65 protein-coding genes and 3 pseudogenes (1 of these 68 running past the window's edge) are annotated in these 115343 nt (G+C 74.2%); 21 read left to right on the top strand and 47 right to left on the bottom strand.

Translation table 11 applies throughout. The annotated features are described in order from the left end of the window. The 4 genes from K7G61_RS26025 to K7G61_RS26040 all read right to left on the bottom strand — a co-directional run. A partial coding sequence (locus K7G61_RS26025; RefSeq protein WP_225849418.1) for a type I polyketide synthase occupies positions 1–8952 on the bottom strand: 8952 nt, incomplete at its 3' end. Between the two features lie 314 nt (positions 8953–9266). Then, positions 9267–20651, bottom strand: coding sequence for a type I polyketide synthase (locus K7G61_RS26030; protein ID WP_225849419.1), 11385 nt, complete (start codon positions 20649–20651; stop codon positions 9267–9269). 30 nt (positions 20652–20681) lie between these two features. Further along, the gene (locus K7G61_RS26035) at positions 20682–30347 is read right to left on the bottom strand and encodes a type I polyketide synthase (protein ID WP_374204240.1); all 9666 of its coding nucleotides are present in this window, start codon (positions 30345–30347) and stop codon (positions 20682–20684) included. A gap of 161 nt (positions 30348–30508) precedes the next feature. Further along, positions 30509–39112 carry a type I polyketide synthase gene (locus tag K7G61_RS26040; protein ID WP_308190706.1) on the bottom strand — a complete coding sequence of 2868 codons (8604 nt, stop codon included), beginning with the start codon at positions 39110–39112 and terminating at the stop codon, positions 30509–30511. 595 nt (positions 39113–39707) lie between these two features. Here K7G61_RS26040 and K7G61_RS26045 point away from each other — a divergent pair. Further along, on the top strand, positions 39708–41255 hold the full coding sequence (locus K7G61_RS26045; RefSeq protein ID WP_225849422.1) for an FAD-binding oxidoreductase: 1548 nt from the start codon (positions 39708–39710) through the stop codon (positions 41253–41255). A 126-nt stretch (positions 41256–41381) separates the two neighbouring features. Here the strand turns inward: K7G61_RS26045 and K7G61_RS26050 are convergent, their stop codons facing one another. Both K7G61_RS26050 and K7G61_RS26055 read right to left on the bottom strand, forming a co-directional pair. Beyond that, the gene (locus tag K7G61_RS26050; protein WP_225849423.1) at positions 41382–42935 is read right to left on the bottom strand and encodes a hypothetical protein; all 1554 of its coding nucleotides are present in this window, start codon (positions 42933–42935) and stop codon (positions 41382–41384) included. Then, positions 42920–43756 (bottom strand): ABC transporter ATP-binding protein, encoded by an 837-nt coding sequence (locus K7G61_RS26055; RefSeq protein WP_225849424.1) that lies wholly within the window; start codon positions 43754–43756, stop codon positions 42920–42922. The genes K7G61_RS26050 and K7G61_RS26055 overlap by 16 nt, the downstream gene beginning before the upstream one ends. Positions 43757–44180: 424 nt before the next feature. Here K7G61_RS26055 and K7G61_RS26060 point away from each other — a divergent pair, with 424 nt between their 5' ends. From K7G61_RS26060 to ccrA, 3 genes are all read left to right on the top strand, one after another. Beyond that, on the top strand, positions 44181–44975 hold the full coding sequence (locus K7G61_RS26060) for a hypothetical protein (RefSeq protein ID WP_225849425.1): 795 nt from the start codon (positions 44181–44183) through the stop codon (positions 44973–44975). A 64-nt stretch (positions 44976–45039) separates the two neighbouring features. Beyond that, positions 45040–46632, top strand: coding sequence for a class I SAM-dependent methyltransferase (locus tag K7G61_RS26065; RefSeq protein ID WP_225849426.1), 1593 nt, complete (start codon positions 45040–45042; stop codon positions 46630–46632). 73 nt (positions 46633–46705) lie between these two features. Continuing rightward, positions 46706–48049 carry a crotonyl-CoA carboxylase/reductase gene (gene ccrA, locus K7G61_RS26070; protein ID WP_225849427.1) on the top strand — a complete coding sequence of 448 codons (1344 nt, stop codon included), beginning with the start codon at positions 46706–46708 and terminating at the stop codon, positions 48047–48049. A gap of 353 nt (positions 48050–48402) precedes the next feature. Here the strand turns inward: ccrA and K7G61_RS26075 are convergent, their stop codons facing one another. After that, complete coding sequence (locus K7G61_RS26075; RefSeq protein WP_225849428.1) at positions 48403–48630, bottom strand: hypothetical protein; 228 nt, start codon at positions 48628–48630, stop codon at positions 48403–48405. A 329-nt stretch (positions 48631–48959) separates the two neighbouring features. Here K7G61_RS26075 and K7G61_RS26080 point away from each other — a divergent pair, with 329 nt between their 5' ends. Both K7G61_RS26080 and K7G61_RS26085 read left to right on the top strand, forming a co-directional pair. After that, positions 48960–49934 (top strand): hypothetical protein, encoded by a 975-nt coding sequence (locus K7G61_RS26080; RefSeq protein WP_225849429.1) that lies wholly within the window; start codon positions 48960–48962, stop codon positions 49932–49934. A gap of 13 nt (positions 49935–49947) precedes the next feature. Next, on the top strand, positions 49948–52851 hold the full coding sequence (locus tag K7G61_RS26085) for a BTAD domain-containing putative transcriptional regulator (protein WP_225849430.1): 2904 nt from the start codon (positions 49948–49950) through the stop codon (positions 52849–52851). Positions 52852–53120: 269 nt separating this feature from the next. Here K7G61_RS26085 and K7G61_RS36615 read toward each other — a convergent pair whose 3' ends face one another. Next, entirely contained in the window at positions 53121–53243 is a 123-nt protein-coding gene (locus K7G61_RS36615) for a hypothetical protein (RefSeq protein ID WP_263984876.1), read from the bottom strand. A gap of 271 nt (positions 53244–53514) precedes the next feature. Between K7G61_RS36615 and K7G61_RS26090 the strand changes: the two genes are divergently transcribed. After that, positions 53515–54579 (top strand): helix-turn-helix transcriptional regulator, encoded by a 1065-nt coding sequence (locus tag K7G61_RS26090; RefSeq protein WP_225849431.1) that lies wholly within the window; start codon positions 53515–53517, stop codon positions 54577–54579. A 3-nt stretch (positions 54580–54582) separates the two neighbouring features. Here the strand turns inward: K7G61_RS26090 and K7G61_RS26095 are convergent, their stop codons facing one another. The 4 genes from K7G61_RS26095 to K7G61_RS26110 all read right to left on the bottom strand — a co-directional run bounded on the left by K7G61_RS26095 (position 54583) and on the right by K7G61_RS26110 (position 59895). Continuing rightward, positions 54583–55434: a 4'-phosphopantetheinyl transferase superfamily protein gene (locus K7G61_RS26095; RefSeq protein ID WP_225849432.1), complete on the bottom strand. Its 852-nt coding sequence runs from the start codon at positions 55432–55434 to the stop codon at positions 54583–54585. A gap of 154 nt (positions 55435–55588) precedes the next feature. Next, the gene (locus K7G61_RS26100) at positions 55589–57409 is read right to left on the bottom strand and encodes a fatty acyl-AMP ligase (protein ID WP_225849433.1); all 1821 of its coding nucleotides are present in this window, start codon (positions 57407–57409) and stop codon (positions 55589–55591) included. Positions 57410–57779: 370 nt separating this feature from the next. Further along, a complete protein-coding gene (locus K7G61_RS26105) occupies positions 57780–59138 on the bottom strand; it encodes a serine/threonine-protein kinase (RefSeq protein ID WP_225849434.1) in 1359 nt (452 codons plus the stop codon). A gap of 88 nt (positions 59139–59226) precedes the next feature. Continuing rightward, the gene (locus K7G61_RS26110) at positions 59227–59895 is read right to left on the bottom strand and encodes an alpha/beta fold hydrolase (protein ID WP_225849435.1); all 669 of its coding nucleotides are present in this window, start codon (positions 59893–59895) and stop codon (positions 59227–59229) included. A 198-nt stretch (positions 59896–60093) separates the two neighbouring features. Here K7G61_RS26110 and K7G61_RS26115 point away from each other — a divergent pair, with 198 nt between their 5' ends. From K7G61_RS26115 to K7G61_RS26125, 3 genes are all read left to right on the top strand, one after another. Next, the gene (locus tag K7G61_RS26115; RefSeq protein WP_225849477.1) at positions 60094–60891 is read left to right on the top strand and encodes an AraC family transcriptional regulator; all 798 of its coding nucleotides are present in this window, start codon (positions 60094–60096) and stop codon (positions 60889–60891) included. Positions 60892–61200: 309 nt separating this feature from the next. Continuing rightward, positions 61201–63465: a hypothetical protein gene (locus K7G61_RS26120; protein WP_225849436.1), complete on the top strand. Its 2265-nt coding sequence runs from the start codon at positions 61201–61203 to the stop codon at positions 63463–63465. A 114-nt stretch (positions 63466–63579) separates the two neighbouring features. Beyond that, the gene (locus K7G61_RS26125; RefSeq protein ID WP_225849437.1) at positions 63580–64290 is read left to right on the top strand and encodes an N-acetyltransferase; all 711 of its coding nucleotides are present in this window, start codon (positions 63580–63582) and stop codon (positions 64288–64290) included. A 64-nt stretch (positions 64291–64354) separates the two neighbouring features. On the opposite strand, the pseudogene K7G61_RS26130 reads toward K7G61_RS26125, so the two are convergent. Further along, positions 64355–65097, bottom strand: a pseudogene (locus tag K7G61_RS26130) (FadR/GntR family transcriptional regulator). Positions 65098–65202: 105 nt separating this feature from the next. Here K7G61_RS26130 and K7G61_RS26135 point away from each other — a divergent pair. Together K7G61_RS26135 and K7G61_RS26140 are read left to right on the top strand one after the other, a co-directional pair. Continuing rightward, a complete protein-coding gene (locus tag K7G61_RS26135) occupies positions 65203–66939 on the top strand; it encodes an IlvD/Edd family dehydratase (protein WP_225849438.1) in 1737 nt (578 codons plus the stop codon). A 46-nt stretch (positions 66940–66985) separates the two neighbouring features. Beyond that, positions 66986–68173, top strand: coding sequence for a fumarylacetoacetate hydrolase family protein (locus K7G61_RS26140; protein WP_225849439.1), 1188 nt, complete (start codon positions 66986–66988; stop codon positions 68171–68173). A 161-nt stretch (positions 68174–68334) separates the two neighbouring features. On the opposite strand, the gene K7G61_RS26145 is transcribed toward K7G61_RS26140, so the two are convergent. From K7G61_RS26145 to K7G61_RS26160, 4 genes and pseudogenes are all read right to left on the bottom strand, one after another. Further along, complete coding sequence (locus K7G61_RS26145) at positions 68335–70716, bottom strand: glycoside hydrolase family 3 N-terminal domain-containing protein (RefSeq protein WP_225849479.1); 2382 nt, start codon at positions 70714–70716, stop codon at positions 68335–68337. 151 nt (positions 70717–70867) lie between these two features. Further along, a complete protein-coding gene (locus K7G61_RS26150; RefSeq protein WP_225849440.1) occupies positions 70868–71764 on the bottom strand; it encodes a carbohydrate ABC transporter permease in 897 nt (298 codons plus the stop codon). A gap of 1 nt (position 71765) precedes the next feature. After that, entirely contained in the window at positions 71766–72668 is a 903-nt protein-coding gene (locus tag K7G61_RS26155) for a carbohydrate ABC transporter permease (protein ID WP_225849441.1), read from the bottom strand. A gap of 10 nt (positions 72669–72678) precedes the next feature. Further along, positions 72679–73995: pseudogene (locus K7G61_RS26160) on the bottom strand (extracellular solute-binding protein); the annotation flags it as partial. A 490-nt stretch (positions 73996–74485) separates the two neighbouring features. Here K7G61_RS26160 and K7G61_RS26165 point away from each other — a divergent pair. Beyond that, the gene (locus tag K7G61_RS26165; protein ID WP_225849442.1) at positions 74486–75514 is read left to right on the top strand and encodes a LacI family DNA-binding transcriptional regulator; all 1029 of its coding nucleotides are present in this window, start codon (positions 74486–74488) and stop codon (positions 75512–75514) included. Between the two features lie 268 nt (positions 75515–75782). On the opposite strand, the gene K7G61_RS26170 is transcribed toward K7G61_RS26165, so the two are convergent. The 6 genes from K7G61_RS26170 to K7G61_RS26195 form a co-directional block, all read right to left on the bottom strand. After that, complete coding sequence (locus tag K7G61_RS26170) at positions 75783–76625, bottom strand: SMP-30/gluconolactonase/LRE family protein (RefSeq protein ID WP_308190707.1); 843 nt, start codon at positions 76623–76625, stop codon at positions 75783–75785. A 64-nt stretch (positions 76626–76689) separates the two neighbouring features. After that, a complete protein-coding gene (locus K7G61_RS26175; protein ID WP_225849444.1) occupies positions 76690–77007 on the bottom strand; it encodes a hypothetical protein in 318 nt (105 codons plus the stop codon). Between the two features lie 107 nt (positions 77008–77114). Beyond that, positions 77115–78290 carry an MBL fold metallo-hydrolase gene (locus K7G61_RS26180; protein ID WP_225849445.1) on the bottom strand — a complete coding sequence of 392 codons (1176 nt, stop codon included), beginning with the start codon at positions 78288–78290 and terminating at the stop codon, positions 77115–77117. Between the two features lie 49 nt (positions 78291–78339). After that, entirely contained in the window at positions 78340–79224 is an 885-nt protein-coding gene (locus K7G61_RS26185; RefSeq protein WP_225849446.1) for a GNAT family N-acetyltransferase, read from the bottom strand. 174 nt (positions 79225–79398) lie between these two features. After that, positions 79399–81414, bottom strand: a complete 2016-nt coding sequence (locus K7G61_RS26190; protein WP_225849447.1) for a M3 family metallopeptidase — start codon at positions 81412–81414, stop codon at positions 79399–79401. 109 nt (positions 81415–81523) lie between these two features. Then, entirely contained in the window at positions 81524–81841 is a 318-nt protein-coding gene (locus K7G61_RS26195) for a DUF5302 domain-containing protein (protein WP_225849448.1), read from the bottom strand. A 100-nt stretch (positions 81842–81941) separates the two neighbouring features. On the opposite strand from K7G61_RS26195, the gene K7G61_RS26200 reads away from it, so the two are divergent. From K7G61_RS26200 to K7G61_RS26210, 3 genes are all read left to right on the top strand, one after another. Next, positions 81942–82970 (top strand): trans-acting enoyl reductase family protein, encoded by a 1029-nt coding sequence (locus K7G61_RS26200; protein ID WP_225849449.1) that lies wholly within the window; start codon positions 81942–81944, stop codon positions 82968–82970. Further along, positions 82967–83452, top strand: coding sequence for a GNAT family N-acetyltransferase (locus K7G61_RS26205; RefSeq protein WP_374204239.1), 486 nt, complete (start codon positions 82967–82969; stop codon positions 83450–83452). The genes K7G61_RS26200 and K7G61_RS26205 overlap by 4 nt, the downstream gene beginning before the upstream one ends. 91 nt (positions 83453–83543) lie before the next feature. Then, positions 83544–84422 carry an alpha/beta fold hydrolase gene (locus K7G61_RS26210; protein ID WP_225849450.1) on the top strand — a complete coding sequence of 293 codons (879 nt, stop codon included), beginning with the start codon at positions 83544–83546 and terminating at the stop codon, positions 84420–84422. On the opposite strand, the gene K7G61_RS26215 is transcribed toward K7G61_RS26210, so the two are convergent. The 4 genes from K7G61_RS26215 to K7G61_RS26230 form a co-directional block, all read right to left on the bottom strand. Further along, on the bottom strand, positions 84395–85201 hold the full coding sequence (locus tag K7G61_RS26215; protein ID WP_225849451.1) for an SAM-dependent methyltransferase: 807 nt from the start codon (positions 85199–85201) through the stop codon (positions 84395–84397). The two genes, K7G61_RS26210 and K7G61_RS26215, sit on opposite strands and share 28 nt — an antisense overlap. After that, positions 85198–86019 carry an SAM-dependent methyltransferase gene (locus K7G61_RS26220; RefSeq protein WP_225849452.1) on the bottom strand — a complete coding sequence of 274 codons (822 nt, stop codon included), beginning with the start codon at positions 86017–86019 and terminating at the stop codon, positions 85198–85200. Before K7G61_RS26220 ends, K7G61_RS26215 begins: the two co-directional genes overlap by 4 nt. A 67-nt stretch (positions 86020–86086) precedes the next feature. Continuing rightward, the gene (locus K7G61_RS26225; RefSeq protein ID WP_225849481.1) at positions 86087–86302 is read right to left on the bottom strand and encodes a DUF397 domain-containing protein; all 216 of its coding nucleotides are present in this window, start codon (positions 86300–86302) and stop codon (positions 86087–86089) included. 93 nt (positions 86303–86395) lie between these two features. Further along, positions 86396–87220 (bottom strand): helix-turn-helix transcriptional regulator, encoded by an 825-nt coding sequence (locus K7G61_RS26230; RefSeq protein ID WP_225849453.1) that lies wholly within the window; start codon positions 87218–87220, stop codon positions 86396–86398. A gap of 183 nt (positions 87221–87403) precedes the next feature. On the opposite strand from K7G61_RS26230, the gene K7G61_RS26235 reads away from it, so the two are divergent. After that, positions 87404–87862, top strand: a complete 459-nt coding sequence (locus tag K7G61_RS26235) for an ATP-binding protein (RefSeq protein ID WP_225849454.1) — start codon at positions 87404–87406, stop codon at positions 87860–87862. A gap of 33 nt (positions 87863–87895) precedes the next feature. Here K7G61_RS26235 and K7G61_RS26240 read toward each other — a convergent pair whose 3' ends face one another. Further along, the gene (locus K7G61_RS26240; protein WP_225849455.1) at positions 87896–88687 is read right to left on the bottom strand and encodes an SGNH/GDSL hydrolase family protein; all 792 of its coding nucleotides are present in this window, start codon (positions 88685–88687) and stop codon (positions 87896–87898) included. Between the two features lie 356 nt (positions 88688–89043). Between K7G61_RS26240 and K7G61_RS26245 the strand changes: the two genes are divergently transcribed. Continuing rightward, positions 89044–89871: a tyrosine-protein phosphatase gene (locus K7G61_RS26245; protein ID WP_225849456.1), complete on the top strand. Its 828-nt coding sequence runs from the start codon at positions 89044–89046 to the stop codon at positions 89869–89871. 59 nt (positions 89872–89930) lie between these two features. On the opposite strand, the gene K7G61_RS26250 is transcribed toward K7G61_RS26245, so the two are convergent. The 16 genes from K7G61_RS26250 to K7G61_RS26325 all read right to left on the bottom strand — a co-directional run bounded on the left by K7G61_RS26250 (position 89931) and on the right by K7G61_RS26325 (position 109367). After that, positions 89931–91448: an aspartate aminotransferase family protein gene (locus K7G61_RS26250; RefSeq protein WP_225849457.1), complete on the bottom strand. Its 1518-nt coding sequence runs from the start codon at positions 91446–91448 to the stop codon at positions 89931–89933. After that, positions 91435–93441, bottom strand: coding sequence for a 1-deoxy-D-xylulose-5-phosphate synthase (gene dxs / locus K7G61_RS26255; RefSeq protein ID WP_225849458.1), 2007 nt, complete (start codon positions 93439–93441; stop codon positions 91435–91437). The genes K7G61_RS26250 and dxs overlap by 14 nt, the downstream gene beginning before the upstream one ends. A gap of 177 nt (positions 93442–93618) precedes the next feature. Beyond that, positions 93619–94650 carry an adenosyl-hopene transferase HpnH gene (gene hpnH, locus K7G61_RS26260; RefSeq protein ID WP_225849459.1) on the bottom strand — a complete coding sequence of 344 codons (1032 nt, stop codon included), beginning with the start codon at positions 94648–94650 and terminating at the stop codon, positions 93619–93621. Continuing rightward, the gene (locus K7G61_RS26265; RefSeq protein WP_225849460.1) at positions 94651–95271 is read right to left on the bottom strand and encodes a 1-hydroxy-2-methyl-2-butenyl 4-diphosphate reductase; all 621 of its coding nucleotides are present in this window, start codon (positions 95269–95271) and stop codon (positions 94651–94653) included. A 3-nt stretch (positions 95272–95274) separates the two neighbouring features. After that, positions 95275–97362: a squalene--hopene cyclase gene (gene shc, locus K7G61_RS26270; protein WP_225849461.1), complete on the bottom strand. Its 2088-nt coding sequence runs from the start codon at positions 97360–97362 to the stop codon at positions 95275–95277. A 98-nt stretch (positions 97363–97460) separates the two neighbouring features. After that, positions 97461–98531, bottom strand: coding sequence for a polyprenyl synthetase family protein (locus tag K7G61_RS26275; RefSeq protein WP_225849462.1), 1071 nt, complete (start codon positions 98529–98531; stop codon positions 97461–97463). Next, on the bottom strand, positions 98528–99943 hold the full coding sequence (gene hpnE / locus K7G61_RS26280) for a hydroxysqualene dehydroxylase HpnE (protein WP_225849463.1): 1416 nt from the start codon (positions 99941–99943) through the stop codon (positions 98528–98530). The genes K7G61_RS26275 and hpnE overlap by 4 nt, the downstream gene beginning before the upstream one ends. Positions 99944–100070: 127 nt before the next feature. Then, entirely contained in the window at positions 100071–101018 is a 948-nt protein-coding gene (hpnD, locus tag K7G61_RS26285; RefSeq protein ID WP_225849464.1) for a presqualene diphosphate synthase HpnD, read from the bottom strand. Next, positions 101015–101902 carry a squalene synthase HpnC gene (gene hpnC, locus K7G61_RS26290; protein WP_225849465.1) on the bottom strand — a complete coding sequence of 296 codons (888 nt, stop codon included), beginning with the start codon at positions 101900–101902 and terminating at the stop codon, positions 101015–101017. The genes hpnD and hpnC overlap by 4 nt, the downstream gene beginning before the upstream one ends. Positions 101903–102191: 289 nt before the next feature. Next, on the bottom strand, positions 102192–103004 hold the full coding sequence (locus K7G61_RS26295) for an ABC transporter ATP-binding protein (protein ID WP_225849466.1): 813 nt from the start codon (positions 103002–103004) through the stop codon (positions 102192–102194). Continuing rightward, the gene (locus K7G61_RS26300) at positions 102991–103920 is read right to left on the bottom strand and encodes an ABC transporter permease (RefSeq protein ID WP_225849467.1); all 930 of its coding nucleotides are present in this window, start codon (positions 103918–103920) and stop codon (positions 102991–102993) included. Before K7G61_RS26300 ends, K7G61_RS26295 begins: the two co-directional genes overlap by 14 nt. Before the next feature lie 82 nt (positions 103921–104002). Next, the gene (locus tag K7G61_RS26305) at positions 104003–104914 is read right to left on the bottom strand and encodes a glycosyltransferase family 2 protein (RefSeq protein WP_225849468.1); all 912 of its coding nucleotides are present in this window, start codon (positions 104912–104914) and stop codon (positions 104003–104005) included. Continuing rightward, the gene (locus K7G61_RS26310; protein ID WP_225849469.1) at positions 104911–105690 is read right to left on the bottom strand and encodes a CDP-alcohol phosphatidyltransferase family protein; all 780 of its coding nucleotides are present in this window, start codon (positions 105688–105690) and stop codon (positions 104911–104913) included. Before K7G61_RS26310 ends, K7G61_RS26305 begins: the two co-directional genes overlap by 4 nt. Then, positions 105668–106729: an iron-containing alcohol dehydrogenase family protein gene (locus K7G61_RS26315; protein ID WP_225849470.1), complete on the bottom strand. Its 1062-nt coding sequence runs from the start codon at positions 106727–106729 to the stop codon at positions 105668–105670. The genes K7G61_RS26310 and K7G61_RS26315 overlap by 23 nt, the downstream gene beginning before the upstream one ends. Then, positions 106717–107469, bottom strand: a complete 753-nt coding sequence (locus tag K7G61_RS26320; protein WP_225849471.1) for a sugar phosphate nucleotidyltransferase — start codon at positions 107467–107469, stop codon at positions 106717–106719. Before K7G61_RS26320 ends, K7G61_RS26315 begins: the two co-directional genes overlap by 13 nt. Continuing rightward, positions 107466–109367 carry a DUF5941 domain-containing protein gene (locus K7G61_RS26325; protein WP_225849482.1) on the bottom strand — a complete coding sequence of 634 codons (1902 nt, stop codon included), beginning with the start codon at positions 109365–109367 and terminating at the stop codon, positions 107466–107468. The genes K7G61_RS26320 and K7G61_RS26325 overlap by 4 nt, the downstream gene beginning before the upstream one ends. A gap of 758 nt (positions 109368–110125) precedes the next feature. On the opposite strand from K7G61_RS26325, the gene idi reads away from it, so the two are divergent. Then, a complete protein-coding gene (gene idi / locus K7G61_RS26330) occupies positions 110126–110659 on the top strand; it encodes an isopentenyl-diphosphate Delta-isomerase (RefSeq protein WP_225849472.1) in 534 nt (177 codons plus the stop codon). Here the strand turns inward: idi and K7G61_RS26335 are convergent. Further along, positions 110634–111158 carry an ATP-binding protein gene (locus tag K7G61_RS26335; RefSeq protein WP_225849483.1) on the bottom strand — a complete coding sequence of 175 codons (525 nt, stop codon included), beginning with the start codon at positions 111156–111158 and terminating at the stop codon, positions 110634–110636. The two genes, idi and K7G61_RS26335, sit on opposite strands and share 26 nt — an antisense overlap. 417 nt (positions 111159–111575) lie before the next feature. Between K7G61_RS26335 and K7G61_RS26340 the strand changes: the two genes are divergently transcribed. After that, entirely contained in the window at positions 111576–112361 is a 786-nt protein-coding gene (locus tag K7G61_RS26340) for an enoyl-CoA hydratase/isomerase family protein (RefSeq protein WP_225849473.1), read from the top strand. Between the two features lie 90 nt (positions 112362–112451). On the opposite strand, the gene K7G61_RS26345 is transcribed toward K7G61_RS26340, so the two are convergent. Beyond that, positions 112452–113342 (bottom strand): DMT family transporter, encoded by an 891-nt coding sequence (locus K7G61_RS26345; protein ID WP_225849474.1) that lies wholly within the window; start codon positions 113340–113342, stop codon positions 112452–112454. Positions 113343–113494: 152 nt separating this feature from the next. After that, positions 113495–114397 (bottom strand): TrmB family transcriptional regulator, encoded by a 903-nt coding sequence (locus tag K7G61_RS26350; protein ID WP_225849475.1) that lies wholly within the window; start codon positions 114395–114397, stop codon positions 113495–113497. A 382-nt stretch (positions 114398–114779) separates the two neighbouring features. Here K7G61_RS26350 and K7G61_RS26355 point away from each other — a divergent pair. After that, a pseudogene (locus tag K7G61_RS26355) lies at positions 114780–115343 on the top strand (S53 family peptidase); its annotated part runs 748 nt beyond the window's last position; the annotation flags it as partial.

The following is a 115343-nucleotide window of genomic DNA, read 5'->3' on the forward strand; positions in this document are numbered from 1 at the left end:
AGTGACCCGGGCCAGCCGCGGTACCGCCAAAGCACCCCCACGAAGGGCGAGTTGAGGCTCACCGGCCGCCAAGGCCGCCGGCAGCACAGCCCACGACTCCGACGTACCATCCGTGTCCACCAGGACGATCCGCCCCGGCATCTCCGTCTGCGCCGCCCGCAGCAGCCCCCACACAGCGCTGCCGCCCAGGTCGCCGATCTGCTCGCCGGGCAGGGTGGCCATGGCGTGTGCGGTGACCACGGCCAGGCGGGCACTTTCGGGCGGGCCGGCCGCGAGCCAGGCTGTCACGCCCTCCAGTGCGGCGGCGGCCGCGTCGGGACCGGCGACGGTCAGCACGGCGTTGCCCTCCACGACGGAGGGGAGCCCGCCTGCCGTGATCACGGCCGCGTCGCCCAGCGCCGCCCCCGCGCCCAGCGGGTCCGTACCCAGGACCGTCCAGCCCGCCGGGTGGGCGTCGCCGGACGGAGGGGCGAGGGGCGTCCAGGTGACGTGGAAGAGGACGTCGGAGGCCGGCGCGGCGGTGTCGGCGGCGGTGACGGCCCGCATGGTGAGGCCGTCGACACTCATCACGGACTTCCCGGCGGCGTCCGCGACGAGGAGGGCGACGGTGTCGGTTCCGGTACGGGTGAGGCGGACCCGTACGGCCGCGGCGCCCACGGCGTGCAGGGTGACACCCGACCAGGAGAACGGCAGTCCGGCGCCGCCCGTCCCGGCCAGGCCCACGGCGTGCAGGGCGGAGTCGAGCAGGGCGGGGTGGAGGCCGAAGGCGTCGGCGTCCCGGCCCTCGGGCAGCGCGGCCTCGGCGTACAGGTCGTCGCCGTCGCGCCAGGCGGCCCGCAGCCCCTGGAAGAGCGGGCCGTAGCCGAACCCGGCCCTGGTCAGTTCCGGGTAGAGGCCGTCCGTGGCGAGCGGCACGGCGCCGGCCGGCGGCCATGTGGCCAGGGAGTCGTCGGCGGCCTGATCGGCGGAGGCGGCGGGGGCAAGGGTGCCGGTGGCGTGCCGGGTCCAGGGGGTTCCGGGCCGGTCGGAGCGGGCGTGGACGGTGACCGTGCGGCGGCCGGTGGCGTCGGGGGCGTCGGCGCGGATCTGGACGGCGACGCCGCCGGTCGCGGGCAGTACGAGCGGCGCGGTGAGGGTGAGTTCCTCGACGCGCTCGGTACCCGTCTCCTCGGCGGCGCGCAGCACCATGTCGAGGACGGCCGTGCCGGGCACGACGACCGTGCCGTGGACGCGGTGCTCGGTGAGCCAGGGGTGGGTGCGGGCGGCGAGGGAGCCGGTGAGGACCACCGCGTCCTGGCCGGCGAGGGTGACGGCGGCGCCGAGCAGGGGGTGCCCGGTGCCGGCGAGGCCGAGGGAGCGGGCGTCGCCGGTACCGGGGGCGGGCTGCGGCCAGAAGCGGCGGCGCTGGAAGGCGTACGTGGGCAGGTCGGTGGTGCGGGCGCCGGTGCCGGCGAACACCGCGGGCCAGTCGGCGGCCGTCCCGGCTACGTGGCAGCGCGCGAGGGCGGCGGTCAGGGCGGCCGGCTCGGGGTGGCCGGTCCGGGCGGAGGCGATGGCGGTGACGGCGGGTTCGCCGTCCAGGGTCTGCTGGACGAGGGCGGTGAGGACGCCGCCCGGGCCGATCTCCAGGAAGGTGCGGGCGCCGTGGGCGTGCAGGCTGCGCAGCCCGTCGGCGAACCGTACGGTCTCGCGGACGTGGCCGACCCAGTAGGCGGGTTCGGTCAGGTCGGTGGCGATCCGGCCGGTCACGTTGGAGACGACGGGGATGCGCGGGCTGTGGTAGGTCAGCGACTCGGCGACGGCCCTGAACTGCGCCAGCATCGGCTCCATCAGCGGTGAGTGGAAGGCGTGGCTGACGGTGAGCCGCTTGGTCCCGCGGCCCTGTGCCTCCCATGCCTCGGCCAGTTCCTGGACGGCGGGGGCGGGTCCGGAGACGACGACGGCCCCGGGCCCGTTGACGGCGGCGACCGCCACCTCCCCGCGGTCGGCGAGTGCCTCCCGTACGAACGCCTCGTCGGCCTGGACGGCCAGCATCGCGCCCCCGGCGGGCAGCGCCTGCATCAGCCGGCCCCGGGCCGCGACGAGCGTGCACACGTCGTCCAGGGACAGGACGCCCGCCGCGTGGGCGGCGGCGATCTCGCCGATGGAGTGGCCGGCGAGCAGGTCGGGGCGCACCCCCCAGCTCTCCAGCAGCCGGAACGCGGCGATCTCCCAGGCCAGCAGGGCGGCCTGGGTGTGGACGGTCGCGTTCAGGTCGGCCGGGTCGGGGTCGGACATCACCTCCCGCAGGGGCCGGTGGAGCATCGCGTCGAAGCGGGCGCACACGGCGTCGAAGGCGTCGGCGAACACGGGGAAGGCGGCGTGGAGTTCGCGGCCCATGCCGGGCCGCTGGCTGCCCTGGCCGGAGAAGAGGAACGCGGTGCGTCCCTCGCCCGCCGTGCCGGTGACGGTCCCGGCGGCCGGCTCCCCGGCGGCGAGGGCTTCCAGGGCGGCGCGCAGGTCGGCGTTGTCGGAGGCGACGAGGGCCGCGCGGTGGTCGAGGGCGGCGCGGGTGGTGGCGAGGGAGAGCGCGAGGTCGGGCAGGGCGGGCGCGTCGTCGCGGTCGAGCAGGGCGCTCAGGGCGGCGGCCTGCCCGCGCAGTGCCTCGGGGCTGCGCGCGGAGAGCAGCACCGGCAGCGGCGCGACCACGGGGGCGGCCCCGGGCGCGGGCTCTCCCCCGGGCACGGTCGCGGCCTCGGGCTCCCGCCCGGCCTCCGGCTCGGTCGCCGGCTCCGGGGCCGGGGCCGGGGCCGGCTCCGGGGCCGTCGTGGCGGGGATCTCCTGGTCGGCCGGAGCGGCGGACCGGGGCGCGTCCGCGACCTGTTCGAGGATGACGTGGGCGTTGGTGCCGCTCACGCCGAAGGAGGAGACGGCGGCGCGGCGGGGGCCGTCGTGCACGGGCCAGGCCGTGGCCTCGGTGAGGAGTTCGACGTCGCCGGCGGTCCAGTCGACGTGGCTGCTGGGCGCGTCGACGTGGAGGGTGCGGGGGGCGAGGCCGTACCGCATGGCCTGCACCATCTTGATGACGCCCGCCACACCCGAGGCGGACTGGGTGTGGCCGATGTTGGACTTGATCGAGCCGAGCAGCAGCGGGCGGCCGGTGGGCCGGTCCTGGCCGTACGTGGCCAGCAGCGCCTGCGCCTCGATGGGATCGCCGAGCGCGGTGCCCGTACCGTGCGCCTCGACGACGTCGACCTGCTGCGGGGTGAGGCGGGCGGCGGACAGCGCCTGGCGGATGACGCGCTGCTGCGAAGGGCCGTTGGGCGCGGTCAGGCCGTTGCTCGCGCCGTCCTGGTTGACGGCCGAACCGCGGACGACGGCGAGGACGGGGTGGCCGTTGCGGTGGGCGTCGGAGAGCCGCTCGACCAGCAGCAGGCCCGCGCCCTCGCCCCATCCCGTACCGTCGGCGGCGTCGGCGAACGGCTTGCAGCGCCCGTCGGCGGCCAGGCCGCGCTGCCTGCTGAACTCGACGAACGAGCCGGGGGTCGCCATCACCGTGACACCGCCGGCCAGCGCCATCGTGCAGTCGCCCTCGCGCAGCGCCTGCACGGCCAGGTGCAGGGCGACAAGGGAGGACGAGCAGGCGGTGTCGACGGTGACGGCCGGACCCTCAAGGCCGAAGGTGTACGAGATGCGGCCGGACACGACGCTCGCGGAGTTGCCGGTGACGAGGTGGCCCTCGTGCGCGGGGCCGGCCTCGCGCAGCAGCATGCCGTAGTCGAGGCTGTTGGTGCCGATGAAGACGCCGGTGCGGGAGCCGTGGAGGGTGTCGGGGCTGATCCGGGCGCGTTCGAAGGTCTCCCAGGCGGTCTCCAGCAGCAGCCGCTGCTGCGGGTCGGTGGCCAGGGCCTCACGCGGCGAGATGCCGAAGAACGCGGCGTCGAAGTCGGCGGCGGCGTCGAGGAAGGCGCCGGACCCGACGTAGGAGGTACCGGGGTGGTCGGGGTCGGCGTCCAGGAGGGTGTCCAGGTCCCAGCCCCGGTCGTCGGGGAACGCGGTGACGGCGTCGCGGCCTTCGGCGACAAGCGACCACAGGTCGTCCGGGGACATGACGCCGCCGGGGTAACGGCAGCCCATCGCGACGATGGCGACGGGTTCGAGGTCGGCGGGGTCTGCGGGGCCCGCGGAATCGGCGGATGGGCCCGGACCGTCATCGGTGGCAGAGTCCGCCGCGGACCCGGCCGCGGACCCGGCATCGTCATCCGTGCCGCTGCCGGCGCCGAACAGGAGGCCGCCGAGGTGTGCGGCCAGGGCGGCGGCGGTGGGGTGGTCGTAGGCGAGGGTGGCGGTCAGGGCGAGGCCGGTGCGGCGGGCGAGGCGGTCGCGCAGCTCGACGGCGGTCATGGAGTCGAAGCCGAGGTCCTTGAAGGCGCGGCCCGGTTCGACGGCGTCGGCGGATGTGTGGCCGAGCAGGCCGGCGATCTCCTCGCGGACGAGGCCGGTGAGGGCGTGGCGCCGCTCGGCGGGGGGCAACTCGCCAAGGGAGTCGAGCCAGGCGGGCCGTGCTCCCTGGGCGGGGGCGGTCCCGGCGCTGTGCAGGGCGGCGGCGGCCTCGGGCACTGCGAGCAGGAGCGGGCGCGGCCGGGCCGCGGTGTACGTGGCGGCGAACGGCCCCCAGTCGACGTCCGCGACAATGGTGGCGGCGGTGTCCAGGGCCGGGGACAGCGCGAGGTCGGCGAGGGCGTCGGCGGGGGCGAGCGCGGGCAGGCCGCGGCGGCGCAGGTGGTCCTCGGCTCCGTCGTCGGCGGCCATGCCGCCGCCCGCCCACGGGCCCCAGGCGATGGAGGAGGCGGCCAGGCCGCGGTCGCGACGGTACTGCGCGAGGGCGTCCAGGTAGGCGTTGGCGTGGGCGTAGCCGCTCTGGTTGCCGCTGCCCCAGGCGGCGGCGATCGAGGAGAACAGCACGAACGCGTCCAGTTCGACGCCGTCGAGGAGTTCGTGCAGGTGGCGGGCGCCCAGCACCTTGGCGTCGGAGACGTGGGCGGCGTCGGCGAGGGTGACGTCGGTCAGCGGGGTGTACTGCGGCAGGCCGGCGGCGTGCAGGACGGCGGTGAGCGGTTCGGGGTCCCGGCGCAGCCGTTCCAGCAGGGAGGCGAGGGCGTCGCGGTCGGCGGCGTCGCAGGAGGCGAGGGTGACGCGGGCGCCCGACTCCTCGACGGCGGCGGCGAGTTCGGCGGCGCCCGGGGCGTCGGCGCCGCGCCGCCCGGCCAGGACGACGTGGGCGGCGCCGTTGTCGGCGAGCCAGCGGGCGAGGTGGCCGCCTATGCCGCCGGTGCCGCCGGTGACCAGGACGGTGCCGCGCGGCTGCCAGGGCGCGACCGGGGCGGCGGACGGGTGGTGTTCGATACGGCGGGCGAAGACGCCGGAGGGGCCGATCGCGATCTGGTCCTCGTCGCCGTAGGCGCCGTCGAGGACGGCGGCCAGCCGGCCGACCGCGCGGGCGTCGAGGAGTTCGGGCAGGTCCGCGAGGCCGCCCCAGCGGTCGGGGTGCTCCAGGGCGGCGGCCTGGCCCAGTCCCCAGGTGCGGGCCTGGTCGGGCGAGGTGAGCCGGGCGGCGCCGCCGAGGTGCACGGCGCCGCGGGTGGCGCACCACAGGCGTGCGGTGCCGCCGTCGGCGACGAGGGCCTGCAGCAGCAGCGTGTTGGCGGCGAGGCCGGCCGGCAGGGAGGGGTGCTCGGGGTGCGGGCGCTCGTCGAGGGCCAGCAGGGACAGGACGGCGGTGGGGGGCGCGGCTCCGTCGGGGGCGGCGAGCAGCGGGGCCACGTCGGCGGGGGTTGCCGCCCCGGTGGCGGCGGTCGCGGTGCGGACCTCGTGGCCGCGGGCGCGCAGGGCGTCGGCCGTGGCGGCCGCGTCGGCGTCGGCGGCACCGCCCTCGGGAACGACGAGGAGCCACACGCCGGGTGCGGCCGGGGCGGCGGCTCCGGGGGCCGGGGCCGGCAGCGGGGTCCAGGTGGCGCGGTAGCGGCGGGCGTCGGCGGCGTCCTGCGCCCGCCGGCGGCGGCGCCAGGCGGACAGCACGGGCAGCGCCGGGAGCACGCTCGCCAACTCGTCGTCGCCGTCGAGGAGGTGGAGGGCGGCGGCCACGGCCGCGGGGTCCTCGCTCTCGACGGCGGACCAGAAGCCGCTGTCGGGCGCGGAGGCCGGCCCGCCCGTACCGGCGTCCGGGCCGGCGGCGGGCCAGAAGGCGGTGTGCTGGAAGGGGTACGTCGGCAGGTCGACGCGGTGGCCCCCGGCGCCGGCGTGGACGGCCGCCCAGTCGACGCGTGCGCCGCGGGTGTGGGCGGCGGCGACGGCCGCGGTGAGGGTCGCCGCCTCGGGGCGTCCGGCGCGCAGGGCCGGCAGCAGGGCGGTGCCGTCCTCGCCGGGCAGTACGGCCCGGGCCATCGCGGACAGGACGGCGTCGGGGCCGAGTTCGAGGAAGGTGCGTACGTCGGCGTCGTACAGGGTGCGCACCCCGTCGGCGAACCGTACGGCCTCGCGCACGTGCCGTACCCAGTACGCGGGGTCCGTCACATCGCCGGTGAGGTCACCGGTGACATTGGAAACCACCGGGATACGGGGGGCGTGGTACGTCAGCGACTCAGCGACGGAACGGAATTCCGCCAGCATCGGGTCCATCAGCGGCGAGTGGAAAGCGTGCGAGACGGTCAGCCGCTTGACCTTGCGCCCCTGTGAACGCCACCCGGCCTCCAGCTCACCGATCGCCTCGTCCGCGCCGGAGACGACGATCGCCTCGGGCCCGTTGACGGCCGCGATCGCCACGTCGTCGCGGCCCGCCAGCGCCTCCCGTACGACCGGCTCCCGCGCCTGCACCGCGAGCATCGCGCCACTGGCGGGCAGCGCCTGCATCAACCGGCCACGGGCCGCGACCAGCCGGACCGCGTCCTGCAGCGACAGCACACCCGCCACATGGGCGGCGGTCAGCTCACCGATGGAGTGGCCCGCCAGGAAGTCGGGCGTCACGCCCCACGACTCCACCAGCCGGTACAGGGCCACCTCCAGCGCGAACAGCGCGGCCTGTGTGTAGGCGGTACGGTGCAGATCCGCCGGCTCGGCCTCGAACATCACCTCGCGCAGCGGCCGTTCCAGGCCCGTGGCGTCGAAGAGCGCGCACACCTCCTCCAGTGCGGCCGCGAACACCGCGTGCTCCTCGGCGAGTTCGCGGGCGGCTCCTGGGCGCTGGCCGCCCTGGCCGGAGAAGAGGACCGCGAGCCCGCCGCTGTCGGCGGTGCCCTCGGCCAGGTGCGGGCCGGCCTCGCCGTCGGCCAGCGCCGCGAGGCCGGCGAGGACTCCGGGGCGGTCGGTGGCGGTGACGGCGGCCCGGTGCTCCAGGGGCGCGCGGGTGGTGGCCAGCGAGACGGAGACGTCGTCGAGCGCGGGGGCGTCGGGCCCGGTGAGCAGGGCGTGCACGGCCCGCGCCTGGGCGGCGAGGGCGGCGGGGTCGCCGGCCGACAGCACGAGCGGCAGCGGGGCGGTCCTGCGGGCGGTCCAGCCCGGCGCCGGGGCGCCGTCCGCGGCCTCGCCGGAGACGGCGGGCGGGGCCTGCTCGACAATGGTGTGGGCGTTGGTGCCGGCCACGCCGAACGCGGAGACGCCCGCGCGGCGGGGTTTGCCCGTCTCGGGCCAGGGGGTGGCGGCGTCCAGGACGCGGACGGTGCCGGCGGACCAGTCGACGTGCGGGGTGGGCTCGTCGAGGTGGAGGGTGCCGGGCAGGACGCCGTTGCGGATGGCCATGACCGTCTTGATGACGCCGGCGACGCCCGCGGCGGCCTGGGTGTGGCCGATGTTGGACTTCAGCGCGCCGAGCAGCAGCGGCCGGCCGGCGGGGCGGCTGCGGCCGTAGGTGTTGATGAGGGCCTGCGCCTCGATGGGGTCGCCGAGGGTGGTGCCGGTCCCGTGGGTCTCGACGGTGTCGATCTGCGCGGCGGTGAGGCGGGCGGCCTTCAGGGCCTCGCGGATGACGCGCTGCTGGGCCGGGCCGTTGGGCGCGGTGACGCCGTTGCTGGCGCCGTCCTGGTTGACCGCGGAGCCGCGCACGACGGCGAGGACCTCGTGGCCCAGCCGCTCGGCGTCGCTGAGGCGTTCGACCAGGAGCATGCCGGCGCCCTCGCCCCAGCCGGTGCCGTCGGCCGCGGCGGCGAACGGCTTGCAGCGGCCGTCGGCGGCCAGGCCCCGCTGCCGGGTGAACTCCACGAAGACCTCGGGGGTGGCCATGACGGTGACGCCGCCGGCCAGGGCCATCGTGCACTCGCCGGCCCGCAGCGCCTGCACGGCCAGGTGCAGGGCGACCAGCGAGGACGAGCAGGCGGTGTCGACGGTGACGGCGGGACCCTCAAGGCCGAGGGTGTAGGCGACGCGGCCGGACAGCAGGCTGCCCGCGTCGCCGGTCAGGGCGTAGCCCTCGCCGCCCCTGGCGCCGTTGCGGACGCTCGTCCCGTACCCCTGCGGAGAAGCGCCGACGAACATGCCGACGAACCCGCCCCGCACGTCGGTCGGGGCGATCCGGGCCCGTTCCAGGGCCTCCCAGGAGATCTCCAGCAGCAGCCGCTGCTGCGGGTCCATGGCCAGCGCCTCGCGGGGGCTGATGCCGAAGAATCCCGCGTCGAAGCCGGCGGCGTCGTCCAGGAAGGCGCCCTCGCGGGCGAGGCTGGCGGCCTGGCCGCCGGGGGCGGCGAGGGCGTCCAGGTCCCAGCCGCGGTCGCCGGGGAAGGGGGTGACGGCGTCCCCGCCGGAGGCGACCAGTCGCCACAGGTCCTCCGGGGAGCGCACGCCGCCGGGGAAGCGGCAGGCCATGCCGACGATGGCGATGGGCTCGTTCGCGGCGGACTCCAGTTCCCCGATACGGCGCCGCGCCTGCCGGAGCTCAGCCGTCATCCACTTGAGGTGGGTGAGCAGCTTCTCTTCGTTCGACATGGTCGCTTCACCTCTCGCGGAACTGTGAGACCGGGACCTGTGGCGTTAGGGGGGACGCAGACAGTGGACCCCGAAAACCGCGCGCGGGCGCACGCCGCGGGCGGTTTTCAGGGGGCGCCGCGCCCCCGGACTGGGGGGTGTCCGGGGCGGTCCGGGGCCGTTGACCCGGCAAGGCCCGGCGGGCGTGGAGGCGGGACGAGGGGCCGGGCGCGGGCGAGGCCCGGACACCGTCACCGGGTCCGGGCCTCGCGGGCCGCGCCGGGTACGACGGGTGGGGTTCGGGGGTGCCCGCCCGCGCTCCGCCCGGCGGGCGGTCAGGACGTGCGGAACTCGCTCTCGATCAGGGCGAGGAGGTCCTCGGCGTCGGCGGCGGCGACATCGTCGTCGACGGGGACGGGGACGGGGACGGTGAGCGTGCCGGGCGTGACGCGGGCGAGGGCGCCGCCGTCGTCCTCCAGGGCGGCGAGCAGGACCCGCAGCCGGTCGGCGAGGGGCGCGCGTTCGTCGCCGGTGGTGAGGGCGGCGACCGAGGCTTCCAGCCGGTCGAGGTCGGCGAGCACCGCCCGGGCCGGGTCGGGGTCGTCCACGGCCAGCAACTCGCCCAGGTGGGCGGCGAGTTCCGCGGGGCTCGGGTAGTCGTAGACGAGGGTGGGACTCAGTTCGAGGCCGGTCCGCGCGGTCAGCCGGTTGCGCAGGTCGATGGCGGTGACGGAGTCGACGCCCAGGTCCTTGAACGGTTTCGCGGCCCGCACCGCGCCGGCGCCGACGTGGCCGAGGGCGGCCGCGGCCTCGTCGCGGACGAGGTCCACGAGGATGCCGGGGCGTTCGGCGGGGGCCGCGCCGGCCAGGGCGGCGCGCAGCCGTTCGCCGGCGGTGTCGGTCCCGGTGGCCGGCGGGGCGGTGGCGGCCGCTGCCGCGAGGGCCTCGGCCTCGGGGAGCGCGGCGAAGAGCGGGCGGGCGCGCAGGGCGGTGATGACGGGCAGGAACGCCTCCCAGTCGACGTCGGCGACCGTGACCGCAGTCTCGTCGTCGGCCAGTGCCTGGAAGAGCGCGGCGACCGCCCGGTCGGGGTCCATGGGCCGCAGTCCGTGCCTGACCAGGTCGCCGGAGACGCCGTCGCCCATGCCGGGGCCGTCCCACAGGCCCCAGGAGACGGACGTGGCGGGCAGGCCGCGGCGCCTGCGGTCCTCGGCGAAGGCGTCGAGGAAGGCGTTGGCGGCGGCGTAGGCGCCCAGGCCGCCGCTGCCCCAGACCGCGGAGATCGAGGAGAACAGGGCGAAGCTGTCGAGCCGGTCGCCGAGCAGGGCGTCGAGGTGGAGGGCTGCGGCGGCCTTGACGGCGGTGACCCGGGCCAGGTCGGCGGCGCCCGTCTCCTCCAGGGTGCCGCCGAAGCCGACGCCTGCCGCGTGCACGACGTCGGTGATCCGGTCGCCGTCGGTCTCGACGCGGGCGATCAGCGCGGCGAGCGCGTCCCGGTCCGCCACGTCGCAGGCGGCGACGGTGACCCGGGCGCCGGCCTCCTCCAGTTCGGCCCGCAGGGCGGTGGCGCCGGGGGCGTCGGGGCCGGAGCGGCTGACGAGGACGAGGTGTTCGGCGCCCCGGGCCGCGAGGTGGCGGGCGAGCCCGGCGCCCAGGCCGCCGGTGCCGCCGGTGACCAGGACGGTGCCGGCCGGCAGCGGGCGGCGGGCGGCCGCCGGGCGGCGCGGGGCGCGCAGCAGGCGGCGTACGAGGAGGCCGCCGGGGCGCAGCGCGATCTGGTCCTCGCCTTCGGGCAGTCCGGTGAGGGCGGCCGTCAACTGCCGCGGCCAGGCGGTGTCGCCGAGGGCGTCCGGCAGGTCGATCAGGCCGCCCCAACGGCGCGGCTGTTCGAGGGCGGCGGTGCGGCCCAGGGCCCATGTCTGGGCGCTCCAGGGGTCGTCCGGCCGGTCCTGCGCGACGGCGTGCCGGGTGCCGCGGGTCAGCATCCACAGGCGCCCGGCGGGGTCGAGATCGCCGAACGCCTGGATGGTGGCGAGGGCCGCGGTGACCTGAGGCGGGGGCTCCGTACCGGCGTGGTCGCGGCCCGCGGACAGCAGCGAGACGACGCCTTCGGCGCCGGCCGCGCCTGCGGCGGCGAGCCGCTGCCGCAGCGCCTCACGGGAGGTCTCCCCGGGGCCGCACGGCACCGCCGCCGCGTCGGCCCCTGCGGCGCCGAGGGCCGTGGTGACCGCGTCGGACAGGTCGTCGTCGCCGGCGGTGAGGACGAGCCAGCGGCCGGTGAGGGTGCCGGGCACGGCCGTGACGGGGTGCCAGGCGGTGCGGTAGCGCCAGCCGTCGAGGGCGGCGGCCAGGCGCTGTTCGCGGCGGCGGCCGGCGAGTTCGGGCAGGGCGTCGCGCAGCGGCCGGTCGCCGTCGAGGCCGAGGGAGCCCAGGTCGCCGTTCTCGACGGCGTCCCAGAACGCCGCGTCGGTGGCGCCGTCGGCGGCGGGGCGGCGCGGCAGGAGCCAGTAGCGGTCGCGCTGGAAGGCGTAGGTGGGCAGCGGGACGCGGACCGCTCCGGTGCCGGCGTACAGGGCGGCCCAGTCGGGGGTCGTGCCGCGGACGTACAGGTCGGCCAGGGCGTTGAGCACGCAACCCGGTTCGGGTCGGTCCGCCCGCAGTGTGGCGACGGCGGCGCCCGCGGTCGCGTCCTGGCGGCGGGCCAGGGCGGTGAGCACGCCGTCGGGGCCCAGTTCCAGCAGGGTGCGGGCGCCTTGCGCGTGCAAGGTGGCGACCGCGTCGCCGAAGCGGACGGTCTCGCGGGCGTGGCGCACCCAGTAGCCGGGGTCGGTGAGGTCGTCGGGGTCGGCGAGCGCACCCGTGACGTCGGAGACGACGGGCAGCCGCGGCACATTGTAGGCCAGGGTCTCGGCGACCTCGCGGAACTCGGCGAGCGCGGGCTCGATCAGCGGCGAGTGGAAGGCGTGGCCGACGCTCAGCAGGTTGACGCGCCGGCCCTGGCGGCGCCAGTGGTCGGCGAGCCGGTCGACGACGTCCCGGGTGCCGGACAGGACGGTGGCGCGGGGGCCGTTGAGGGCGGCGACACCGGCCTGGCCGTCCAGGTCGGCGAGGCAGGCCAGGACCTCGTCCTCGTCGGCCTCGACGGCGAGCATGGCGCCGCCGGACGGGAGCCGGTCCATGGCCCGGCCGCGGGCGGCGACCAGGGCGCAGGCGTCCGGCAGCGTCCACACGCCGGCGGCATAGGCGGCGGTGATCCCGCCGATCGAATGGCCGGCGACGATGTCGGGGGTGACGCCCCAGGAGGCGAACAGCCGCAGCAGCGCCGCCTCCAGGGCGAACAGGGCGGGCTGGGTCCACGCGGTGCGGTCCAGCAGCGCCGCGTCGGGCGTGCCGGGGTCGGCGAACAGCACGTCGCGCAGCGGGCGTTCGAGCGCGGTGTCGAAGTGGCCGCAGATCTCGTCGAGAGCCCGTGCGAACACCGGGAACGCGGCGGCGAGTTCGCGTCCGGCGCCGGGGCGCTGGCTGCCCTGGCCGGAGAAGAGGAAGGCGAGCCGGCCCGGGCCGGCCTCGCCGACGCGGCCGGCCGCCGGGGTGCCGCCGCCGGCGAGGGCGGCGAGGTCGCGCAGCCGGGAGGCGCGGTCCGTACCGGTGAGGGCGGCCCGGTACGGGAGGGCGGCGCGGCTGGTGGCCAGCGCCAGCCCGAGGTCGTGGTCACCGGGCCCGCCGCCGCTCGCGGGACCGCCGGCCTCCAGGTGGGCGAGCAGCCGCCCGGCCTGGGCGCGCAGCGCGTCGTACGAGGCCGCGGACAGCACCCACGGGAGCAGCGCCCCGGCCCGCGGTCCACCGGCCGCGGGCCCGGGCGCGGATCCGGCGGCGGGTTCGGGCGCGGATCCGGCGGCGGGTCCGGGCTCGGATCCCCCCTCGGGCCCTGTCCCGGGTCCCGCCCCGGCGGCGGCGCCTTGTGCCGGATCCTGCGCCGGGGCCCGTACGGGGACCTCCGCGGCGGGCGGTACGGGGTCGTGGGCCGGTGCCTGTTCGAGGACGACGTGGGCGTTGGTGCCGCTGATGCCGAACGAGGAGACCGCGGCACGGCGCGGCCGTCCGGTTGCGGGGAACTCCCGCTGCTCGGTGAGGAGTTCGAGCGCTCCCGCGGTCCAGTCGACGTGCGGGCTGGGGTCGTCGGCGTGCAGGGTGCGGGGCAGTCGCCCGTGCTTGAGGGCGAGGACGGTCTTGATGACGCCGGCGACGCCCGCGGCGGCCTGGGTGTGGCCGAGGTTGGACTTCACCGAGCCGACGAGAACGGGCCGGTCGGCGTCGCGGTCCTGCCCGTACGTGGCGAGCAGGGCCTGCGCCTCGATGGGGTCGCCGAGCGGGGTTCCGGTGCCGTGGGCCTCGACGGCGTCGACGTCGGCCGCGGTGAGCCGGGCGTCGGCGAGGGCGTCGCGGATGACGCGCTGCTGTGAGGGCCCGTTGGGGGCGGTCAGGCCGTTGCTCGCGCCGTCCTGGTTGACGGCGGAGCCGCGCACGACGGCGAGTACGGGGTGGCCGTTGCGGCGGGCGTCGGAGAGGCGTTCGAGCAGGAGCATGCCGACGCCCTCGGCCATGGCCATCCCGTCCGCGGCGGCGCCGAACGCCTTGCAGCGCCCGTCGGCGGCCAGGCCGTGCTGCCGGCTGAAGGCGATGAGCCCGCCCGGGTTGGGCATGACCGCGGCGCCGCCGGCCAGCGCCATGGCGCACTCGTCGCGGCGCAGCGCCTGCACGGCGAGGTGGAGCGCCACCAGCGAGGAGGAGCAGGCGGTGTCGAGGGTGAGTGCCTGGCCCTCCAGGCCGAAGGTGTAGGCGAGCCGGCCGGAGGCGACGCTGGCGGCGCTGCCGGTCAGCAAGTGGCCCTCCATGCCCTCGGGGGCCTCGTGGAGCATGCCGCCGCCGTAGCCCGACTGGGCGGCGCCGACGAAGACGGCGGTACGCGAGCCGCGCAGGGTGTGCGGGTCGATCCCGGCGCGTTCGAACGCCTCCCAGCCGGTCTCCAGCAGCAGCCTCTGCTGCGGGTCCATGGCCAGCGCCTCGCGGGGGGAGATCCCGAAGAATCCCGCGTCGAACTCGGCGGCGTCGTGCAGGAACCCGCCCTCGGTGACGTACGTGCGGCCGGGCCGGTCCGGGTCGGGGTCGTAGAGGCCGTCCAGGTCCCAGCCGCGGTCGGTGGGCAGCCCGGAGACGGCGTCGCCGCCCGCGGCCAGCAGGTCCCACAGCTGCTCGGGGGTGTGGACGCCGCCGGGCAGCCGGCAGCTCATGGCGACGATCGCGACGGGGTCGTCGCCGCCCTCCCCCGCCGCCGGCGGTGGCGGCGCGGTCGGCGCGGTGGCCGGGCCGAGGTCGCCGAGCAGGGACACCGCGAGGTGCTCGGTGAGCCGTCGGGGGGTGGGGTGGTCGAAGACGAGGGTGGGGGGCAGCCGCAGCCCGGTGGCGGCCGACAGCCGGTTGCGCAGCTCGACGGCGGTGAGCGAGTCGAAGCCCATCTCGCGGAAGGCGCGACCGGTGTCGAGGGCGGCCCCGGCGCTGTGGCCGAGTACGGCGGCGGCCTGCGCGGTGACGAGGTCGGTGAGGATGCGCGGCCGGTCCGCCTCGGCGGCGGCCGCGAGCCGGCGGGCCAGGTCGGAGCCGCCGGGAGCGGCGTCGGCGGGGGCGGCGCGCCGCACGGCGGTGACGAGGCCGGACAGCAGCGCCGGCAGGGCGCCGTCGGCGGCCTGGGCGCGCAGGGCCCGGCGGTCGAGGCGGACCGGCACCAGGACGGCTTCGTCCAGGGTGAAGGCGGTGTCGAAGAGGCGGCCTCCGTCGGCGGTGGCGAGGGGACGGATCCCGGCCCGGGCCATGCGGTCGATGTCGGCGTCGGCGAGGCGGCCCGTGATGGTGGTGCGTTCCTCCCACAGGCCCCACGCCAGGGAGGTCGCGGGCAGGCCCTGGGCGCGGCGGTGCTGGGCCAGGCCGTCGGTGAAGGTGTTGGCGGCGGCGTAGTTGCCCTGCCCGGCGCTGCCGAGGGTGCCGGCCAGCGAGGAGAACAGCACGAACGCGGCCAGGTCCTGGTGCTTCGTCAGTTCGTGCAGGTGCCAGGCGGTGTCGGCCTTGGAGCGCAGCACGCCCTCGAAGCGCTCGGGCGTGAGGGCGGTCAGCACGCCGTCGTCCACGACGGCGGCGGTGTGCACGACGGCGGTGAGCGGGTGTTCCGCGGGGATGCCGGCCAGCAGGGCGGCGAGCGCGGCGCGGTCGCCGGTGTCGCAGGCGGCCAGCGTCGCGGTGGCGCCGAGCGCGGCGAGCTCGTCCAGCAGTTCCCGGGCGCCGGGCGCCCGGTGGCCGCTGCGGCCGGCCAGCAGCAGCCTGGTGACGCCGTGCTCGGTGACCAGGCGGCGGGCCATGCGGGCGCCCAGGGTGCCGGTGCCTCCGGTGACCAGGACGGTGCCGTCGGGATGCGGCGGCCGCGGCACGGTGAGGACGACCTTGCCGACGTGCCGGGCCTGGCTGATGTGGCGGAAGGCGTCGCCGGCCCGCCGCAGGTCCCAGGCGTGCAGCGGAAGGGGGCGCAGGGCGCGGGACGCGAACAGCGGCAGCAGCTCGCCGAGCATGGCGCGGGTGCGGTCGTCGCCCGCGTCGCTGGTTTGGAACGCCTGGTAGCGCACACCGGGGTGGTCGGCGGCGACGGTGGCGGGGTCGCGCACGTCGGTCCTGCCGAGCTCGACGAAGCGCCCGCCGCGCGGCAGCAGCCGCAAGGAGGCGTCGGTGAACTCGCGGGCGAGGGAGTTCAGGACGACGTCCATGCCGGCGCCGCCGGTGTGCGCGAGGAAGCGGTCCGCGAACGCCGTCTGGCGGGAGGAGGCGAGGTGGTCGTCGTCCAGACCGAGGGCGCGCAGGGCGGGCCACTTGGACGGGTGGGCGGTGGCGTAGACCTCGGCGCCCAGGTGGCGGGCGAGCTGGACGGCGGCCATGCCGACGCCGCCGGCGGCGGAGTGCACCAGGACGCGCTCTCCCGCCCGCAGGCCGGCCAGGTCGTGCAGGCCGTAGTAGGCGGTGAGGAACGCGACGGGCGTGGCGGCGCCCTGGGCGAACGTCCAGTCGTCCGGGACGCGCGCGAGCCAGCGCTCGTCGGTCACGGCGACGGGCCCGAAGCAGCCGAGGAACATGCCCATGACGCGGTCGCCGGGGGCGATCCCGGTGACGTCGGGTCCGGTCTCCAGGACGACGCCGGCGCCCTCGCTGCCCAGCAGGGCCTGGTCGGGGTACATCCCCAGGGTGATCAGCACATCACGGAAGTTGACACCGCAGGCGCGCATGGCGACGCGGACCTGGTGCCGGTCGAGGGGGGCCTCGGCGGGCGGCCAGGGGACGGCGGTGAGGGCGTCCACCGTGCCCGAGCCGTCGGTGGAGATCCGCCAGGGGCCCTCGGCGGGGGTGGTCAGGGTGCCGGCGGTCGTGGCGCGGGCGAGGCGGGGTACGAGGACGGCGCCCTCGCGCAGCGCGGCCTGCGGCTCATCGCGGGCGACGGCGGCGCGGATCGCGGCGAGGGAGGCGGGCGCCGTGTCGGTGTCGATGAGGACGAGCCGGTCGGGATATTCGAGTTGGGCGCTGCGCAGGAGGCCCCAGCAGGCGGCGGTGACGGGGTCGGCGTCCTCGTGGGGCCCGGTGGCCAGGGCGCCGGAGGTGACGGCGACCAGGCGGGTGGCCGCCCGGGTGCCGTCGGCGAGCGGACCGCGGACGGTCTCCAAGGTGTCCGCGAGAAGGGCGCGGACGGCGTCGGGGGCGGCGCCGCCGGGGTGCCCGCAGGTGATGAGCAGGACGTCCGGTTCCGCGGGGGCCGCCGGGAGGCCGAGGGCGGTGGCCAGGCCGAGGGGGTCGGGGCCGTGCACCGCCCACGCCTCCGTACGGGCCGGGTCGGTACGGGCCGATTCCGTACGGGCCGATTCCGTACGGGCCGGGGCCGCGGGCAGCGGCTGCCAGGTGACGCGGTACAGGGCGTCGGGCAGCGGCGCGGCGCCCTTGGCGGCGAGGGCGGCCGGGTCGACGGGGCGCAGGACGAGGGAGCCGATGGCGGCGACCGGCCGGCCGGTGGGGTCGGCGACATCGACGGCGAGGGTGTCGGGTCCGGCGGCGGTGAGCCGCACGCGCAGCGCGGTCGGTCCGGCCGCGGCCAGGAAGATCCCCGACCAGCTGAAGGGCAGCCGGGTGGTGGTGCGCCCGTCGTCCAGCAGCCCGGCGAAGCCGGCGGCGTGCAGGGCCGAGTCGAGCAGCGCCGGGTGGACGCCGAAGGCGCGGGCTTGCTCGTGCCGGTCCTCGGGCAGCGCGACCTCGGCGTAGACCTCGCCGCCGCGGCGCCAGGCGGCGCGCAGCCCGCGGAAGGCGGGCCCGTAGGTGTAGCCGCGTTCGGCGAGGCGGTCGTACAGGTCGTCGGTCGGGACCGGCTCGGCGCCGGGCGGCGGCCAGGCGGTCAGGTCGGCGTCGGGGGCATCGGGCCCGGCGGCGGCGCTCAGGATGCCGGTGGCGTGCAGGGTCCACGGGGTGTCGCCGGGCTCGTCGTCGTCCGCCCGGGTGCGGGAGTGGACGGTGAGGGCGCGGCGGCCGGAGGCGTCGGGTGCGGCGACGCGGACCTGCAGGTCGGTGGTGGTGTCCTCGCGCAGCGCCAGCGGCGCCGGCAGGGTGAGTTCGTCGACGGTGGGGGCGCCGGCCTGCAGTCCCGCCTGGAGGGCGAGGTCCACGAACGCGGTGCCGGGCAGCAGCGGCGTGCCGTCGGCGACGTGGTCGGCGAGCCACGGATGGGCCTTGAGCGACAGGCGGCCGGACAGGACGAGCCCGTCGCCGTCGGCCAGGGTGACGGCGGCGCCGAGCAGCGGGTGGTCCACGCCGCCCAGGCCCAGGGCCGGCGCGTCCCGGCGGTCGTCGGCCGGCGCCTCCAGCCAGTAGCGCTCCCGCTGGAAGGGGTACGTGGGCAGGTCGGCGCGGGGCACGGCGGCCGGCAGCGTCCGCGTCCAGTCGACGCCGGCGCCGTGGGCGTGGGCGTGGGCGGCGGCGGTCAGGACGCGGTCCGGCCCGTCCTGTCCGCGGCGCAGGGTGCCCAGCGCGGTGCCGCCGCCGGCCTCGTCGAGGGTGCCCTGCACGGCGCCGGTCAGCAGCGGGTGCGGGCTGCACTCCAGGAAGACGCGGTGCCCCGCGGCGGCCAGCGCCTCCACGGCCTCGCGCAGCCGTACCGGGTGGCGGATGTTGCCGTACCAGTAGGCGGCGTCGAGTTGCCCGGCGGTGACCCAGCCGCCGGTGTACGTCGAGTACATGGGGACGGCGGGCGCGAGGGGGCGCAGCGGCGCGAGGACGTCGAGCACCTCCTCGCGCAGGTCCTCCATGTGCGCGCAGTGGGAGGCGTAGGCGACGTTGACCCGGCGGGCCTCCACGCCGGCGTCGGCGCACGCGGCGATGAACGGGTCGAGGACGTCGGCGTCGCCCGAGACGACGGTGGCGTACGGGCCGTTGTGCGCGGCGACGCCGAGCCGGTCCCCGAAGCCGGCCAGCAGCGCGCTCACGCGGTCGGTGGGCGCGAGGACGGAGACCATGCCGCCGGGCCGGGCCCGGCGGGTGATGGCCTTGGCCCGCAGCGCGACGACGCGGGCCGCGTCCTGGAGCGACAGCGCGCCGGCCACCGCGGCCGCGGCGATCTCGCCCTGGGAGTGGCCGACCACGGCCGCGGGCTCCACACCCAGCGACCGCCACAGCGCGGCCAGCGACACCATCACCGCGAACAGGAGGGGCTGCACGACGTCCTGGCGCTCCTGCAGCGCCGCGTCACCGAGGGCGTCGGTCAGGGACCAGTCCGTCCAGGGGGCGAGGGCGTCCGCGCAGGCGGCCATGGAGGCGGCGAACACCGGCGAGGCGGTGAGGAGTTCGGTGGCCATGCCGACCCACTGGGAGCCGGCGCCGGGGAAGACGAGGACGACGCCGCCCGCGGCGTGCCGGGCGCTGCCGGTGACGAGGTGGGGGTGCTCCTCCCCCGCGGCGAGAGCGGCGAGGGCGGCGAGCCGGTCGGCGCGGGTGTCGCCGAGGACGAGGGCGCGGTCCTCGAACGAGGCCCGGCGCAGCAGGAGTTCGGCGGCGATCGCGGCGGGCTCGGCATCTCCCCGTACGGCGGGGGCGGCGGCGAGGCGGGCGGCCTGCTCGCGCAGGGCGGCGGTGCCCCGAGCGGACAGCACCCACGGCGGAGGGGCGGAGCCCAGCGGCGCGGGCTCGGCGGTCTCGGCTCCGGCGGCGGATGCGGGTGCGGTGCCGGGTGCGGCCTCGTCTCCGGCGGCGGGCTCGGTCCCGGGGGCCTGTTCCAGGACGAGGTGAACGTTGGTGCCGCTGACGCCGAACGAGGAGACGCCGATCCGGCGGGGCCGCCCGGTCTCGGGGAACGGCCGCTTCTCGGTGAGGAGCCGGACGTCGCCCGCGGTCCAGTCCACGTGGCGGGAGGGCTCGTCGACGTGCAGGGTGGCCGGCAGCACGCCGTGCCGCAGCGCCATCACGGACTTGATGACGCTGCCGACGCCCGACGCGGTCTGGCTGTGGCCGATGTTGGACTTGAGCGAGCCGAGCCACAGCGGCCGTCCCTCGGGCCGGTCCTGCCCGTAGGTCGCCAGCAGCGCCTGCGCCTCGATGGGGTCGCCGAGGGTGGTGCCGGTGCCGTGCCCCTCGACGGCGTCGACGTCGGCGGCCGACAGCCGCGCGTCGGCCAGTGCCTGCAGGATGACGCGCTGCTGGGCGGGGCCGCTGGGCGCGGACAGGCCGTTGCTGGCGCCGTCCTGGTTGGTGGCGGCGCCGCGGATCACGGCGAGCACGTCGTGGCCGTTGCGGCGGGCGTCGCCGAGCCGTTCCAGGACGAGGACGCCGACGCCGTCGGCCCAGCCGATGCCGTCGGCGGCGTCCGCGAACGGCTTGCAGCGGCCGTCGGGCGCCAGGCCGCCCTGCCGGGAGAACTCGATGAACGCCCACGGCGTGGCGGAGATCGCGGCGCCGCCGGCCAGGGCCAGCCCGCAGTCGCCGTTCCTGAGGTTCTGCACGGCCAGGTGGATGGCGACGGTCGAGGAGGAGCAGGCGGTGTCGACGGTGACGGCCGGGCCCTCCAGGCCGAGGGTGTAGGCGACGCGGCCGGAGGCGACGCTGGTGACGGTGCCGGTCAGCAGGTGGCCCTCGACGCCCGCGGGCAGCCGCTGGTGGCCGGCCCCGCCGTAGCCTTGGAAGCCGGCGCCGATGAACACGCCGGAGCGGCTGCCGCGCAGGCTGCCCGGTTCGATGCCGGCCCGTTCCAGGGCCTCCCACGAGGTCTCCAGCAGCAGCCTTTGCTGCGGGTCCATCGCCAGCGCCTCACGCGGCGAGATCCCGAAGAAGCCCGCGTCGAAGTGGCCGGCGTCCTCGATGAACCCGCCGTTGGCGCAGTAGAACGTGCCCTCGTGGTCGGGGTCGGGGTGGTACAGGCGGTCGATGTCCCAGCCCCGGTCCGCCGGCAGCCCGCCGACCGCGTCGGTGCCCGCCTCCACCAGCTGCCACAGGTCCTCCGGGCTGCGCACGCCCCCCGGGTAGCGGCAGGCCATGCCGACGATCGCGATGGGCTCGCGCGCCGCCTCGGCCAGCCCGCGGTTGGCCTGCCGGAGCCGCTCGGTCTCCTTGAGGGAGGCCCGGAGCGCTTCGAGCAGTTGCTCGGTGGACGTGGTCATCGAAGGACTCCTCGAATGCGTGGGCGTCGGTCAGGAAGCGGAAGAGTCGAGAGCCATGCGGATGAGGCTCTCGGCATCGAGGTCGTCGATACCGGTGCCGGAGGCGGGGTCCGCCCCGGTGGCGGGTGCCGCGGCGCCGGCCAGTTCCAGGAGTGCGGCCTCCAGGCCGGACTCGCGCAGGCGGTTGAGCGGGATGGTGGCCAGCAGGTCCCGTATCCGCCGCTCGGCGAGGTCGTCGGCCTCGGCGGCGGCCTCGTCGGGGAAGAGCAGGCCGGCGAGGTGGCGGGCCAGGCGGGTGGGGGTGGGGTGGTCGAAGATGAGGGTGGCGGGCAGCCGCAGGCCGGTGGCGCGGGCGAGCCGGGTGCGCATCTCGACGGCGGTGATCGAGTCGAACCCCAGTTCCCGGAAGGCCCGTTCGGTGTGGACGGCGTCCGCCTCTCCGAAGCGGAGTACGGCGGCGGCCTGCGCGCGGACGAGTTCGGTCAGGGCGCGGTCCCGTTCCGCGGGCGGCAGTGCGGCCAGCGCGGCGGTCCTGGCGGCGGCGTCGCCGTCAGCCGCGGTGGTGTCGGCGGAGGTGTCCGCGAGCGCGCGCACCTCGTCGAGGTCGGCGACGAGCGGCCGGCGGCGGGCGGAGGCGAACACGGCGTGGAAGCGCGGCCAGTCCAGGTCGGCGACGGCCAGGAGCGGTTCGCCGTGCTCCAGTGCCTGCCGCAGCACGCCGACCGCGCGGGTGGGCTCCATGGGCCGCACGCCCCGGCGCACCATGGCGTCGGTGGCCTCGCCCTCCGCCATGCCCGGGCCCGCCCACAGGCCCCAGGCCACGGAGGTGACGGGCAGCCCGCGCCGGGCCCGATTCTCGGCGAAGGCGTCGAGGTGCGCATTGGCGGCGGCGTACGCGCCCAGGGCGGTGCTTCCCCAGACGGCGGCGTTGGAGGAGAAGAGGACCAAGGCGTCGAGCCGGTCCCCGAAGACGGTGTCGATGGCACGCGTGCCGGCGACCTTGGCGGCGGCACTGGCGGCCAGCAGATGGCGGTCGGTCTCGGCGAGCGTGGTCTCCCAGCCCTCCCCGGCGGCGTGGAAGACGGCGCGGACGGGTTCGCCGTCGGCCTCGGCACGGGCGGCGAGGCGGCGCAGCGCGTCGGGGTCGGTGATGTCGCAGGCGGCGACGGTGACGCGGGCGCCCGACTTCTCCAGTTCGGCGGCGAGTTCGGCGGCGCCGGGGGCGTCAGGGCCGCGGCGGCCGGCCAGGACGAGGTGGGCGGCGCCGCTCGCGGCCAGCCAGCGGGCCACGTGGCCGCCGATGGCGCCGGTCCCGCCGGTGACCAGGACGGTGCCGCCGGGACGCCACCCCGCGCCCCCGCCCGCGCTCCTGACCGGTGGGGCGGCGCGCAGCAGGCGGCGGACGCACAGGCCGGAGCCGCGTACGGCCACCTGGTCCTCCTCGCCGGGCAGACCCGCGAGGACGGCGGCGAGCCGGCCCGCCGCCCGCTCGTCGAACGTCTGCGGGAGGTCCACGAGGCCGCCCCAGCGCTCGGGGTGCTCCAGGGCGGCGACCCGGCCGAGCCCCCACGTCAGCGCCTGCGCCTCGTCCACCCCGGCGCCGTCCGCGACGTCGGTGGCGACGCCGCCGCGGGTGGCGATCCACAGCGGCGCGGTACTGCCCGCCGTGCCGAGGGCCTGGACGAGCCCGAGGGTGGCGTACAGGCCGCGCGGTACGGTGCCGCCCGTGCCGTCGAGGGGTTCGGTGTCCAGGGCGAGCAGCGACAGCACGCCGTCGAACGCACCCGCGGCGGCGACGAGTCGCAGCAACTCCACCGCGTCGGGCTCGGCGCCGGCGGGCGCGGCAACGGTGACCGTGGCACCGGCCTCGCGCAGCGCGGCGGCGCAGCCGGCGGCGAGATCGTCGCCGGGTTCGGCGGAGGGGCCGTCGGCCGGGCCCGTGCCGGTCCCGGCGGGGGCGACGACGAGCCAGGTGCCGGCGAGGGTGGCGGCGGGCGGTTCGGACAGCGGCGTCCAGCTCACGCGGTAGCGCCAGTCCGCGGTGCCCGCGGACATCTCGCGCTCACGGCGCCACGCGGCCAGCGCGGGCAGCGCCTCGCTGAGCGGCCGTTCGGCGTCGACACCGAGGCCGGTGAGGTCCCCGTCGGCGACGGCCCGCCAGAACGCGGCGTCCGCCTCGTCGACGCTCCTTCCCGGTGCGGGGGTCACGGCGTCCAGCAGCCAGTACCGCTCGTGCTGGAAGGCATACGTGGGCAGGTCGGTGTGACCGGCGGCGGCCGGCAGGAGACGGCCCCAGTCGACGGACGCGCCGTGCGTGTACGCCTCGGCCGCCGAGGTCAGCAGCCGCCGCACGCCCCCCTGCTCCCGGCGCAACGTACCCAGCGCGACACCGCCACCATGCTCCTCAAGAGTGTCCTGCACACCCACGGTCAGCACCGGGTGCGGGCTGGCCTCGACGATAACGCGGTGACCGGACTCGGCGAGCGCGGCAACGGCGCTCTCCAACTGCACCGGATGGCGCAGGTTCTCGTACCAGTACGAAGCACCCAGCGTGCCCGCCTCGACCCAGCTGCCGGTGTACGTGGAGAACATCGGGACGCTCGGCGCCTTGGGCACGATCGGCGCGAGCACATCCAGGATCTCGTCCTTCAACGGCTCCATGCCGGCGGAGTGGGAGGCGTAGTCGACGTTCACCCTGCGGGCGTCCACCCCCGCCTCCGCGCATGTGGCCATGAAGGCGTCCAGGGCGTCCGCCAGACCCGACACGACCGTGGAGCCCGGCCCGTTCACCGCCGCGATACCGACGCGGCCCTCGTACCCGGCCAGCAACTCGGTCGCCTTCCCGGCCGAGCAGAACAGCGACACCATGCCACCCGTGCCCGCAACCCGCAGCAGGGCCTTCGCCCGCAACGCCACCACCCGCGCCGCATCCCCCAACGACAACGCCCCCGCCACCGCCGCAGCCGCAATCTCCCCCTGCGAATGCCCCACCACAGCGGCCGGCTCCACACCCAGCGAACGCCACACCGCCGCCAACGACACCATCACCGCGAACAACACCGGCTGCACCACATCCACCCGCTCCAACAACCCCGCATCATCCAACGCCTCACCCAGCGACCACTCCACATACGGCCCCAACGCCCGCTCACACGCGGCGATCGACTCCGCGAACACCGGCGAAGCAGCGATCAACTCACGCGCCATCCCCACCCACTGCGACCCCTGACCCGGGAAAACGAACACCACACGACCATCACCCTCGGCCCGCCCCGTCACCCCACCACCCGACGCCACCTCAGCCAACCCCGCCACCAACTCGTCCGCATCCGCGCCCAGCACCACCGCACGGTCCTCGAACACCGCACGACCCCGCACCAAACCGGCCGCCACCGCACCCGGATCAACACCCGCAACAGCGCCCGCCAACCGCTCCGCCTGCGCCCGCAACGCCGCCTCGCCCTTGCCCGACAGCACCCACGGCACCAGCCCGCCCATGTCCAGCGGCACCGCGCCGTCCGCGGGCTCCACCACCACCGGCTCCGGCGCCTGCTCCAGGATCACGTGCGCGTTCGTCCCACTGATCCCGAAGGAGGAGACACCCGCACGACGCGGACGGCCCGTCTCCGGCCACTCCCGCGACTGCGCCAGCAGGGCCACGGCGCCGGACGACCAGTCGACGTGCGGGGTGGGCTCGTCCGCGTGCAGGGTCTGCGGCAGCACGCCGTGGCGTATCGCCATGACCGTCTTGATGATGCTCGCGACGCCCGAGGCGGCCTGCGTGTGGCCGATGTTGGACTTCAGGGACCCGAGCCACAGCGGCCGGCCCGCGGGCCGGTCCTGGCCGTAGGTGGCCAGCAGGGCGTCTGCCTCGATCGGGTCACCGAGGGTGGTGCCGGTGCCGTGGGCCTCGACGGCGTCCACGTCGGCGGTGGTCAGCCCGGCGTCGGTCAGGGCCTGGCGGATGACGCGTTCTTGCGCCGGGCCGCTCGGCGCGGACAGGCCGTTGCTGGCGCCGTCCTGGTTGACGGCCGAGCCGCGGACGACGGCGAGCACCCGGTGGCCGTTGCGCCGGGCGTCGGAGAGCCGCTCGACGAGGAGCATGCCGACGCCCTCGGCCAGGCCCATGCCGTCGGCGTCCGCCGCGAAGGCCTTGCAGCGGCCGTCCTTGGCCAGGCCGCGCTGCCGGCTGAAGGCAACAAGGGTGCGCGGCCGGTACATGACGGCGACGCCGCCGACCAGCGCGAGCGAGCACTCGTCGCGGCGCAGCGACTGCCCGGCCATGTGGAGGGCGACCAGCGAGGAGGAGCAGGCGGTGTCGAGGGTGATCGCCGGGCCCTCCAGGCCCAGGGTGTAGGCGACGCGGCCGGAGGCGACGCTCGCCACCGACCCGGTGAGCAGGTGGCCCTCGGAGCCTTCCGGCAGCGCGGTCAGGCCGGTGCCGTAGTCCTGGTAGTTGATGCCCACGAAGACGCCCGCGCGGGTGCCGCGCAGCGACGCGGGGTCGATCCCGGCGTGTTCGACGGCCTCCCATGACGTCTCCAGCACCAGCCGCTGCTGCGGGTCCATCGCCAGCGCCTCACGGGGTGAGATGCCGAAGAAGCGGGTGTCGAAGTCGCCCGCGTCGTAGAGGAATCCGCCGTGCCGTACGTAGCTGGTGCCGTCGTGGTCGGGGTCGGGGTCGTAGAGGCCGTCGAGGTCCCAGCCGCGGTCGGCGGGCAGGCCGGAGACGGCGTCGCCGCCGGTGGCGACCAGGTTCCACAGGTCGTCGGGGGTGCGTACGCCGCCGGGGAGCCGGCAGGCCATGCCGATGACGGCGAGCGGTTCGTCGTCGGCCGGGCGCACGGCCGGCGCGGCCGGGGAAGGGGTCGCGGCAGCCGCGCCGCCGGTGATGCGCTCGCGCAGGTGGCGGGCCAGAGCGCGGGGGGTGGGGTGGTGGAAGGCGAGGGCCGCGGGCAGTCGCAGGCCGGTGGCGGCGACGAGGCGGTTGCGCAGTTCGACGGACGTGAGGGAGTCGACGCCGCTGTCGCGGAAGGTCCGGTCGGCGCCGATGGCGTCGGCTCCGCGGTGGCCGAGGACGGCGGCAGCCTCGGCGAGGACGGTCTCCAGGACGTCCTTGTCCTGGTCGGTCTCGGCGAGCCCGCTCAGCCGCCGGGCCCACGCGGACGCGGCTTCCTGCGACGTGGCCTCGCGCGATCCGGCTTCCCGCGCCACGGGGGCGGCGGTCTGGGCGGGGGCCCCCGTGCGGGCGGGGGCCGCGCGGTGGGCCTCGGGGATGTCCGCGAGCAGCGGGCGGGGGCGGGCGGAAGTGAAGATCGGGCCGAAGCGCGGCCAGTCGACCTCGCAGAGCGCGATGTGGGTCTCGTCGTGGTCGAGGGCCTGCTGCATGCCGAGCAGGGCCAGGCGCGGCGCGATGGTGGGCAGTCCGTGCCGGGCGGGCCGGTCGGCGTCGACTCCTGCCGGGGTGCAGCCGTCCCACACGCCCCAGGCGATGGAGACGGCCGGCAGGCCGCGGGCGCGGCGGCGGGCGGCGACGGCGTCGAGGTAGGCGTTGCCGGCGGCGTAGGTGCCGTGGTCGCCGCTGCCCCACAGTCCCGCGACGGAGGAGAACAGGACGAAGGCGTCCACGGACTCCCGGTCCAGGAGCTGGTCGAGGTGGTCCGCGGTGGCGGCCTTGGCCTCCATGGTCGCGGCGAACTCGGCGGTGCCGACGCCTTCCAGCGGGCCGAGCTTGATGAGGGCCGCGGCGTGCACGACGGCGCGGATCGGCGGGCCGTCGGCCTCGGCACGGGCGATGAGCGCGGCCAGTTCGTCGCGGTCGCCGACGTCGCAGGTGGCGAGGGTGAGGCGGACGCCGAGCCGGTCGATGTCGGCGCGCAGCGCGTCGAACTCGGGGCTGCCGGGGTCGCGGCGGCTGGTCAGGACGAGGTGCTCGGCGCCGCCCTCGGCGAGCCAGCGGGCGAGGTGCGGGCCGATGGCGCCGGTGGCGCCGGTGACCAGGACGGTGCCGCGCGGCCGCCACGTGCGCACGGGGGCGGCCCCGGCGAGGGGGGCGCGCGCGAGGCGGCGCAGCAGCAGTCCGGCCGGGCGTACGGCGACCTGGTCCTCGTCTCCCGGCAGGCCCGCCAGGACCGCGGTGAGGCGGGCGGCGGCGCGCCGGTCGAAGGACTCGGGCAGGTCGACGAGGCCGCCCCAGCGGTCCGGGTACTCCAGGGCGGCTGTGCGGCCCAGGCCCCAGACCTGCTGCTGGGCCGGGTGGTCGACGGTGTCGCCGTCGGCCGCGGCGACCGCGCCGCGCGTGACGCACCACAGGGGCGCGTCGATGCCCGCGTCGCCCAGGGCCTGGAGCAGGACGAGGGTGGCCGCGACGCCGGTCAGCAGGTGCGGTGCCCCCTCGGTGGGCGTCGCGTCGAGGGCGAGGAGGGAGACGACACCGGCGGGCGCGGCGGTCCCGGTGGCTTCACGCAGCAGGCCGGTGAGTCCGCCCCGGTCCAGGGCGGTGTCCCCGGCGGGGACGGTGCGGACGGCGGCGCCCGCGGCGGTCAGGGCGCCGGCGACGGCGGCCGGCAGCTCGCCGGCGGTGCCGTCGGCCGGGGTGATCAGGAGCCATTCGCCGGTGAGCCGGGCGGTGGGCGGCTCAGGGGCGGGCCGCCAGGTGACGCGGTAGCGCCAGGAGTCGAGGACGGCGTTGTCGCGGCGGGCGGCCCGCCAGTCGGACAGGGCCGGCAGCAGGGTGCTGAGGGTGGCCTCGCCCTCGACGCCGAGGGTGGTGGACACGGCGGTGAGGTCGCCGCTCTCGACGGCCTGCCAGAACGCGCTGTCGTCGCCGTCTCCCGCGGGCGTGGCGGGGACGGGGGCGGCGGGCGCCGCGGTGAGCCAGTAGTGCTCGCGCTGGAAGGCGTACGTGGGCAGGTCGGGGCGGTGCGCGGTGGCGGGGGTGACGCGGGCCCAGTCGAGGGCGGCGCCGCGGGTCCATGCCTCGGCGGCGGCGGTGAGGAAGCGGCGGGCGCCGCCCTGGTCGCGGCGCAGCGTACCGAGGACGAGGCCGCCGCCGTGTTCGTCGAGGGTGTCCTGGACGCCGGGGATGAGCACGGGGTGCGGGCTGGACTCCACGAACAGCCGGTGGCCGGAGCGGGCCAGTTCCTCGACGGCGGCGCGCAACCGGACGGGGTGGCGGAGGTTCTCGTACCAGTAACGGGCGTCGAGGTCGCCCTCGGCGACCCACCGGGTGGTGCAGGTCGAGAGCATGGGGACGGCCGGGGCGAGCGGCGTGATCGGGGCCAGCGCGGCGACGATCTCGTCCTCCAGCTCCTCCATCTGCGCGGAGTGGGAGGCGTAGTCGACGTTGACGCGGCGGGCGTCGACGCCGGCCCCGGCGCAGGTGGCCATGAAGGCGTCGAGGGCGTCGGCGGGGCCGGAGACGACGGTGGAGCCGGGCCCGTTGACGGCGGCGATGCCGACGCGTCCCTCGTAGCCGGCCAGCAGCTCCTCGGTCCGCTCGGCGGAGGCCGTCAGCGACACCATGCCGCCGGTGCGGGCGATACGGGCGATGGCGCGCGAGCGCAGGGCGACGACGCGGGCGGCGTCCTCCAGGGACAGCGCCCCGGCGACGGCGGCCGCGGCGATCTCGCCCTGCGAGTGGCCGACGACGGCCTTGATGTCGGCGCCGAGGGACCGCCACAGGGCGGCGAGGGACACCATCACGGCGAACAGCGCGGGCTGGACGACGTCGACGCGCTCCAGCAGGGCGGCGTCGCCCAGGGCCTCGGTGAGGGTCCAGTCGGTGTGCGGCGCGAGGGCGCGTTCGCAGGCGGCGACGGATTCGGCGAACACCGGGCTGACGGCGATGAGTTCGGCGGCCATGCCGACCCACTGCGAGCCCTGGCCGGGGAAGACCAGGACGATGCCGCCGTCGCCGGTGGCCTGTCCGGTGGCGGCGGTGCCGTCGGCGACGGCCGCCAGCGCCGTCAGCAGTTCCTCGCGCCCGCCGCCCAGCACCACGGCGCGGTCGTCCAACGCGGCCCGGCCCCGGGCGAGTTCGGCGGCTACGGCGGCGGGATCGGCGGCGGCGTCCGCGGTGAGGGCGGCGGCGAGCGCGGCGGCCTGGGCGCGCAGCGCCCCCTGTCCGCGGGCGGACAGGGGCCAGGGAAGCACGCCGGATCCCGCGAACGGCACGGGTGCCGCGCCGGGGGGGACGTCCGGCGCGGCGGTCGTGGGGGCCTGGGCGGCTTGCGGAGCCACCGGGGCCTGGCGAATGCGGGCGTCTTGGGGGACCTGGGGGGTGCGAAGGGTCCGTGGCGGCTCAGGAACCTCCGGGTCCTGGGCGGCCACGGCGGCCTCGGGGGCCTGTTCCAGGATGACGTGCGCGTTGGTGCCGCTGATGCCGAACGACGACACGCCGGCGCGGCGCGGCCGCCCGGTCCGCGGCCACCGCCGCTGCTGTGTGAGGAGGGCGACGCCGCCGGACCAGTCGACGTGCGGGGTGGGCTCGTCCGCGTGCAGGGTCTGCGGCAGCACGCCGTGGCGCAGCGCCATGACGGTCTTGATGACGCCGGCGACCCCGGCGGCGGCCGCGGTGTGGCCGATGTTGGACTTCACCGAGCCCAGCCACAGCGGCCGTTCGGGATCGCGGTCCGCGCCATAGGTGGCGAGCAGGGCCTGCGCCTCGATGGGGTCGCCCAGCGGGGTGCCGGTGCCGTGCGCCTCGACGGCGTCGACCTCGCCCGCCGACAGGCCCGCGTTGAGGAGGGCGTCGCGGATCAGGCGCTGCTGGGAGGGGCCGTTGGGGGCGGTCAGGCCGTTGCTGGCGCCGTCCTGGTTGACGGCGGAGCCGCGGACGACCGCCAGGATCCGGTGGCCGTTGCGGCGGGCGTCCGAGAGGCGTTCGACCAGCAGCATGCCGACGCCCTCGGCGGGCCCGAAGCCGTCCGCGCCGGCCGCGAAGGCCTTGCAGCGGCCGTCGGCGGACAGGCCGCGCTGTTTGCCGAGGTCGACGAAGATGCCCGGCTGCGACATGACGGTGACACCGCCGGCCAGCGCCATCGCGCACTCGCCGCGCCGCAGCGAGGCGACGGCCAGGTGCAGGGCGACCAGCGAGGAGGAGCAGGCGGTGTCGACGGTGATCGCCGGGCCCTCCAGGCCCAGGGTGTAGGCGATGCGGCCGGAGGCGACCGAGAGCTGGTTGCCGGTCAGGAGGTAGCCCTCCTGCTCGCCGCCGTCGTGCATCGCGGGCCCGTACTCGGGGGCGAGGGCGCCGACGAAGACGCCCACGCGTTCGCCGCGCAGCCGGTCGGGGGCGATCCCGGCGCGTTCGAGGGTCTCCCAGGAGGTCTCCAGCAGCAGCCGCTGCTGCGGGTCCATGGCCAGCGCCTCACGCGGCGCGATGCCGAACAGGGCGGCGTCGAACCGGCCCGCGTCGTACAGGAACCCGCCGGCGCGGACGTAGGTGGTGCCGGGTCTGCCACCGTCGTCCTGGAGGGCGGCCAGGTCCCAGCCGCGGTCGGCGGGGAAGCCGGAGACGGCGTCGCGCCCGTCGCGCACCAATTCCCAGAACTCCTCCGGGCTGGCCGCGCCCCCGGGGAACCGGCAGGCCATGCCGACCACGGCCACGGGGTCCCCGGCGCTCTCCTCCAGCTCCTTCACGCGGCGCCGGGCCTGCGCGAGGTCGGCGGTGGCGCGCTTGAGGTAGTCGCGCAGCTTCTGCTCGGTGGTCATCTACCTCAGCTCCTCGGGGTGTGGCGGGGCGGCGGCGCGCTGTCGGTACGGCGGGGTGGCGGGATGGCGGCGGGGTACGCAGGTGAGCGCGTGGGGGGCGGCCGGTGCGTCGCGGGTGGCCGCCCGCGACGGTCCGGTGCCGGTCAGGACAGGCCGAGGTCGTCGTCGAGGAAGCGGAACAGCTCCTCGTCGCTGGCCCGGTCCAGGTCGTCGGCGGCCGGCACGCCGGGTGCGCCGGGCGTGCCCGGTTCGGCGGAGGCGGTCGTCCAGGCGGTCAGGAAGGTGTAGAGGCGGGCGGCGATCGGTCCGCGGCGCGCGGGGTCGTCGGGGACCAGGCGCAGCGCGGCCTCCAGCCGTTCGACCTCGCCGAGCGGGTCGGCCGCGGATTCGGCGGCCGGGTGAGCGGCGCCGGGGGCGGCCGGGGCGGCGGGGGTCTCGGGGGGCGCGGTCGCGCCGACGAGGTGGTCGATGAGCGCGGCGACCGTGGGATGGTCGAAGATGACGGTCACCGGCAGCCGCACGCCGGTGGCGGCGCCCAGGCGGTTGCGCAGGTCGACGGCGGTCAGCGAGTCGAAGCCGAGTTCGTTGAACGCCTTCTCGACGGCGACGCCGTCCGCGGAGGCGTGGCCGAGGACGGCCGCGGTGTGCTCGCGGACCAGGGCCGACAGCACCCGGCGGCGCTCGGGCGCGGGGAGGGCGGCCAGTTGGCCTGCGGGGGTGGTCCCGGTGCGGGCGCCCAGGTCCGCGGCGGCGCGCCGGGCCGGGGTACGGACCAGGCCGCGCAGCAGCGGATGGCCGCCGTCGGCCGGATCGGCGGTGCGCAGCGCGGCGAGGTCGAGGCGGACGGGGGCGAGGACCGCCTCGTCGCGCCCGAGCGCCTGGCCGAGCAGCGCCATGCCCTCCTCCTCACCGAGCAGCGGCAGGCCGGAGCGGGCGAGGCGGGCGATGTCGCCCTCCCCCAAGTGGCCCATCATGCCGCCGTCCTGGCGCCAGGGACCCCAGGCGAGGGACGTGGCGGGCAGGCCCGCGCGGCGCCGGCGGTCGGCGAGGGCGTCGAGGAAGGCGTTGGCGGCGGCGTAGTTGCCCTGCCCCGGGCCGCCGAGCAGGCCCATGACGGAGGAGAACATCACGAAGTGGCTGAGCGGGATGTCGCGGGTGAGCCGGTGCAGGTGCCAGGCGGCGTCGGCCTTGGGCCGCAGCACGGCGTCGAGGCGTTCGGGGGTGAGGGAGGCGATCAGCGCGTCGTCGAGCACGCCGGCGGTGTGGAACACGGCGGTGAGCGGGTGCTCGGCCGGGATCGCGGCGAGTACGGCGGCGAGTTGGTCGCGCTCGGCGGCGTCGCAGGCGGCGAAGGTGACGCGGGCGCCCGCCTCCTCCAGGGCGGCGGCCAGCCGGCCGGCGCCGGGTGCGGCCGCACCGCGGCGGCTGACCAGCAGCAGGTGGCGCGCGCCGTGGTGGGTGACGAGACGGCGGGCGGTGAGCGCGCCGAGCGAGCCGGTGCCGCCGGTGACCAGGACGGTGCCCTCGGGGTCGAGTCGCACGCCGTCGGCCGGGCCTCCGGAACCGGCCGGGCCCCCAGGGACGGCCGGGGCCCGGACCAGGCGGGGCGTCAGCACGCGGTCGCCACGCAGCGCGAGCTGTCCCTCGCCGCTGGCGAGGACGGCGGCGAGCAGCTCCGGGGCGGGATCCCCGGCGTCGAGGTCGACCAGGACGATCCGGCCGGGGTTCTCGGACCGGGCGGAGCGCAGCAGGCCCTGGACGGCGGCTGCGGCGAGGTCGGCGCGCGCGTCGCCGTGCCCGGTGGCCGCGGCGCCGCGGGTGACGACGACGAGGCGGGAGCCGCCGAGGCGCTCGTCGGCGAGCCAGCCGCGTACGAGCTCGAGCGCCCGGTAGGCGGCCGACCGCGCGGCGTGCGGCGGGAGTTCGCCGCCGGGTCGGTCGGGCGCGGCGGGCAGGGCGTAGGCGATGACGGTGCCGCCGGACGGCAGGGCGGGTCCGCCGTCCTCGGGGAGGGACTGCGCGAAGGTGTCGAAGTCGGCGTAGCGCTCCAGGCGCAGTCCGGCGCTCTCCAGGGTGGGCCCGACGCCGAACCGGTCGGCGCCCAGCAGCACCCAGCGGCCTTCTCCGGCGGGCGGGGTGCGGGTGAGGGTGACGGGCTGCCATTCGACGCGCAGCAGCGGCGGGGTGCGGTCGGGCGCGGCCAGCGCCCCTGGCGCGACCGGCCGCAGGACGAGCGCGTCGACGCGGGCCACCGGTTCGCCCAGCCCGTCGGTCAGCAGCAGCGAGACGGTGTCCTCGCCGCGCGGGGTGACCCGCACCCGCAGCGAGGACGCGCCGGGGGCGTCGACGGCGACGCCGGTGAAGGCGAACGGCAGCAGCAGCGGCCCGGGGCCGTCGCCGGCGGCGCCGTCGGGTCCGGAGAGGACCAGCGCGGCGTGCAGGGCGGCGTCGAAGAGGGCAGGGTGAAGGGCGTAGCCGCCGGCCGCGGTGCGCTCGGGCTGCGGGAGTTCCACCTCCGCGTACACCTCCTCGCCCAGCCGCCAGGCGGCGCGCAGCCCGCGGAAGACCGGGCCGTAGTCGTAGCCGCGGGCGGCCAGGCCCGCGTAGAGCCCGGCCGGGTCGAGGACACCGGCGCCGGGCGGCGGCCAGGCGGCGGGTGCCGCGGTGGCGGGCCGGGGCTCGTCGGGGCCGGGCAGCAGGACGCCGGTGGCGTGGCGGGTCCAGGTCCCCGTGAGGGGTTCGCCGCCGGGTGTCTCGGGGCAGGAGTGGATCTCCACCGCGCGCTCCCCGTCGGGGCCGGGCGCGGCGGCCCTGACCTGGACGCGGACGGCGGTGTCCTCGGGCAGCACCAGCGGCGCCGCGACGGTGAGTTCGCCGAGGGTAGGCGCGCCGAGCAGGCTCGCGGCGTGCAGGGCGAGCTCCACGAACGCCGTGCCGGGCAGCAGGGCGGTGCCGGAGGCGGCGTGGTCGGCGAGCCAGGGGTGGGTGCGGGTGGAGAGCACCCCGGTGAGGACGACTCCCCCGTCGCCCGCGAGCGGCACGGCGGCGTGCAGCAGCGGGTGGCCGGCCGGGACCAGGCCGAGGCCGGAGGCGTCCCCGGCGGCGGCCGGGGTGTGCCAGTGGTCCTGGTGCTGGAAGGGGTACGTGGGCAGGCCGGCCGCCTCCCGGGGCCCGGCGGCGGTGCCGGCGGGCAGGAACGCGGTCCAGTCGACGCGCGCGCCGTGGGTGAAGGCCCTGGCGGCGGCCTCGGCGAACCGTGCGGGGCCGCCCTGGCCGCGGCGGAGTGTGGCGACGGCGGAGCCGGGCAGCCTTTGCGCGGCCAGGCAGTCCTCGATGGCGCCACCGAGCACGGGGTGCGGGCTGACCTCGACGAACAGTTCGTGGCCCGCGCCTGCGAGAGTGCCGACGGCGTCCTGGAAGAGCACGGGGTACCGCAGGTTGTCGTACCAGTAGTCGGCCGTCATCTCGGGGCCGTCCAGCCAGGTGCCGCGTGCGGTGGACAGCAGCGCGACGCCGCCCCGGGCCGGGGTGACGGAGGCGAGGGCGGTCTTGAGCCTGTGTTCCAGCGGCGCGACCTCCGCGCAGTGCGAGGGGAAGGCGGCGGCGATCCTGCGGGCCCGCACACCCTCGGCCGCGCAGGCCTCCAGCAGCCGGTCGAGGTCCTCGAAGGTGCCGGAAACGGCGACGGTCTCGGGTCCGTTGACGGCGGCGACGTAGAGCCGGCCGCCGAGCGCGTCGAGCAGCTCCTCGACGCGGGCGCGGCCGGCGAGCATCGACACCATGCCGCCGACGGGTGCGATGGCCTCCATGACCTGGGCGCGCAGCACGCTGACGAGGGCGGCGTCCTGGAGGGTGAGGATGCCGGCGACGTGCGCGGCGGCGATCTCGCCCTGCGAGTGGCCGACGACGGCGGCCGGTTCGACCCCGGCGGAGCGCCACAGCGCGGCCAGCGACACCATCATGGCGAACAGCACGGGCTGCAGCACGTCCACGGTGGCGAACTCGGCCCCGTCGCCGCGCAGCACCTCGGTGAGCGACCAGTCCACGTACGGTGCGAGGGCCGCCTCGCAGGCGGCGATGGACTCGGCGAACACCGGTGAGCCGTCGAGGAGTTCGACGGCCATGCCGACCCACTGCGAGCCCTGCCCGGGGAAGACGAACACGGGCCGCTCACCGCCGCGGGCGCGTCCACGCAGCACGCCCGGCCCCTCGGCGTCCGCCGCCAGCACCTCGAGTCCGGCGGCCAGGTGGGCCGGGCTGTCACCGAAGACCACCGCGCGTTCCTCGAAGAGGGTGCGGCTGCCGAGCAGCGCCGCCGCGGTGACGGGCAGTTCGGCGGCGGGCAGCTCCTCCGCGTGCCGCACGAGGCGCGCGGCCTGGTCGCGCAGCGCGTCCTCGTCGCGGGCGGACAGCACCCACGGCACCGCCCCGGCGGGCGGGAGTTCGGGGACGCGGGCGCTCCGGGGGACCGGCGGCGCCTCTTCGACGATCGCGTGGGCGTTGGTGCCGCTGATGCCGAACGAGGAGACGGCGGCGCGGCGCGGCCGCCCGTCCCGCGGCCAGGGCCGGGCCTCGGTCAACAGCCGCACGCCGCCGGAGGACCAGTCGACGCGGCTGGTGGGCGTCTGGACGCCCAGGGTGCGCGGCAGCGTGCGGTGCCGCAGGGCCATGACGGTCTTGATGACGCCGGCGACGCCGGCGGCGGCCTGCGTGTGCCCGATGTTGGACTTCAGCGAGCCCAGCCACAGCGGCCGTTCGGGGTCCCGGTCCGCGCCATAGGTGGCCAGCAGCGCGCCCGCCTCGATCGGGTCGCCGAGCCGGGTGCCGGTGCCGTGCGCCTCGACGGCGTCGACCTGGCCGGCCGCGAGCCCGGCGTCGGCCAGGGCCCGGGTGATGACCTTGCGCTGCGCGGGTCCGCTGGGCGCGGTGAGGCCGTTGCTGGCGCCGTCCTGGTTGACGGCCGAGCCGCGTACGACGGCGAGGACGGGGTGGCCCAGCCTTTCGGCGTCGCCGAGGCGTTCGACCAGCAGCATGCCGACCCCCTCGCCCCAGCCGGTGCCGTCCGCGCTCTCGTCGAAGGGGCGGCAGCGCCCCTGTGGCGAGAGCGCCCGCTGGCGGCTGAGCTCGACGAACATCCCCGGCGTCGGCATCACGCAGGCGCCGCCGGCCAGCGCCAGGTCGCACTCGCCGCGCCGCAGGGCGCCCACGGCCAGGTGCAGGGCGACCAGCGAGGACGAGCAGGCGGTGTCCACGGTGAGGGCCTGGCCCTCCAGGCCGAGCTGGTAGGCGATGCGGCCGGAGGCGACGCTGACCGTGGTGCCGGTCAGCCGGTGCCCGTCGGTGCCGTCGCCCGGGTCGTGCAGCCGGGGACCGTACGCCGAGTCGGTGGCGCCGACGAACACCCCGGTCCGGCTGCCGCGCAGCGCCGCCGGGACGATCCCGGCCCGCTCGACGGCCTCCCACGAGGTCTCCAGCAGCAGCCGCTGCTGCGGGTCCATCGCCAGCGCCTCACGCGGCGAGATCCCGAAGAAGCCCGCGTCGAACCCGGCGACGTCCTCCAGGAACGACCCGTGCCGGGTGTACGAGGTGCCGGCCGCGGCCTGGTCGGTGGCGAACAGCCGGTCGAGGTCCCAGCCCCGGTCGGTGGGGAAGCCGCCGACGGTGCTCCGCTCGCCGGCGACGACCTCCCACAGCTCCTCGGGGGTGCGGATCCCGCCGGGGAAGCGGCAGCCGATGCCGACGATGGCGATCGGCTCCCCGCCGTCCGCCCGCGACGGCGGCACCGCTTCGGCCCGCTCGCCGTCGGCCCACTCGCCACCGGCCTGTTCGCCGCCCCGGGCGAGGAGGGCCGCGAGGGCGCGCGGGGTGGGGTGGTCGTAGACCGCCGTCACCGGTATCCCGAGACCGGCGGCCTCGCCGACGCGGGTGCGCAGCTGGACGGAGGTGAGCGAGTCGCAGCCGAGGTCCTTGAACGTGAGGTCCGGGTCGACGTCGGCCGGGGAGGCGTGCCCGAGCAGGGCGGCGGCGTGCGCGCGCACCAACGCCAGGGCGGAGTCGGCGTCGAGGACCGGCGGCGTGGCGTGAGGGGCGGGCGCGGGGGCCTCGATCGCGGGCGCCTCGGCCGGTGCGGCGGGGGCCTCGGCAGGGGGGAGCGCGTCGAACCAGTGGCGGCGGCGCTGGAACGCGTACGTGGGCAGGTCTCCGGCGTCGGCGCCGGTGCGGGGGCCGAGCGCGTCCTGGTCCACCGGGACGCCGTGCACGGCGGCGCCGGCGACGGCCGACAGCAGGGCCCGGACCTCGGGTTCGCCCTCGCGCAGAGCGGGCAGGGCGACCGCGTCACCCGGCACGAGCGCGCTGAGAACGGCGTCGGGGCCGAGCTCCAGGAACGTGGCGACGCCCTGGGCACGCAGCGTTGCGAGACCGTCGGCGAACCGCACGGCCTCGCGGACGTGCCGCACCCAGTACGCGGGGTCGGTCAGGTCACCGGTGAGGTCACCGGTGACGTTCGACACCACCGGGATACGAGGGCTGTGGTAGGTCAGCGACTCCGCGACGGAACGGAAGTCCGCCAGCATCGGCTCCATCAACGGCGAATGGAACGCGTGCGAAACGGTCAGCCGCTTGACCTTACGACCCTCAGAACGCCAGGCCGCCTCCAACTCGGCGACGGTGTCACCCGCACCCGAAACCACCACGGCCTCAGGCCCGTTGACGGCCGCGACAGCCACATCGCCGCGGCCCGCCAACGCCTCCCGTACGAACGCCTCCTCCGCCTGGACGGCCAGCATGGCACCACCGGCGGGCAGCGCCTGCATCAACCGCCCGCGGGCCGCGACCAGCCGGACCGCGTCCCTCAGCGACAGCACACCCGCCACATGGGCGGCGGTCAGCTCACCGATCGAGTGGCCGGTGACGAAGTCGGGCCGCACACCCCACGACTCCACCAGCCGGTACAGCGCCACCTCAAGGGCGAACAGCGCGGCCTGCGTGTAAACGGTACGGTCCAGATCCCCCGACCCCGCCTCGAACATCACCTCCCGCAACGGCCGTTCCAGCTCCGCGTCGAACAGCCCGCACACCTCGTCCAGCGCATCCGCGAACACCGGAGACGCCCCGTACAACTCACGCCCCATACCGGACCGCTGACCGCCCTGGCCGGTGAACAGCACGGCGAGCGGCGTGCCGGCGGCGGGGGCGCTGCCCTGCTGGAGGCCGGCGGCGGGCAGCCCGGCGGCCAGCGCGTCGAGGGCGCGCAGCAGGTCGCCGGTGTCCTCGCCGACGATCGCGGCCCGGTGCTCGAACTCGGTACGGGTGGTGGCCAGGGCGCGGGCGAGGGCCGCCGGGTCGGTGCCGGGGCGGGCCCGCAGGTGCTCGGCGAGGCGTGCGGCCTGGGCGCGCAGGGCGGCTCGGCCGCGTCCGGAAAGCCGCCACACCATCGGGCCCACGGCCTCGGTGGCGGCCTCGGTGGCGGCGTGAGCGGGTGACGGCTGGGGCGCCGAGCCGCGCAGCACCACATGGCAGTTGGTGCCGCCGATGCCGAACGAGCTGACCCCGGCGATGTGTTCGCCGGTCCCGTCCCCGCCTTCCGGCCACGGCTCCAGCGCGGTCTGGACGCGCAACCCGAGGGCCCCGAGGTCGACGCGCGGGTTGGGGGTGCGGTGGTGCGGGGTCGGCGGCAGGGCGCCGTGGGTGAGGCTGAGGACGGCCTTGAGCAGGCCGACGATGCCGGCGGCCCCCTCCAGGTGGCCGACCGCGGCCTTCGCGGAGCCGACCCGCAGCGCGCCGGCGGCTGTGCGGCCGGCGCCGAGCGCGGCGCCCAGGGCGCCTGCCTCGACGGGGTCGCCGACCGGGGTGCCGGTGCCGTGCAGTTCGACGTAGCGCACGTCGGACGGGGCGACGCCGGCGCGTCGGCAGGCGGCCTCGACGACCTGCCGCTGGGCGTCGGCGTCGGGCACGGTGAGGGCCTCGCCGCCGCCGTCGTTGTTGACGGCGGTGCCCAGGACGACGGCGTGGACGCGGTCGCCGTCCGCGAGGGCGGCCGTCAGCGGTTTGAGGACGACGACGGCGCCGCCTTCGCCGCGGACGAACCCGTCGGCGTCGGCGTCGAGCACACGGCAGCGGCCAGTCGGCGACAGCACCCCGGCGCGGGCGGCGCGGGCGGCGCTGTCCGGGGCGAGATTGAGGTGGACGCCGCCGACGAGCGCGACGGAGGACTCGCCCCTGGCCAGGCTCTGGCAGGCGAGGTGGACGGCCACCAGCGAGGAGGACTGCCCGGTGTCCACGGTCAGGCTCGGCCCGCGCAGGCCGAGGGTGTAGGAGACCCGGTTGGCCAGCAGGGTGCGGGCGGTGCCGGTGAACGCGTGGGGGCCGGCCGCCGCGGGGCCGCCGCGGGCCTGGAGGGTGGCGTAGTCGTCGAGCATGGCGCCGACGAAGACGCCGACGTCCCGGTGGCGCAGTGCCGCCGGCACCACGCGCGCGTGCTCAAGCGCCTCCCAGGCGAGTTCGAGCAGCAGCCGCTGCTGGGGGTCCGCGGCGGCGGCCTCGCGCGGGGAGAGCCGGAAGAAGGCCTCGTCGAAGGTGTCGACGGAGTCCAGGAAGCCGCCGAAGGGCGGGCAGTCGGCGGGCAGGCCGGGCCGGCGTCCGGGCGGTGGCGCGGTGATGGCGTCGGCGCCGGAGGCAAGGAGGTCCCAGAACTGCTCGGGCCCCGGCGCGCCGGGAAGGCGGCAGGCCATTCCGACGATCGCCACCGGTTCGTCCAGGGTGTCGGACGCGCGGCGGGCACCGGATGCAGACCGAATACTCATCATTCTTTTTCCGACCCCTTGTGTCCGTCGCCTGTCGCGCGCATTCTCCGGACGGTCCCGGCGTTCCACGGGACGGCCCGTGGAGACCGGAGAACGAAATTCCCGCAATCCGTGGGAACACTGGCCGTGCCCGGCCGCCATCCGCCGGTGGCCCGCGGACGGCTTCACGCTACGCAGCGCCCTCAAGGGCTCCAACCCCTACGCTCCCCTAGCCGGACCACGGTCCGGCGGGCCCGGTCGAGGCCGTTCACCGGGCCTGCTCCCCTCCCGCGGCCGCCGTGACGGGGCTCCCCTTTCTTTTCCCGGCGCACCCCTGAATTCCGCCCCGGCCGGTTGCCGCCCATTCCCGGCGGGCGATATTCCTCGGTGCGCGGGACCCCGGCCGGGGCGGCGCCGGACCTTGTCGTGCGCCGTCCCGGCGTCCGGTCGTTCCACGGCGCCGGGCGGACCCTTTCCCGTCTTCCCTCGCCGCCTTTTCCCGCACACCCGTCGATCCCGCCGGCCCCGCTCCCGCAGCCGGCCGAGTGAGAGAAGCGTGATGTACACCATCCAGGACACGAGTGCGCCGCAGGCGCGAGCGGCGGCCGTCCGGGTCACGCCGGACGACCAGCGGTACGAGGACCTGACCCGTGGCTGCAACCAGCGGTTCGTCAGCCGGCCGGACTACGTCTGTCTGATCCGGTCGACGCAGGAAGCGGTCGACGCGGTGCAGGAGGCCGTCGACAGCGGGCGGCCGATCTCGGTGCGCAGCGGCGGGCACTGCCAGGAGCCGCTGGTGGACAGTGCCGAGGTGCGGGTGCTGCTGGACATGTCCGAACTGCGGGACGTCCGGTTCGACACCGAGCGGCGGGCGTTCATGATCGAGCCGGGCATCACGCTGGGCGACATGTACCGCACGCTCTACAAGAACTGGGGTGTGACCCTGCCGGGCGGGTCGTGCCCGTCGGTGGGCATCGGCGGCCACATCGCCGGCGGCGCGTACGGGCCGCTGTCCCGCCGCCTGGGCTACCTGGTGGACTACCTGTGCGCGGTGGAGGTGGTGGTCGTCGACGCCGACGGCACCGCCCGGGCCGTCGTCGCGACCGACGCGGCCGACGATCCGAACCGCGAGCTGTGGTGGGCCCACACCGGGGGCGGCGGCGGCAACTTCGGTGTCGTGACGCGCTACTGGCTGCGCTCGCCGGGCGCCTACGGGGACGACCCCGGCACCCTGCTGCCGCGGCCGCCCAAGTCGGTGCTGCTGGGCAAGGTGATCTGGCCGTGGGAGGGCATGGACGAGGAGAACTTCGTCCGCCTGGTGAAGAACTTCGTCGCCTGGTACGAGCGCAACTCCGGTGCGGATTCGGAGTATCTGGACCTGTACAGCGGTCTGCTGCTGCCCCACAAGTCCTCCGGCGGCATCATGCTCAACGTCCAGATGGACGCGGAGGCGCCGAACGCGACCGAGCTGTTCACGAAGTTCGGGATGGCCGTCCTGGAGGGCCTCACCGTCGCCCCGGTGATCGTGGACAACCTGCACCTGCCCTGGTACCGGGCGACCCTGTGGGACGGGCTGTACACCAGCGGCGGCCTGGAGACGCGGCGGTCGAAGGTGAAGGCGGCCGACATGCGGGCGCACTATTCCGACGAGCAGGTCGCGACGATCTACCGCCACCTGTCGACCGACGAGTACGCGAACCCGTCGGCGGCGCTGATGTTCGTCGGCTTCGGCGGCATGGCCAACGAGCGGCCGGAGGACGCGACGGCGATCCCGCAGCGCGACTCGATCCTGAAGCTGGTCTACTCGGTGTCCTGGCTGGACCCGGCCGAGGACGACAAGCACCTGTCGTGGCTGCGCGAGTGGTACCGGGACGTCCACAAGGACACCGGCGGGGTGCCGATCTCCAACGGGATCACCGACGGCACGTACATCAACAACCCCGACACCGACCTGATGGACCCGCGGTGGAACACCTCCGGCGTCCCCTGGCACAGCTTCTACTACAAGCACAACTACCCGCGTCTGCAGCGGGTGAAGGCGGCGTACGACCCGCGCGACGTCTTCCGGCACGCCCTGTCGGTACGCCCGCCCGGCGAGGAGGGCTGACCCGGTCCGCCCGGCAGTACGGCGATGGCGCCGGACCCCTCGCGGGTCCGGCGCCATCGCCGTGTACGGACCGGGCGGACCGGGCCGGCCGGGTTGAGCCGATCGGGGGTGCGGGCGGGTGGCCGGTCAGCTCGCGGGCCGGCGCACCAGGGAGAACAGCTCCGGTCCGCGGCCGCGCAGCCGCCGCGTGGCGGCGCGGCCCAGCTGCCGGCACAGCAGCACACCCCAGAGCACACCGACGGGCAGCGCGGCCCACTTCAGCGCCGTGGCGCCGGCCACCGTCCCGGCCACGAGCAGCGCGACCGGCGGCAGGCAGCACACCAGCGGGACCCCGAGGATCATCAGGTTGGCCTTGGCCTGGCGCTGCGGGGTGGGGCTGCCGTCCTGGGAGAGCGGGAACATGGTGAGGACCGAGACCAGGACCGTCATGCCGGTGCCGCCGGCGACGAGCGCGGTCTCCCCCGACAGCACCCACGGCCACGCCCAGTGCTGGCCGCTGATCGCGGTGAGGAACACCGTGAGCAGCAGCCCCATCGGGCCGGCGACGAGGAACCACGCCCACTGGCGGCCGCGCACGTCGTCCCCCTCCACGTTCGGCGTCGTCAGCGTCATCCACAGGGCGGAGCCGTCGTCGCCGTAGAGGTTGGTGAAGCACGCCGCCGCGATGACGGTGAACAGCGGCCCGGCGAACGGGAGCATGATGGTGGTGCCGTTGAACGACGGGATGACGCAGGCCAGGACGCCGACGAGGAAGGCGATCATCAACTGGACGCTGCGCAGCATGGACCGCGAGTACATGCGCAGTTCCTTGCCGACGACGGCGCCCGTCGGCGTGCTGGGCAGGATCGCCCGGGCGGGCCGCCGCTCGTGCGCGGGGGCCTTCGGCTTCGACCTGCCCGTGGTCGACATCGTCAGCCGGCGGGTCAGGACCGGCGGCCAGACGAGTACGAGGGCCGCGATCAGCGCGAGCAGGCCGGCGAGCGGCAGCGCCATCATGCCCCAGCGCCCGTCGGCGGCGTCCTGCACGGCGTCGGCGCCCCAGCCGGAGGGCAGGCCGCGCACGATGCCGGCCAGCACCGGCGAGTGGCCGCCCGTCAGCTTCTTGGCGATGAACGGCACCACGGCCGAGGCCAGCGACATCAGGGTGATGACGAGGGCGATGAGCATGGAGCCGAAGTCGCGGCCGCGCCGGGAGGAGATCGTCGGCCCGAGGACACCCACGCCGACCGTGGACGCCACGACCGCGAGCACCAGGTTCAGCACGACCGCGAGCACCCCGACCAGGGCCGCCGCGGCGCTGAACTGGGCGCCGTAGGCGATCATCCCGGCGAAGGCGATGAGGCTGAAGACCAGGGAGACGTTGGCGAAGTTCGCGCCCAGGATCGCGCCCGCGAGTTTGCGGGGCGGGACCGGCAGCAGCTTGAAGTAGTCCAGCCGCAGCGTCGCGTCGTCACCGGTGAGGACCGGGCCGGTGATCCAGCCGAGCAGCCAGCCGAACGACAGCGCCGCCAGCACGTCCGCGCCCGCGCCACGGTGGTCGTAGTGCGCCAGCCCGGTCACGAAGGTGCTGCCGGCCAGGGCGAGGACCACGACCACCAGCGCCAGCAGCCCCCACAGCTTCTTGCCCTGGGCGTTCTTGCGCTGGATCGCGGCCCGCATCGTGATCAGGACGCCAACCATGACAGCCCTTCCTCGCCGCCGGTGCGGGCGCCGACGATGTGGACGAAGGCGTCCTCCAGGGACTGGTCGCCGCGCACCTCGTCCAGGGCGCCGAAGGCTTCGACGCGGCCCTTGGCGATGACGGCGACGTGGTCGCAGAGCTGCTCGACCAGTGCCATCACGTGGCTGGAGAAGACGACCGAGCCGCCGCCGCGGACGAACCGCTGCAGGATGGTGCGGATGGTCGAGGCCGACACCGGGTCGACGGCCTCGAAGGGCTCGTCGAGCAGCAGCAGCTTCGGGCCGTGCAGCAGCGCCGTCGCCAGGGTGATCTTCTTGCGCATGCCGGTGGAGTAGTCGACGACGACCGTTGTCTCGGCCGCGTCCAGTTCCAGCACCTTGATCAGCTCGTCGGCGCGCTGGTCGACCACGTCGCGCGGCATGCCGCGCAGCAGGCCGAGGTAGGTGAGGACCTCCCGGCCGGTGAGCCGGTCGGGCAGCGCCAGTCCGTCGGGCAGCACGCCGATGAGTTCCTTGGCCCTGATCGGGTCCTGCCACACGTCGTGGCCGAAGATCCGCGCGCTGCCGCCGTCGGGGCGCAGCAGCCCGGTGGCCATCGACAGCGAGGTGGTCTTGCCGGCGCCGTTGGGGCCGACGAGCCCGAAGAACGAGCCGGGCGGCACCACGAGGTCGATGTGGTCGACGGCCGTGTTGTCACCGAACTTCTTGTACAGCTTGCTGAATTCCAGCGCGGGAGCCCGCCCGTCGGACGGGGGCGGTGTCACCCCCGGCTCGGTTTTCTGGTGCGGGGCGGCCTCGGTCGGCCCGGGGGCTCCATTCATGGGCGGATCTCCAGATCGCTGTGGGGGGGGCGGATCGCCGGTGCCGCCGGGGCGGCGGCCGCCGGACGGGCCGGTCGCCCGCGTCCGGCGCAGTGACGGCCGGGTCCGCGGGCGGGTGTGTGGTCCTGCCGGGTCGCTGCGCTTCCCCTTCCCGGGGATCCAACGCCCCCCGCACACATAGGCACTCATCTCTTCTCATGTATAGCCCGTCGGCGCGTCGGCACTCGCCCCGGAACCGCCGTCGCGGGCACCCCTATCCGGGATTCAGGGGGTGCATGGGGCGCGCGGTGCGGACCGCGGCGGCCGCCGGGCCCGGTCAAGGGGGCGTTCTGGGGTGTGGCGGGCCGTTGGTCCGGAGCTACGGTGACCGCCTCCCCAGCAGCTCCGCCACCCTCCCGTACACCCCCGCAGGAAGCAGAGGACCATGGCCGACCTCCCGTCCTGGCGCACCACCGCGAGCGGTCCCGGCGCCGACGGCGCGATCGTCGCGGTGGACTTCGCCAACACCGGCCGCCCCGACTCGGGGTTCGGCGCGCTCGTGCCCCGGCTGGACACCGATCACAGCCTGTGGGAGACGGTCGTCCCCGAGCCGGGCACCGAGGCCGGGATGGGCGGCGGCGACTACCTGGACCGGTGGACCGGCGAACTGGCCCCCGGCGCGCCCGCAGTGGCCGCCGTCTTCGGCTACTGCGCGTCCAGCACGTTCGCGCTGGCGCTGGCCGACCGGATCGCCGGGTGGCAGCGCCGGCCGAACGTCGTGCTGTTCGACCCCACGCGGATCACCGGCCCGACGGTGCTGCGCTACGGGTTCACGCCGGTGATCGACTCGCTGCTGCCGGTGCTGGGCGAGGAGGACGTCGAGCGGGCCCGCGAGTCGGCCGCCGAGGCGGTGCGCACGCACACCGGACTGGCCCCGCTCTGCGCCGAGTTGCTGCGGATCTACGCCGAGGCCGGCACGGCCGCGTTCCAACGTATCGGCCTGCCGGCGGACCGGGCCGAGGAGTTGGTCGCCTGGTTCCGCGCGTACCTGCGTTACGTGGCCGCGGCGAGCGCCCTGCCGGTCGGGGCCGACCCGGCCGGGGTCACCGTCATCCGCGCCAACGACCTGCCCGACGGGCCGTTCGCCGCGGAACGCGAGCTGCGCTTCGACGTCCCGCACACCGGACTGCTCGGCCACCCCGGGGTCGCCGACGCCGTCACCGCGCTGCTGCGCGCCTGACCCCGGACCGCCCCGGACCGCCCGGCGCCCGCGCCGCCCCGGCCCCGCAGAGCAGGAGACCCTCATGCCGTACCCCGACTCCGCCCGCACCGCCGTCGTCGACGGCACGACCGTCGCGTTCGACGAGGTCGAGCGCGCCATCCGGGCGCTGCCCCGGGTGGCGGCCGTCCGCGTCTCGTCGCAGGCCGGCCCGGACGGCGCGCCGCGGCTCGTCGCCCATGTGACGCCGGCGGCCGGCGGCGAGCGGGCCGCCGAGGTGGAGAGCCGGCGCGTGGACGAGTGGCAGAGCATCTACGAGTGGGTGTACGGGGAGCTGCCGCAGTCCGGCGGCTTCGGCGACAACTTCGTCGGCTGGCACAGCAGTTACACCAACCTGCCGATCCCGCTCACCGAGATGCGGGAGTGGCGCGACGCGACGGTGGCCCGGATCCTCGCGCACCGGCCGCGGCGGGTGCTGGAGATCGGGGTGGGCACCGGGCTGCTGATGGCCGCGGTCGCCCCGACGTGCGAGCGCTACCTGGCCACCGACTTCTCGCCCACCGCGATCGCCCGGCTGACCGAGCAGATCGCGGCGCTGCCGGAACTGGCCGGACGGGTCCGCCTGCAGGTGCGGGAGGCCGACGACTTCAGCGGGCTGGACGGCGAGCCGTTCGACCTCGTCGTGCTCAACTCCGTCGCCCAGTACTTCCCGAACGCCGACTACCTGGCCGACGTCATCCGCGGCGCGCTGCGCCTGGTGCGCCCGGGCGGCGCCGTGTTCGCGGGCGACATCCGCAACCTCCGGCTGCTGCCGAGCTTCCGCACCGCCGTGCTGGGCCGTTCGCTGCTGGACCACGAGGGCCCCTGGGCCGCGGCGGAGGCGGTACGGCAGAGCTGCGCCGACGAGCGGGAGCTCCTGATCGACCCGGACTTCTTCGCCGCCGTGCGGGAACGCACCCCCGAGGCGGGCGTGCTGACCGTTCGGGTCAAGCGGGCCGTCCACCACAACGAACTGAGCCGGCACCGGTACGACGCCGTGCTCTACCGCTCCTGCGAGGAGTCCGCCGAGGCCGGCGAGGCCGCCAGGCTCGGCACGTCCGGCGAGTCCGGCGAGGTTGTCGGGGCCGCCGTGACGCTGGAGTGGGGGCGGGACGTCGGCGGCGCCGACGAGATCGGCAAGCGGCTGGCCGAGCAGGCCCCTTGGGCGCTGCGGGTGGAGTCGGTGCCGAACGCGCGCGTGCGGCACGAGACCGCGGCGGCGCGGCTGGTGGCAGGGGGCGCGCCGGCCGCCGAGGCGGTCGCGGCGCTGGACGCCGCGGGCGCCGACGGGACCGACCCGGAGGAGTTCGCCCGCGTCGCCGCCGCGCACGGCTACCGCGCGGCCGTCGCCTGGGGCCGGTCGGGCGAACCCGACCACATCGACGTGGTGTTCACCCGCGCGGCCGGCGACGAGAGCGACAAGGGCCGCGCGGACCACGAGGACCACGAGGGCGGCGCCGTCCCGGCCGCGGTGGCGTACACGCCGGCCGGCCCGCTGGACCTGCCGTTCGCCGCGTACGGGAACGACCCGGCGCGCGCGGCGGCGAACGGCTTCGTGGCCGCGCTGCGGTCGGAGCTGACGCCGTCGCTGCCGGGGGCGCTCATGCCGTCGGCGTTCGTGCTGGAGGAGCGGCCCTGAGACACACGGGCGCCGCGCCAGCGGGACGGCCCGGCCGGGGCCGCTCCCTCCCACCGACCCGAACGAGGGTGCCATGAAAGAGATCGTCCAGGCCGCGCTGCGTCCTGAGGCCGGGCCGCAGGACTTCGCCGCCCTTGCCGTGCCGGAGTCCTACCGTGCCGCCGTCCTGCTCAAGGAGGAGCAGGACATGTTCCGGGGCATGGCAAGCGCCGACAAGGATCCGTCGAAGTCGCTGCACGTGCGGGAGGTGCCGACACCGGCGGTGGAGGCGGGAGAGGTGCTGGTCGCGGTGATGGCCAGCTCCGTCAACTACAACACCGTGTGGAGCTCGATCTTCGAGCCGCTGCCCACGTTCGGCTTCCTTGAACGGTACGGCCGCTCCGGCCCGTCGGGGGCCCGGCACGACCTCCCGTACCACGTACTGGGCTCGGACCTGTCGGGCATCGTGCTGCGCACCGGCCCCGGGGTGCGCAAGTGGCGGCCCGGTGACCGGGTCGTGGCGCACTGCCTGAGCGTGGAGCTGGAGTCCGCCGACGGCCACGACGACACGATGCTCGACCCCGAGCAGCGCATCTGGGGCTTCGAGACCAACTTCGGCGGACTGGCGGAGCTGGCGCTGGTCAAGGCCAACCAGCTCATGCCCAAGCCCGCCCACCTGACGTGGGAGGAGGCGGCCTGCTCCGGTCTGGTCAACTCCACCGCCTACCGGCAGCTGGTCTCCCGCAACGGCGCCGCCATGAAGCAGGGCGACAACGTCCTCATCTGGGGCGCCGGCGGTGGTCTGGGCAGCTACGCGACGCAGTACGCCCTGGCCGGCGGGGCGTTCCCGATCTGCGTGGTCTCCAGCCCGCAGAAGGCGCGGCTGTGCCGGGCGATGGGCGCCGAGGCGATCATCGACCGCAGCGAGCGCGGCTACCGGTTCTGGAAGGACGAGCGGCACCAGGACCCCAGGGAGTGGAAGCGGCTGGGCTCCGACATCCGGGAGCTGACCGGCGGCGAGGACGCGGACATCGTCTTCGAGCACCCGGGCCGGGAGACCTTCGGCGCGTCCGTGTTCGTCGCCCGCCGCGGCGGCTCGGTGGTGACCTGCGCCTCGACCTCGGGTTTCGAGCACCAATTCGACAACAGGTATCTGTGGATGTCGCTGAAGCGGATCATCGGCTCCCACTTCGCCAACTACCGCGAGGCGTGGGAGGCCAACCGTCTCATCGCCAAGGGCCGGATCCACCCGACCCTCTCCACCGTCTTCCCGCTGGAACGCACCGGTGAGGCGGTGCGCGAGGTGCAGCTCAACCGGCACATCGGCAAGGTCGGCATCCTGGGCCTGGCACCGCACGAGGGCCTGGGAGTCGAGGACGGCGTGCTGCGCGAGCGCCACCTTCCGGCGATCAACAGGTTCCGCACCCAGGCCCTGTGACCGCGCGCCGCGCGGAGCCTCCCCGAACCACTGACGCCGTCAACGCCCCCCGTCGAAGGGGGCGTTGACGGCGTCGGCGCGTCGAGGCCGGACGCGGTCCCGTCGCGGTCCCGTCGCCGTCGCGCGAACGCGGCACCGGCCGGCTCCCGGCGGGACCGGAAGCACGCAGGTGCCGCGTTCGCACGCGACCGGCGTCAGTCGATACCGCGGACGATGTGCGACTCCGCCGGGTCCTCCTCCTCCGTGCCCGCCAGGTGCAGCGCCGGGGCTTCGGCTTCGTCGTCTTGGTCGGGGTTCATGTCTCACTCCTCGAATGGTTGCGGTCGGCCGGGGCGACGGTTCCCTCCCCTCGGTCAGCCCGCCGCCCAGGCGCCGGGCAGGCGATGGGCGCCCGCGACCCAGCCGACGGCCGGCGGGACCGGCGCCGTGGCGGGCTCGGCACCGCGCAGGACGGCGAGCAGTCCGACGGTGGCGGTGACGGGCCGGTCGGCGCGCGCCGCCTCCGCGGCATCAGCGGCGCTCCCCGTCTCCCTGGTCTCCGCCGCCTCCCTCGTCTCCCCCATCTCCTCGGTCACGCTCATGGGTTCCCCCTCCATGGAGCCTGTGCGGTGTGCGGACCGTCCATTCAAAACGCGCGTCCGGGCAAAGAGCCACAGCGCACACCCCCTTGTGGTCGGGGCCGGCTCCCCTGTACGGGACGGCCGGTCCCCCTGTCCGGAAACGGCCGGTCCAACTAGCTGCGCCGCAGCTTGCTGCCACCGGTCCCGGCTGGCACCGCTCCTGCTGCGGACCGCACCCTGGTGGGCGCGGGTGGTCCACGGGACGGCCCGCGGGTGGCAGCGCGCCGTACCGGCGGACCCTCCCGGGCTCTGCGAACCGGGAAGCGCCCCCGTCGCGCCGAGGAGAGGCCATGACCGTCGACACGCTGAGCACCACCGCACCGCGGACGGCGGACACCACCCGTCATCTGATCCACCGTCCGACGTCGTGGGAGCACTTCGTCCTGGACGCCCCGGGCAGCGGCGAGCAGAGCTTCGTCGTGGCCGGCCCGCTGCCCACCGGCGACCCGCTGTCCGGCGACGGCCCGGGCCACTTCCACGACCCGCGGCACCTCACCGCGGAGCTGCGCGAGGTCGGCGAGTTCGTGGCGCACCAGTACTTCGGCGTACCCGCGCAGCGGCCGGGCCGGTACTCCCGGCTGGCGCTGTCCCTCACCGACGTGCCGGCCTGGCGCGTCGGCGGGGCGGAGCCGCCACGGCTGACGACGTACCTGACCGCCCGCCCGCGGCCGGCGGCGGGCCGGGAGCCGCACGGGCTGGAGCTGGGCGTCGCGGTGCGGATCGGGGACGTGCCGTGCTGCACCGGCGACGCGGACCTGGTCTTCCCCGCCCCCGTGCCACGTGCCGGCGGCACCGGGCAGGGCCACCGCGCGCCGGACGCCGCCGGCCCTCGCGCGGCCGGGCCCGACGGTGCCGGACGCCTCGTCCACCCGGCGGAGGTCGGCCGCCGCACCACCGCCGACGTACTCGTGAGCGAGCCCGCACGGTCGGCGCGCGGACGGCTGGCCATGTGGGTCCTGCCCCCGGCCGGGCGGCCGGCACCCGCCGGAAGCGCCGAGGGTCCGCTGCTGGAGGCACTGCGGCAGGCGTCCGTCCTGACGGCTGCCCGCACCTGGGGCTACGACGCCGGTCTGGCCCTGGTCGCCGACTGGGACGTGAGCTTTCGCGGCCGGGCCCGGCCGGGACCGCCGCTGCGCTGCGTGGCGGTGCCCGGGCCGCTGGACAAGGACGACGACGGCCGCCCCGCGGTCGGCGTCACCGTCACGCTGACGCAGTCGCGCACGGCGGTGGCGCACGCCCGCACGCGCGTCGTGCAGGATCTGTGACCCGGGCGCCCGCATGAGGTTCCGCATCCTCGGCCCCATGGAGATCGAGGGCAGCGCCGGGCCGGGTGTCTCGTACGCGCCGCGGGCGGCGAAGCTGCGCGTCGTCCTCGGTTCGCTGCTGGTGCACAACCGCGAAGTCGTGTCCGTGGCGGCGCTCACCGACGAGCTGTGGCAGGGCGGCCCACCGCGTACGGCGACGACGACGCTGCAGGTGTACGTCTCGCAGGTGCGCAAGCAGCTCGACGCCGCCGAGGACGGCTTCGGCCGGAAGGCGCTGGTCACCCGGCAGCCCGGTTACCTCCTGCGGCTGGACCCGGACCAGCTCGACCTGACCCGGTTCGAGGCGCTGCACGCGGGCGGCCGGCGGGCGATGGCGGCCGGTGACTTCGCGCGGGCGTCGGCCCTGCAGCGCCGCGCGCTGGAACTGTGGCGCGGCCCGCTGCTCTCGGACACCCCGCGCGGGCCGGTCCTGGAAGCGGCGGCGGTGCGGCTGGACGAGGCGGCCGTGGCCGCCCTGGAGCAGCGCATCCGCGCCGACCTGGCGCTGGGCCGGCACGGCGAACTGATCCCGGAGCTGGGGTCGGTGGCCCGGCGGTATCCGCTGCGCGAGGAGTTCCACGGCCTTCTGATGCTGGCGCTGTTCCGGGCCGGCCGGCAGGCGGAGGCCCTGAACGTGTTCACCCGGCTGCGCGGGAACCTGATCGGCGAGCTCGCCATCGAACCGTGCCGGCGGCTGCAGCGCCTGCACGTACGCATCCTCGCCGGCGACGAACGCCTGCTGTCCGGCGAGTCCGGGCGGCACGGCCCGGCCGCGGTGACCGCGCCGGCCGCCCGGCCCGTGCTGCTTCCCGCCGCCGGCCCGGCCCTGACCGGCCGCGAGCGGGAACTGGCCCAGGTGGTGGACCTGGTGACGTCCGCGCCCGCCGGTGTGTGCGTCGCGGTGGCCGGCATGCCGGGCGTCGGCAAGACGGCCCTGGCCGTGGCGGCCGCCCACCGGTGCGCCGACGCCTTCCCCGACGGCCGCGTCTTCCTGGACCTGGAGCCCGAGCCCGGCCGGCCCCTCACCGACGAGCAGGCCCTCACCCGCCTGCTGCGCCGCGTCGGCGCCACGGGACCGCTGCCAGAGGACGCCGACGACCTGCGGGACGTCCTGCACGCCGTCCTCGCCGGACGCCGCCTGCTCCTCGTCCTCGACCACGCCCACCGCGAGGCGCAGTTGCGGCCGCTGCTCGCGACCACGGGGGACTGCCGGGTCCTGGCCACCATGCGCCGCACCCCCGCCTATCTCCCCGCGGTCCGCACCGTGTCCCTGTCCCCGCTGCCGCCCGAGGCCGCCCGCGCGCTCCTGGTGAGGGCCACCGGCCTCGTCACCGAGCGGCCCCGTGTACCGGGAGAGCGTGCCTGGCCGCCCGCGCCCGGCCTCCCGGAGACGGAACCGAACGGCACGGACAGCGGGGGTACGGGCAGCGACCGCATGAACCCCGACCACCCGGGCCCGGAAGCCGCCGACCCCGACCACTCGACCCTCGACACCCCCGACCCCGACCACACGACCCTCGACACCCCCGACCCCGACCACACGACCCTCGACACCACCGACCCCGACCACACGGCCCTCGACCGCGCCGACCCAGACCCCACGGCCCTCGACCGCGCCGACGGGCCGGCCCGCGCCCCCGGCGCCCGTACCTCCCCCGGCGGTGCCCGCCCGGCCCGGGGCGGCGAGCCGCTGTACGGTCCCGGCCCCGCCGCGGCTCTCACCGAGATCGCCATGCTGTGCGGAGGGCTCCCCCTCGCGCTGCGCGCCGTCGCCGCCCAACTCGCCGCCCGTCCGCACTGGACGCCGCGGATCCTGCTCGCGCGGCTGCGCGCCGCGTCCGGTCGCCTGGACGCCCTGCGCATGGGCGAACTCGACGTACGTGCCTCGCTGATGAGCGCGTACACCGCCGCTCCGGCCGACCGGCGCGAGGCGTTCCGGCTGCTCGCCCTGCTGCCGGACGCCCCCTTCGGGCCCGGGTGGGCGGCGGCCGCGCTGGGCCTGCCGACGGGCGCCGCGGGCCACCTCGTCGAGGCTCTCGTCGACGCCCGTCTGCTGGAGGCGGAGGCCGGGGGCCGTTACCGTTTCCACCCGCTGATGCGGCTGCTCGCCGGCGAACTGCTGGCCGAGGACGAGCCGGCGGACTCGGTCGCGGCGGCGGCGGGCCGTGTCGCGGACGCGTACGCCGAGGCGCTGGCCGCCGCGGGCCCGGCGGCCGCCTTCCCCGACCCGGGCCCGGCGGCCCACGTCGGCGTCCTGCGTACCGCGCACGCGCACGGGGCCTGGCGTCCGGCCCTACGGCTCGCGGACGCCCTGTCCGGATGCCTGGCCCCGCGGGCCGCGTGGCCGCAGTGGCACACCGCGCACACCCTCGGCCTGGACGCGGCACGCCGGACCGGGGACCGGGCGGGCGAGGCGCGGATGCTGTGCTCGCTCGGGGAACTCGCATGGCAGCAGCGGCGGCTGGAGCACTGCGAGGAACTCTACGAGGCGGCGGCGCGGACGGCCCGCGCGGCACCCGGCCCGGCCGCCGACGAGTTGGGCCGCGCCCTGGTGGGCCTGGCCGACGTGCGACTCGACGCCGGTGCCCACGACGAGGCCGGCGTCCTCCTGGACAGGGCACTCGCCACCGTGCCTGAGCTGTCCCCCGCGCGCGCGGACGCCCTGCGCACCGGCGCCCTGCTCGCCCTGGCCCGAGGCGAACACGCCCTGGCGGCGGCCCGCTTCGCGGCCTGCCGCGACCTCGCCGGGGTACTGCGGGACCGGCGCCTTGAGGCGTACGCCCGCCGGTGTCTGCGCCGCCTGGACGATCCTCCGCGCCGCTCGGGGCCGGCGGTGGAGGTGCGCCCCGGGGTCTGGCGGCTGCGCCGGCCGGTCTGACGACGGTGCGCCCGCATGGGGCCCGGCATCCGCGTGGGGCATGTCGTGGCGTGACATACCGCCACGCCGTCGGAAGGCAACCGCGGGGATACCTCGAATGCGGTCCGCGGGCGAAGAAACGACAACGACATGAACCCGGCATGTCACTCTGCATTTTCTTGTTCAACAAAACAGCGGGGGCGCCTTCCCGCGGGGTGGGCGGGAAGACGCCTGCGACAGTCACGACAATGCGGGAGGTCAGCCCGCAGCCGCCGGGGACGTATTGCGGATCAGACCCACTGGTCGTCGCCGTTGGGCTGCAGGATGATCGGGCCGGCGACAACCGCGTCCGGCCGGCCCGCGACGTGGTCCGCCCGGACCTGGTGCCCGAGCAGGAGGACGAGAGTAAACAAGAAACCAAGTACCGCGCCGGAAGCCGCGCCGCGAGCCACGCTATTGATCATGCTGGATGTGACATGCATTTTTCCCCCTGCAGGTCGGATTTGTCTGAACAGAACCGGAAGGATCGCGATTAACCCGGTCACCCGGGTCCCCGTCGTCGGTCCCTCCCGCCGTCGGGAACAGCCTCTCGACTCAGCGGAGCCCAACCCAAGGGCAGCGCGGTGTCTCCAAGTTGCACGGCAACTACTCCGCCCGCGGCCCAGACTCTTCCGGTAGCCGGGAATGAAGCACTCAACCTCGGAATTCGAGGAGCTCGACGACGTCAGCGCCGCGGCTTATGGGCAGGCCGTGGAACTGGGGCGCTTCCTGAAAAAGGAGATAGCCCTGAGCCTCGACCTCGCCCCGGCCGAGATCGACCGCGCCGAAAGGGTGTTGCTCCTGTTGCGCTTGTTGCAGCCGATGCCGGGTGATCCCGACATGCTCGTCCCGGTCGCGCCCGATGTCGCCACCACGGATCTGGTCAGCTCCGCCGAAACCCAGATCCGCGACCTGCAACACGCGGTCACCGATGTGCGCGGGCGGCTGATGTCGCTGACACCTGTCTATTTCGAGGGCCGCCGGCTGCGCAACCGACTGGAGGCGTTCGACGTCATCACCGACCGCGACACGGTGCAGTCCATGCTCGACCACTTCAGCTCCCGCTGCCGGCACGCGATGGACTCCGTCGCCCCGGGCGGCTCCCGCCCGCGCGACGCCCTGGCGGCCGCCCGCCGGTCGGCCCTGCGGATGCGCGAACGCGGTGTCGAGGTCCGCACCGTCTACCAGCACACGGCCCGCAGCGACCTCGCCACGCGCGCGTACGTGCGGGACGTCACGGCGGCCGGCGCCCAGGTGCGCACCGCCGACCAGGTCATCGACCGGATACTCATCTACGACCGGGAGACGGTGTTCCTGCCCTCGCACCACGCGGCGGACCCGGAGGACCGGGACGGTCCGGCGATCGGAGGCGCGATCGTGGTGCGCGAGCCCACCCTGGTGGCGTTCGTGTGCAACGTCTTCGAGCATCTGTGGGACGGCGCCACGCCGTTCGTGCCGGACACCTCCAAGGCACCGACCATCGGCGACGACGTCAAACAGTCGATCCTGCGGCTGATGGCGAAGGGCTACAAGGACGAGATGGTCGCCCGGCGCCTGGGCATGTCGGTACGCACCTGCCGCCGGCACATATCGGAGATCACCGAGGAACTGGAGGCCACCAGCCGCTTCCAGGCCGGCTGGAACGCGGCGATGTCGCAGCGGCGCCATCAGGGCCTCGATCCGGACGCCGATCCCGACCGGGGGCCCTGACGATCACGGCCCGTGCGGTGTGTCATCCGGCCCCTCCGCTCCTTCCCCGCGGTCCGCCCCGAGCGGGGCCGCGGGACCCGTGCCGCCCGGCGGGACGTCCCCGGCGTCGTAGACGGCCACGCTCACGCAGTGGCCGCCGGTCAGCGGGAACGTGCGGAAGGTCCACTCGTCGCCGGACCCGGGGCTGCCGTCGGGCCGCCGCGCCCGCATGGGCCTGCCGTCGGGGCCGAAGCCGAACTCGGTGAACGGCAGCCGCGTGCCCTGCCCGATCGCCTTGCTGTAGGCCGCCTTCAGCGTGAGCAGGCGCACCAGCCGCGGATTGCGCTGCTCCTCCGGCAGCGCGGCCAGGGTGATCGTCTCGTACGCGGTGCACACCCGCCGGCCGAGCTCGCTGCCGTACAGCTCCCGGCCGGTGTGCTCGGCGTCCACGCCGATCAGGCCCTGCGTGGTCAGCCCCACCACGAGCAGTTCACCGGCGCGGCTGAGGCTGATGTCGATGTGTCCGTAACCGCGCAGGTACGGGCGCCCGGTGGGCCCGTAGGCGATCTCCAGGGCGTCCGGGTCGCCGCGCAGCACCCGCGCGACGGATCCGGCCAGCAGCCGGGAGACGGCGTACCGGTCGCGCACCTCGGCGCCCGCGAGATCCAGGTAGCGCGGCCAGTCCCGGCCCAGCAGCCCGCGCAGGTCCTCGCCGGTGCCGGGCGGCGGCCGCAGGTCCCTGCGGTCGGCGTACAGCAGGGCGGTGCCGCGTTCGCTGAGGTCGGCCCGCGCCCGGTCGCACGCGGTGGCGTCCGCCCCGACCTCGACGGGCGGACCGAGTCGCAGCCCTGGGACGGGGGCGGCGGGGACGGTCATGTCGGCTTCCTTCTGTCGAGGCCGCCGCGCCGCGGCCCGTGGCTCCGCGGCCGGTGTCTCCCCGGCCCGTCGCCACGCGGCCCGTTGCGCCCCGGCCCGTTGCCCCGCGGCGCGCTGCTCCGCGTCCGTGCCCGGCCGCGCTTCGGGAGCCGGCTCACGACACGCCGCCGGGCGCGGCGGAGTCGAGCAGGTCGCGGCCCAGCAGGGCGTCGCCGGGCCGTTGCAGGGCCCGCACGTCCGGGTCCAGCGCCTCGTACTCCCCGTACACCCGCCCGGCGAGGAACTCGGCGCGCATGAAGGTGCGCCGCACCTTTCCGCTGGTGGTGCGGCGCACGGTTCCGGACCGCACCAGCAGCACGTTGGCGGCGGGCACGCCGAATTCCTCGCGGATCGCCCGCCGGATCAGCTCGGCCAGTTCGCCGAGACCGTCAGGGCCGGACTGCCCGGCCCTGACTTCCTGGACGAGGACGAGCCGCTCGCGGCCGGCCGGGACGGAGAACGCGGCGCCGGGCCGCCCGGCGAGCGCGGGGTGCGCCGCCCGGGCGGCGTGCTCCACGTCCTGCGGGTAGATGTTCCGCCCGGCGACGATGACGAGTTCCTTCAGCCGGCCGGTGACGTAGAGCTGCCCGTCCTCCAGTGCGCCGAGGTCGCCGGTGCGCAGGAACCCGCCCTCCCCGCCCTCCAGTACGGCCCGGAACGCGGCCTTGGTCTCCGCCGGCTTCCCGTGGTACCCGGCGGCCACGCTCTCGCCGCGCAGCCAGATCTCGCCCACGGTCCCCTCGGGCACCTCACGGCCGGTCGCCGGGTCGACCACCCGCAGGTCCACGCCGACGGGCCGGCCGCTGCTGACGAGGACCGTGCTCTCCCGGCCGGGCTCGGCGGGCGCGAGCACGTCCCGGGCGAGCGCGTCGGCGTCGACCGCGCGCCGCCGGTACGGGTGCCCGGCGGCGCCGCCGGACACGACGAGGGTGGCCTCGGCGAGCCCGTAGCACGGGTACAGGGCCTCCGGGCGCAGGCCGGCGGCGGCGAAGCGCCGGGCGAACGCGTCGAGGGTCTCGGCGCGCACCGGTTCCGCGCCGTTGAGCGCCAGCCGCCACCGGGACAGGTCCAGGCCGCGGACCTCCCGGTCGGTGACGCGCCGCAGCGCCAGGTCGTAGCAGAAGTCGGGGCCGCCGCCGACGGTCACGCGGTACCGCTCGACGGCCTCCAGCCAGCGCAGCGGCCGGTGGAGGAACGCGGCCGGGGCGAGCAGCACCGAGGCGCTGCCCAGCCAGAGCGGGTGCAGCAGGTGCGCCAGGCCCATGTCGTGGTGGAGCGGCAGCCAGCCGCCGAACCGGTCGGCGGCGGTGGTGCCGAGCACCCGCTGCAGCGCGGCGTGGTTGGCCGTCAGGTTGCGGTGGCTGACCATGACTCCGCGCGGCTCGGTCACCGAGCCGGAGGTGTACTGCAGGAGGGCCGGATCCTCGGGACGGGTCGCGGGCGGGCGGAAGGGCTCGCCGCCGCCGGCGTCGTCGGAGCTGTCGTTCTCGCGCAGGGCGTCGGTGGCGACGCACAGCACGTCGTCGAACCCCTCGGTCGCCAGCCACCGGGCGACGTCCGGCGCGCCCGCCCGGTCGGTGAGCACGACGCGTGCCCCGCTGTCGCGCAGGATGCCGGTGGCGCGTCCGAGCCGCCCGCGCGCGTTCCCCTCGGGCAGCGGGGCCGGCACGGCGACCGCCCCGGCGTACAGACACCCGGCGAACGCCTTCAGGAACTCCAGGCTGCCGGGGAACGCGAGCAGGACGGGCCGCCCCTCGACCCCGTGCGCCCGCAGCGCCCGCGCGACGCGGCGCGCCGCCCGGTCCAGTTCGCCGTACGTGAGCCGGTCGGCCGCGGTGCCCTCCGGGGTCTCGCGCAGCTGGAGGTGGACCTCGTCGTCCGCGAACTCGGCGCAGCGCGCCCGGACGAGGTCGGTGAACGTGCCGGAGTACGACAACCGCGATCCCCCCTCACATCCCGCGCGTGGTTCACGTACCCATGTCGGGAGGAGCATCCGCCCCGGCGCTAAAGCGGCGCTTGGGCGCATCCGGAGGGCTGCGCTCCGCTTGTCGGACGGATGACGCCGGTGGGCCGCCGGGCCGATGGCGCCGGTGGGCCGCCTGGCCGGTCCGACGGCCGAACGCCATCCACAGCGATCCCAGGCGATTCCCGGCGATTCCCGGCGCACCCCGGCGTTCACCGGCCGTCCGCGCGGCCCCGCCACCGCCCTGCCCCGCGGCGTGGGCGGCGCCCCGCTGCGGGGGACGCCCCGTGCGCCTCACGGCACAGGCCACGGCCTCACGGCGGTCCCACTTCTCACGGCACGGTCATTTCCCGGCGTCGGCGCACGCCTTGAACCGCGCCGCCAGAGCCGGGGGAAAACCCGCGGGGTAGTGCCTCGCGTCCATGACACGGACGTTCCTCACGGTGGGTTGTGCCCCCGAGGCGCCCTTGCGCAGGTCGTCGGCCACCTGCTCGGCCACGTCACCTCGGGCGCAGAACAGCGTGAGGCCGCCACCGACGTCGTCCCGGGCGAGTACGCCCTCGTGGTGCTGGGCCGTGGTGAAGATCTCGCTCGATGTCGTCGTGCCGTCCGCCGCGAAAGCCGCGACGATCTTGTTGGGCCCCGCTGAGTGGTGGTTCGGCAGCAGTACGGCGGCGACCGCGCCCCCGGCCAGGAGGACGCCGGCGACCGCCGCGATGACGGCGCGGCGTCCCCGTACGAACCCGCGTCCGGAATCGCGTCCGGCCCCGCGTCCGGACCCGCGTCCGGGCGGCGGGGCGGAACCGGGCCTCGCGCCCAGAGGCACGGTCGGCGGCTCCCCGGCCGCGGCCGGGGACGCAACCACCGGAGGCGCACCCGGCATCGGCGGGGGCAGCATCCCGGCCGCGGCCGCCGCGGTCGGACGCGCGGCCGGGTCCTTGCCGAGCAGTGCCGAGAGCAGCGGCGTCAAAGGACCGGCGTGCGCCGGAGGCGGCATCGGAGCGTCGAGGATGGCCCGCATGAGGGCTTCCGGGTTCCCGGCCCGGAACGGCCGCTGCCCTTCGACCAGTTCGTACAGCGTGACGCCGAGCGCCCACAGGTCGACCGCCGGGGTGACGGGCCTGCCCGCGAACACCTCGGGCGCCATGTACGGCTGGGTGCCGACCACGGCGCCGGAGTGCGTCAGCGCGGTCACTCGGGCGTCCGTCAGCGCGGCGATGCCGAAGTCGACCACGACCGCCCGCCCGCCGTCCCAGAGGACGTTGCCCGGTTTGACGTCGCGGTGCACCACCCCGGCGGCGTGGGCCGCGGCCAGCGCCGCCAGCACCTGGCGGGCGATGTCCGAGACCAGAGGCGGGCTCAGCCGCCCGTCGCGCCGTGCGAGCCGGTCCAGGGGGGTGCCTTCGACCAGTTCCATGACGACGGCGGGCACGCCGCTGCCGTCGGTGGTGATGTCGTGCACCCCCACCAGGCCCGGGTGGCGCAGCGCGGCGGCGGCCCGCGCCTCGCGCCGGATCCGCCGCACCAGCACCTGCCGCAGTTCCTCGTCGGCGCCCGGCGGCAGCAGCAACTCCTTGACGGCGACGGCGCGGTGGAGCTCCTTGTCGTAGGCCTGCCACACCCGGCCCATGCCGCCCTGGCTGATCCGCCGCTCCAGCCGGTACCGCCCGGCGAGCCACTCGCCCTCGCCCCACCCCGCCACGCGTCCCCTCCCGCCGCTCCGGCGAGTCAAGCTACCAACTCACGTGACGGGCGGCAGCGTTGCCTTCATCGCGGGGCTCGGCGGGAGCCTATTCGCCCAGCAGGAGCGCGGCGACCGACTCCGGGGCCTCGTGCATCGCGTCGTGGCCGGTGGGAAGGTCGTGGACCCGCCATCCGGGATCGGCCATGAGCCGGGTGCGCAGCTCGGCGAACGGCGTCCGGTCCTCCCACCCCGAGCAGTAGACGAACTCCCGGCGGGGGACCCGGGCGGCCGCACCGGTGAGGCGGACCGCCTGGAGGAACGAGGCGAGGGGGTGGGGACGGCGGCGGGGATCACCGCCGTCCGGCGGTCCGACCGCGTAGCCGTCGGCCGCGGCGCCGGCGGCGAAGACCTGCCGGTAGCGCTCGGTCGTCGACGACCAGCACGACTCGCCGTCGCGCGGTACGTAGGCGTCGAGATGCACCAGCCGCGAGATACGGCCGCCGGCGCGATCGGCGGCGGCGGCGATCACCATCCCGCCGTAACTGTGGCCGACCAGCGTCACCGAGGTGAGGCGGGCGCGGTCGAGAAGCCGCAGCACGTCCTCGGCGTGCGTGTCGAGGTTGGCGGTCGCGACCGTCGCGGCGTCGTCGTCCGGCCGCAGGCCCGTCAGGGTCAGCGCGTGAACGGCGTGGCCGGCACGCTCCAGCAGCGGAACCACCGCCTCGAAGGACCAGGAGCCGTGCCAACCGCCGGGTACGAGGACGAACGTCGCCATGAGCTTCTCCTTCTCGGGGCCGCGGCACCGGGGCACGCCGCCCCGGCTCATGCGGTCCCGCCGGGCGCTTCGCGCGAGGCGGGGACCACGCCGCATGGAGGCAGTGTCATCGGGTCGGGGCATGGCTCGCCACCGGTAAAATGCCACGTGATGCCCGTTCGCCGCCAACCTCGCGCAACCGCCGGACCGACGTCGCACATGTGGCCGTCCGGCGGGCGCCACCTGTGGCCGTCCGGCGGGACGAGCGAGGCGCAGTCGCACACGCGGGGTCACCTGGTCTACGCGGCCGGCGGCGTCCTGGTGGTCCACACCGAACGCGGCACGTCGATCGTTCCCGCCAACAGGGTCGCCTGGACGCCCGCCGGGTTCACGCACGTCCACCGCGCCCACGGCGACACCGACATGCGGATCGTCTTCCTCACCCCGTCCCTCGCCCGGCTCGTACCGGACCGTCCCGCCGTGTTCCTGGCCACCGGCCTCGCCCGCGAGGTGCTGCTCGCCCTGACCGGCCCGCGCGCCCACGACGGCGGCACGCCCGGTTACAGCCGCTCGGCGCGCGCTCGCCTCCTGCGAGTCCTCGTCGACGAACTGCGCGAAGCACCGGAACAGCCGCTGCACCTGCCGGAGCCGCGCGACGACCGCCTGCGGGCCGTCGCCCGGATGCTGTACGAGACGCCCGCGGACAACGCCACGCTGGCCGAGCTCGGCAAGAGAGCCGGAGCCGGCGCCCGCACCCTCAGCCGGCTGTTGCGCGACGAACTCGGCATGACCTTCTACGAGTGGCGTACGCAGCTTCGCGTCCACCACGCCCTCGTGCTGCTCGCCGAGGGCCACGACACGGTCAGAACCGCCCACGCCTGCGGCTGGGCCAACCCCAGCGGCTTCATCACGGCGTTCACCCACGTCGTGGGAACGACCCCGGGCCGCTACCGCGCCGGCCACCGCGGCACCCCCCTCGCGCCCGCATCCCCGACGGCGGACGGGCCCCCGCGGTGACGCGCGGCCCCACCCTCGCAGCGCCGCCCCGCACCGGGCCCGCGCCGCGTACGAGGAAGCCGTGCGCGCCGGGCGAGGCGGCGCCGCCGCCCTGACCCGCGGCGGGTCCCGCACCGAGTTCATCACCTGTCGGCGTCCTGGCCGACCGGCTACCGCAGACTCGACCACCGGCATGAACGCGCCCCGCGACTACGTGGCCTTCCCCGGCCTCGCCGCCGTCGTCCGCTGCCGCAAACGCCTTCTGCGCCTCACCACATCGGTGAGGAAACGGTCTGGACACCGTGTGCGAGTGGATACGCTGGCCCGGTGATGGGGGACTTACTCGAACCGTTGAGTACGGGGGAGGCCCAGCCGCTGCGCGAATGGTTGACAGCGCGCGGTGTGGAGCCGGAACGGCTGTGGCGTCTGCCGCGGTGGAACGCGGAGGACGAGAGGGCTGGAGCGCCCTCGATGCGGCGGCGAGCCGGCAGGAGGGAGCAGGCGGCCGAAGAGCTGGCCGTCCAGGTGCCGAAGGTCCTGGGCACCCCCGGTGGTGTCGTTTGCCTGCTGCTCTACCTGCGCTACGAGGTCGCGGAGACGTGGGAGGTCTCCTACCACTTCGGCTTGCTGTGGGACACGTTGGGCGCGGCGGTCGACTACTTCGCCGCCCATCCGATGCCGGCGGACGACGACGAGGCGACCGCGGTGGCGTCGGCCCTTGCGTTGATCGAGTGCCTGGACGCGGAGATACGGGCGGAGAACGCGATGGTGTGCGCGGTGCCCGGCGCGCTGGCACGCGCCGCCGACGCCGCCGCGGACAAGGCCGCACTGGCGGCGGAGCTGGCCGCGCGCGTCGAGGCGTCGATGCCCTGGTTGACCGCGTACGTCATCGAGCTGGCCAGGGCCCGAGAGGCCTACAACAGGGCCGTCGCCACGGCCGCCGGCGCTCTGGTGGGCTTCCTCCGGTCGGGCACGCCGTTGGCCCCGGCCATCGCCGCCCTGTCCGCGGCCGAGGCGGGACTCGGGCGCGACGAGCGTGCACGGAGTTGCCTGCAGGCCCACAGGTTCAGCCTGACCGCCCTGGCCGACGCCGCTGACAGGGGCTGGCTGAGGGTGGACCGCGGAAAGATCGCCTATCTCTACCCGTTCGCGATCCGGGGGATGACGGCCTCCGACGTGGTGCGGACCGCGGTGCGGGAGGCGGGGGGCTGGCGGCTGGGCGGCGTGCTTCCCGTGGAGGTGCACCAGTCCCTCGACCTCGACGACGTCTGGGACGGCTCCGACTCGCTGGGCCGTCGTTATGACGGCGCTCATGTCGGGCTGCCGGACGTAGCGATACGGCTCGACGGCGAGAGGATCCAGTCGGTTCGCGCGCAATTGCGCCTGTCTCTGCTCGGCAATCATTACGTGCGGTTCGAAGCGGATCTCTCGGGAGCCTCACCCGCCGACATCTACGCCATGACCCTGCGCGCCGCACCGGAATCCGGCACCGCCGAAGTCGCGTTCGAGGGCGTGGGTGCCACGGTCGCCGAGGGGGCGGACAGGACGAACCGCGGCCCGATCCGCCTGTCGGATCTGGCGGTCCGGCTCACGGAGGACCTGCGCGAGCGGCTGGGGGGAGCCGAGGCGGGTGTGCAGGTCATCACCCGCCCGGGAATGTTCCGCCTGGTCATCTCAGTGAATGCCGCGTCGCGGGTACGGCGTTGCGAGGGGCGTGTCGAAGCACACGAGATCCAGGCCGCCCACGACCTCGCGGATCTCGTGGGCGGACAGGTACTGACCAATCCGGTCACGTTCATGGTGGGCTCGATGGCGGAGTGGATCCGGTACGCGCCCGATCACGCCCTCGCCAGGGACGTGCGCGTACTCGCCGATGAATGGGTGGTGTGCACGAGCAACACCACGTTGCTGGCGGGGCTCGGCGTACCCATGTGGGGCGCCGGCACCCGGGAGTCGGTCGCCGAGTTCGTCGCTTCACTCGAAGGTCTCCTGGCGGGCTGGTCGAGCGAGCTCGCCGGGTACTACCAAACCGTTCAGCGGCTGCAGGAACGTCTGCCCGGTCCTGAAGAGGCCCGCCGGATGACCGTCCAGGCCCTGCGCGAGCTCGCCGACAACCTGGAACGGGAGAAGATGCGTCTCCACGACTTCGCGATCGAGACCCGGTCCGCGGTCGGCCTCATCCGCTCGCCGTCGCTGGTCGCCTCCCCGGTTGCGGCGTCGATGCTGGCCCTTCTGCTGGACTGGTCCGACTTCGGGCGGCGGATCAGGGAGCTCGAGGTGACCGTCGACGAGGTTCTCGACGAGCGGTTGGCGCTGAGTATCGACAAGCTCACCCGCCAGCGTCTGAAGCAGGAAAGCGCGGAGGAGGCACGCGTCCAGCAGCGCCAGCGGGCCAAGTTGGACACTCTGCTCGCGGTGATCGCCGCCATCGGGGTCTCCGGGATCGGTCAGATCCTCCAGGGTGGCTACGACCTCGGAGAACGGGGCTCGCTGGCCATCATCGCGGCCATCGTGGTGCTCTCGGTGATCGTCGGGGGCTTCTTCTGGTGGTCGGCCGGTGCTCACCAACGGCGCGGCCCGGGTGGCCCGGAATGACACGTGCCGTCGGTGGCTGCTCCCGCCCGGGCCTGCGGGGTCCCTCCCCGGGACGACCCCGCCTCAGGCATACCATCGGGGCACCGTCGGCCAGGCGACGAGGTGGAGATGACAATGCGCGTCGTCCATGTGCAGGACAACGGTCCGCTGCTGGAATCGCTCTACACGGATGTCCTCGCCCCGTCCTTCCCGCCGGACGAGCTGGAGACCGCCGAGTGGCTGAGGTCCGGCGTGGCGGACGGCACCGTGCTCGCCACGGCCGCGGTGGACTCGGATGGGGCGGCGATCGGGGCGGCGATCGGCCATTGGCTGCCCGGGGCCCGCACCCTCCTGCTGACGTACCTCGCGGTGCCGCCGGGCAGCCGGGGCGGTGGAATCGGCGGGCTTCTGTTCAGCGAGGTCACCGGCACCTGGCAGAAGCGCCTCCGGCCCCGTGCGACATTCGCCGAGATCGAGCACCCCCTGGCCCATTCGGCGAGCGCGGACTACGGCGACCCCTCCGCGCGGCTGCGCTTCTACGCCCGCCACGGCGCCAGGGCCCTGGACATCCCCTACTTCCAGCCATCGCTGCGACCCGGCTCCGGGCGCGTGTACGGATTGCTGCTGGCCGTCTTCTCCCTGGCTCCGGAATGCGCGGGCGCCCGCGCGGGGACGGTCACGCCGGATCTGGTGCGCTCGTTTCTCGAGGGGGGGTACTACCAGGAGACCGCCCTCGGCCTCGATCCCGCTTCCCTGGCGCTGCGGCGCGCGCTGGACCGGCCGGAGGGCATCCCCCTGCTGCCGCTTACCGAGCCGGAAAGGCTACCGGTCTCCCGACCGGCGTGAGCGGCAGGTGGCCCTGGCCCGAGCCATCTCCGGCTTGCCGCTGACGCTCCTGGGAAGCTTCGGGTCATACGGCATCACGCGGCAGTCCGGGTGACTGGGCGATCTCCTTCTCGGCCGCTTGGATGATGGCCAGTACGGCGGCCGCCGCTGCCGTGGGATCGCCGGCGGCCACGGCTTCCACAATGGCGCGGTGGCCGGGCAGCGAGGCTTCCACCGCGCCCGGGGTCTGGGTGCTGACAAGGAAACTGTGCTCCAGGGCGATGCCGATGGCACGGCCCAGTGAGCCGAGCAGACGATTGCCGCCGGCGTCGAGCAAGGCCCGGTGGAAGGCGATGTCGGCCTCGACGTAGCCGCTGCGGCCGGGTTCCGCCGCAGCGGCCTCCATGGCGGCCACGGCGTCGTACAGGGCTCGTAGGTCGTCGGGGCCGGCCCGGCCGGCGGCGAGCCGGGCTGCCTCGGGCTCGACGATCCGGCGCAGTTCACTCGTCTCGCGCAGCAGTGCCGTGGCGTCTTCGGCCTGCTTCCAGCGCAGGACGTCACGGTCCAGGTGGTTCCAGTACTCGGGGGGCAGGACGCGCGTGCCGGTGCGCGGGCGTACCCGCAGCATCCCCTTGGCCACCAGGGCCTTGACCGCTTCCCGCAACACGCCCCGGCTGACGCCGATCTCGGCCGCGAGCAGGTCCTCCACCGGCAGTGGACGCCCCGGTTCCCACACCCCGCGCACGATGCGGCGACCGAGCTCGTCGACCACGCGCTCATGCATGGTCGGCAAATGCCCCACGATCCGTGCTCACCCCTGGACGCCATTCATCGAATCATTTAATGATTGCTCCCAAGGCTACAGCCTGCGGGTCACCACCCGACACCGCCCCACCGCGAACCAGCCGACACGAGAGCCACAGGAGTACCTACATGACCGACGGGAACCACACGAGCCGTCGCAGCCAGGCATGGTTCGGTGCGAGTGGCCGCGGCGGGATGGTGTACCGCTCCTGGATGCGCAACCAGGGATTCGGGCACGACGTGTTCGACGGCCGCCCCGTCATCGGCATCGCGACCAGCGCCTCCGAACTCGCCCCGTGCAACGCCCACCTGACCCGCGTCGCCGAAGCTGTCAAGCGCGGTGTGTGGCAGGCCGGGGGCTTCCCGCTCCAGTTCCCCACCATGGCCACCGGCGAGACCCTGATGCGCCCCACCGCCATGCTGTACCGCAACCTGATGGCCATGGAGGTCGAGGAGCTGATCCGCGCCAACCCGCTCGACGGCGTCGTACTCCTGTCCGGCTGCGACAAGACCACTCCCGCCATGCTCATGGGCGCCGCCAGCGTCGACCTGCCCGCCGTCATGGTCACCGGCGGGCCGATGCTCAACGGCAAGTACCGGGGCCAGGACGTGGGATCCGGTACCCATGTGTGGAAGTTCGAGGAGGACCTGAAGACCGGCCGGATGACCGAGGAGGAGTGCTTCTTCGCCGAGGGCTGCATGGCGCGCTCCAACGGCCACTGCATGACCATGGGCACCGCCTCCACGATGGCCTGCATGGCCGAGGCACTCGGCATGCAGCTGCCCGGCTCGGCGGCCTGGCCCGCGGTCGACTCCCGGCGGATGGAGATCGCGCAGTCGGCGGGGCAGCGCATCGTGGGGATGGTGGAGGAGGAGCTGCGCCCCTCGCGGATCCTGACCCGGGAGGCGTTCGAGAACGCCATCCGGGTCAACGCGGCCATTGGCGGCTCCACCAACGCCATCATCCATCTCACCGCCATCGCCGGACGCGTCGGCGTCGACCTGGACCTCGGGGACTTCGACGAGCTGGCCCGCGCGGTGCCGACCCTGGTCAACCTGATGCCCAGCGGCAAGTACCTCATGGAGGACTTCTGTTACGCGGGCGGGCTGCCCGCGGTCATGGCCGAGCTGCTCCGCGGCGAGCTGCTGCACGGCGAGCAGATCACCGTCACAGGACGCGGCGTTGCCGAGAACGTCGGCAGCGCCGAGAACTACGACACCGACGTCATCACCGGCCTCGACGCCCCCTTCCAGCCGGCCGGCACCGGTACCGCCGTCCTGCGCGGCAACCTGTGTCCCGACGGCGCCGTGATCAAGCAGTCCGCCGCGTCACCGCACCTGCTCACCCACCGCGGCCCCGCACGGGTCTTCGACTCCCCCGAGGCCTACCACGCGGTCGCCGACGACCCGGATCTCGACGTCGACGAGAACACCGTCATCGTCATCCGCAACGCCGGCCCCAAGGGCTACCCCGGCATGCCCGAGGTCTCCAACGTCCCGCTGCCCGCCAAGCTGCTGAAGGCCGGGATCAAGGACATGGTGCGCATCTGCGACGGCCGGATGAGCGGCACGGGATACGGGACCGTCGTACTGCACGTGGCGCCCGAGGCCGCCGTCGGCGGACCCCTCGCTGTGGTGCGCGACGGCGACCACGTCGTCCTCGACGTCCCGAACCGCACCCTGGACCTGGACGTGGACGACGCCGAGCTCGCCCGGCGCCGGAAGGCGTGGAAGGCACCCGCCGAGAGCCACACCAGCGGCTACGCCTGGCTCTACGTCCAGCACGTGGAACAGGCCGACAAGGGCGCCGACTTCGGCTTCCTCCGCGGAAGCCGTGGACACGAGGTTCCCCGCGACTCCCACTGAGCCCGCTCCGGGGACCGGGCCCCTCGAATCCAGGAGAGACTCGATCATGGAATCAGCAGCAGCGCGTCCTCGCCCTGTCCTCACCGCCGCGTCCGTCCTGCCGCAGGACGCCGACCGAGCCGCCCTTGTCGCACGCGTCCACGACCCCCAGTGGGACGGGCCGTGTGTGGCCGCGGTTCGCGGCGAGCGGGTCGTCGACCTGACGTCCCTCGCACCCACTGTCTCCGACCTGCTGGAACGCGACGACGCGGCGACGGTTGTCCGCGAGGCCGAGGGCGGATCCACGTGGAGCCTCGACGAGCTGCTGCAAGCCCCCACCAACCGCCGTGACGTTCCGCGTCTGCTGGCCCCCATCGATCTGCAGGTGATCAAGGCCGCGGGTGTCACCTTCGCCCGGAGTCTGCTGGAGCGCGTCATCGAGGAGCGCACGGGCGGCGATCCGGCGCAGGCCGCCCGGGTGCGGGAGCGCGTCGGGCAGGTGGTGGGCGGCGCGCTCGACGGCATCCGTCCCGGATCGCCGGAGGCCGGCAAGGCCAAGGAACTGCTGGTCGCCGAAGGACTTTGGTCGCAGTACCTGGAGGTCGGCATCGGGCCGGACCCGGAGGTGTTCACCAAGGCCCCGGTGCTGTCCGCCGTCGGCACCGGAGCCGACATCGGAGTGCTCGGCGCCTCGGTGTGGAACAACCCCGAGCCCGAGGCCGTCCTCGTCGTGGACTCGCGCGGCCGGGTACGCGGCGCGACGCTCGGCAACGACGTCAATCTCCGCGACATCGAGGGACGCAGCGCGCTGCTGCTGTCCCGTGCCAAGGACAACAACGCCTCATGCGCGATCGGCCCGTTCGTCCGCCTGCTCGACGACGGCTTCGACCTCGACAGCGTACGCGGGCTGGACATCGACCTGCGGATCGACGGCATGGACGGCTACGTTCTGCACGGCAGCAGCTCCATGCGCGAGATCAGCCGCGACGTCCTGGACCTGGTGGCCGCCACGCACGGTTCGCACCATCAGTACCCGGACGGCTTCGTGCTGTTCACCGGCACCCTGTTCGCCCCCACCGAGGACCGACACGCACCCGGCGCGGGCTTCACCCACGAGTACGGCGACATCGTGCGGATCTCCAGCCCGCGTCTCGGTGCTCTCGTCAACACCGTCATCCCCAGCGAGCAAGCCGCACCGTGGATGTTCGGGGTACGAGCGTTGTTGCGCAACCTCGCCCGGCGCGGTGTGCTGTGAGCCGCATGACTCCGGGCGGGCATCTGGAAACGAGTGTCATTCAGGGGGACGGCCCTCAGTAGGGGCGACACCCTGCGGCGATCACGCTGGGGGTGTCACCCCTACTGCCGGGGCCGGGGGCAGCGGGGCCGCTGTTGCGACGTGCGCTGCGCACACCCGGCTCATGCTGGAGCAACCGGCTCCTGCCTGAACGTGGCGTGGAGGCGCCGCGTGTGGTCCAGGTGGCGCTCGGCTCCGGTCAGCGTGACCCTGGCCGTCAGGCGCGCATCCGCGCTGGAGGCTGCCAACCGCATTTCCAGTTGGCCCGGTTCGACGACGCGCCGGCCGTCGTGGCCGGTGAAGGATGCGAGGTCGGCCGGGACCGTGACACGGACGCGGCGGGCCTCGCCCGGCTCCAACTCGAGGCGGGTGTAGCCGACGAGGCGCTGCACCGGCTGGACGACGGAGGCAACCGGGTCGTGCAGATAGAGCTGAACGACCTCGGTGCCGGACCGTTCGCCGTTGTTGCGCACGGTGAATGCGAGGGTGAAGTCTCCGTCCGTCGGGGCCTCCTGGGTGTCCACGGTCAGGTCGCTCCAGCCGAACTCCGTATAGGACAGACCGTGGCCGAAGGCGAACGCCGGGGTCGGGTCGACGCTGGACACCTCGCTGGCGTGCGCGAGCCGCGCACCGAGGTACGTGGTCGGCTGGGAGCCGGGGCCGCGCGGCACACTGACCGGGAGGCGCCCGGAGGGATTGACACGGCCGCTGAGAACCCCGGCGATCGCATGAGTTCCCTCCTCCCCCGGGAAGAAGGACTGCACGATCGCGGCGGACTCCTCCACGGCGCGGCCGAGGGCATACGGCCGTCCCGCGAGCAGCACCGTGACCACGGGTGTGTCCAGATCGAGCAGGGTGTCGAGGAGGTGCGGCTGCCCACCGGGCAGCACCAGTGCTTCGGCATCGCAGCCCTCCCCGCTCGTGCCCCGCCCGAACATCCCGGAGCGGTCGCCGAGCACCACCACAGCGACGTCGGCCCCGCGTGCCGCCTGGGCGGCCTCGGGGATGCCGGAGAGGTCTCCGTCGTCGATTCCAGTGCCGCGGGCGACCGTGATCTCGGCGTCGGGGAACTCGACGGCGAGAGTGTCGAGAAGCGTGGGCAACTCTATGCCGACCGGGGTGCCGGGGTGGCGAACGCCGATGTGCTGAGGGAAGGAGTAGCAGCCCAGCACCGCCGTGGGCTCGGTCGCGTTGGGACCGATCAGGGCGATACGGCGGGGCCCGGCGAGCGGCAAGGTGCCGTCGTTGGTGAGCAGGACGATCGCCTTCTCGGCGATCTCGCGAGCCAGTTGACGGTTCTCGGGCCGGTCCAGGTCGACCGTGCCGCGCAGCGCCTGCGGGTCGTCGAGGTCCGCGCCGTCGAGCGCGGCCGGCATCGGGCTCCAGTCGGGGTCGAGCAGGCCCAGCGCCGCCTTCTGGACGAGGACGTGGCGCAAGGCACGGTTGATGAGCCCTTCTGGTATGCGGCCCTCGGTGACGGCCTGCACGAGGGGGGTGCCGAAGGTCTTGACGTTGGGCAGTTCAACGTCGATTCCCGCCGCGAGTGCGGTGCCGGCGGCTTCGGCCCAGTCCGCTGCGATGCCGTGCAGGGTCTTCAGGAAGGCGATGGCGAAGTAGTCGGCGACCACGGTGCCGTCGAAGCCCCAGGTGTCGCGCAGCAGCCCGGTGAGCAGGTCCTTGTCAGCGGCGGAGGGCATGCCGTCGGTGTCGGTGTAGGCGTTCATCACCGAGCGGGCGCCGCCCTCGCGGATGGCCATCTCGAAGGGAGGCAGCATGACGTCGGCACGTTCACGCGGGCCCATGGAGGAGGGAGCGAGGTTGCGACCGGCACGCGAGGCCGAGTAGCCGGCGAAGTGCTTGACGGTGGCGACGATGCCGGCGGACTCGAGGCCCTGCACGTACGACGTCCCGATGGTGCCGACGAGGTATGGGTCCTCGCCGATGGTCTCCTCCACGCGGCCCCAGCGGGCGTCGCGTACGACGTCGAGGACGGGCGCGAGACCCTGGTGGACGCCGACGGACCGCATGTCGCGGCCTATGGCGGCGGCCATGCGCCGCACCGCGTCCGGGTCGAAGGCGGCACCCCAGGACAACGGAACGGGATAGGCCGTCGCCCCCCAGGCGGCGAACCCGGCCAGGCACTCTTCATGCGCGAGAGCGGCAATGCCAAAACGGTTGGCCGAGGCGATGCGAGCTTGGGTGCGGGCCAGGGAGAGGGCACCGAGCGCGGGGTCGACGGGGACGGTACCGAAGGGGCGGGTCAACTGGCCGAGTCCGGTGGGCAGCAGCGCCTCGAGGTCGACGGCCTCCTCCATCTCGTGCTGGTGAGGGGCCACTTCGCCGCCCTGGTCGGAGGCGCCGACCCACACGCCGTACAGCTGGGCGATCTTCTCCTGAACGGTCATCGCGCCGATCAGGGCGTCGACCCTGGTGGTGACGGGAAGGGTGAGGTCCTTCCATGGGGGGATTTCGGGGGTGGTCTCAACGGCCACGTTGGTGTTCACTTCTCCTCCGACACCCGTCAGGCCCTGGGCCTGGGCACGACGGGCGAACAGGTAGACGAGCAGGACGGGCGGCGCGGACAGCACCAGGGGGCCGTGAAGGGGGATGCCCTCCGTGGTGCCGGCCCGCCACTGGCGATGGCGTCGGTGCCGATCACCGGCTGAATCCGGCGGTCAGACCGCTGAGCAGCTGACGGCGACCGAATGCGTACAGGACCAGGACGGGCAGCGTGGTCAGGACGACGGCCGCGAGAACGGCAGGGACGTTGACGCCGTACTGGCCCTGGAAGGTCCACAGCGCGAGCGGCAGGGTCCGGCGGCCAGGGCTCTGGGTGAGGACCAGCGGCAGCAGGAACCCGTTCCAGATGGTCAGTCCGTTGAAGATGGTCACGGTGAGGATGGCCGGGCGGGTGAGCGGTGCCGCCAGTCGCCACAACGTCGTCCACTCGGTGGCGCCGTCGACCCGCATCGAGTCGAACAGTTCCTTGGGTATGTCGCGGACGAAGTTGGCGAGCACCAGCACGGACAACGGGATGGCGAAAGCGATCGACGGAAGGATCAGCGCCAGCAGGCTGTCGTACAACTTCAGTTTGATGATGATCAGATAGACCGGGATCACCGTCGCCTGCAGCGGGATGGCCAACCCCATGAGGAACAGCCCGTTGATCACACGCAGGCCCCGCATGCGCCAGCCGCGTACGATCGCGTAAGCGGCCATGATGGAGAAGACGACCGCCGGCACCACAGCGCCGACGGTGACCACGACGCTGTTCACGAAATAGCGGATGAAGTCGGAGTCGATGACCAGCCGGTAGTTGTCCAGCGTGGGATCGCTGGAGGGCACCAGCGGGTTGCTCGTGTAGTAGCGGCTCTGGGCCTTGAGGCTGGTGATGAGGATCCAGTACAGGGGTACGGCGACGACGACGAGCCAGATCCATCCGGCCAGGCCCGCAATCCAGTTGCGCCGGCCGGCCGCCGGACGGGAGGGACTTCGGCGGTTACGGCGGGCGGCCGTCTCCGATCGTTGCGTCTTGGTGAGCGTGGTGGTCACCTCAGGCCCCCTCGAGTTGGCTGTCACCGGCGTCCCGGCCTCCGAGCCGGCGCAGCAGCAGGGCGAGACAGAGGCCGACCAGGACCAGGATGACCGCGATGGCACTGGCCGGTCCCATCTCGCTGGCCCGCCATCCCCGCTTGTACATGTCCAGCGCGAGGACCCGCGTGGCGTCCCCGGGGCCGCCCTCGGTCAGGACCCAGATGAGGTCGAAGAAGGTCAGCGACCCGACCACCATCAACGTGGACGAGGTGATGATGGTGTACTTCAGTTGGGGCAGGGTGATGCTGAAGAACTGCCGGATCCGCCCGGCGCCGTCCAACTGCGACGCCTCGTAGAGGGACTTCGGAATCTGCTGGACCCCAGCCTGGTAGATCAGTGAGTGGAACGGGACGAACTGCCAGGAGACGACGAAGACGACGACGCCGAACGCGAGCCCGGGCCTGCCCAGCCAGTCCTGGCTGAGCGCCTTGATCTTCAGTCCGGCGCCCAGGCCGAAATTGGGATCCAGCAGGGCCTTGTACGCGACCGCGATCGCCGCGGAGCTGAGCAGCAGCGGGATGAAGTACACCACGCCCAGCACCGCGCGGTAGCGCTGACGGCCGGCCATGAACGTGCCGAGCAGAATACTCAGGGGGGTCTGAACGGCCCAGGACACGATCATCACGAGGAACGTCACCCAGAGGGCATGCGGCAGCCCGGGATCGGTGAGGACCGTACGCCAACTGGTCAGTCCGGACGCGTGGATGGCGCCGATCCCGTCCCATGTGGTGAAGCTCAGCACGAAGACGCCGACGAGCGGGATCACGGCGAAGCAGATGAAGACCACCAGCGCCGGCGCAGCCAGCCACGGCAGGATGCTGCGCGGTGCGCGACGCGGCGGATGGCTGGTGAGCGTGCTCATTTGCCGATGACCGCGTGAGGCTGTGGGCGAACTGCTGGGGCGAGATGGACAGTTGGAACAGCTTGGAGATGTTGTCCAGCAGCGTCTCGGCGGCCATCGGGCTGAGCGCCTGGTCCCAGGACTGGCCGAACGTCCTGGCCTTGCTGGCGATGTTGTAGGTGAGCTGGAGGAAATCGGCGCTCTTGGAGGCGGCCAGCAGCTTCTCCGTGCCCAGCCGGATCGGCACCGACCCGTTGTCGATCCACTGCTTGACCTCGGCGTCCTGCAGGACGCCGTTGGCGAAGAACTCCTTGGCGACGTTCTTCTCCCCGGCGCCGGCCTTCGAGGAGATGGACAGATACTGGGCGGGGTTGCCGACGGTGTTGCTCGGATCGCCCTTGCCGCCCGCAACGGGCGGGAAGTTCATGTAGCCCAGCCCGCCGCTGGAGACGAAGTCCCCCCCGTCGGATTGCTGAATGCCGTACGACCAGGCGCCGTGCAGCATCATCGCCGCCCTGCCGGTGTACAGCAGCGCCTGGTCGGCGTTGGAGTCCGCGGTGATCGAGGAGAAGCCCTTGATGAACCCGTTGGCCTTGACCAGTTCCTGCAGCTTGGTCAGCGCGGTGATGGCGGCCGGGTTGGACCAGGCGTTCTTCTCGCCGTCGATGACCGCCTGGAACACCTCGGGACCGCCGATGCGGTCGAACAGGAACTCCAGCCACATCATGTTCGTCCACTGGGACTGACCGCCCAGGGAGAACGGTGCGATGCCCTTCGCATTGAACCTGGGCACCAGCGCCATGATGTCGTCCCAGGACTCCGGTGGGTTCACGCCGACCCGCTCGAAGAGCTTCTTGTTGTAGAAGAGGATGATCGGCTGCACGGTCTCGCACGGCATCGCGTAGATCTTGCCGTTGACGGTCGCCGCGCCGAACGAGGACGGGAACAGCCGCTTCTTGACTTCGGAGTGCTCGTCGAACCACGAGGTGAGGTCCTCGACCTGGCCTGCCTCCACGTAGGTGCGCAGCGTCCCGCCGCCCCAGCCCCAGATGATGGTGGGCGCCTGCCCGGCGCCGATGGCGGTCTTGATCTTCGTCTTGTACGCGTCGTTCTGGAAAGTGGTGGTTTTGATCTGCGTGTCGGGGTGGGCCTTGTTGAACGCCTCCACCGCGCCGGCCCTGACGCCTTCCTGTGGCTGGCCGTTCAGGTACCAGTACGTGGCGCCGGCGTTGCTCTTGCCGGGACCGGACGAGCCGCAGGCCGTCAGCGCCGCGGAGACCGGTATCCCGGCGGCCAGGCCGAGCACGGTACGCCGAGACAGGGTACGTCGAGAGAGAGGAATGTCCATATTTGTTCTCCACGCTCGAGAGTCACCGGCTTCTCATGAGCCGCGCTGAAAACGTTTCGAAAACGCAGGCTCATCTTTCGAGAATGCAAGCTAGGTTTCGAAGCGATGGCGCGTCAATACTCGTGCCACATGTTGCTGAAGTTCTGTCAGATCTGTGCACTTTTGGGCAACCGCACTGCTCGCGAAGCCCTGACAGGAGATCGAAAGGTTTTCGAAAGATCCAAAGTTGAGCGCGAGGCGAAGGGGGCATGCGATGGCCGCGACCGGCTGTCGGTGACGGACCGAGTCGATGCCCTCCCGGCCGAGACGGCGGTGGCGCGGCGACGATCGCCTGTGCCGGCCTGGCCCGGCCCACGGCAGAGCCGGAGGTGCAACTCCCCCCGTGTGGGTGCTCCCTGCCGGTGTGCCGTACGGTTGACCGGTTCCACCCGAGTGGTCGGCCACGACCGGGGCTCACCGCACTGGGCGGACGGACAGTTGAGAGGAACCGATGCCACCGAACGGCAGGCGCACCACTTTGGCGGACATCGCCCAAGCGGCTGGGGTCTCCGTCGCGACCGTGTCCAAAGTGGTCAACGGTCGCGGTGACGTGGCACCGCAGACCCGCGCCCGGGTGCAGGAGCTGCTGTACCAGCACGACTACCTCGCACCCGTGTTCCGTCACACCGAGGCCGCGGAAAGCCCGACCATAGAGGTGCAGTTCCAGGGCGGCGTCACGTCGTACGTGGCCAAGGCCCTGGAAGGCATCATCGACTCCGCCGCCGAGGCAGGAGCCATGGTGGTGATCAGTAAGGCCTCCCGCGCCCCGCACTGGGCCCGGGATCTGGTCTCCGCCGGCCGCCGCGCCCTCATCGCGGTCACCAGCGTCTACACCACCGCGCACCTGAACGAGCTGGCCCGGGCCGGGCTGCCGATGGTCGTACTGGACCCGCTGCACCTGCCGGACAGCCGGGTCAACAGCGTCGGTGCGACCAACTTCTCCGGTGGCCTGGCCGCGACCCAGCACCTGCTCCGCCTCGGCCACCGCCGCGTCGCCTATCTCGGCGGACCGGCCATGGCCGTGTGCAACCAGGCACGCATGCACGGCTATCGCGCCGCCATGGAGGCGGAAGGAGCACAGGTACCCGACGCCTACGTCCGGCCCGGAGAATTCACGTACGAGACCGGCTTGCTCGGCGCCGCGGCACTGCTGGACCTGGAAGAGCCACCGACGGCGATCTTCACGGGCAATGACGAGATCGCCCTCGGTGTCATCGAGACCGCCCGCTCCCGAGGCCTGCGCGTCCCCGAAGACCTGAGCGTGGTCGGCTTCGACGACACAGACATCGCTCGGATGGCCTCACCGCCTCTGACCACCGTGCGCCAGCCACTGAGGGAGATGGGCGGTGCCGCCCTGCGCACCGCCCTGCGACTGGCCAATGCCGACAAGGTCGAGTCCCACCACATCGAACTCGCCACCGAACTGGTGGTACGCGCCTCAACGGCACCGCCGGGGGACGAGACCTCAACACGCGGGTAATCGCAAGTGGAGCCCCTTCGGACGGGAATGGCGATCCAGTCAGGGGCGTCTTCCGCGCGGGCCGCCGTGAGCCGGAGGCTACTGTCCGGAGGCCTCGGTGGACCCGAGCGGTTTCAACGTCGGATTGACCTCGTAGGTGGCCGGTTCGGCGCCGCCCCGTCGCGGGTGGCGGCGGGACGCACATCCCGCCACGATCCCCGCCATGGCTCCGCAGCCGAGTAGCGCGACCGGTGGCCGCTGCGGTTGGTTGCCACATGGCGGGCTTTGTTCACCTCGCAGGGCCAGGCGTGTAGAAGTCGGCGGGTCGTCCCGGGACGTCCACGTCGGCTGCGAACAGCCGTCCCGCGTCAGGTTCCTCCGCGATTCGGCGGGGGCTGTAGTCCTCCTGCGATGTGGTGATGAACAGAGTCTGCAGGTCCGGGCCGCCGAAGCAGCAACTGCTCACCTGCTGTGCGGGCAGGTCGATCCGTGCGACGGCTTCGCCGCTCTGTGTGAAGCGCAGGACGGCACCTGCTCCCCACATGGCGATCCAGACACAGCCCTCCTGGTCGATGGTCATGCCGTCCGGCGCGCCCGCGCCGGGTGCGATGGCGAACGCGGTCTCGTGCCCGGCGATGCGTCCGTCCGCGGCGACGCGGAGCCGGTCGACCCGCTGGGTGGGCGTGTCGATGTACAAGAATTCGTCCGGACCTGTCCAGGCCATGCCGTTGGAGATGGTGACCTGTTCGAGCACGGTGGTGCTGACGTCGCCCGCCAAGCAGTGCAGGGCGCCGGCACCGCGGGTGCGGTCGTGAGCCATGCTGCCGGCCCAAAACCGCCCCCGCGGATCGCACTTGCCGTCATTCATCCGGGTAACGGGCTGCCGCCCGCGTTCAGGTTCGGTGATTGTCCGGAACGTGCCGTCGGAGCGCAGCCGGGAGAAACCGAATTCGGTGGCTACGATCCATCCTTGGCCGGCCCCCGTGCACGGGACGACGGCGCCGACCGCCTGGCCCGCGTCGTAGGTGCGTTCCAGGTGCAACTCCCGGGCGCCGGGGTCCCACCGCGCGCGGTGGATCAGGCCACGGTAGGTGTCGACCCAGATCAGCTCGGATCGGGTGTGGTCCCACACCGGCCCCTCCGCGTGGTGGGCCCGGTGAGCCGTGCACGGGCCGGCCGGGTAGGCGCGCACGCCGCTACCCCCGGCCCGTCGTGGCCACGCCATTGAGGTGCGGCGACGTGTACGAGTAGGCCGGGAAGAGGGAGGTGAGGGTGTGTCCTCCAGCGTCTGGCGTCAGCGAGGAGTCGATGGGCACGGCGTTGAGCGTGTTGGCCGAGGTATTCGTGGCGTCGGGGCGGGCACTGGGCGTGGTTACCGCGATCTCACCGGCCGAGGCGAAGGCGTGTGTGGTGGGGGCTGTGGTGTGGTCCGAGGAGCGGGCGGTGGCCGGGGCCGCGGCCGCGCCGGCGATCGGCGCCCGCAAGGCGGGGAATCGGGATGGCGTGCGTGTCATCGTTGTGTCCTTTCGTCGGGGCGTGCGCGTTGCCGGCCCGTGACGACGGCGAGTGCCAGGACTGCCCATCTGACGGTCTCGGTACCGCCGGCCGGCTTCACGGCCGCTCAGGTCTCTGCGACCACGTCCTCCTCCTTGGCCGGGGCCACCGGGGGCCAGGGCGCCCAGCCCTGGGGCGGGGTCACCGCCACCTCGCGCCACCACGGGTAGGCCGGGGCGGGGCTGGCCGGTTCGAAGGGCTCGCCCACCCGCGGGGTCGCGCACACCTGGCCCGCGGCGTGCGAGGCCAGCATCGTCCGCTCCCCCGGCTCCGCCCACGGATGCATCGCCAGGTTGAAGGTGCCCCAGTGGATCGGCAGCAGCACCCCACCGGGCTCACCGCCCTGCAGGTCCAGGTGGGCCCGCACGCCCTCGTCGGGCGTCATGTGGATGTCCGGCCAGAACTCGGAGTACGCCCCGATCTGGATCATCGTGGCGTCGAACGGGCCGTGCTCGGCGCCGATGCCGGCGAAGCCGGGGAAGTAGCCGGTGTCGCCACTGTGGAAGACACGGTGGGTGCCGTCGGTGACCACCCAGGACGCCCACAGGGTCTGCTGGCGGCCGCGCAGGCCGCGCCCGCAGAAGTGGCGGGCCGGGGTCGCGGTGAGGGTGAGCCCGGCGACCTCGGTGGACTCGTGCCAGTCGAGTTCGCGCAGCCGCTCCGGCGGCACGCCCCAGTGCTCCAGGTGCGCGCCGACGCCCAGCGGCACCGCGAAGAGCGCGTCGCTCTTGAGCAGTTGCACGATGCTCGGCATGTCGAGGTGGTCGTAGTGGTCGTGCGAGATGACCACCACGTCCAGCCCGGTCAGCGAGGTCAGCGGCACGGGCGCGGGGTGCACCCGGCGCGGTCCGGCGAAGGGGAACGGCGAGCAGCGCTCGCCCCAGACCGGGTCGAACAGCACCCGGCGGCCGCCTATCTCGGCGAGCACCGAGGAGTGGCCCAGCCATGTCAGGCGCAGCCCCGACGCGGGCGGCCGGGCGAGGTCGGCCAGCGTGGTGGGGTGCAGGGGCACCGGCCGGGCGGGCTTGCGGGGCAGGCGGGCCTCCTTGCGGAGGTTGGCCGGCAGGGCCTTGAACAGGTCCCCGCCGGGCGCGGTGCGGGCGCCCACCGGGTTGACGAAGGCGCCGTCCCGGTAGTTCGGCGAGGCCAGGATGCGCTCCAGCCGCGCCCCCTGGGGGTCGGCGCCGAACGGCGCCGGGCGCAGCTTCACGAGGCGGGACGGTTGGCGGCCTTCGCCGGTCACGGATCCTCCTGGCGGGGTCGTTCGATCGGCGGTTTTCCGCCGTCGTCCATTATGCGGGGAGCGGTTCCGTTCCCGGCCGGCCGCTGCGGACGCCGGCGGTGAACTCCAGCTCGGCGAAGTCTCGCACCGGAACGTAACCGAGCTTGCGGTACAGGGCGTTGCTGACGGGGTTGGCCAGATCGGTGAAGAGGACCACTTCGGTGGCGCCTGCCGCCAGGGCGGCTCGGGTGGCGGCGACCGTGACGGCGCCCCCGTAGCCGCGACCGCGGTGGTGCTCAGGGGTGTAGACGGCGAGGATCCGGGAGGTGCCGTCGGCCGGCGGGGTGAATCCGGCCTGTGCCACCGGTTCGCCGTCGGGCAGTTCCCACAGCAGGCGCCCGCCGTACGCGAGGGCGTCGTCAAGGACGCGTTCGCCGCCGGGCATGGCGGTGCCGACGTCCCTGGCGAACTCCTCCTGCCAGCGCAGCAGCAGCGTCCTGTCCGCCGTGCCCGCCGTCCGCGCCCGTCCCGGGGGTACCGGCGTCCCCGGCGTGAGCTCCCCCAGCCGGTACAGGCGCGTGTCGGGCCCCGCCGTCACCTGCCCTCCGGTCCGCTCCCGCCACGCGTCCCCGTACGCGAGGACGGCCTGCTTCTCCCCGCGCACGCCCGCCACCGCGTCCCCGAGTTCGCGCGCCAGCTCCGCGGACGCCTGGGCGGTCCCCCGGGTGAGCAGGGGCGGATACGGCGGGGTCCGCAGGTACGCGGCCTCCACCGCGCCGCCCGGGCCCTCCCACCACCCGAAGCGCGGCGGCTCCTGCCCGTAGGTGTCCATCCCCTGGCGCCGCAGGGCCGCGCAGATGCTCAGGGGCACGGAGTTCTCGGTGGGGTCCGCCGCCAGGAAGCCGCCGGCGGCGTCCAGGAAACGGTCGAGCGAGTGCGTCAGCGTCCATCCCATGCGGCCATCCTCCGCCCATGCGCTGCCGCGCGCACGGGAGTTACGCAGGGCCCTGACGAGGGGCTCGCACGGCCCGGCGGCGCTCCCCGTGAAGCCCCGCAGGTCCCGCAAGCCGCCGCGAGACCCCGCGTGGCCCCGTGCGTCCAGCCCCTTCCCCGCCCCGCCCGGCCCGCTTCAGCCCGTCAGCCCGCGCCGTTCCAGCAGCGGCTCGATCCTCGGGGGCCGGCCGCGGACCGCGGCGAACGCCCGCATCGGGTCGACGCTGCCGCCCTTGGAGAGCAGTTCGCGGCGGAAGGTGTCGCCGCTGTCGCGCCGCAGGCCGCCCCGGGTGGTGAACCAGTCGACGGTGTCCGCGTCGAGGACCTCGCTCCAGATGTAGGAGTAGTAGCCGGCGCTGTACTGGCTGCTGAAGATGTGGTTGAAGTACGTGGTCCGGTACCGGGGCGGGATCGCGGGCAGGGCCAGGCCCGCCTCCTGGAGGGCCTTGGCCTCGAAGGCGAGGGGGTCGCCGGGGTCGGCGCCGGCGGGCAGGGTGTGCCAGGCCCAGTCCAGCAGGGTCGCGGCCAGGTACTCGACGGTGGCGAAGCCCTGGCCGAAGCGGGCGGCCTCCTTCATGCGGGCCACGGTCTCCTCGGGCATGGGCTCGCCCGTCTCCACGTGGGTGGCGTAGCGCCCCAGGATCTGCGGCCACAGCGACCACATCTCGTTGACCTGCGAGGGGTATTCGACGAAGTCGGACGGCACGGAGGTGCCCTGGAAGAAGGGGTAGCGCACGTCGGAGAAGAGGCCGTGCAGGGCGTGCCCGAACTCGTGGAAGAGGGTGTCGACCTGGCTGAAGGTGAGCAGGGCGGGCTCGCCGGGTGGAGGTTTGGTGATGTTGTGGTTGTTGACGACCACCGGCCGCTTGCCCAGCAGCCCCGACTGGCCGACCAGGCTGTTCATCCAGGCGCCGCCCTTCTTCTCGGGGCGGGCGAAGAAGTCGGCGAGGAACAGGCCGAGGCCGCTGCCGTCGGCGTCGAAGACCTCGAAGACCCGCACGTCGGGGTGGTAGCCGGGCAGGTCGGGCCGTTCGGTGAAGCCGATGCCGTACAGCTCGTGGGCGGCGTGGAAGACGCCGTCGACGAGCACCTTGTCCAGCGAGAAGTACGGGCGCAGGGCGGCCTCGTCGATGTCGTGGCGCCGCTTGCGCAGCCTGTCGGACCAGTACGCCCAGTCCCAGGCCGCCACCGGGCCGCCGGCGAGTTCCGCCAGGGCCTCCTCCTCACGGCGGGCGTTGGCGACGGCGGGCGGCACCAGACGCGCCAGCAGGTCGGTGACGGCCGCCGTGGTGCCCGCGGTGCGGTCGGCCACCACGTAGGCGGCGTGGCTGTCGTAGCCGAGCAGGGCGGCGCGTTCGGCCCTGAGGGTGGCCAGGGTGACCGCCAGCGGCCCGTTGGTGTCCCGCGCGCGCTCCAGGGACGCGGTCAGCAGCCGCTCGCGCACCGACCGGTCCTCCAGCCAGGCCAGCTCCGGCTGGTTGGAGAAGTTGCGCAGGGGCAGGACCCAGCGGCCCTCCAGGCCGCGGGCCCGGGCGTTCTCGGCGGCGGCCGCGACGGCGTCGGCCGACAGGCCGGCGAGCTGCGCCGGGTCGTCGAGGACGAGGGCGCCCTCCTCGGCCGCGGCCAGCGCGTTCTGGCCGAAAGCCGTCGAGGCGGCGGCGATCCGGGCGTTCAGTTCGCGCAGCCGGGCCCGCCCGTCCTCGTCGAGGGCGGCGCCGGCCCGCAGGAACCTGGTGTGGTAGCGCTCCACCAGCCGCAGTCCCTCGGCGTCCGGCCCGAGGTCGTGGCGTGCCCGGTGGACCGCCGCGATGCGTTCGAACAGGGCGGAGTTGAGGTGGATGGCGTCGCTGTGGGCGGCCAGCATCGGGCTGACCTTCGCCTCGATCTCCCGGACCCCTGCCGTCGCGTGCGCCGCCGCCGCGTTCCCGAAGACGGCCTGCACCCGCTCCAGCAGCCGCCCGGAGCGTTCGAGGGCGACGATCGTGTTCTCGAAGTCCGGCTCCGCCGGGTCCTCGGCTATGGCCTCGACCTCGGCGAGCTGCTCCGCGATCCCCCGTTCGAACGCGGGCAGGTAGTGCGCCTCCTCGATCTCCTCGAAGGGGGGCAGCTCGTACGGCAGGGGGCTCTCGGCGAAGAACGGGTTCGTCGTCACCCGCCCGACCTTACGGCTCCGGGGCCGCCGGGAGAACCGGAAGGGGCGCGGGGACGGCCCCCGCGCCCCTTCCGGGCGCCCTGGTGGACGCGGTCGGTGGAGTGCGGCCTCAGCCGCTCTTGCGGCGGAATTCGCGGGGTCCGCCCGCGCGGCCGTGGGACCCGTGGATCTTGGAGGAGTCCGGGCCCGCCCCGGAGGCGCCCGCGCCGCGCCGCGCGCCCTTCTTGCGGGCGAGTGCCTCCCGGAACTTCCGCTTGACCTCGTCCTCGCCGTCCTCGCCGTCCGCGCCGGTCGCGCCGTCCGCGTTGTCCGCCGCCCCGCCGGGATCCGCCGGCCGCTCGGTCCCGTCCGCCGCCTGCGCGGTCGGCTCCTGCTCGGTGGGGTCGGCCGCCGCTGCGGGCGCGGCCTCGTGCTGTGCGTCGCTCATGGCTACAGGTTCGCACGCCCGGCGCCGACCGCCCACCCGATATCGCCGCGCCGGACGGCGCGTGTACGGTTCCGGTCAACCGCCGAGGAGGATCGCATCGATGACCTGGCTGCTGTACGGGGCCACCGGTTACACCGGCCGCCTGATCGCCCGCCGTGCCACCGCCCGCGGCGAGCGGCCGGTCCTGGCCGGGCGCAGTGCCGCGAAACTGGTTCCGCTCGCGGCCGAACTCGGCCTGGAACACCGGGTGTTCGGCCTGACCGACCCGGCCGCGGTCCGGCGCGGCCTGGCGGGGGTGGACGCGGTGGTGCACTGCGCGGGCCCGTTCGCCCGGACCGCGGTGCCGATGGCGACGGCCTGCCTGGACACCGGGACGCGGTACGTGGACATCACCGGTGAGATCGACGTGTTCGAGGCGCTGTACGCGCTGGGCGGCCGGGCGCGCCGGGCCGGTGTCACGCTGCTGCCGGGCGCGGGCTTCGACGTGGTGCCGACCGACTGCGTGGCGGCGCTGCTGGCCGCGCGCCTGCCCGACGCCACCCAGTTGGACCTGGCCTTCCTCGTCGGGGGCGGGCCGAGCCCCGGCACGGCGCGCACCGCGCTGGAGGGCGCGGCCGAGGGCGGCAGGATCCGGGCGGGCGGCGAGATCCGTACGGTGCCGGTGGGGGCGCGGCGGGTACGGGCGGCGTTCCCGTCGGGCGCGCGGACGGTGGTCTCGGTGCCGTGGGGCGACGTGAGCACCGCCTACCATTCGACGGGCATCCCGGACATCACCACCTACACGGTCGTGCCGGCCCCGGTGCTGGCGGCGAGCCGGATGCTGCGGGTCGGGCCGCTGCGGGGCGCGCTGTCGGGCGCGGTCGGCAAGCTGGTCCGCGGCCCGGGCGAGCGGGCCCTGAGCGGCGCGCGCAGCGAGGTGTGGGGCCGCGCCCGGGACGCGGCGGGCAACACCGTCACGGCGACGCTGGTGGGCCCCAACCCGTACAGCATGACGGCGGATTCGGTGCTGCGGATCGTGGAGCGCCTCGCGGAGCTGCCGACGGGGTTCCAGACCCCCTCGCGTGCCCTTGGCGCGGACTTCGCGGGCGGCCTCGACGGGGTGACGGTGACCATGGAGGCCCTGTGGTGAGCGCGATTGCGGTGATACGGCCCGCCCGGCCCGAGGAGGCGGCCGCGCTGACCGCCCTGGCCCTGCGGTCGAAGGCGTACTGGGGGTACGACGAGGCGTTCATGGCCGCGTGCCGGGACGAACTCACCGTCGCCGAGGACGAGGTGGCCGACCGCCGCACGGTCGTGGCACAGGCACAGGCTCCGGACGGCGAACGGCTGCTCGGCTTCGCCACCTTGGAGGGTTACCCGCCGCACGGCGAGCTCGGGATGCTCTTCGTGGACCCCGGCTCGATCGGCCGCGGTGTGGGCCGGCTGCTGTTCGGCCACGTGGCCGCGACGGCCGCGCGGCTCGGCTTCACCCGCCTGTCGATCGACGCGGACCCCAACGCGGAGCCGTTCTACCGCGCGATGGGCGCGGTCACGGTCGGCCGTGTGCCGTCGGGGTCGATCGCGGGCCGCACGCTGCCGCTGATGACCGTGGACCTGCGCGCCCTGGCCTGAAGCACCCTGGCCCGAACGCCACGAGCCCCCGCCCGCCCGCCGGCACCCGCCCCGCTTGCCCGCGCCGCCCGCGCTCTGTGAAGATCGGCGGATGCCCGACCTCACCGCGCCCGACGGCACCCGGCTGCGCTACCACCTGCGCGGGCGGGGCGAACCGCTGGTGGTCCTGCCGGGCGGCCCCATGCGCGCCTCGGAGTATCTCGGCGACCTGGGCGGCCTGACCGGGCACCGGCGGCTGGTGCTGCTCGACCTGCGCGGGACCGGGGGCTCGCAGGTCCCGGCGCGCGACGATTCGTACCGCTGCGACCGGCAGGTGGGCGATGTCGGGGCGCTGCTGGCGCGGCTGGGGCCGGGCCCGGCGGACCTGCTCGCGCACTCGGCGGGCGCCAACCTGGCGGTCCTGTACGCCGCCGCGCACCCCGAACGCGTCCGCCGCCTGGTCCTGGTGACGCCGAACCTGAGCGCGCTGGGCCTGGCCACCACCGGCGAGCAGCGCCGGCGGGCCGCGGCGGCGCGAGCCGGGGAGCCGTGGCATCCGGCCGCCGCGCGGGCGCTGGAGCGGATCCTGGCCCGCGGGGGCGAGGGGACGGACGAGGACTGGGACGCGGTGACGCCCTTGTACTACGGCCGCTGGGACGCGCGGGCCGAGCGGCACGCGGCCGCCGAGGTCGCGCAGACCAACGAGCCGGCCGCGCGCGCGTACCAGCCGGCGGCCGCCTTCGACCCGGCGCGGACGAAGGCGGCGCTGGCCCGGCTGGCCGCGCCCGTACTGGTCCTTGCCGGGGAGCTGGATCCCGGGCCGCGCCCGGAGACCGCCGCCGAGGGGGCCCGGTTGTTCCCCGGCGGCCGGCTCGTGGTGCAGCCGGGCGCCGGGCACTACCCGTGGCTCGACGACCCGCGGTCCTTCACCTCGGCCGTCGCGGGCTTCCTCGACGGCCGTCGTCAGAGCTTGCGGGCCACCGCCCCGTAGAAGCCGACCCTGCTGATCTCCTCGGGCGTCGGTCCGTCCCCGTCCGGCCGCCAGGCGGGCACCTGCACGAGCCCGGGGTCGAGGATCTCGAACCCGTCGAAGAGGGCCAGCACCTGGTCGTACGAGCGGGTGTTGAGGGTGGCCGTCGCGCCCTCGTAGACCTTGTAGACCCCCGGGAGGTCGCTGGCGTGGAAGTCGGCGGTGGCGTGCGAGAGCACGAGGTGGCTGCCGGCCGGAAGGGCGTCGCGCAGGGTGGCGACGATGCCGGCCGGGTCCTCCTCGTCCTTGACGAAGTGCAGCAGCGCCACGAGCATCAGGCCGACCGGCCGGCCGAAGTCGATCAGCTCGCCGATGGTGGGGTGTTCGAGGATGCTGCGCGGGTCGCGGGCGTCGCCGAGGAAGAAGCCCGTGTTGCCGGAGCCGGTGAGCTTGGCGCCCGCGTGGGTGGCGACGATCGGGTCGTTGTCGACATAGGCCACCCGGATCTCCGGTGAGATCGAGTGCGCGACCTCGTGCGTGTTCGGCGAGGTCGGGATGCCGGTGCCGATGTCGATGAACTGCCGGATCCCGTTCGCGGCCAGGAAGCGGACGGCACGCCCCAGGAAGTCGCGGTTGGCGCGCGCCGCCGGGATGATGTCGGGCAGCAGGTCGACGACGCGCTGCGCGGCCTCCCGGTCGACCTCGTAGTTGTCCCAGCCGCCGAGGTAGTAGTCGTACATCCGGGCCGGGTGCGGCCTGCTGGTGTCTATCTGAGCGGCGGGGAAGCCCTGCTCGGTCATGCGTTCCTCTCCATCAGCCGGCCGATGCCGCCGTACAGGCCGACCCTGCGCAGTTCCTCGGGCGCGGGGGCGGGGCCGTCCGGGTGCCACAGCGGCACCTGGACGAGGCCGGGCTCGACGAGCTCGAAGCCGTCGAACAGGGCCGTCACCTCGGCGTGGCTGCGCAGGGTCACGCTCGCGGTGGACTTCTTGTAGATCTGCAGCGGCTCGTCCACGACCTCCCCGGTGTGGAAGTCCGAGGTGCCGTGCGAGAGCACCAGGTGGCTGCCCGCCGGAAGCGCGTCCCGGAAGGCGGCGATCAGGCCCGCCGGGTCGTCCTCGTCCGGGACGAAGTGCAGTACCGACACCAGCATCAGGGCGACCGGCCGGCGCACGTCGATCAGCTCGCCGATGGTGGGGTGGCCGAGGATGCTGTCCGGGTCGCGCATGTCGCCGAGGAAGAAGCCGGTGTTGCCGGTGCCGAGCAGCCGCGCGTCGGCGTGCCGGGCCACGATCGGGTCGTTGTCGATGTAGGCGACCCGCACGTCCGGTGACACCGCGTGGGCTATCTCGTGGGTGTTGGGCGAGGTGGGTATGCCGGTGCCGATGTCGATGATCTGGCGGACGCCGTTGTCGGCGAGCCAGCGCACGGCCCGCCGGAGGAATTCGCGGTTGGCGCGGGCACTGGGGACCACGTCGGGCGCGATCTCGATGATTCTGTCGGCCGCCTCGCGATCCACCTCGTAGTTGTCCCGGCCACCGAGGTAGTAGTCGTACATGCGGGCCGGATGGGGCCTGCTCGTGTCTATCTCCTCGGCGGAGAAACCCCGGTCGGTCACACCGTCCTCCGCTCAGCCGCAATATGGTGCATCAGTAGTTCGACAAGTGATACGCAGTGTTTCGAGATCATCCGAGCAGGAAGTCCGCCTGGCCCGATTTGGCGCCCTCAATGAAGGTGGTGATCTCGTGGTTGGTGTAGATGAGCGCCGGTCCGTCCGGATCGGTGGACTGCCGCAGCGCCACCCGCCCGTCGTTGAGCTTCTTGGCCTCGACACAGGAGCCGCCGTTGCCGCCGCTCCACGGTTTCCGCCAGCCGTCCGGACCGAGTTGGTTCGCCGGCATGCCATTGTAGATACCGTCATGGGCGGGGTCGAACCGGGTCTGGCACCCGTAAATGTCCCCGCATATGTCGTCGTTGCTGATGCGATCCATGGTTCAGATCTCCTTGCGCATGCCATCGAGGATGGCCTTGGTGCTTTGTGCGGGCGATGCCTGCGCACTCATCCGGTCGAGCGCCTCCAGGAACGCGGACACGTCGTCGCGCTCATCGAAGTAGACGCCGCCGACCAGGCTTTCGGTGTAGGCGACGTCGGGAAGTTCCTGGATCTGGAACCGGAAGATGTGGAACGGCCCGTACATCGCGGGATGCGGACCGGCCGCGAACGGCATCACCTGCAGCCGCACGTTGGGCCGCTCGGTGGCGTCCATCAGGGCGCCGATCTGTTCGTGCATCACTTCCCGGCCGCCGATGGGCCGGCGCAGCACCGTCTCGTCCATGACCACCCACAGCAGCGGCGCCGCGTCCCGGTCGAGCAGCGCCTGGCGCTCGGCCCGCAGGTCCACCAGCCGCTCGATCTCCTCCTGCGGCGCGCTGGGCAGTCCGGCGCGCAGCACGGCACGCGCGTAGGCGGGGGTCTGCAGCAGGCCGGGGACGTAGTGCGGTTCGTAGGCGCGGATGATGGAGGCCTCGCCCTCAAGGCTGACGAAGGCGCTGAACCAGTCGGGCAGGACGTCGCGGAAGCTGTGCCACCAGCCGGGGCGGTTGGCCTCGCGGGCGAGCGCGAGGAACCCGCCGATCTCCTCGGGTGCGGTGATTCCGTACGTCATGAGCAGCTTCTCGACGTACGGGAGCTTGAGCCCGACCTCGGCCCGCTCCATGCGACGGATGGTCGCATGGGTGACGTCGAGGGCGCGGCCGGCCTGCTCGTAGCTCAGTCCGGCTCGTTCACGGAGGTCCTGGAGGCGTCTTCCCAGCACCATGCGCAGGACGGTCGGGGCACCGCCACCCGGCCGGGGGTCCATCACGTCGCTTCATCCTCCAACCACCTTGGCACACAAGAAGTGTGTCATGCCGTCAGCGAGTTCAACAGCATGTGCCGGGTGAATCTGTAATTTACAGATCGGACCTTGCCAGGTGTCAGGGACGGGCCTCATAGTGACGGGGTGGCTCCTTACCCTGACGCCCTCAGGCAAAAGCGCTGTGCCGGCGTCGGCGACCCCGGTCGCCGGGACGTCTTCCGGCTGCCCGCGCTGAGCGCGTCCGTCGCGGACGCCCGCGGGCGGATACGCGCGCGTCTGAGGGAGTGGGGAGCCGACACGGAGGTGCGCGACGACGCGAGCCTCGTGGTGACCGAACTGTTCACCAACGCGGTGCGGCACACGGACAGCGAGAAGATCATCTGCGTGGTGCAGGACATCGGTACGGTCGTACGGCTGGAGGTCACCGACCAGGGCCGTGGAACGGGGGTTCCCGTACCGTGTACCGCTGAGGCCGACGAGGAGGGCGGGCGAGGGCTGCTGCTGGTGAGCATGCTGTCGCTGGCCTGGGGTTCCGATCCGGCCGAAGACGGTACGGGGCGCGTGGTGTGGGCCGAACTGGCCACGCACCGCGCGCCCCATTGACGTAAGCCCCGGCCGTCCCCGCCGGCCGCCGGGCTACAGCGGCAGCAGGTCCGGGCGCTTGGGTTCGACGTGGTCGCCCGAGGACTCGCCGCGCAGCCGCCGCCCGATCCACGGCACCAGGTACTCCCTGGCCCACTGGATGTTGTCCCGGCGCACCTCGGCGGGCGGCTTGGGGACCTGCGGCGGCCAGGCCCGGTCGGGGTCGGCGGGCACGTCGAGGCCCAGCACCTGGGCGGCCCGCAGCGAAACCCGGGTGTGCCCCTCCGACGACAGGTGCAGCCGGTCCTGGCTCCACGCGCGGCGGTCCTGGACCGAGCGCAGCGACCACAGGTCCAGCACCGGGCAGCCGTGGCGGTCGGCGATGGCCCGGACGTGGGCGGTGTACGTGGCGATCTTCCCGCGCAGGTGGCGCAGCACGGGTACGCCGCGCGTGTCGAAGCCGGTGCACACCAGGACGGTGCCGACCGCCGCGGCCAGGTCGGCGACGGCGGCCTCGAAGCGCTCCGCGATCGCGTCCGGGTCGCTGCCGGGCCGCAGGATGTCGTTGCCGCCGGCGCAGAACGTCACCAGGTCGGGGGCGAGGGCGATGGCCCGCGGCACCTGCTCGGCGACGATCTGGTCGAGCAGCCTGCCGCGCACGGCGAGGTTGGCGTAGCGGAACCGCGGCGCGGCCCCGCCGGAACGCGCGTCCGCGGCGTGGCGCTCGGCCAGGAGCGCCGCGAGCCGGTCGGCCCAGCCGACGAGGCCGCCGTCCGGCCCCGGGTCGCCCACGCCCTCGGTGAAGCTGTCCCCCACCGCGGTGTACGAGCCGATGATTCCTCCCACCCCGACCCCCTCCCGAGTCCCGTCCGGCCGGGCGCCGACCGTCTCGGTGCCGCCCCGCCGGGTTCCGCTCCCCCGGACCTGCCGTTCGGAGCGTCGTCAGCCACGTCCGTCCATCTTTCTCCCCGGGCTGTGACCTACGCGACCGTAAGGAGGGGTTGACGCCACGTGATTCATCCCACCGGGCGAAGCCGCCGCGCGGGGAATACGGCCGGGCCGCCGCGCGGGCCCGGCCGGCCGCGGCCCGCGGCCCGTGGTGGTCCGACGGGAACATACCGATCGGTACGTCAACGGCGGCGCGCTGTCGTATTGTCGGGATTGCCGCGGCACTCGCAGCGGGCGGGACGAGAGGAGCGCAGGTGACGCAGGAAGTGCGGCAGACCGGCCAGGCCGGATCGGAACCCGAACTGACAGGCGTGCGCAACTTCCGGGACGTCGGAGGACTGCCCACGACGGACGGCCGCCGGGTACGCCGCGGGGTGCTGTTCCGCAGCGGCCACCTCGCGCACGCGACGCCGCGGGACGCCGCCTTCCTGGCCGGTCTCAACCTGCACACGGTCTTCGACTTCCGCAACCGCGACGACATCGCGCTGGAGGGCCCGGACACCGAACTGCCGGGCACCCGCAACCTCAACCTCCCGCTGAGCGACCCCGCCCAGGGCGACGGCTTCTGGCGGATCGTCCGCGACGGCGACGTGGCGGCGCTGCGCGAACTCCTGGGCGACGGCAAGGCGGAGGCCCGGATGTCCGAGGCGTACCGGCGGCTGATCCTGGAGCGCAACCAGGAGCACTCCCGGCTGCTCGCCGAACTGGCCGATCCGGCCGAGCCCGCCGTTCCCGCGCTGCTGCACTGCGCGGCCGGCAAGGACCGGGCGGGTACCTCCATCGCCATCGTGCTGCTCGCCCTGGGCGTGGAGCGGTCCGCGATCGAGGCGGACTACCTGAAGAGCAACGCCCGCCACCGCCGCTACCGGATCGTCCGCGGCGACGGGTCCACCGGTTCGGCCATCGACCCCGAGATCCACGCGCTGCTCAGCCCGCTGTTCGAGGCACGGCTGGAGTACCTGGACGCCGCCTTCGAAACGATCGAGGGGAAATGGGGCTCGGTGGACCGCTACCTGGAGGACGCGCTGGGACTCACCCCGCGGCGCCGGGAGCGGCTGCGCGAGCGGCTGCTCACCGACTGAGCGGGTGCGTACGGGGGCGCGCGGGGCGGAGCCCCAGCGGTCCGCGCGCCCCCGCGCCGCTACCTGGCGGCGATCGCCTGCTTGACCAGGGTCTTGCCGAAGTCCCACATCAGACCGCCGCCGTTGTGCGCCTCGTCCATCACGTCGGTGAAGGCGGCGACGAACCGGTCCACGTCCGCCTCGTCCACCACCAGCGGCGGGATGAGCTTGATGACCTCCAAGTGGTCGCCGGAGACCTGGGTGAGGATGCGGTGCTTCTGCAGCAGCGGCACCACCACCATCTGGGCGAACAATCCCTTGCGGGCGGCCTGGAGCATCGTCCAGCGGCCGCGCAGCCCCAGCGACTTGGGGCGGCCGAACTCGATGCCGACCATCAGGCCGCGCCCGCGCACGTCCTTGAGCAGCTCGTACCGGTCGACGAGCGCGGCGAGCCGGGTACGCAGCAGGTCGCCGACCCGGCGCGAGTTCGCCACGATCCCCTCGTCCTCCATCACCGACAGCGTGGCCAGGCCCGCGGCCATGGCCTGGGCGTTGGAGCCGAAGCTGGCGGAGTGGACCAGCACCCGGTCCATCGAGGAGTAGACCTTCTTGAAGATCCAGTCCTTGCCGAGGGTGGCGCTGACCGGCACGTAGCCGCCGGACAGCGCCTTGGAGACGGTGACCAGGTCGGGCTCGACGCCCTCCTCGTGCTGATAGGCGTAGAAGTCACCGGTGCGGCCGAGGCCGGTCTGCACCTCGTCGCAGATCAGCAGCGCCTTGTGCCGGTGCAGCAGTTCCTGCGCGGCGGCCAGCCAGCCGGGCGGGCAGATGTGCACGCCGTGGCCCTGGATGGGCTCCACGATCAGGGCGGCCACGTCGCCCTTGCGCAGCTCCGCGGCCAGCGCGTCGAGGTCGCCCAGCGGGATCGCGGTGTCGGGCAGCAGCGGCGCGAAGCCGTCCTGGAAGCCGGCCTCGCCGTTGACCGACAGCGAGCCGGTGGTCAGTCCGTGGAAGGAGTGCGTGCAGTACAGCACGCGCGGCCTGCCGGTGGCGTAGCGGGCGAACTTCAGCGCGGTCTCGACCGCCTCGGTGCCGCTGTTGCCGAAGAACACCCGGTCCAGGTGCGGGGAGTGTGCGAGCAGCTTCTCGGCGAGCAGGCCGGGCAGCGGCTGGCAGTCGAAGCGGGTGAGGTCGGGCAGCCCGGCGTCCAGCACGTCGTGCAGCGCCTTGCGGACCACCGGGTGGTGGCGGCCCAGGCCCATCACTCCGAAGCCGGCCAGCATGTCGAGGTAGTCGTTCCCGTCGGCGTCCCAGAAGTGGGCGCCCTCGGCCCGCTCGTAGAACTTGTCGAAGCCGATGGTGTGGAGCATTCGCGGCAGTTGGTGGTTGAGGTGCTTGGTGTAGAGCTCGTAGCGCTCACCGCCGCGCTCGGCCAGCAGCGTGGCCAGGTCGAACTCCTTGTGCCCGTGCTCCCCGGCGGGCTGCGGCACGGCGGGCGCCTGCGGATCCGCCGTCCCGGCCCCGGCCTCCGACACGGTCGCGGGTTCGCCCGTCTCCCCCGCGGCCGTCCCCTGCGCCCGCCCGTCAGACGATGTCATCGTTCACCTGCTCCTTGCGTGGATGGATCCGTACGGGCGCCGGGTGCGCGCCCGCGCCGGACGCGCCGGTGTCCGGCGCGGTGGGCGCGGGTACGGCCGCGGCGCCGGCCGCGCGTGCCTCGATGCGGGTCAGGGCGGCGCCGATCCGCCCGGCGATCTCGGCGGGGGTCAGACCGAGGTCGGCGAGCACCTCACCGCGTTTGGCGTGCGCCAGGAACTCCTGCGGGATGCCGAAGTCGCGCAGCGGCACGTCCACGCCGGCGTCGCGCAGCGCCTGGGCGACGGCGGCGCCGACGCCTCCGGCGCGGCCGTTGTCCTCGACCACCGCCACGAGCCTGTGGCGGGCGGCCAGCGCGGGCAGCTCGGCGTCGACGGGCTTGACCCAGCGCGGGTCGACGACGGTGACGCCGAGGCCCCGCTCGGCCAGCAGCCCGGCGGCGTCCAGGCTGGTGCCCGCGAGCGCGCCCGCGGACACCAGCAGCACGTCGGGGTGCTGCCCGCGCTCCGGGCGGTGCAGCACGTCCATGCCGCCGATCCGCTCCAGGGCGGGGATGTCGGCGCCGGCGGTCTCCTTCGGGAAGCGCACGACCGTGGGGGCGTCGCTCACGTCGAGCGCCTCGCGCAGTTGGGCGCGCAGCTGGGCGGCGTCGCGCGGTGCGGCGATCCGCAGGCCCGGGACGACCTGGAGGATCGACATGTCCCACATGCCGTTGTGGGAGGCGCCGTCCGGGCCGGTCACCCCGGCCCGGTCCAGGACGAAGGTGACCCCGCATCTGTGCAGCGCCACGTCCATCAGCACCTGGTCGAAGGCGCGGTTGAGGAAGGTCGCGTAGACCGCGACCACCGGGTGCAGCCCGCCGGTGGCCAGGCCCGCGGCCGAGGTCGCCGCGTGCTGCTCGGCGATGCCCACGTCGAAGACGCGGTGCGGGTACGCCTTGGCGAACGCCTCCAGGCCGACCGGCTGGAGCATCGCCGCCGTGATGGCCACGACGTCGGGCCGCTCGTCGCCGATGCGCAGCATCTCCTGGCCGAACACCGAGGTCCACGACGGGCCGGAGGGAGCGAGCGGGCGGCAGGTGAGCGGGTCCATCGCGCCGACGGTGTGGAAGCGGTCGGCCTCGTCCTGCTCGGCCGCGGCGTAACCGCGGCCCTTCTGGGTGAGGCAGTGCACCAGCACCGGGCCGTGGAAGCGGCGGGCACGGCGCAGGGCGGACTCCACGGCCGCGATGTCGTGTCCGTCGATCGGGCCGACGTACTTCAGGCCCAGGTCCTCGAACATGCCCTGCGGCGCGAAGGCGTCCTTGAAGCCCTTCTTGGCGCCGTGCAGGGACTCGTACAGCGGCCGGCCGACGACCGGCGTCTGCTGGAGGACCTGCTTGCCCCAGGACAGGAACCGCTCGTAGCCATCGGTGGTGCGCAGGGTGGCCAGGTGGTTGGCGAGTCCCCCGATCGTGGGGGCGTAGGAGCGGGCGTTGTCGTTGACGACGACGATCAGGGGGCGGTCCCTGGCGGCGGCGATGTTGTTCAGCGCCTCCCAGGCCATGCCGCCGGTCAGGGCGCCGTCGCCGATGACGGCGACCACGTGGTCGCGGGCGCCGCGTACCTCGTTGGCCTTGGCCAGGCCGTCGGCCCAGCCCAGCACCGTCGAGGCGTGGCTGTTCTCGATCACGTCGTGCTCGGACTCCGCCCGCGAGGGGTAGCCGGAAAGGCCGCCCTTGCTGCGCAGTTTGGAGAAGTCCTGCCGGCCGGTGAGCAGCTTGTGGACGTAACTCTGGTGGCCGGTGTCCCACAGGATCCGGTCCTTCGGCGAGTCGAAGACCCGGTGCAGCGCGATGGTCAGTTCCACCACGCCCAGGTTGGGTCCCAGGTGGCCACCGGTCCTGGCGACCGCCTCGACGAGGAACTGCCGGATGTCGGCGGCGAGTTCGTCGAGCCGGCCCTCGGGCAGAGCCTTCAGGTCGCGTGGGCCTTTGATGTTCTCCAGCAACGACATGTGCGGACCTCTTTCCAGCGCTATCCCCCGCGCTTCCCTGCCGGTTGTGCGTACGCCGCCGGCCGGACCGGGCTGATCCTGCCTGCCGGGCCGGCGGCGGGTGGGCCGCCGGCCGAGCGCTCGCTCCTCCGGCGGCCCTGCTGCCGTCCTGCTGTCACCTGGCGGTACCCGCCAGGCTCACTTCCCGGAGCGGTTGGAGGCGACGGTCTCGCGGGCGGCGCGCAGCGACTCCTTCAGGGAGCCCATGGTGGCCAGCACGGCCGTCGGCTCGTAGCCGCAGTGGGCCATGCAGTTGTCGCAGCGGGAGTCCTTGCCGCGGCCGTACTTGTCCCAGTCGGTCTTCTCGATCAGCTCCTGGTACGTGGGCACGTAGCCGTCGGCCATCAGGTAGCAGGGGCGCTGCCAGCCGAACAGCGAGTAGTTGGGGATGGCCCACGCGGTGCAGGGGAAGTCCGCCTTGCCCTCCAGGAAGTCCAGGAAGAGCGGGCTGTGGTTGAGCCGCCACCGCCGCCGGTTGCCGTCGCCGAACGCCTTCTTGAACAGCTCGCGGGTCTGCTCCACCCCCAGGAAGTGCTCCTGGTCGGGCGCCTTCTCGTACGCGTACGCGGGCGACAGCATCATCTCGTCGACCTTGAGGTCGTCGTTGAGGAAGTTGAGCACCTCGATGATGGTCTGCGGGGTGTCGGTGTTGAAGAAGGTGGAGTTGGTGGTCACCCTGAATCCGCGGCGCTGGGCCTCCTTGATGGCCGCCACCGCCTCGTCGAAGGTGCCCTCCTTGGCCACGGACTCGTCGTGCCGTTCACGCATTCCATCGATGTGCACGGTAAAGGCGAAGTACGGGGAAGGCGTGAATTTGTCGATCTTCTTGCGCAGCAGCAGCGCATTGGTGCACAGGAAGACGAACTTCTTCCGCGCCACGAGCTGGCGCACGATCTCGTCGATCTGGGGGTGCATCAACGGCTCGCCGCCCGCGATCGACACCATCGGCGCGCCCGACTCCAGCACCGCCCCGACGGCCTGCGCGACCGGCATGCGCTGCTTGAGCACACCGGCGGGGTGCTGGATCTTGCCGCAGCCCTCGCATTTGAGGTTGCAGGCGAAGAGCGGTTCGAGTTCGACGATCAAGGGGAACTTTTCGCGGCGCCGGACCATTTTCTGTTCGAAGAGGTACGACGCGACGCGCAGCGTCTGGCGAAGCGGCATGGCCATCTAGCTCACCTCCGGGGGAGCAAGGGTAGTGCGGTGCCATTCGAGAAAGGCGGGAACAAGATCTCTGAGCACTCGGAATGCGATGATCCCGGTGCGGAGCGTGCCGACGCGCACGAGTTCGTACTCGGGCGTGTCGACGACGACTCGGGCCGCGGCGACGTGCCGCGCCCCCTGGGCGAGCGCGGCACGTCGCATGGCGGCCGATTCCATGTCGACGGCGATGGCACCGGTCGCCGCCAGCGCGGCGCGCTCGGCGCCGCGCACGACATGGTCGGACTCCGCCAGAGTGCCGGTGTGCACGGTGTGGCCAGTGTCGGCGAGGACGGCCTTGAGCGCGGTGACCAGTTCGGCGCTGTTGTGTCCGTCGTCGGCGACCACGACATCGCCCGGCCGCATGCCGGTGGCCAGGCCCGCGCAGAAACCGGTGGTGAGGACGCTCGCGCCGCTCGGCTCCGACTCGTGCAGGGCCTGCCGGACGGCCCGGTCCGCGTTGGCGGGCCCCATGCCGGTACGCAGCACGGTCACCCTTTCGGCGGCGGACCCGGCCGCTCCCCCGCGCAGCGCGAACCGCTCGATGCGCAGGGCGCACACCACCAGCAGCGGCGGTCGTGTATGGCCCACGAACTAAGCCCCCTTTCCCTTGGCGGTCGTGGTGGTGCTGGTGCTCTTGGGGCCGCCGGCGCCGGGGCGGGCGGCGGGTTCCGCCTGGTGCGCGGTGGCGCGTTCGGCCGGGTGGGTCCTGCCGAACGGCTCGTCGCGGACGTACCGGCCGAGCGCGGTGAGCGGGAAGACCATCCGGTACAGGTGGTAGTTGATCGAGAAGTCGCGCGGGAAGCCCGTCCCGGTGAAGTACGGCTCGTCCCAGGAGCCGTCCGCCAACTGGGTGTCGGTCAGCCAGCGCACCCCGCGCGCCACCGCGTCGCTGTCCCGCTCGCCCGCCGACAGCAGCGCGAGCAGCGCCCACGCCGTCTGCGAGGCGGTGGAGTGGCCGCGGCCGACCCACTCCCGTTCGGAGTACGAGCGCAGGTCCTCGCCCCAGCCCCCGTCCTGGTTCTGCACCGACTCCAGCCAGGCGACGGCGCGCCGGACGGCCGGGTGGTCGGTGGGCAGCCCGGCCGCGGTGAGCGCGGGCACCGCGGAGCCGGTGCCGTAGATGTAGTTGACCCCCCAGCGGCCGAACCAGGCCCCGTCGTCCTCCTGCTCCGCCAGCAGCCACTCGACGCCGCGCCGGGTGTGCGGGTCGTTCTCCAGGCCCAGCGCGGCCAGCATCTCCACCACGTGGGCGGTGACGTCGGCGGACGGCGGGTCGATGACCTCCCCGAAGTCGCAGAAGGGCAGCCGGTTGGGGAAGGGGCTGGTGTTGTCGGCGTCGAAGGCGCCCCAGGCGCCGTTCCTGGACTGCATGCCGACGTTCCAGCGCACCGCGCGGTCCACGGCCGCGTCCACCCTGGACTGGTCCGGATGGGCGACGCGGCGCAGCGCCAGGACGACCTCGGCGGTGTCGTCGATGTCGGGGTAGTTGTCGTTGTGGAACTCGAAGGCCCAGCCGCCCGGGGCGAGCTGCGGACGCTGGACCGCCCAGTCACCCGGTCGGGTGATCTGCTCGCCGAGCATCCAGTCCGCGGCCTTGACCAGGGCAGGATGGTCGGTGGGCAGGCCGGCGTCGGCGAGCGCGATGGTGGCCAGGCAGGTGTCCCACACCGGGGACTGGCACGCCTCGATCATCCGCATGCCCTCCTCGGGCCACACGGCGAAACGATCCAGCGAGTCGAGGCCGGCCTTGAGCACCGGGTGGTCCAGGTCGTAACCGAGCAGATGGAGGGCGATGATCGAGTAGACCGCGGGCGGCTGGATGCCGCCCCAGCAGCCGTCGGCCTCCTGGCGCTCGATGATCCAGCGCGCGCAGGCGTTCATCGCGGCGCGGCGGACGCCGGCCGGCCGGAACCTGCGGTAGAGGTGCAGCGCCTGGTCCAGCCGCTGGAAGACGCCGTCCCAGGTCCTGACGGACGCCTTGCGCTGTTTGGGGTTGGGCATGTCGGGGTTGACGTGCAGTTCGTCGATCCCGAAGGGCGCCGGACGCACCGGGCGGTGGGCGCCGACGATGGTGAGCGGCACGATGGTCTGCCGGGCCCAGCAGCCGAAGGAGTAGATGTTGAGCGGCATCCACTTGGGCAAGTAGATGATCTCCGGCGGCAGTTCGGGCAGGTCGTCCCAGCTCCACCAGCCGAACAGGGCGAGCCAGATCCGGGTGAAGACCCGGCTGGCCGCCACCCCGCCCTCGGCCCTGGACCATTTGGCGGCGAGCTGCATGTGGGCCTCGTCCGGCGCGTCGCCGGCCAGGCGCAGCGCCACGTACGCCTCGACGGTCGCCGACAGGTCGCCGGGGCCGCCGTGGAAGGTGGGCCAGGCCCCGTCCTCGCGCTGCTGCGAGCGGATCCAGCGGGCGGAGGCCGCGGTGACCCGCTCGTCACGGATGCCCAGGAACTGCCTCAGCAGCAGGTCCTCGGCGTCCATGGTCACGTTCGTTTCGAGGTCGCCCTTCCACCATCCGTCCGGATGCTGCCGTGCCAGAAGGTGGTCTGCGGCGCGCTGCACGGCACGCTGCGCCGCGGCCTCGGTGCCGCCTGGAACGGGGTCCGGCTCCGAGGTGCTGCTGGCCGAAGGTGTCCGGTGGGTTGGCGTCCCTGGACTGCCATCGGTCGTCGCTGTCATGGCTTCCCCTTTGCAGTTGAGACTTCTGCGGTGTTGGGGGCGGCCGTCGGCCGTCACATGAAAGGGACCGGCGACGTCTTGCGCTCCACGGTAGGGCTTTACTTCTCGCGAACCACCACAAAATCCGCCAGACCCACGAGCTTACGGTGAATTTGTTCGGGCATGTCCATTTTGTCCAGCGCGGCAATCGCGGTCGCGTACTGCCTTCTGGCCTCCTGAGAGGTCCATTCCCGGCCACCGGCTTCTTCGATCAACGCGGCGCGCATCGCGAACTCTTCCTCGCTGAACGTATCGTTTTCCGGATTCTTCGCGTCCGCCGCCAGGAGCTCGCCCAACCGCTCCGAAGCCGGTCCGCCGGCCGCCAGCGCGGCCACCACCGGCAGGGACTTCTTGCGCTGCCGCAGATCGCTCCAGGTCTGCTTCCCGGTGGTGGCCGGATCGCCCCAGATGCCCAGCAGGTCGTCGATCGCCTGGAAGGCCAGCCCGAGGTGGTAGCCGTACTCCTCCAGGGCGTCCGCGTCGGCCTCCGAGGCACCGCCGAGCACCGCGCCGATCGAGGAGGCGCAGGCCAGCAGCGCGCCGGTCTTGTTGCCCTCCATCTCCAGGCACTCCGCCACGGTGACCCGCTCGCGGTGCTCGAAGGAGATGTCCTGGGCCTGACCGTCGATCAGCTTGCGGGTGGCGGTGGTCAGCCGGCGGGTGGCCCGGCCCGCGTCGGCCGTACCCTGTTCCAGCAGCACCTCGTTGGCCAGCGCGAACAGCGCGTCGCCGACCAGGATGGCCTGCGCGGGGCCGTGCACCTTCCACACCGTGTCCCGGTGCCGGCGCTGCTCGTCGCCGTCCATCAGGTCGTCGTGCAGCAGCGAGAAGTTGTGCACCAGCTCCACGGCGACCGCGCCGGGCACGCCGGTCTCGGCGGGCGCGCCTGCGGCCTGCGCGGACAGCAGCGCCAGCGCGGGGCGCACGGCCTTGCCGCCGTCGCCGTCCGCGGGCCGCCCGGCCTGGTCGATCCACCCGAAGTGGTACGACGCGACGGTGTCCATCGGCGGGGCGAGTCGTGCCACGGCGGCGCGGAGCACTGGGGTGGTCAGGATGCGGCCGTTCTCCAGCAGCGCGATGACGCTGTCCGCGGTCACGTTCTCTCCTCTGGTTGCACCAATAGCACTCATGCCGCCTCCGGTACGCCACTGCCGTACGGCAGCCCGAGCACGGTCAAAGCTTCCCTGGCGGCGCCGAGGCCGCTGCGCACGGCGCTCTCCATGGTCGCGGGCCAGCCGGTGGCGGTCCACGCACCGGCGAGGAACACGCCGGTGGCGCGGGTGGCCGGACCCGGCCGCAGGGCGGCGACCCCCGGGGCGGGCGCGAAGGTGGCGGTACGTTCGCGGGTGACGAAGAAGTCGCGGACCTCCGCGTCCCGCGCGGCGGGCAGCAGCCGCCGCAGTTCGGGCAGGTAGCGGTCGCGCAGCGCGGCGACCGGCAGGTCGATGTCGCCCGCGGCGGCGGACTGGGACAACGCCAGGTACTGCCCGCCGCCGGTCAGCCCGGAGCTCTTGGTGCGGTCGAAGACCCACTGCACAGGGGTGCCGAGGGCCGCCAGGAACGGCCGGTCGAGCACCTGCCTGTCGTAGATCACATGAACATTGAGGATCGGCGCGGTACCGATGCGCAACAGCTTTTCCGGATCTTGCAGGGCGCCGTCCGGCAGCAGGTCGTGGGCCTCGTGCTGCGGAACCGCCAACACCACGGCGGCCGCGTCGAGTTGCTCGCCGCGGCCGGGTCCGGTCTGCACCGCCACCTCCCAGCCGCCGGCGGCGCCGGCGGTCACGGCGGCGGCCCTGGTCCGGGTCAGCACCCGGACACCGGCGGCGTCCAGCGCCTTGCGGGCCCGGCCGTCGTGCAGGTCGCCGAGCGGGGCGGTGGCCCAGCCGATGTCGGCGGCGGCCGGGTCGGACAGCAGCCCGGTCTTGAACACCATCGCGGCCAGCCCCAGCGAGGCGTCGCCCGCCACCGCGTTGAGGGTGGCGACCCCGACGAGGTCCCACAGTGCCTCGACGGTCCGCGCCGACTGGCCGTGCCGGGCCAGCCAGCTCCCGAAGTCGGTGCCGTCCAGGGCCGGGTCGGCCAGGTCAAGGCCGCGCAGCGCGAGCGCGGCACGGCCGACCGACGCGCGTTCCCGCAGCGACAGGTGGGGGTAACGGGTCAGGCTCGCCGCCAGGTGCAGGGGCACCGGCAGTGCGCTGCGGCCGATCCTGCCGAGCCGCCCGGTGGCCGCGTCCAGCACCGGCACGTCCAGCCGGCGCTGCACCGTGACCAGGTCACGGGCGCCGATCCGGTCCAGGAACCACTGGTAGGCGGTGCAGCAGCGCAGGAAGACGTGCTGGCCGTTGTCGACGCTCAACTCGCCGCGCCGGAAGGAGAAGGCGAGCCCGCCCAGCCGCGGCCGGGCCTCGGCGAGGGTGACCCGCAGGCCGGCGTCGGCGAGGGTGAGCGCGGCGGTGACGCCGGCCAGTCCGCCGCCGATCACCACGGCCGTACGCGGGCCCGGACCGGTGCCGGTGCGCGCCGTCGGCGCGGCGGTCATGCGCCCTCCCCTCGGGGCCCGCCCCGCCCGACGCGGGGGGCCATTGCGAAAGGTGACGCGGTGCGTGCCGCTGGGGTTGCTCGATGGTTCGCGTGCCGTGCTGGACCCGCGCCGTCGCGGGTAGTGCTCACTCGTCCCCCCGTGGCAGGACCCGGGCGGAACGGCGGGCGTCGAACCCGGCCAGGCCCCGTACCGCGACGTACGCCTTCTCCCGGCCCGGCAGCGAGACCCGGCCGCGCAGGACCGCCTCGGGGTCGGCGGCGATCCGCTCCAGCAGCCGGCGGTAGATGCCCGCCATGGCCGCCACGCAGGCGCCGCTGCGCCGGTCGAGCATGGGCAGCAGCCGGTAGCCGGTGGCGAACAGCCGACGGGCGCGCCGTACTTCGAACTCCACCAGGCCCGCGAAGTCGGAACCGGGCGGGGCGGCGTCGCCGTGGAACCCGGCGGCGCAGCCGAACTTGGCCAGGTCCTGGGCGGGCAGGTAGGTCCGTCCGTTGGCGGCGTCCTCCCGGACGTCGCGCAGGATGTTCGTAAGCTGCAGGGCGAGGCCGAGGGTGTCGGCGAATTCGGCGGCACGTGCCTGATCGTGCCCATTCACGGTGCCGAAAACGCCCAGGGAGAGCCTTCCGATGGCACCCGCTACGCACCGGCAGTAAACCGCCAGGTCGTCCCACGTTTCGTAACTTTCCCCCCGAACGTCCATTTGGACGCCGTCGATGAGTTCGTCCAGACCGCCCAGCGGCAGGGGGAACTTCTTGGCCGCGTCGGTCAGCGCGACCGCCACCGGGTCGGTGTCGTCCTCCGCGACGCCGCCGTCGCGCACCCGGCCGAGCAGTTGGCGCGTGGCCTCCAGGCGGCGGAGCTTCTCCTCGGCCGGCAGGTCGCCGTCGCCGATGTCGTCGACCCTCCGGGAGAACGCGTAGAGCGCCGACATCGCCTGCCGCTTGGGAGTCGGCAACAGGCGGATTCCGTACGCGAAGTTGCGGGCCTCGTAGCCGGTCACGGTCTCACAGTATCTGTATGCCGCAAGTACCTGTCCGGACGTCTGGACGGAACCGTTCACGGTCCGGCTCACCCCTCTCTTCGCAATGTCGAACCCACCTCGCGCAGCAGGCCGGGCTTGGTGGCTTTGGGCGAACCGGCCAGTACGTCGTAACCCGCGCCGCGGACCGCTTTCAGCGCGGCCCGCCCCCCGCCGACGAAACCGGCCAGCAGCAGACGAAGCCTGCCACGGACGCTGCCCACCAGGGGGGAGCCCTCGTCGAGCAGGTGCTGGACACGCTCGGCCTCGAAGGCGATCAGGGCGCGCACCCCCTCCCCCGCGGTCGGCGCGGCGAGGTCCGCCTCGTCCACCGAGAAGCGCTTCATGTCCTCGGCCGGCAGGTAGATCCGGTCCCGGCCGAGGTCCTCGGCCACGTCCTGCAGGTGCTCCACGATCTGCAGCCCGGTGCACACCGCGTCCGAGCGGCGCACCCGCTCCGGCGTCGAGGTGCCGGTGATGGACAGCACCAGGCGGCCCACGGGGTTGGCGGACAGTTCGCAGTACGCGAGCAGGTCGTCGTACGTCGCGTAGCGGCGCACCCGCTGGTCCTGGCGGTTGGCCTCGATGAGACCGACGAACGGGTCGGGGCGCAGCCGGTGGCGGCGGACGGTGGGCCGCAGGGCGAGCAGCAGGGGGTGGCGGGGGGTGCCGTCGAACACCCGGCGCAGGTCGGCCTCGAAGGCGTCCAGCATGGCGACCCGGTCGGCGGCCGCCTCCGGGTCGAGGCCGAGCAGCACCGCGTCCTCGCGCCCGCCGCCGGCCAGGTCGCCGTCGCCGATGTCGTCGACGAGGCGGGCGAATCCGTAGACGGCCATCAGGTCCTGGCGCCAGGCACGCGGCAGGAACACCGGTGCCACCGGGAAGTTCTCGCGCGCGGCCTTGTCCAGGACCGCCCGGGACGACTCCTCCCGGGTCACCGCGGAGTTCCCGGCACACAGGCGGCGGACGTACCCCGGAGCAGGATGGTCCCCTTCGTCATGGCCGCCACATCCCCCGTTCTACACTGCCCGGTCGAATCTTCCCATTTCGGACACGCCGCACCAGCTCTCGCGCGCACGCGGCATCGATCTTCGGCAGGCTCCCCAGCACCGGTACAGCTTACGTCGGGCCCACCCTCCGCGTACGCCGGGGGCGTGACATGACAGCACAACAAAAGGCCCCCGCCGGATCATCCGGCGGGGGCTGATCGATCAGGTTGCGATCCGGTCACTTCCCGGTGTGGGCCTCGTAGGCCTTGATCACCTCGTCGGTGGGACCGTCCATCAGCAACTCGCCCTTCTCCAGCCACACCACCCGGTCGCAGGTGTCGCGGATGGAGTTGTTGTTGTGGCTGACCAGGAAGACGGTGCCGGCCTCCTTGCGCAGCTCGCGGATGCGGGCCTCCGAGCGCCGCTGGAAGGCGCGGTCGCCGGTGGCCAGCGCCTCGTCGATCATCAGCACGTCGTGGTTCTTGGCGGCCGCGATCGAGAAGCGCAGCCGGGCGGCCATGCCGGAGGAGTACGTGCGCATCGGCAGCGAGATGAAGTCGCCCTTCTCGTTGATGCCGGAGAAGTCGACGATGCCCTGGTAGCGCTCGTGGATCTCCTCCTGCGACATGCCCATCGCCAGGCCGCCGAGGATGACGTTGGTCGCGCCGGTCAGGTCGTTCATCAGCGCCGCGTTGACGCCCAGCAGGGACGGCTGCCCGTCGGTGTAGATCTTGCCGCTCTCGGGCGGCAGCAGGCCCGCGATGGCCCGCAGGATGGTCGACTTGCCGGAGCCGTTGGAGCCGATGATGCCGATGGCCTCCCCGCGGTAGGCGGTGAAGCTGACGCCCTTGACGGCGTGCACCCGGCGGACGTTGGGCGAGCCCTTGCGCAGGATCAGCCGGGCCAGGGCCGCGGTGGCGCTGCCCTTGCCGGTGCCGGCGCCGTAGACCTTGTACACGATGTGCACGTCGTCCACGATCACGGTGGGCACCCGGGCGTCGGCCGGCGCGGGCGCGTCCTTGACGGCGGTCTGCTGCTCAGCCACGGCCATACTGTTCCTCCGCCTTCCAGAAGTAGACATAGCCGCCGATGCCCACGAGCAGCGCCCAGCCGACGGCGCTCGCCCACACGTGCGGCGGCAGCTGCGAGGAGGTGACGCTGTTGATGAGCGCGAAGCGCACCAGATCGATGTAGACCGCGGCCGGGTTGGTGTCCAGCAGGATGCGCACGTAGTGCGGGGCGTTCGCGGTCAGCTTGTCGATGCTGTACATCACGCCGGACATGTACATCCACGTACGCAGGATGAACGGCATGAGCTGGGCGAGGTCGGTCATCTTGCTGCCCAGCCGGGCCATGATCAGGGCCAGCCCGGTGTTGAACACCCACTGGGTGAGCAGCGCGGGGATCAGCAGCAGCCAGGAGGCGTCGGGCACCTCGCCGGTCATCAGGACGATGGCGATCAGCACGAACATCGACATCAGCAGCTGCTGGAGCTGCATCAGCGTGAAGGCGATCGGCATCGAGGCGCGCGGGAAGTGGAGCGCCCGGATCAGCCCGAGGTTGCCGGCCACCGCACGCACGCCGGCCAGTACCGAGGACTGCGTGAAGGTGAAGATGAAGATGCCGGTGACCAGGAAGGCGATGAAGTTGTCGATGCCTTTGCTGGTGCCGATCAGCAGACCGAAGATCAGGTAGTAGACCGCCGCGTTCAGCAGCGGGGTCATGACCTGCCAGAGCTGGCCGAGCCGGGCCTGGGTGTACTGGGCCTGGGTGCGCGCCTTGGCGAACTCGTTGATGAAATGCCGGCGGCCCCACAGCTGCCGGGTGTACTCCGTCAGGTTCGGGCGCGCGCCGCTGACGGAGAGGCCGTACTTGGCCGCAAGCTGGGCGGGGCTGAGGCCGTCGTCGGCCGACGGTGCCGGAGGGGTTCCGACGGCGACCGCACCATTGTGCGTTGTCTCGCTCACAGTTGACACTTTCGTCCTCAAGGTGCGCACCGGAAGCAGGGGGATTCCCGGGCTGCGCCTGATGCTCTCAGGTGCGAGCTTGTCAGATGATCGGGGGTCGGCCCAGTCGGGTCAACCGCCACACCGTACGCCACCGCATGGGCCGCCGGGGACCGCATGCGGTGGTCCATCCTTCGCGGAATCCGCCCAGCCATGCCCGCAGCGCCGCCCTGGACGGCCAGCGCAGCAGGGTGAGCATGAACCATACGCCGAGATAGGCGGGAACAAGGAGCCAGGGCAGGTTGCGACGGGCCAGCCACACCCTGTTGCGGGCCACCATCCGGTGGTAGACCGCGTGCCGGGCGGGCGAGGTCGCCGGATGGTGCAGCACCATGTCCGAGCGGTACTCGATCTGCCAGCCCGCGTCCAGGGCGCGCCAGGCCAGGTCGGTCTCCTCGTGCGCGTAGAAGAACTCGGCGGGCAGCGGGCCCACCTCCTGGATCACCCGGGTGCGAACGGCGCAGGCGCCGCCGAGGAAGGTGGTCACCCGCGAGTCGCGCAGCGGGTCGGAGGCACGCAGCCGGGGCACGTGGCGGCGCTGGGTGGTCCCGGTTTCCGGGTCGGCGATACGGAAGCTGATGATGCCCAGCCGCGGGTCGGCGGCGAAGGCGGCCCGTACCCGCTCCGCGGTGTCGTCCGAGGGCAGCAGGCCGTCGTCGTCGAGGAACATCACGACGTCCACGTCACGGCCGCCCGGCCCGAACAGCTCGATGCCGGCGTTGCGGCCGCCGGGGATGCCGAGGTTGTCCGGCAGCTCGGCGGTGCGCGTGTGCGCCGGCAGCGGCGGCAGCGGCGAGCCGTTGCCGACCACGGCCACCTCGACGGCGGGGCCCTGCTGCTTGGCCACCGACTCCAGCAGCGCCCGCAGCTCGGCCGGCCGGTTGCCCATGGTGATGACCACCGCGCCGACCGTGAGTTCGGCGCCGGCCGGGGACGTACCCGGGGGCGTGCTCATTTGAGCCTGCTGGAGGCGAGGACCGACACGAGGTGCAGCAGGGTCTGCAGCAGGGCGATTCCGGCCAGCACGGCCACGCCGAGCCGGGAGAAGAACAGGTCGCCGCGGGCCTTGTCGGCGATCGCCAGCACCAGGATGAGCAGGGACGCCTCGACGCCCAGCACCAGGCGGTGGAACTTCAGGGCGGCGGCCGCCCGGCGGGCCAGGGCCACGCCGGAGGAGCGCGGCTCGGACGCCGACTCCTTGACCGGCGGGAGCCCGCCCTGGTGCCGGGCCACGCCCACGAGGTCGGTCTCCGCCTTGATGAGGATCGCCCCGAGGGCGGCCAGGGTGCCCAGGAACGCCCACAGCCAGTCGATGCGGCCGCTGCCCCACAGGTCGGCGGCCCGCAGTCCGAAGCCGACGAGCACGGCGGCGTCGCACAAGTAGGCGCCCACGCGGTCGAGGTAGACCCCGCCGAGGGAGAACTGCTGCTTCCAGCGGGCGATCTCGCCGTCGACGCAGTCCAGGAGCAGGTAGAGCTGGACCATGACCACGCCGAGCACGGCGCCCGCGACGCCCGGCACGAGCAGCGCGGGCGCGGCGAGCACCCCGCACACGGTCATCAGATAGGTCAGCTGGTTGGGTGTGACGGAGGTGTGCACCAGATGCCGGTCTATGCGCAGCGACAGCTCGCGCATGTAGAGCCGGCCGGCCCAGTGCTCGCCGCTGCGCCGGTCCTTGACCCCCGCGGGGTGAACGACCGGACGCAGTTCAGCTACTGATGGTTTTGGCATAGTCGGCGTATGCGTCCCTGATCTCGGAGGCGGAGAGGTCCAGGTGTTCCAGGATCGTGTAGCGTCCGGGCCGCGTCCTCGGTGCGAAGCGCACCGCGTCGACGAACTCCGGGTCGGTGAAGCCGATTTCCCCGGGCAGCACGGGCAGCCCGTGGTGGCGCAGCACCTCGGCGATCGTGCCCGCTTCCTCGCGGGCGCCGCGCAGGTGCATCGCGAACGCGGCACCGAGGCCGACCTGCTCGCCGTGCGCGGCGGCGCGCCTGGGGTGCAGCAGGTCGAAGGCGTGGCTGATCTCGTGGCAGGCGCCGGAGGAGGGGCGGGTGTCGCCGCTGATCGTCATGGCGATGCCGGACAGCACCAGTCCCTCGGACAGGACGGTGAGGAAGTCGTCGTCGCCGATGCCGCCGGGGTGGCGCAGCACCGCCTCGCCGGCGCCGCGGGCCATCGCCGCGGCCAGCCCGTCGATGGGCTCGCCGGTCTCGCGGTGCGACAGCTCCCAGTCGGCCAGCGCGGACAGGTTGGAGACCGCGTCGCCGATGCCGGCCCGTACGTACCGCGCGGGAGCCTCGCGGATGACGTCGAGGTCGATCACCAGCGCGATCGGGGTGGGCACGCCGTACGAGCCGCGGCCGTTGTCGTTGTCCAGGGTGGACACCGGCGAGCAGATGCCGTCGTGCGACAGGTTGGTGGCGACCGCGACCATCGGCAGACCGACGCGGGCCGCGGCGTACTTCGTGACGTCGATGATCTTGCCGCCGCCCAGGCCCACCACCGCGTCGTAGCGCTTGCCGCGCATCGCGTCGGCGAGTTCGACGGCCGCGTCGATGGTGCCGCCCCCGACGGGATACCAGTCCGCGCCGGGCAGTTCGGGCGCCAGCCGCTCCCTGAGCCTGGCCCCGGAGCCCGCGCTGGCCGCGACCGCGAGCTTGCCCGACGTGGAGATCCGCTGGTCGGCCAGGAGCTTGGACAGGTCGGCGAGCGCCCCGCCGCGGATGTCCACGACCAGCGGCGAGGGGATCAGCCGGGTCAGTACTGGCACGCGATCTCCCGGCCCTTGGCGAGGTCGTCGTGGTTGTCGATCTCGACCCAGCGCACGTCGCCGATGGGGGCGACGTCGATGGTGAAACCGCGGTCGACCAGCTCCTGGTAGCCGTCCTCGTAGTACAGGTCCGGATCGCGCTCGTACGTGGCCTTGAGGGCGTCGGCCAGCTCGGCGGCGGCCTCCGCCTCGATGAGGGTGACGCCGATGTACTCGCCGGTCGCCCCGGCCGGGTCCATCAGCTTGGTGATGCGGCGCACGCCCCTGCCCGGCTCGGCGACGACCTTCATCTCCTCGTCGGCGAGTTTCTTGACGGTGTCCAGGGCGAGGATGATCCGCCTGCCCCCGCCCCGCGCGGCCAGCAGCGTCCGCTCCACCGACACGGGGTGCACGGTGTCGCCGTTGGCGAGGATCACGCCGTGCCCGAGCACGTCGCGGGCGCACCACAGGGAGTAGGCGTTGTTCCACTCCTCGGCCTTGTCGTTGTCGATCAGGGTGAGGGTGAGCCCGTACTTCCGCTCCAGGGCCGTCTTGCGCGCGTGGACCGCCTCCTTGCGGTACCCCACGACCACCGCGACCTCGGTGAGCCCGATCTCCGCGAAGTTGCCCAGGGTCAGGTCCAGGACGGTCGGGCCGTCCTCGGCTCCCGCGGGACCGACCGGCACCAGCGCCTTGGGCAGGGTGTCGGTGTAGGGGCGCAGCCGCCTTCCGGCGCCTGCCGCCAGTACAAGGCCGATCATGCGGGTTCTCCTGTTTCGTCATGTACGGCGGGGGCCCCCGAGGACACCCAGAAGCGGACGCTCTCGGTGAGGACCAGCAGCGCGAGGACGACCGCGAGGACCGTCAGCGCGACAGTGAATCCGGTCCGGTGCGCGAGAGCGGCCGCGAGAACCGCCACCAGCAGTGCCCGGCCCTCGTGCCCGCCTGCCGCCCGCACCAGGGCCCGCGGGGGCGCCCCGGTGCCGCCGCGGATGCGGTACACCGTGTCGTAGTGATGGTAGGCGACAGCCGCCACCAGCCCGAAAGCGGCGGGCAAGGCCCCGTTCACCCCTGAGACGGCCGCGAGTGCCAGGACGGTGCCGTACTCGGCGGCGCGCAGGAACGGCGGCACCAGCCAGTCGAGCGCGCCCTTCAGGGGCCGGGCGACGGCCGCGGCGGAGGTGAGGGCGTACACCAGTGCGGCGGGCACCACCCACCAGCTGCCGCGCGGGGCGAGGGCCGCCGTGGCCGTGAGCAGGCCGGCGCCGGCCAGGGCGAGCGCGGGCGGGGCGAAGGCGGGCAGCCGGCGGGCGAGCGGCGCCAGCAGCCGGGCGGCGGCCTCGGCGAGGGGCCCGCTGTCGCACAGGTCGTCCAGGGCGCGGGCGGCGCGGTCGGTGCGCCGCGCCTTCCTCGTGAGCGAGCGCAGGACGCGGCCGGCGGTGGTGTAGCAGGCGGCCAGGGCGCAGCCGATGAGCAGGACGACGAAGGTGGTACGGGGGGTGGTGGCCGCGGTGAGCACGGCTATGAGGGCCCAGCGCTCACCGATCGGCAGCACTATCATCCGGCGCACCCACACGGTCCACCCGACGCTGTCGAGCCGGCCGGAGAGGGCGGCCGTGGGGCTGGTGTTCGCGGTGGCGTCGTGGTTGGCCTCGTTGAACGCGAAGTCCACCACGTGCCGGCACGTCTGCAGGACCATGGCGCCCAGCGCCAGCGCCCACACGTCGTCCCCGCCGCGGGCGGCGCCCAGGGCGAGTCCCGCGTAGTACGCGTACTCCTTGGCGCGGTCGAACGTGGCGTCCAGCCAGGCGCCGAGCGTGGAGTACTGCAGCGAGTAGCGGGCGAGCTGGCCGTCGGTGCAGTCCAGGACGAAGGAGGCGATGAGCAGCACGCCGGCCGCGACGAAGCCGCCCCTGGTGCCGGTGGCCGCGCACCCGGCGGCGATCAGCGCGACCAGCAGCGAGGCCGTGGTGACCTGGTTGGGCGTCAGTCCGCGCCGGGCGCACCAGCGGGCCAGGTAGCGGGAGTAGGGGCTGATGAAGTGCGTGGTGAAGAAACCGTCGCGGGACTTGACCGCGCTGCGCAGCCGTACCGACTCCTCGTCCACCGCGGCCGCGGCCTCGGCGGCGGCCCGCCGGGCCTCGGGGTCCGTGGCGACGGTGGCGACCAGGACGCCCAGCTCGGGCCGGTGCGGCGCGGCGCCGGCCTCGGCCAGGGCGTCCGCCAGGGCGTCGGGCAGCGCGGCGTCGAAGGCCGCGCCTGTCGCGGCGCCGGCCCGGGCGAGGACCGGACCGGAGGCGGACGGGCCCGCGGGCGGGGGGCCCGCGGTGGCGCCGGCGGCGGGGGGCGTGGCGGCCGACACCGTTGCCAGGGCGCGCATCAGCGCCGGGCGGCCGGCCGCCTGCGCGGACAGGGCGCCGGGGACGGCGGCGGTGTCGAAGCGGGGGTCGGTCAGGGCCAGGCGCAGGGCGTGGCGGTGGCCGACGAAGCGGCGGTCGACGACGGCGACCCGCTCGGCGGCCGGCAGCGCCCCGAGCACGGCGGCGGCGGCCTCGGGGGTGTCGGCCTCGGCCACCTGGAAGCCGAGCGCCCGGAGGTCGGCAGCGAGCGGCGACGGCGTGCCGGCGGCGGAGGGGCCGGTGAGAACGGCGGTCGGCAGAGGAACCCACTCCCTGAAAGCGTGCGGACGCGCGTGCCCGAGGGGCGCGGCGGCAGAACCGGGCCAGGCACGACGGGAGAGGCTATCGGATCGGGACCGCCGCCGTTCACCGGCCGTTCGCCTGGACTTGGCGCACGGGGCGCGGTCGCCGGCGTGCTCCGCCGCCACCTTGGCAACGACCGTACCCGTTCACTCGTACGGGTGAGCCCGGCCGGGGTGCCGGCACCCCCGGGGAATCACCTCGTCGCCGCAGGTCACCGCTTATGTCGGTGGTCCTCTGCCCCGGGGCTCCGGCGGTGGGTGACCTGCGGTGACCGGCCCGCGCGCGGGAGAACACGTGTGAGGGCGGGGGGCGGGCCGCTCCCTGGCGCCGAGCCGGCCGCCGCGAGCACTGGTGGCGAGCAGCCGCCGCAACCAGTGGTGGCGACCGGCCGTCGGAAGCGATGGTCGCGGCCGGCCGTCGGCCGGCCGCCGAGCGCGCCCGGCACCCCGCGTACTCCGTGCGCGCTCCCGGGCGCCGGGGACGGCTCAGCGGTGTGGACACGGGCGCGGGTCACGAGTGCGGCAGACTAAGGTCTTGTCGTCGAACGCGAAGGATGGAAATGCCAACCAGTCCTGCCACCGGCCGACCCGGTTCCCCCGTCGTCACGCCGTCCCCGGGCGGCGTCCCGTCCCCGAACGGGGTTCCGCGCGCGAACGGTGTTCCGTCCGGCGTTCCCGCCACCGGCACGTCCCCCAACGGGGTCGCGGAGCCGATCATGCTCGAACTGGTCGACGAGCGGGGTGTGACGATCGGCACGGCGGAAAAGCTCTCGGCGCACATGGCGCCGGGCCGGCTGCACCGGGCGTTCTCGGTCTTCCTCTTCGACGACAAGGGCCGGATGCTGCTGCAGCGCCGGGCGCTGGGGAAGTACCACTCCCCCGGTGTGTGGTCCAACACGTGCTGCGGGCACCCGTACCCCGGGGAGCGGCCTTTCGTGGCGGCGGCCCGGCGCACGGCCGAGGAGCTGGGGGTCGCGCCGGCCTCGATGCGGGAGGCGGGCACGGTCCGCTACAACCACCCCGACCCGGCCTCGGGCCTGGTGGAGCAGGAGTACAACCACTTGTTCGTGGGGCTCGTGCGCGACACGCCGCACCCTGATCCGGACGAGATCGGCGAGACGGTGTTCGCGGGCCCCGAGGAGCTGGCGCGGATGCGGGAGACGGGGACGTTCTCGGCCTGGTTCCAGACCGTGCTCGACGCCGCGGCCCCCACGATCCGCGAGGTCACAGGGACCGCGGCGGGCTGGTAGGCACGCCGGGGACCGGGCCGGGTCCGGCCCCGGGCACCCCCGCGCGCAGCGGCAGGGCGGCCCAGATCACCTTGCCGCCGGTCGGGGTCTGGGTGACGTCGCAGCCGCCGCCGGCCTCGTCGGTGATCGTCTTGACCAGCAGCAGCCCACGGCCCCCGGTCCGTGCGTGATCGGCCTCCAGCGCCTTGGGACGGTACGGGTGGTTGTCCTCGACGGCGACCCGGATCCACTCGGCGCCCACCGCGATCTCGACGGCGATCTGCGGCGAGAGCACGGCGGCGTGCTTGACCGCGTTGGTGACCAGTTCGGAGACGATCAGCAGCAGCCCGTGGAACAGGTCCTCGTCCATCGGCACGCGCTGTTCCGCCAGGAGCGCGCGGACCCCGCCGCGCACCTGGGGCACCGACACGTCCAGGGCGGGGGCGGTGAACCGCCACACGCCCTCGTACGCCCTGGGCGCCGTAGCCTGACCGGGCGGGACGCTCCCGCGCACCTCCATGACCGCACCCACCATCGCCTTCGCATGCCGTTGCCCACGCGGGCCGGCCACCGTGCGGCAGCGCCCGCCTCACGCCCCAGAGTCTCGGCGACGGATGCAGGTGCACGTGCAGGAAACCGTAAGTCCGCACCTTTCTCCAGATTTCGACCGGACATGATCGAGCATGGCGCCGGGGTGACCGCTTCGGACCGGAACATGCCTGGATAGGATCGCCACGCGGCCCCGGCCTCGTGGCAAGTGCGGGCAGCAATCGCACCGGCCGGCCCGGACGCCGCGGCCGGACGCCCCACCCGGACCCGGACGCCCGACCCGCACACCCCGCCCCGCACCGTCCGGCCCGCCGCTCCACCCGCGCCGCTCCACCGCTCCACGCCCCACCCCGCCGATCCGCCCGCCGCCGCGTCGTGAGGAGTACCCATGCCCTTCCCCGGCCCAGATCCCGGCCCCGGTCTGCTGGTGAGCACGTCGGAGGGCACCGCCACGGTGACCATCAGCAATCCCGAGCGGCGCAACGCCATGACGCTGGGCATGTGGCGGGCGCTGCCCCCGCTGCTGGACGGTCTGGCCGCCGAGCCCTCGGTGCGGGTGGTGGTCCTCACCGGTGAGGGCGACACCTTCTGCTCGGGCGCGGACATCAACGGCCTCGGCGGCCCCGACGGCGCCCGCGCCACCCAGGAGGCGGCCGTCGCCGCCGAGGAGGCGCTGGCCGCCTTCCCCAAGCCGACGCTCGCCGCGGTGCGAGGGGCCTGCGTGGGCGGCGGTTGCCAGCTTGCGGTGGCGTGCGACCTGCGGTTCGCCGCGCGGGGGGCGCGGTTCGGGGTCACGCCGGCCCGGCTGGGCATCGTCTACCCGGCCTCCTCGACCCGGCGGCTGGTGGCGCTGACCGGCCCGGCCACCGCGAAGTACCTGCTGTTCTCCGGTGAGCTGATCGGGGACGAGCGGGCGCTGCGCACCGGGCTGGCCGACGAGGTGCTCGCGCCGGAGGAGCTGGACGGGCGGGTCCGGGAGTTCGCCGGGGTGCTGTGCTCCCGCTCCCGGCTCACCCAGGCCGCGGCCAAGGAGTTCGCCGCCGCCGACCCCTCCCCCGAGCGCCTGGCGTACTGGGCCGCTCAGGCGGCGGCCGGTGGTGACGCGGCCGAGGGACGGGCCGCCTTCCTGGAGCGCAGGGAGCCGCGTTTCACCTGGTCCCCCGCGGTGTCGTGACGGCAGGACGACGGTCGTGACCGGAGCGGACGCGATACGGCGCATGCGGGCGCGGGCCCAGGGGCCGGCGCCCCGGCGGCCGCGGGCTCGTCAGTTCACCCGTGTGGCGCCCACCGCGGGCTCCTTCGCCGTCACGCCGGGAGGCATGGCCGGGTGGCGGCCGAGCAGGACGATGCCGCTGACGATGGCGGCCAGTCCCACCGCTTCCCAGGCCAGCGGGCCGGGGGTGAGGCGCACCCGGTCGCCGAGGAAGCCGATCCCGCAGGCTATGCCGGCCAGCGGCTGGGCGGCGGTCAGGGACGGCAGGGACATGCGCAAAGGCGCCATCTCGAACGCGCTCTGGACGAGCAGCATGCCGGTCACCCCCAGCACGCCGACCCCGTAGGGCTGCCAGTGGGTGAAGAGCGCGGCCAGGCCCTCGCCCGTGACGATCTGCCCGCACACGCGGGTCAGGGCGTCCTGCAGCCCGTACAGGAGCCCGGCGGCCAGGGCGAGCAGGGCGGCCTCACCGGCCGGCGCGAGGCGGCGGGCGTTCACGGTGAGCAGCAGGGCGAGCCCGGCGACGATGCCGAAGACCAGCCAGTGGCGCAGGGCGGCCGCCTCCATGCCGCCGCCGCGCGGCCGCCCGGCGACGATGAAGACGCTCACGCCGAGTGCCAGCAGCGCCACCCCGCCCCAGCCGCTCCAGCCCAGCGGCTGTCTGGTCAGCCACCGGGACAGGGCCATCGCGAACAGCAGGTTTGTGGCGGTCAGCGGCTCGACCAGCGAGATCTCGCCGTACGCGAGGGCGACGGCGCCGAGCACCTGACCGGTGACCATGAGGCCCACGCCCAGCAGCCAGTCCGGCATCCGGAGCAGGTCGAGCAGCAGCCTGAAGGAGAGGAAGTCCGCGAGCGGGGCACGCGCGGCCGCGCGCTGCTGCAGCACGAATCCCAGGCCGAGGCAGCAGGCGGCACCGACTCCGAGCAGGAACACGGCCACGCGGTCACTGTAACCCGCGCCGTGGGCGGGACGTGCCGGTCTGCGCCGTTAGAGGGGCGTATTCCGGACATCGCACCGGGTCCGCCGCCGGTCCGCACCGGTCCGCACATCGCACCGGGTCCGCCGCCGGTCCGCACCGATCCGCCGCCTTGTCACGAGTCCGTCCCCCACTCACCCGTCCCGGCGACGCCCCCCGCTCCCCCCGGCTCCCCCGTGTCCTCCGGCTCCCCCGGCTCTTCGTGCGGCCGTGCGCTCGGGACCGTCTGCGCCCCCGCCCACACGGTCTCGAAGGCGAGCCGCAGGCAGGCGGCGAGCGCCGGGTGCTCGATGTAGAGGGCGGTGGTGTCGCCGGTGCCGGCCACCGGGTCGGGCATGTCGCACAGCACCAGGTTCGCGTCGGCCACGACGAGTTTCAGCGGCAGCTCGACGGCGAACCGGGACTCCTCCCCGGCCGCCCCGAACCGCTGCACGTTCTCCAGCACCTTGTCGTCGTCCAGCGCCTCGTGGGTGTATATCGCCCGCACCGAGCCGCCGGAGCGCCGCAGCCGGCGGACCACCTTGATGCCGGGCGCGTTGAGCATGGGGGCGACGAACGGGGGCTTGCAGAAGCTGAGCAGTTCACGGCGGGCCTGGTTCTGGATGTCGGTGAAGGCCTCGGCGATGGACTTGGGGTCGCGCAGGATCTCGATGTAGTCCAGCCGGTCGGTGTGGGTGCGGCCGTCCGCCCACACCGGCATCAGGGCGGAGGTGAGCTGGGCGGACACCCGGTCGAGCCGTTCGAGCGCCTCGCGCTGCAAGGCCATCAGCCGGGCCACGGCGAGTTCGGGGTCCACCGCCGAGAAGGTGGCGACCCGGCCCGGGTGGGCGGTCGCCAGCCGCCGCCGGACCAGCGCGTCGAGCACGTCGTACACCCGCTGCCGCGGTACGTCCGCGGCGCGGGCGACCTCGGCCGCCGTGTACGACTCCCGGCGTACGAGCGCGAGGTAGACCCGCGCCTCGTAACGTGCCAGGCCCAGTGCGACAAGGTCGTTGACCGGTCCTTCCGCGGTGTCCATGGCGCCACAAGGTATCGGCGGAGATCGCCGGGCGGAAGCGACCGGGGAGGCCCCCACCGGCAAGTCGAGGGGAATCCTTTACCAATACCCGGTAGCCCCTTGACCCCGGCTTCATTACCTTCAACATCGGCCACCACTCAACGGGGTGGCACTGAGCAGGAGTTGGCAGCAGTCGTCTGCCGGAACACCCGGAACAACCACCGGGACACCCGGAGTCCACCGCATCGGCAGAACCGGTCCGACCGACCGGGAGCGGCCGGTCACCAGTGAATGTGCGCCACCGAAGTCCCCGGGCGACGCCGCCAACATCGATTGTCATGCCCTTGACACATGTCGGGGCTCGTACCGGCACGGCGGCCGCGCCCTCGGAGTGGATCCCCCCATGGAGGGCAGTTCTTTGCACTCGACACAACAAGGCCGGTTCAAACGAGCCGTCCGCCGTGCCGCGCTCGCGGTCGTCGCCTCCGGCGCCCTGGTGACGGGTGGCCTCGTCGCGGCCGCCGCCCCGTCCGTCGCCGCCCCGCAGCCGTCCTCGGCCGCGGGTACGGCCGCGTCGGCCGCGCACACCCAGCGCCTGTGCGCCGCCCCGGCGCACAAGGGCCAGATGGCCTGCCTGGCCCTGGCCCGCACCGACGTCCTGCACCACATGGGCGTCACCCCGGACGCCACCCCGTCCGGCTACGGCCCGTCCGACCTGCAGAGCGCCTACGCGCTGCCGTCCTCGGCCGGCTCCGGCGCGACCGTGGCGATCGTGGACGCCCAGGACGACCCGAACGCGGAGAAGGACCTGGGCACGTACCGCAGCCAGTACGGGCTGCCCGCCTGCACCACCGCCAACGGCTGCTTCAAGAAGGTCGACGAGAACGGCGGCACCAGCTACCCGTCGGCCGACTCCGGCTGGGCCGGTGAGATCTCCCTGGACCTCGACATGGTCAGCGCGGTCTGC

The sequence above is a fragment of the Streptomyces sp. HPF1205 genome (genome assembly GCF_020400825.1).
GTDB lineage: Bacteria > Actinomycetota > Actinomycetes > Streptomycetales > Streptomycetaceae > Actinacidiphila.

What these genes read in the sequence shown, in the direction of transcription:
- ccrA (WP_225849427.1), top strand. Translation starts at nt 46,706, where the DNA reads ATGAAAGAGATCGTCCAGGCCGCGCTGCGTCCTGAGGCCGGGCCGCAG.
- K7G61_RS26225 (WP_225849481.1), bottom strand. Translation starts at nt 86,302, where the DNA reads ATGCCGGCGAACCAACTCGGTCCGGACGGCTGGCGGAAACCGTGGAGC.
- hpnH (WP_225849459.1), bottom strand. Translation starts at nt 94,650, where the DNA reads ATGGCCATGCCGCTTCGCCAGACGCTGCGCGTCGCGTCGTACCTCTTC.
- K7G61_RS26275 (WP_225849462.1), bottom strand. Translation starts at nt 98,531, where the DNA reads ATGAGTGCTATTGGTGCAACCAGAGGAGAGAACGTGACCGCGGACAGC.
- K7G61_RS26065 (WP_225849426.1), top strand. Translation starts at nt 45,040, where the DNA reads ATGCCGTACCCCGACTCCGCCCGCACCGCCGTCGTCGACGGCACGACC.
- K7G61_RS26080 (WP_225849429.1), top strand. Translation starts at nt 48,960, where the DNA reads ATGACCGTCGACACGCTGAGCACCACCGCACCGCGGACGGCGGACACC.
- K7G61_RS26175 (WP_225849444.1), bottom strand. Translation starts at nt 77,007, where the DNA reads ATGACACGCACGCCATCCCGATTCCCCGCCTTGCGGGCGCCGATCGCC.
- K7G61_RS26115 (WP_225849477.1), top strand. Translation starts at nt 60,094, where the DNA reads ATGTGGCCGTCCGGCGGGCGCCACCTGTGGCCGTCCGGCGGGACGAGC.
- K7G61_RS26075 (WP_225849428.1), bottom strand. Translation starts at nt 48,630, where the DNA reads ATGAGCGTGACCGAGGAGATGGGGGAGACGAGGGAGGCGGCGGAGACC.
- K7G61_RS26215 (WP_225849451.1), bottom strand. Translation starts at nt 85,201, where the DNA reads ATGACCGAGCAGGGCTTCCCCGCCGCTCAGATAGACACCAGCAGGCCG.
- K7G61_RS26305 (WP_225849468.1), bottom strand. Translation starts at nt 104,914, where the DNA reads ATGAGCACGCCCCCGGGTACGTCCCCGGCCGGCGCCGAACTCACGGTC.
- K7G61_RS26085 (WP_225849430.1), top strand. Translation starts at nt 49,948, where the DNA reads ATGAGGTTCCGCATCCTCGGCCCCATGGAGATCGAGGGCAGCGCCGGG.
- K7G61_RS26045 (WP_225849422.1), top strand. Translation starts at nt 39,708, where the DNA reads ATGTACACCATCCAGGACACGAGTGCGCCGCAGGCGCGAGCGGCGGCC.
- K7G61_RS26055 (WP_225849424.1), bottom strand. Translation starts at nt 43,756, where the DNA reads ATGAATGGAGCCCCCGGGCCGACCGAGGCCGCCCCGCACCAGAAAACC.
- dxs (WP_225849458.1), bottom strand. Translation starts at nt 93,441, where the DNA reads ATGTCGTTGCTGGAGAACATCAAAGGCCCACGCGACCTGAAGGCTCTG.
- K7G61_RS26050 (WP_225849423.1), bottom strand. Translation starts at nt 42,935, where the DNA reads ATGGTTGGCGTCCTGATCACGATGCGGGCCGCGATCCAGCGCAAGAAC.
- K7G61_RS26320 (WP_225849471.1), bottom strand. Translation starts at nt 107,469, where the DNA reads ATGATCGGCCTTGTACTGGCGGCAGGCGCCGGAAGGCGGCTGCGCCCC.
- K7G61_RS26350 (WP_225849475.1), bottom strand. Translation starts at nt 114,397, where the DNA reads ATGGACACCGCGGAAGGACCGGTCAACGACCTTGTCGCACTGGGCCTG.
- idi (WP_225849472.1), top strand. Translation starts at nt 110,126, where the DNA reads ATGCTCGAACTGGTCGACGAGCGGGGTGTGACGATCGGCACGGCGGAA.
- K7G61_RS26140 (WP_225849439.1), top strand. Translation starts at nt 66,986, where the DNA reads ATGGAATCAGCAGCAGCGCGTCCTCGCCCTGTCCTCACCGCCGCGTCC.
- K7G61_RS26185 (WP_225849446.1), bottom strand. Translation starts at nt 79,224, where the DNA reads ATGGGATGGACGCTGACGCACTCGCTCGACCGTTTCCTGGACGCCGCC.
- hpnE (WP_225849463.1), bottom strand. Translation starts at nt 99,943, where the DNA reads ATGACCGCCGCGCCGACGGCGCGCACCGGCACCGGTCCGGGCCCGCGT.
- K7G61_RS26030 (WP_225849419.1), bottom strand. Translation starts at nt 20,651, where the DNA reads ATGACCACGTCCACCGAGCAACTGCTCGAAGCGCTCCGGGCCTCCCTC.
- K7G61_RS26120 (WP_225849436.1), top strand. Translation starts at nt 61,201, where the DNA reads ATGGGGGACTTACTCGAACCGTTGAGTACGGGGGAGGCCCAGCCGCTG.
- K7G61_RS26195 (WP_225849448.1), bottom strand. Translation starts at nt 81,841, where the DNA reads ATGAGCGACGCACAGCACGAGGCCGCGCCCGCAGCGGCGGCCGACCCC.
- K7G61_RS26250 (WP_225849457.1), bottom strand. Translation starts at nt 91,448, where the DNA reads ATGACATCGTCTGACGGGCGGGCGCAGGGGACGGCCGCGGGGGAGACG.
- K7G61_RS26340 (WP_225849473.1), top strand. Translation starts at nt 111,576, where the DNA reads ATGCCCTTCCCCGGCCCAGATCCCGGCCCCGGTCTGCTGGTGAGCACG.
- K7G61_RS26200 (WP_225849449.1), top strand. Translation starts at nt 81,942, where the DNA reads ATGACCTGGCTGCTGTACGGGGCCACCGGTTACACCGGCCGCCTGATC.
- K7G61_RS26135 (WP_225849438.1), top strand. Translation starts at nt 65,203, where the DNA reads ATGACCGACGGGAACCACACGAGCCGTCGCAGCCAGGCATGGTTCGGT.
- K7G61_RS26095 (WP_225849432.1), bottom strand. Translation starts at nt 55,434, where the DNA reads ATGACCGTCCCCGCCGCCCCCGTCCCAGGGCTGCGACTCGGTCCGCCC.
- shc (WP_225849461.1), bottom strand. Translation starts at nt 97,362, where the DNA reads ATGACAGCGACGACCGATGGCAGTCCAGGGACGCCAACCCACCGGACA.
- K7G61_RS26125 (WP_225849437.1), top strand. Translation starts at nt 63,580, where the DNA reads ATGCGCGTCGTCCATGTGCAGGACAACGGTCCGCTGCTGGAATCGCTC.
- K7G61_RS26210 (WP_225849450.1), top strand. Translation starts at nt 83,544, where the DNA reads ATGCCCGACCTCACCGCGCCCGACGGCACCCGGCTGCGCTACCACCTG.
- K7G61_RS26060 (WP_225849425.1), top strand. Translation starts at nt 44,181, where the DNA reads ATGGCCGACCTCCCGTCCTGGCGCACCACCGCGAGCGGTCCCGGCGCC.
- K7G61_RS26165 (WP_225849442.1), top strand. Translation starts at nt 74,486, where the DNA reads ATGCCACCGAACGGCAGGCGCACCACTTTGGCGGACATCGCCCAAGCG.
- K7G61_RS26230 (WP_225849453.1), bottom strand. Translation starts at nt 87,220, where the DNA reads ATGGTGCTGGGAAGACGCCTCCAGGACCTCCGTGAACGAGCCGGACTG.
- K7G61_RS26310 (WP_225849469.1), bottom strand. Translation starts at nt 105,690, where the DNA reads ATGCCAAAACCATCAGTAGCTGAACTGCGTCCGGTCGTTCACCCCGCG.
- K7G61_RS26090 (WP_225849431.1), top strand. Translation starts at nt 53,515, where the DNA reads ATGAAGCACTCAACCTCGGAATTCGAGGAGCTCGACGACGTCAGCGCC.
- K7G61_RS26335 (WP_225849483.1), bottom strand. Translation starts at nt 111,158, where the DNA reads ATGGAGGTGCGCGGGAGCGTCCCGCCCGGTCAGGCTACGGCGCCCAGG.
- K7G61_RS26295 (WP_225849466.1), bottom strand. Translation starts at nt 103,004, where the DNA reads ATGGCCGTGGCTGAGCAGCAGACCGCCGTCAAGGACGCGCCCGCGCCG.
- K7G61_RS26155 (WP_225849441.1), bottom strand. Translation starts at nt 72,668, where the DNA reads ATGAGCACGCTCACCAGCCATCCGCCGCGTCGCGCACCGCGCAGCATC.
- K7G61_RS26110 (WP_225849435.1), bottom strand. Translation starts at nt 59,895, where the DNA reads ATGGCGACGTTCGTCCTCGTACCCGGCGGTTGGCACGGCTCCTGGTCC.